The sequence below is a fragment of the Mesorhizobium sp. B2-9-1 genome, from assembly GCF_006439455.1.
Taxonomy (GTDB): domain Bacteria; phylum Pseudomonadota; class Alphaproteobacteria; order Rhizobiales; family Rhizobiaceae; genus Mesorhizobium.
The window spans coordinates 1-113,105 of sequence record NZ_VFTP01000010.1; the positions used below are offsets into that span (position 1 = coordinate 1).

Sequence of the window (113,105 nt, forward strand, 5' to 3'; positions counted from 1 at the left end):
CGAGGCGGTGGTTCCGGCGGAGTGACGGTTATTCGGCTACGGTCAGCGCAGACGTTGGTAGTTGGCTGAAGCCTCCGCGACGTCGTCATCCACGGGCGGAGCGACGCGAAGCGGAGCGCAGACCCGAGGATCCATTCCGTGACCTTGATCGTAGAGTGCAGCGGAGCAGAATTCTGCACCGTTGCAACGCTTCGAAGTCACGGAATGGATCCTCGGGTCTGCGCGCGTCGCTTCGCTCCTTGCTCCGCCCGTGGATGACGACGTCGCGGAGGCTTCAGCCAATCGCCTCCGTCGCGAAGGCTCCGCCTCCGTCGCAGAGGCGCCGGTCTGTCAGCCGGCGGGCTGCGGTACGGCCTCCGATTCGTCAACCCTCCGACAGACTACAGAATCTCGGTCTTGGCGATATGGATGCCAAATCCTTCGAGGCCGACATAGTGGCGCTCGCGCGAGGCGATCAGGTTGATCGAGGAGATGCCCAGGTCCTTGAGGATCTGAGCGCCAAGGCCGATCTCGCGCCATTCGTTCTCGCGGCGGCGGGCTTCCTCGTGGTCCTCGCGCTCGCCGCTCGCGGGCCGCTTGCGCTCCTGATGCGCGACGCCGACTGAGCCTTCACGCAGGTAGACGATGACGCCGCGCCTGCGCTCGCCCATAGCCTTCATGATGCCGTCGAGCCGGTGGCTGGTGCCGAAGACGTCGGTGACGACATCTTCCGAGTGCAGCCGTACCGGCACCTCTTCGCCATCGCGGATATCGCCGAAGACGACCGCGAGATGGTGCATGGAATCCCAAGGCAGCGTGTAAGTGAAGGCCTGCGCTTTGCCGCCGGGCGTGTCGATGTCGGAGCAGGCGACGCGTTCGACCAGCGTCTCCTTGCGCTGGCGATAGGCGATGAGGTCGGCGACAGAGACCTGCTTCAGCCCATATTCCTCGGCGAAGGCCTGCACTTGCGGCCCGCGCTTGACCGTTCCGTCGTCATTGACCAGTTCCGAGATGACGCCGACCGGCGGCAGGCCGGCGAGCTTGCAGAGATCGACCGCGGCTTCCGTATGGCCGGAGCGCATCAAGACGCCGCCTTCGCGCGCGATCAGCGGGAAGATGTGGCCGGGGCGCACGAAATCCGACGGGCCGACATTGCCATTGGCAAGGTTGCGCACGGTGAGCGTGCGGTCGTCGGCGGAAATGCCTGTTGTCGTGCCGTGCTTGAAATCGACGCTGACGGTGAAGGCGGTGGTGTGCGCGGAATCATTGTCCGCCACCATCGGCGCGAGGTTCAGCCGCCTCGCGTCCTCGCGCAGCATCGGCGTGCAGACGATGCCGGAGGTGTTGCGTACGATGAAGGCCATCTTCTCCGGCGTGCAGTGGACGGCGGCGACGATCAGGTCGCCCTCGTTCTCGCGCCCGTCATCGTCCATGACGACGACGATCTCGCCGCGCTCGAAGGCACGGATCGCTTCGACGATCTTCTTCTGGTCGTATGGCATCGGCGCTCGCTTCGCTCGCGGGAGTAGGGGAGTAGGGGAGTAGGGGAATAAGGGAGTAGGGAAGGAAAAAACTCGGCGGCGGGGCCGTAACATACTCCCCTACTCCCCTACTCCCTACTCCCCTCTCTCCCTGTCTGTCCTCTGTGCCGCAAATAATGGTCGGCGATCGCGCAGGCAACCATGGCTTCGCCGATCGGCACGGCGCGGATGCCGACACACGGATCGTGGCGGCCCTTGGTCATCACCTCGACATCCTTGCCGTCCTTGTCGATCGACTGGCGCGGGGTCAGGATCGACGAGGTCGGCTTGACGGCGAAGCGGGCGACGATCGCCTGGCCGGTCGAGATGCCGCCCAGTATGCCGCCGGCATTGTTGGACAGGAACACCGGCTTGCCGTCATTGCCCATGCGCATCTCGTCGGCATTCTGTTCGCCGGTGGTGCGGGCCGCCTCGAAACCATTGCCGATCTCGACGCCCTTGACGGCGTTGATCGACATCAGGCCCGACGCGATGTCCTGGTCGAGCTTGGCATAGATCGGCGCGCCGAGGCCGGCCGGCACGCCGTCGGCGACGATCTCGATCACTGCGCCGACCGAGGAGCCGGCTTTGCGGATGCCGTCGAGATAAGCGGTGAAGACCGGGACCGAGGCCGGATCCGGGGTGAAGAACGGGTTCTCGGCGTCGCCGACGAAATTCCAGTTCCAGTTGGCGCGGTCGATCGATTTTTCGCCCATCGACACCAGCGCGCCGCGTACCGTCATGCCAGGCACTATCCTGCGCGCCAGGGCGCCCGCGGCGACCCGCGCTGCCGTCTCGCGCGCCGAGGAGCGGCCGCCGCCGCGGTGGTCGCGCAGCCCGTATTTGACGTCGTAGGTGTAGTCGGCATGGCCCGGCCGGTACTGGCGGGCGATCTCGCCATAGTCCTTGGAGCGCTGGTCGACATTCTCGATCAGCATCGACACCGGTGTGCCGGTGGTGATCATCGTCTCGCCGTCCTCGTCGAGGATGAAGCCGGACAGGATCTTGACCTCGTCCGGCTCGCGGCGCTGTGTGACGAAGCGCGACTGCCCGGGGCGGCGGCGGTCGAGCTCGGCCTGGATATCCTCGCGCTTGAAGCGGATGCCGGGCGGGCAGCCATCGACAACGCAGCCGAGCGCGGCGCCATGGCTTTCACCCCAGGTGGTGACGCGGAAGAGATGGCCGAATGTGTTGTGAGACATGAGAATACGCCCTGCCCCGGTGAGGGAACCCGGTTAAGGCTGCCTTCTATTGGCGTTTTCCACAGTGGTCAAACGGCTGCATCAAACTGTGATGTGGCGGATTTAGTTTTGACACATTCGGTTGGTTTCTGCTCTTTTTCCATCCGCCGTTGAGGACCCGCCGCTGACAAGCCGGCGCAATGACCTAAAGAGGACGACGATGCGTACCCTGATTGGCGCGGCCTGCGCCATGTTGCTGATTTCCACCGCCGCCGCGTTCGCCGGCCAAACCGAAGGCCTGATCAAGAAGGTCGACAAGGACACGCTGACGCTGACGCTCGACGACGGCAAGGCCTACAAGCTCAACGCCGAGACCGATATCGACTCGCTGAAGCCCGGCATGGACATCGTCATTGCCTATGACGTGGCCAATGGCGAGAATGTCGTGACGGATATGCAGTTGCCCGACAGCGACCAGAACTAATCTTTCGAGTTAGAGGCTGGAGCGTCCATGTTTCGTCATTCTAGGGCGAAGCAAGGAGCGAAGCGACGCGCGCAGACCCTAGAATCCATGCCGTTACGTCGACGCTTTGCAGCAGTGCAGCTCTTCTGCACCGTTTTTACCATTTGACCTAGGTCGCGGCAGGGATTCTAGGGTCATCGCGACGGAGCTTCGCTCCTGCTTCGCCCTAGAATGACGAAGCAGAGGCGTCTTCCTCACAGCCACTCCAAGCTCCGGCCCTCCAGCCGCAGCAGACGGTCCTGGGGGATTTCGAGGCTGGCGGCCTCCTGCTTGGAAATGCCGGTGACCAAGCGGAAGAAGCAGCGCATGACGCCGCCATGGGTGACGCAGACGGTCGGCTGGCGCAGCGCCTCCAGCCACGGCTTGATCCGCTCAAGCAGCATTTCGTAGCTTTCGGCGCCCTCGCCCGGCGGCTGGAAATCCCATTTGGCGTGGCGGCGGCCATCGGTTGAACCGGGGGCGCGTTGTTCGAGTTCGGCGAAGGTGAAGCCCTGCCAGTCGCCGAAACTTATCTCCACCAGGCGCGGATCGGTGCGGTAGGCGGAGGGATCGAGCCCCATCGCGGCGCGCATCAGCTCCATCGTCTCGCGCGTACGCCGCATCGGGCTGGCGACAAAGTCGAAATCCGCAGGATTGCTGATGAGTTCCGCCAGCCGCAGGCCGTTCTGTGTCGCCTGTTTGCGGCCGAGCGCGTTGATGTCGGTGTCGGCCTGACCCTGCAGTCGGTGCTCGGCATTCCACTCGGTCTGGCCGTGGCGGACGATGTAGACGAGCGGATACATCAGGTCTTCCAAGGTCGGGCCAGGGCCTGGGACGAAGGATAGGCGAGGTAAGGATCAGTCCTTGACGGTCGAGATGTCCGGCGCGTCGACTGCCTTCATGCCGACGACATGGTAGCCGGAATCGACGTGATGCACCTCGCCGGTGACGCCGCGCGACAGGTCCGACAGGAAATAGACGCCGGAATCGCCGACCTCTTCCTGGGTTACCGTCTGCTTGAGCGGCGAATTGTACTCGTTCCACTTCAAGATGTAGCGGAAGTCGCCGATGCCGGAGGCGGCCAGCGTCTTGATCGGACCGGCCGAGATCGCGTTGACGCGGATCTTCTTGGTGCCGAGGTCGACGGCGAGATAGCGCACGCTGGCTTCGAGCGCCGCCTTGGCGACGCCCATGACGTTGTAGTGCGGCATCACCTTCTCCGCGCCGTAATAGGTCAGCGTCAGAAGCGAGCCGCCATCGGTCATCAGCGGCTCGGCGCGCTTGGCGATGGTGGTGAAGGAATAGACCGAAATGTCCATGGTGCGCAGGAAATTGTCGCGCGTCGTCTCGACATAGCGGCCGGTGAGCTCGTCCTTGTCGGAGAAGGCAATGGCGTGGACGAGGAAGTCGAGCTTGCCCCAGTGCTTGGCGATGTCGGCGAAAACCGCGTCGAGGCTTTCCGGGTCGGTTACGTCGCAATGGCCCGCGACATGCGCGTTGAGCTCGGCCGCCAGCGGCTCGACGCGCTTCTTGAAGGCTTCGCCCTGATAGGTCAGGGCGATCTCGGCGCCATGGTCGGCGCAAGCCTTGGCGATGCCGAAAGCGATCGACCGATTGTTCGCGACGCCGAGGATCAGGCCCCGCTTACCGGCCATCAGGCCCTGTCCACCCGCCATGTGCAAGCTCTCCGCAAGAATATCTGCTTTGTGGAGAGCCCTATCGCACAGGCACAAAGCCCCTTCAAGCGCCCAAAGGACACTGTAACAGGAACAAAATTCCCTCAATCAGCCTTTTTGGCGGCGCATCAGGGCCTCGATTTCCGCATCGCCGCCTTCCGGCAGCATCAGCCGTACGTGGGCATAGAGATCGCCATGGCCGCCTGCCTTCTCCGGCAGGCCCCTGCCCTTGAGGCGCAGCACCTTGTCCGAGCTCGACCATGCGGGCACGTTGACCGCGAGCTTGCCGGTCGGCGTCTCGACCGCCACTTTGGCGCCGAGCACCGCATCGGCCAGATCGACGGGAAGATCGACATGCAGGTCGCGGCCTTCGATGCGGTAGCGCGAATGGCGGCGGATGTGGATCTTGACCAGCGCATCGCCAGGCTGGCCTGGACCCTGCTCGCCCTGGCCCTTCAAGCGGATCGTCTGGCCATCCTCGACATAGGCCGGCAGCTTGACCGCCACCTTGCGGCCGTCGGGGAACATCGCCGTCACCTTATCGGCGGTGGCTGCCTCCTCGACACTGATATCCATGGTGACGTTGAGGTCAGCGGCCTGGACCGGCTGACGGCGGTCGGCCCGGCCCGCGCCGCGGGCGCCGGAGAAGGCATCGCCAAAAATCTGGCTGAAGATGTCGCTGTTGCCGTCGAACGGATCGCCGCCCGGGCGCCCGCTGCGAAATTCGAAATGCGCGCCGCCGGGGCCTTGCTGACGGCGGAATCCGGCGAACGGATCGCCGCCGGCCGCGCCTTCAAAGCCCTGGAATTTAGGCTTGCCGTCGGCGTCGATCTCGCCGCGATCGTAGGCAGCGCGCGTCTTCTCGTCGCCGACGATCTCGTAAGCCTGGTTGGCGGCGGCGAAACGGTCCTTCGCCTTCGGATCATTCGGATTCTGGTCCGGATGATATTTCTTGGCGAGCTTGCGGTAAGCCGATTTTATGTCCTTGGCCGATGCGTTCTTGGCAACGCCCAGCACCTCATAGGGGTCGCGCATGCTTCCTGCCTGCAAGAGAGAACGGATTTGTAGTCGCCCCCTATATGCGCTCGCATAGGAAGAAATTCCAGTGGCGCAAGGGCAATTGGCACCCGAAAATCAGAGTGCCGGACAATCAAAGCGCCTTGAATTCCTGCATGCGCCAGCCGCCGGCTTCGGCCAGGCACAGCTTGCCCTTGTAGAGTGCGACACCGTCGAAGCTCTCGCGCGTGGCGCTGAAGCGGCGGCAGGTCAGGCCGCCATCCTTCAGTTCCACCAGTTCGGTGATCGCGCCGCGTGACCCGGTTCCGGCATTGGCCCATGGCAGCGCTTGGCCGCCAAGCTCCTTCACGTCGGCGGAGGAAACCGCGTTGCCGATGGTGGTCTGGTCAGAGTCCTTATCAGCCGCCGGGGCAGCCGGCGACGACGGCGCGCTGGAGGTGATGATCGAGCGGTCGACATCGGCCTTTTCGAGGCTGAAGCCGCCGGCACCGCAAGCGGCAAGCGGTAGCGCCAACGTCACGACCACAGCCTTGACGCTGGCAGAAGCGATAACGCCCCATTGCCTGCTGTCAAAAGCTTGCGCGATACGCGACAATCGGCCAACTCCTCCCGCAACGGTAAAAATTCGGAAAACTATGAACGAAACTGAGTTAACAAGCGGTGACTTCACCGAGGCCGCGGAGCCGTTCAGGCTCTTTGCCGCATGGCTGGAGGACGCCACCAAAAGCGAGCCGAACGATCCCAACGGCGTAGCGCTGGCAACCGTCGACGCCGACGGCATGCCGGATGTGCGAATGGTGCTGCTCAAGGGGTTCGACGAAAAGGGATTTGTCTTCTACACGAATTTCGAGAGCGCCAAGGGCCGCGAGATTCTTGGCAGCATGAAGGCGGCGATGTGCTTCCACTGGAAATCGCTGCGCCGCCAGGTGCGTATACGCGGGCAGGTGGAGATCGTCAGCGACGCCGAGGCCGACGCCTATTACGCGACACGCCCGCGCGGCAGCCGCATCGGCGCCTGGGCCTCGAAACAGTCGCGGCCGCTGGAAAGCCGGTTCGCGCTGGAGAAGGCGGTGGCCGAATACACGGCGCGCTACGCCATCGGCGAGATCCCGCGGCCGAAACACTGGTCGGGCTTCCGCATCATGCCGCAGACAATCGAGTTCTGGCACGACAGGCCGTTCCGCCTGCACGACCGTATCCTTTTCTCGCGCAACGCCGCCGGCTGGGACAAGACGCGGCTTTATCCTTGAACGGTAACGCAGGCGAAGGGCTCAGCCCTTCTTGCGCGTCATGAACGCAGTCAGCGCCGCGCGCGCCTCGTCCGACTTGAGCCGCTCGCGGAAATGCTCGCTTTCGACCTCGATGCGGGCGGTCAATTCCTCGCGCGGCGCGCGCATCAGGTCGCGCGCGATCTTCAGCGCCTGCGGCGGCTTGGCCGCGATGTCGTTGGCGGCGGCCAACACCGCGCTTTCGAGGGAGCCTTCCGCGACGACATCGTAGATCATACCGGCGGCCTTGGCGCGCTCGGCCGAAAAGCCTTCGCCGAGGCCGAGCAGCGCGAAGGCGCCCTGCCGGCCGAGCAGCCGCGGCGCGATCAGGCTGGAGCCGGCTTCCGGCACCAGGCCGAGATCGACGAAGGGCGTGCGAAAGAGCGTTCGCGGAGTCGCAAAGGTCAAGTCGCAATGCAGGTTCAGCGTGGTGCCGATGCCCACCGCGATGCCGTCGACGCCCGACACCATCGGCTTTTCGGTCCTGGCCAGCGCCATCAGGAAATCCCAGACCTCGTTGCCACCCTCGCCGCCGGTGGCAATGACCAGGAAATCGGCTAGGTCGTTGCCGGCGGAAAAGGCGCCTGGAACGCCGAGGAAGACATGGACGCGGACCGCCGGATCGGCATCGCCTTCGGCGAGCGCCGCCGACATTTTCGCATACATGGCGCGCGTCAGCGCGTTCTTCTTGTCCGGGCGGTTGATGCGGATGATCTGCACGGCGCCCTGGCGCTCGACGAGGATGTGGTCTGTCACGATTTTTTCCTTGTGAACGTCAAGCGGAAATCAGTTGCTTGCCGGCGGCGGCGAGGCTCTCGGCGCCATTGATGACACGCTCCTTCAGGGCGCGCGTCTCGCCGAGCAGGTTTTCGGCGAAGAAGCGGCAAAGCCCGACGCGGCCGCGGTCGGCCAGCCCGCCTTGCGCCAGATAGGCGCCGCCGGCGGCGAGCGAGATCAGGCGCAGATAGGGCGTGGCGCCGGCCATTGCGGCGTCGGCCTTGCCATCGGCCGTGAGCTTCTGCAGGAAACGCGTCGCCTCGTCGAGATCGGCCAACGCACGGTCGAGATTGTCGGCGGTGCGGCCGAAACCGTCGATGTTGGAGGTGCGCACCGCATCGGCCACCGCTTTCAACTCGCCGATATAGGAATGCACATGCTCGCCACCGCCGAGCGGCAGCTTTCGCGCCACAAGATCGATCGCCTGGATGCCGTTGGTGCCTTCATAGATCGGCGCGATGCGGGCGTCGCGATAAAGCGCTGCGGCACCTGTCTCCTCAATGAAGCCCATGCCGCCATGGACCTGGACACCCAGCGAAGCGACTTCGACGCCGACATCGGTCGAGAAGGCTTTAGCGAGCGGCGTCAGCAGGTTGGCGCGGTCGCGCCAGTTGGCCGCTGCCTCGCCCTCGCCGACACGCGCGCGGTCGATGGCATGCGCGCAGGAATAGGCGATCGAGCGGGCGATCTGGGTCAGTGCCTTCATGGTTAGCAGGTTGCGCTGCACGTCCGGGTGATGGACGATCGGCGCCATGCCTGAGCCCGAATAGGCGGAAGCCTTGCCCTGGCGGCGCTCATTGGCATAGGCGATCGCCTTCTGGGTGGCGGCCTCAGCCACGGCCACGCCCTGCATGCCAACAGCAAGGCGGGCGTTGTTCATCATGGTGAACATGCAGGCCAGACCCTTGTTCTCCTCGCCGATCAGCCACCCGATGGCGCCGGGTGTGGAGCCTTGAAAACCGTCGCCATAGATCATGGTGCAGGTCGGCGAGGCATGGATGCCGAGCTTGTGCTCTAGGCCGGAACAGAAGACGTCGTTGCGGGCGCCGAGCGAACCGTCGTCGTTGACGAAAAACTTCGGCACCAAAAACAGCGAGATGCCGCGCGTGCCGGCCGGCGCGTCGGGCAGCCTGGCCAGCACCAGATGCACGATGTTGTCGGTGAAATCGTGCTCGCCATAGGTGATGAATATCTTCTGGCCGAAGATGCGGTAGGTGCCGTCGCCGACCGGCTCGGCGCGGCTGCGCAAGGCCGCGAGGTCGGAGCCCGCCTGCGGCTCGGTCAGGTTCATCGTTCCCATCCACTCGCCAGAGACGAGCTTGGCGAGATATTTTTGCTTCAGCGCTTCCGATGCGTGTTTGTCGAGCGCCTCGACTGCGCCCATGGTGAGCGTCGGGCCGATGCCGAAGGCCATGGCGGCGGAGTTCCACATTTCGAGCGCGGCGACGCCGAACATGGTCGGCAGGCCCTGGCCGCCGAATTCTTCCGGACCCGACAGCGCGTTCCAGCCGCCCTCGATCCAGCGCCGGTAGAGCTCCTTCCAGCCGGGCGGCATGGTGACGGCAGAGTCGTTGAGCACAGCACCTTGCTCGTCGCCGATCTTGTAGAGCGGAGCGACCTCCTCGCTGGCGAAACGACCGGCCTCGGCCAGGATAGCGTCGACAAGGTCCTCGCCGAGATCGCCGAAAATGCCGGCGTCAAGTGCCGGCTTCAGCCCTGCCACCTGTTTCAGCGTGAAGGCGATGTCCTCGACCGGCGCGCGATACATGTCTGCTCCTCCCATTCCGGCCGAGCGTAGGCGCATGGCCGAAGCGAAGCCATCCACCTTTGGGCCGGCCTCGCGCCTTCTTTTTACGTAAACGTCAACTTTTGTCACGCGGATTTTGCGAGACTTCATCATCACGGGCGGAACGGGGGCGAAGCGGACGCGTAGACCCGAGGATCCATTCCGTGACCTTGGCTGCCGGATGCAGCAGAGTAGAATTCTGGACCGTAAAAGCGCCTCAACGTAACGGAATGGATTCTATGGTCTGCGCGCGTCGCTTCGCTCCTGGCTCCGCCATAGAATGACGAAATTGCGAAGGTCATGGCCAAACTCAGGGCTGCAATTACCACTCAAAACTTCTAAGATGAGCTACATCCGGCTGGTATGATCCGCCGATTGCAGCGCAAAGTGAACCCGACATCCCATGCTTGCCAGACCCGACGCCTATCGCTGCATCGAATGCGGGCTGCCCTACCGGGCGCCGGGCTTCCACTACTATCACGGCATCATCGAGGAAGGCCCCGCCTACTGGACCGATCGTGGCCTGTTGTGCTCGCCGCAATGCTCTCTCGCGCATCACAAGAAGCGCAAAACCGAAGGCACGCTGCCGCAGGAGCCGGCGCCCGATCCGTTCGAGGTTCCGTCACTCTTCAGGCGCTGAAGCCTTCGCGTTTTTGAAAGCACTTCCTTAACCATGGCGGTGCAGGATCGTTCCCTGGTCAGTGGGGACACCCTGATTGAAAAAGCCGGCGCGCCCTCTTCGCCGCCTGGCGCTTCTCGCGGCGGCGGTTGCGCTGGGCACGGCGGCAAAGGCCTCGGATTTCTCCGAGCCGTGGAAGAATGCTGACCGCCCGCTGGTGATCGACGCCTACGAATACAATTCGATCGACTGGCAGCAGTTGGTCACCGACAAGCGTATCGCCGGCTTCATCAACAAGGCGTCCGACGGGCTGCCGCCGCCCTATTTCTGCTTTGGGGCGGAAGCCGACGTCAAACTCTGCAAGGCGCAGTGGAAACGCTATGCGGTGACGCGCGAATTGTTCCAGACGCGCAAGGTGGTGGCCAAGGCGCTTGGCCTGAAATGGGGCGCCTATCACCTCGCGCGGCCCGGCAATCCGGTCGAGCAGGCCAATAATTTCATCGATTTCGCCGAGCCGGCGCCCGACGAGCTGATGGCCCTCGACATCGAAGGCATCGATGCAACGCAATGGATGTCGCTGGAGGACGCGGAAGAATTCGTGCGCCAGGTGCATCGCCGCCTCGGCCGCTTCCCGGTGCTCTATGTCAACGGCAAGACCGCCCAGTATATCGCCGACAACCGCTACCGATATCGGCTCCTGTCGCGGCTGCCGCTCTGGTATGCGCGCTACAAGCCAGACATCGACGTGCATTTCCCGATGGGCAACTGGCAGGGCTATGCGCTCTGGCAATTCGCCGCGCACACCAATTGCGGCCGCTTCCGTTGCCCCTACCGCGTGCCCGGCACGCCCAACGACATCGACGTCAGCGTCGCGCCGATGAGCGCCGACGAGCTGCGCCGGCAATGGGCCTTTGGCGGCCTGCTCGACGTGCCGGCCGACTACCTCGCCTCGATCCCGGTGCCGGTTTCGCGCGAAAGAGCCCTCGCCGGCAAGGTGACGATCACCTATGCCGACGTGGCGGCGCCGCCGACCGTCGAGGAGATGGTCGCGGTGCTCGGCGCGCGCTGGGAGACATTCCGCGACGGATTCCGCATGCCGGTGGTGAAGACGGTGCCGCGGCGCGCCGGCTTCGGCATCGCGCAATATGTCGCCTGGAAACGCTCCGGACAGCGCACGCCGGAGCAGATAGACGCGGCCTTCGCCGCTGCCGCCGATCCGGTCAGCACCGCCTCGACGGCGCTCGACAGCGCCAAGCGCTGACTTCTTCCAAGCGCCGACTTCTTCCGGGAGCCGAGGAACATCAACGATGGTTGCCCAGGCTGGCATACATGCCGGTGGTGCGAAACTGCGTCGGATTGATGCCGTAACAGCGGCGAAAGACCTTGGAGAAATAGTTTGCATCCTCGAAGCCGCACAGCACCGCGACTTCCTTGACCGGCAGGAAATCGGCCTTGGTCAGGAGTTTCGCCGCCCGCTGCAGACGCTGCTGCAGCACGAATTCGGCCGGCGGCAATCCTTCGCTCTCAGCGAAGCAGCGCGAGAAATGGGCGCGGCTCAAGCCACTGATCTGGACCAGCTCCGCCACGGGCAGCGGCTTGTCGAGATTGGCGTTGATGTGGTCGATGACCGGCTGCATGGCGCTTTGCTTCTCGGCGAAGGCGTGCGAGCCGAAGACGTCGTCATAAAGCGCCATTGCCGCCTCATAGGCGATCGCCGAGGCCGCGCCTGGCGAAGCGGCGCCCTTGATCAGCCGCAGGCTGCAATCGGCAAGGTGATCGATGGTGGCCGGCTGCAGCCGCAGCACCGGGCCCGAGACGCTGAGGATGGACTTGTGGATGCGTAGCGCCTCCTCGCCGTTCATCGAGATCCAGAAGTATTCCCAGCGGTCGCCCTTGGCCAACCAGTAGCGATGGTTGTGCGGCACCAGAACCAGCAGCGTGTCGTTCGCCTGCAGGCGGTAATTGCGGCTCTCGTAGCGCAATTGACCGGTGCCGCCGATCGTATGCTGGAGCACGGTGAACGGGGTCTGGCCGCGCTTCCTGCCGTCCCAGTCATATGCCTCGTCCTCGCGCAGTTCATAGCCCGTGCTGGTCGGCATGGCATGCAGGCGCTGGCGGCCGCGCGGCAGCGAGATCGTCCGCATCAGCTTTCCGTTGGCGATCAGGTCCCGCAGCACAAAATTACCCTCGAAAGCATAATCCTTCTCTGGCCCCCTCGGCGAATAAGCGCATAATCCGGCTCTCAAGAACGCGAAAGACCCGCGGTCGAGGAGCGGGCGGGAGGAGAAAGAGCCGGATTTCCGGCTTTGGGTGGCATGCGCGCTGCTGCGCGCGGCCATGTTCTCTCCTTTGCTCCTTGCCTAGCATTCGATTGGATCGAGGTGAAGGTGATGAGTTTCAAAATCGCTATTATCGGCGCCGGCAGCGTCGGATTCACCAAGAAGCTGTTCACCGACATTCTGTGCGTGCCGGAGTTCGAGGATATCGAATTCGCGCTGACAGATGTCAGCGAGCACAATCTGGCGATGATCAAGGCGATCCTCGACAGGATCGTCGAGGCGAACAAGTTGCCGACCAGGGTGACGGCGACCACCAACCGCCGCGAGGCGCTGGAGGGCGCGCGCTATATCATCAGCTGCGTGCGCGTCGGCGGGCTGGAGGCCTATGCCGACGACATCCGCATCCCGCTGAAATACGGCATCGACCAATGCGTCGGCGACACGATCTGCGCCGGCGGCATTCTCTACGGCCAGCGCAACATTCCGGTGATCCTCGACTTCTGCAAGGATATAAGGGAGGTCGCCGCCACCGGTGCCAAGTTCCTCAACTACGCCAACCCGATGGCGATGAACACCTGGGCCGCGATCGAATACGGCAAGGTCGACACGGTCGGCCTCTGCCACGGCGTTCAGCATGGCGCCGAGCAGATTGCCCAGGTGCTCGGCGCGAAGTCGCCCAAGGAGCTCGACTATGTCTGTTCCGGCATCAACCACCAGACCTGGTTCATCGAGCTCAGGCTGAACGGCCGGCCGATCGGCAAGGACGAATTGATCTCCGCCTTCGAGGCGCATCCGGTCTATTCGAAGCAGGAAAAGCTTCGCATCGACGTGCTGAAGCGTTTTGGGGTCTATTCGACCGAAAGTAACGGCCATCTGTCGGAATATCTGCCCTGGTATCGCAAGCGTCCCGACGAGATCGCGCGCTGGATCGATATGTCCGACTGGATCCATGGCGAGACGGGCGGCTACCTGCGCTATTCGACCGAAACCCGCAACTGGTTCGAGACGGAATATCCGCAGTTCCTCGAAGCGGCCTCGAAACCGATCGACCCGGCAAAACGCTCGAACGAACACGCCAGCCACATCCTCGAGGCGCTCGAGACCAACCGGGTCTATCGCGGTCATTTCAACGTCAAGAACAACGGCGTGATCACCAACCTGCCGCAGGACGCCATCATCGAATCGCCCGGCTTCGTCGACCGGTTCGGCATCAACATGGCCGCCGGCATCACCTTGCCGGAAGCCTGCGCCGCCACCTGCATGGCTTCGATCAACGTCCAGCGCATGTCGGTGCATGCCGCGATCGCCGGCGATATCGACCTGTTGAAGCTCGCCGTGCTGCACGATCCGCTGGTCGGAGCCGTGTCGACGCCGGAAGAGGTCTGGCAGATGGTGGACGAGATGGTCGTCGCGCAGGCTCAATGGCTGCCGCAATATGCGCATGCCGTTCCGGCGGCAAAGGAGCGGCTTTCGAAATCCAAGGTCAAGACGCGTGAATGGGCGGGCGCGGCGCGGCGCAGCGTGCGCTCGATCGAGGAATTGCGCGCCGAGAAGGCGGCGCTGAAACAGGCCGGCTGAGACCGGGACAAGCAGCCGGGCCTGCAGGAGGCAGGTCCCGTCGGAATGAGCCGTCCCGAACAAGAGGCGGGCAACAGCAGACATCCAAACATCTGGGAGGAGACTATGAGGAACCTGCATGGAATTGGCATCGCCGCCGGGCTGATGCTCAGCGTTTCGGTCCACGCGCTCAACGCTTTCGCGTCCGAACCGACAGTGCCGCCGCAGCCGGCGACATTCCCGGCCGAAGGCAAGATCCATTATGTGGCGCGCGACTCCATCCTGGAGTTCAAGGCGCTGCCCGAATATCACGAGCCGGACTGGGTGACGGAGAAATACGTCAAGACCGGCAAGCTGCCGCCGGTCAAGGACAGGCTGCCCAAGGAGCCGCTGGTCTTCAAGACCGGCAACATGCCCGACGGCATCGGCGTCTATGGCGACACGATGCGCCACGTCATCGGCGGCAGGCCGGAAGGCTGGAACTACGGCGCCGGCCAGACGCAAGGCTGGGGCGGCATCGATATCGGCCTGTCCGAATGCCTGACGCGCACGGCGCCGCTGTTCCAGGTCGAGGCCAAGGACACCGAGCCGCTGCCGAACCTCGCCAAGAGCTGGGACTGGTCTAGCGACGGCCACAAGCTCACCATGCATCTGATCGAAGGCGCCAAATGGTCCGATGGCGCGCCCTTCAACGCCGACGACGTCATGTTCTACTGGGATGACGAGGTCGTCGATCCCAACGTCTCGCCGCTCAACGGCGCCACGCCCGAAACCTTCGGTGTCGGCACGACGCTGAAGAAGGTCGACGACTACACCGTCGAGTGGACCTTCAAGGAGGCGTTCCCGCGGCAATATCTCTATGCGATGGCCTACGGCACCTTCTGTCCCGGACCTTCGCATATCCTGAAGCCGCAGCATCCGAAATATTCGAAGAACACCTACGACCAGTTCAAGAACGCGTTCCCGCCGGACTATATGAACATGCCGGTGATGGGCGCCTGGGTGCCGGTCGAATACCGGCCGGACGATATCATCGTCTTGCGGCGCAACCCCTACTATTGGAAGGTCGACGAAAAGGGCAACCAGCTGCCCTATCTCAACGAGCTGCAATACAAGCTGTCGACCTGGGCCGACCGCGACGTCCAGGCGGTGGCGGGCTCGGGCGACTTCTCGAACCTTGAGCAGCCCGAGAATTTCGTCGCCTCGCTGAAGCGCGCGGCCGACTCGAACGCGCCGGCCCGGCTTGCGTTCGGCCCGCGCCTCATCGGCTACAATCTGCGCATGAATTTCTCCGCCAATGGCTGGGGCAACCCGGACGAACGCGGCCAGGCGGTGCGTGAATTGAACCGCAACGAGGACTTCCGCAAGGCGGTGACCATGGCGCTCGACCGCAAGGCGCTGGGCGACTCGCTGGTCAAGGGTCCGTTCACCGCCATCTATCCGGGCGGCTTCTCGTCGGGCACCAGCTTCTATGACCGCAAGTCGACGGTCTACTATCCGTTCGATCTCAACGGCGCCAAGGCCGAGCTTGCAAAGGCCGGGCTGAAGGACACCGACGGCGACGGCATCGTGAACTTCCCGGCCGGCACCGCCGGCGGCAAGAATGTCGAGATCGTGATGCTGGTCAACAACGACTACACCACCGACAAGAGCCTTGCCGAAGGCGTGGTCGCGCAGATGGAAAAGCTCGGGCTGAGGGTCGTGCTCAACGGGGTCAACGGAACGCAGCGCGACGCCATCCAATATTCCGGCCGTTTCGACTGGCTGATCCGGCGCAACGAGACCGAGCTGACCTCGGTGGTGCAGAACACCGAGCAACTTGCTCCCGTCGGCCCGAAGACCAGCTGGAATCACCGCGCACCGGAAAGCGGCGAGGTCGACCTGATGCCCTTCGAGAAGGACCTCGTGGACATCGTCAACAAGTTCGTGACGACGCAGGACAACGACCAGCGTGCCGACCTGATGCGAAAGTTCCAGAAGATATCGACCGAGCACGTCTACAATGTCGGGCTGACGGAGTATCCGGGCGCGCTCATCATCAACAAGCGCTTCTCCAACATCCCGCAAGGCACGCCGATCTACATGTTCAACTGGGCCGAGGATTCGATCGTCCGCGAACGTGTCTTCGTCGCCGCCGACAAGCAGGCGAAGCACGAATTGTATCCGGAGGAGCTTCCCGGCAAGCCGGGTGACAAGGGTCCGATGTAAGGTTTACCTCCCCTGACGAAAAGACGTCCGGCCGCGCCGCGGCGCGGCCGGACAACGAAACCTCCGAACGCACCTCAGGGAGCGACCGGCCAGAAAGGAAGCTGACCGCCCATGCTGCGATTCCTGCTTATGCGCATAGCGTCGGCGCTTCCCGTCCTCGCCATTTTGAGCCTCGTCACCTTCGCCATCATCCAGGCGCCGCCCGGCGACTATGCCGATTACATCCGCTCGCAGCTGATCAACCAGGGTGGCGCTTCCTACGCCGAGGCTGAAGCGCAAGCCCAGGCCTACCGCGTCGAGCACGGCCTCGATAAGCCGCTGCCCGTCCAGTATCTCAGCTGGATCGGCGGCATCGTCACCCGCGGCGATTTCGGCTACAGCCTCTACTACAACAAGCCCGTGGCCGATGTGGTGGGCGAGCGCCTGCCGCGCACCTTGCTTCTGGCGCTGGTCTGCCATCTGCTCGCCTCGGTGCTCGGCATCAGCTTCGGCATATGGGCGGCGACGCGGCAGTATTCCTGGATCGACTCGACACTTTCGGCGATCTCGTTCCTCGGCATGACGGTGCCGCGCTTCCTGATGGCGCTGATCATCGTCTATCTCTTGGTCTTCCAGTTCAACGTCTCCGAGATCGGCTCGTTCTTCTCGCCGCAATATGGCGGCGCGCCCTGGTCGTGGGCGAAGTTCGTCGACCTCATCAAACATGTCTGGCCGGTTGTGGCGATCGCGACCTTCGGCGGTCTCGCCTACAATATGCGCGTCATGCGCGGCAATCTGCTCGACACGCTCAACGCGCAATATGTCGAGACGGCCAAGGCCAAGGGCCTGACCGGCGGCGCCGTCGTCATGCGGCATGCCGTGCCCAACGCGCTGCATCCGCTGGTGATGTATCAGGGTGTGGTGCTGCCTTATATGCTCACCGGCGAGATCGAGACGGCAATCATCTTCGCGCTGCCCACTGTCGGCCCGGCGATCGTCGGCTCGATGGCGGTCGGCGACGTCTATGTCACGGCGACCTTCATGATGGTGCTCTCGGCGACGCTGATCGTCGGCAACATCATCGCCGACATGCTGCTGGTCCTGCTCGACCCGCGCATCCGCCAGTTCGGGGAGCGCTAGATGCTGGCCCGCGATCCCTCACCCCTGCCGCTGCCGGCCGAAAGCGTCCCGGTGGCCGAAGCCGTGCATGGCAATGAGAGCTACATCGCGCTTGTCTGGCGCCGGCTGAAGCGTTCGTGGACCGGCATGGCCGGGCTTTGCCTGGTCGCGCTCTTGCTTGTCATGGCGGTGTTCGCCGAATTCCTGGCGCCGATGGACCCCAAGGCGACCGACGTCGCCTTCGCGCCGCCGCAACTGCCCGCCTTCCACGACAAGGACGGCAATTTCGTCGCGCGGCCGCGGGTCTATGCGCTGGCCGATTCGGCCGATCTCGATCCGGTCACCTTTCAGCCGATCGTCGGCCCCGACTACGACCATCCAAGGCTGCTCGGCTTCTTCGTCGAAGGCGCGCCCTACAAGCTTCTCGGTTTCGTCCCGGCGAACCGGCATTTCTTCGCCTCGACGGACGGCCAGCCGGCGCATTTCCTCGGCACCGACAAGTTCGGCCGCGATGTGCTGTCGCGCGCCATATACGGCTCGCGCGTGTCGCTGATGATCGCGCTGACGGTGGTCTTCATCATCACGGTCATCGGCACCAGCGTCGGCATGATTTCCGGCTATTTCGGCGGCAAGTTCGATGTCTGGATGCAGCGCTTCGTCGAGCTTGTGCTCGCCTTCCCGCAATTGCCGCTTTATCTGGCGCTGACGACGCTGATCCCGGTCACCGCGCCGACCAATGTCTTCCTCGCCTTCGTCATCATCGTCATGTCGGCGCTGGGCTGGGCGCAGATGTCGCGCGAGGTGCGCGGCAAGACGCTGGCGCTGGCGCGGATCGACTATGTGCGCGCCGCCATGGCGGTCGGTGCCACCGACCGGCGCATCATCATGCAGCACATCTTCCCCAATGTGATGAGCCATGTGATCGTCGCCGTGACGCTGGCGATCCCGACGGTGGTGCTGCTCGAATCCTTCCTCGGCTTCCTCGGTTTCGCGGTGAAGCCGCCGCTGATCTCCTGGGGCCTGATGCTGCAGGACACCGCGACCTATTCGGTTATCGGCACCTATCCCTGGATCCTGTCGCCGGTCGGCTTCGTGCTGATCACCGTCTTTGCCTTCAACGCGCTGGGCGACGGCCTGCGCGATGCCGTCGATCCTTATTGAGGTGGCCGGATGACGACGATCGCGCTCGCAGACTCCCTCGCGCCGGCCGTCCGGCTCGACCATGGCGGACGCCATGACCAACCCGTCATCGACGCCCGCAACATCGAGGTCGCGTTCAAGGTCGAGCACGGCACCGTCGAGGCGGTCAAGGACGTCTCCTTCCAGATCTATCGCGGCGAGACGATCGCGATCGTGGGCGAGTCCGGCTCCGGCAAATCGGTGACGGCGCGCACCGTCATGGGGCTGCTGTCCAGGCGGGCAACCGTCTCGCCGCGATCGAGCGTCGAATATCTCGGGCAGAACATCCTGAAATTCCCCGAGAGCGCCCGGCGCAAGCTGCGCGGCAACCGCATCTCGATGATCTTCCAGGAGCCGATGAGCTCGCTCAACCCGATCTATACGGTCGGCAGCCAGATCGTCGAGGCGATCCGGGTGCATCGTAAAGTCGGCCGCAGACAAGCCTGGGCGCGCGCGCTCGAGCTGCTACGGCATGTCCAGATCCCCGAGCCGGAGGCGCGGCTGAAGCAATATCCGCATCAGCTGTCGGGCGGTCAGCGGCAGCGGGTGATGATCGCCATGGCCTTGGCGAACGAGCCCGACGTTCTGATCGCCGACGAGCCGACCACGGCGCTCGACGTCACGGTGCAGGCGCAGATTCTGAACCTGATCCGCAACCTGCAGAAGGAACTGCGGATGGCGGTGATCCTGATCACCCACGATCTCACCGTGGTGCGCAAGTTCTCCGACTACGTCTATGTCATGCAGCATGGCGAAATGCGCGAGCACAACGTCACCGAGCGGCTATTCGCCGACCCGCGGCACCCTTACACTCAGCGGCTGCTTGCCTCCGAGCCGCGCGGCCGCCCGCAGCCGCTGCCGGAAGGCAGCGGCACCATCCTCGAGGCGAACGGCGTGCGCGTCTGCTTCATGCTGCGCCACGGCTCGTTCCTCAAGCCGGACTGGCGCGAGCTGGTCGCGGTCGACGACCTCGACCTGAAGCTTTGCCGTCACGAGACGCTGGGACTGGTCGGCGAATCCGGCTCCGGCAAGACCAGCTTCGGCCAGGCACTGATCAGGCTGGCGGACGCCAAGCGCGGCGAGATCCGCTTCGACGGCCAGCCGATCCAGAACTTCTCGCGCACCGAGATGCGGCCGCTGCGCTCGCGCATGCAGGTCGTCTTCCAGGATCCCTTCTCCTCGCTCAACCCGCGCATGACGATCGGCCAGATCATCGAGGAAGGCCTGGTCGTCAACAGGCTGGGCGCGACGCGGCGCGAGCGGAACGAGCGGGTGCGCGAGGCGCTGGTCAGCGCCGGCATGCCCGGCAACATCCTGTCGCGCTTCCCGCACGAGTTCTCCGGCGGCCAGCGACAGCGCATCGCGATCGCGCGCGCCATCGCGCTGGAGCCCGAATTCATCCTGCTCGACGAGCCGACTTCGGCGCTGGATCTTTCGGTGCAGGCGCAGATCATAGACCTGTTGCGCAAGCTGCAGGACGAGCGCGGCCTGAGCTATCTGTTCATCTCGCACGACCTCAAGGTGGTGCGGGCGCTCTGCCACCGCGTCATCGTCATGCAACACGGCAAGATCGTCGAGCAGGGGCCCGTCGACGAGGTCCTTTCCAATCCCAAGACCGCCTACACCGAACGGCTCGTCAGGGCCGCTTTCGACGTGGCTTAGAAGTGCCGGAGGTTTTTACAGTGGCAAGAAATCCCAGGATCACATTCATCGGCGCCGGCTCGACGGTGTTCATGAAGAACATCGTCGGCGACGTGCTGCAGCGGCCGGCGCTGTCGGGCGCCACCATCGCGCTGATGGACATCAACCCGCAGCGGCTGGAAGAAAGCGCCGTCGTCGTCAACAAGCTGATCGCGACGCTCGGCGTCAAGGCGAAGGCCGAGACCTATTCCGACCAGCGCAAGGCGCTGAAAGGCGCCGACTTCGTCGTTGTCGCCTTCCAGATCGGCGGCTACGAGCCCTGCACCGTCACCGATTTCGAGGTGCCGAAGAAATACGGCTTGCGCCAGACGATCGCCGACACGCTCGGCGTCGGCGGCATCATGCGGGGCCTTAGGACCGTGCCGCATCTATGGAATATCTGCGAGGACATGCTCGCGGTCTGCCCGGAAGCGATCATGCTGCAATATGTCAACCCGATGGCGATCAACACCTGGGCGATCGCCGAGAAATATCCCACGATCAAGCAGGTCGGGCTCTGCCACTCGGTGCAGGGCACGGCGATGGAACTGGCGCACGATCTCGACCTTCCCTATGAGGAGATCCGCTACCGCTCGGCCGGCATCAACCACATGGCGTTTTATCTCAAGTTCGAGCATCGCCAGCCGGACGGCACCTACCGCGACCTTTATCCCGACCTTGTGCGCGCCTACCGCGAGGGTCGTGCGCCAAAACCCGGCTGGAACCCGCGCTGCCCGAACAAGGTGCGCTACGAGATGCTGACCCGGCTCGGCTATTTCGTCACCGAAAGCTCGGAACATTTCGCCGAATATACGCCCTATTTCATCAAGGACGGCCGACCCGACCTGATCGAGAAATACGGCATTCCGCTCGACGAATATCCGAAACGCTGCATCGAGCAGATCGAGCGCTGGACAGGCCAGGCGGAGGCCTACCGCTCGGCCGACCGGATCGAGGTCGAGCAATCCAGGGAATACGCTTCCTCGATCATGAATTCGGTCTGGACCGGCGAACCGTCGGTGATCTACGGCAATGTGCGCAACAATGGCTGCATCACCTCGCTGCCTTTCGACTGCGCGGCGGAAGTGCCGTGCCTGGTCGATGCCTCCGGCATCCAGCCCACTTACATCGGCGAATTGCCGCCGCAGCTCACGGCGCTGATCCGCACCAACATCAATGTGCAGGAGCTGACGGTGCGGGCGCTGATGAGCGAGAACCGCGAGCACATCTACCACGCGGCGATGATGGACCCGCACACGGCGGCCGAGCTCGACCTCGACCAGATCTGGTCCTTGGTCGACGACCTGCTTGCCGCTCACGGCGACTGGCTGCCGGCCTGGGCGCGAGGCCGGCGCAAGAGCGCGGCCGCCTGAATTCCGGGACTACGCCCCGGCCTTCTCGCGCTCGACGGCGCGCCAGCCGATGTCGTGGCGGTAAAAGCCTTGCGGCCAGTCGATCTGGTCGATCGCCGCATACGCCTTTGCCTGCGCCTCGCCGACGGTCTTGCCGAGCGCGGTGACATTGAGCACACGGCCGCCATTGGCGACCAGCGCACCGCCATTGATGGCGGTGCCGGCATGGAAGACCTGGACGCCCTCGCCTTCCGCCTTGTCGAGACCGCGGATGACGGAGCCCTTTTCCGGCGTGCCGGGATAACCCCTGGCCGCCATCACCACGGTCAACGCCGTCTCGTCGCTCCAGCGGACCGACATATGCGCGAGCTGGCCGTCGACGGCGGCGTTGAGCAGGACGAGCAGGTCGTCCCTCAGCCGCATCATCAGCACCTGGCATTCGGGATCGCCGAAGCGGGTGTTGTACTCGATCAGCTTGGGGCCCTGGTCGGTGATCATCAGGCCGGCGAAGAGGATGCCGGCGAAGGGCGCGCCGAGATTGGCCATGCCGCGCATGGTCGGCTCGATGATCTCGCGCATGGTGCGCTCGGTCATTTCCGGCGTCATCACCGGCGCCGGCGAATAGGCGCCCATGCCGCCGGTGTTCGGCCCGGTATCGCCGTCGCCGACGCGCTTGTGGTCCTGCGCAGTGCCGAAGGGGAGCGCGGTGGCGCCGTCGCACAGGCAGAAGAAGCTTGCCTCCTCGCCGGTCAGATATTCCTCGACCACGACCTCGGCGCCGGCCGCGCCGAAGGCGCCGTCGAAGCAGGCTTCGAGCGCGGCGATCGCCTCGTCCAGCGTCATGGCGATGGTGACGCCCTTGCCGGCGGCGAGCCCGTCGGCCTTGATGACGATCGGCGCGCCGGTCTTCTCGACATAGGCCTTCGCCGAGGCGAGGTCGCTGAAGCGGCCATAGGCGGCGGTCGGGATGTTGAACTTGGCGCAAAGATCCTTGGTGAAGCCCTTCGAGCCCTCGAGCCGCGCCGCCGCCCTGGAGGGGCCGAAGACGCGGATGCCCCAGGCGCGCAGATCGTCGGCGATGCCGGCCACCAGCGGACCTTCCGGGCCGACGACGACGAGGTCGATATTCTTTTCCTGGCAGAAGGCGGCGACGATGGAATGATCGGCGACGTCGAGCTTGACCAGCTCGGCGATGCGGCCGATGCCCGGATTGCCGGGCGAGGCGTAGAGCTTCGTCAGCAGCGGCGAGGCGGACATCTTCCAGGCGAGCGCATGTTCGCGGCCGCCCGAGCCGAGAAGAAGAACATTCATGGCCACCTCTTGCTGATCGTCTCCCTGAACCCGCTATTGGTACGCGGGCGACGGGTCAAGGAGTCTTGGCATTTTGGCGGCAATTGCGCACGGGAACGTGGGCCGCATCAAGGCTGATGAGATGAGTTCCGCGTTCGGCTAGTTCCCCGACACAGGGACTTTGAAAGGTTGCCGTTTGTCTTGGTGCGGGAAACGCTGGAGATTGGTTGAAGCCGCCCCAACCTCGTCATTCTATGGCGGAGCAAGGAGCGAAGCGACGCGCGCAGACCATAGAATCCATGCCGCGACTTGGAAGCGCCGCCACAGTGCAGAATTCTGCTCCGTTGCATTCCTGGGCGAAGGTAACGGCATGGATTCCAGGGTCTTCGCGACGGAGCTTCGCTCCTGCTCCGCCCTGGAATGACGAGGGGTGGGCGTTTCGGCCAATCTCCAACGCATGCCACCTGCCAACGCAAACAGAGCCGACCGGTCAAGATCCCTGTGCAGTGCCACTAGCTCTGGAAAATGACGGGGAACCAATCTTCGCGCAGTTTCTGGCCGGGCTTCATGTCGTGCCCCGGATAGGGCGGCGAGGTGCGGCCGGGACGCTCGACATAATGCGCGTCGTCGCCGACCCAGCGCAGCGACAGCGCCCGGCGCCGCGCCGCCGTCATGTTGCCGCGCGCGCCATGCGCGGTGCGGAAATCGAACAGGATGGCGTCGCCCGGCTCCATCTCCCATTCGAGCACCTTCATCGAGGCGTCGTTGTCGGGGTCGGGCACCGGCCGGTAGTCGCCCTCGCCGGCATAAAAGTTGTCGTCGTTCAGCCAGCGCACCGGCAGCACCATCTTTTCCCATCTGTGCGAGCCGGCGATCAGCCTCAGCGTCGCTTCCTTCACGGGATCGATCGGGATCCAGAAGCTCACCGTCTGGCTGCCGTCGACGAAGTAATAGGGGATATCCTGGTGCCACGGCGTCGGCTTCTGCGTGCCGGGCTCCTTGACCAGGACGTGGTCGTGGAAGAACTGGGCGCTGCGCGACTGCATGACCGCGGCCGCGAGCTCGGCGGCCGGCGACTCGCGCACGATCCTGACGAATTCCGGGATGCGCTCCCAGTTGCAGTAATCGTCGAAGAAGCTGCCCTTGCCGCCGGCGATGTCGGAGGCGGCGGCGCTGCGGTTCTCAATGTTGCGCTCGATGCCGTCGGCGATGACACCGACCCAGTCCTTGAAGGCGCCGCGGATGCAGACCGCGCCATCGCGCTGGTAATCGGCAATCGTCGAAGCATCGATCTTTGGGCTGGCCATGGCGTGCTCTCCTTGGATTTGGCAAGCAACTATCGCAAGCGCCCGACATCGCGTAAAATAATAACTTGCCATCTGGTTTATAGTTTTTGCCTATGAGACTGACCCTCGCGCAATTACGCTATGTCGTTGCCGTAGCCCGCTATGGCAGCGTGACCGCGGCAGCCCAGGCGCTGAACGTGTCGCAGCCGTCGATCTCGGTGGCGATCGACAATGTCGAGGCCGACCTTGGCCAGAAACTGTTCGTGCGCCAGCGCGGCAGCGGCGTTTCGCTGACATCCTTCGGCCGCAGGGCCGTCGCCAAGGCGAGGCAGGTGCTGGGCGAGGCCGACGAGCTGGCGGCGCTCCGATCGCGCGACGCCGATGTCGGCGGCGAGCTGGTGCTGGGCTGCTTCGAGGACCTGGCGCCCTATTTCGCGCCAGCGCTGATGCGCGCCTTCGCCGAGCGCTGCCCGGCCGTCACCGTTGTCATAAGCGACGAAACCTTCGATACGCTCGGGCGGCGCCTGGCCGACAGCGCCGTCGATCTCGGCCTCACCTACGATCTCGGCCTGCCCGGGCATTTCAAGCGCATTCTTCTGCATGAATTGCGGCCGCGCGCGCTTCTGCCTGCCGGGCATGTGCTGGCGGACAAGCACGCCGTCAGCCTGGCCGAGCTTGCGGAGCATCCGCTGATCACCACTGACCAGCCGCACAGCTGGCAGCACATGCTGGACCTTTTCCTCAGCCGCGGCCTCTCGCCGGTCGCCCGAGCGACGACCAGCTCATTCGAGCTGCAGCGCTCCATGGTGGCCAACGGCTTCGGCGTCGCGGTCAGCTATACGAGGCCCTATGGCGACCGCAGCTATGACGGCCTGCCGCTGGTCTGCAAGCCGCTCTCCGATCCGCTCCCCATGCAGCGCATCATCCTGACCCACGACACGCGCCAGCGCCTGTCAAACGCAGCGGTCGCCTTCATCGAGGTCGCCAAGGCATGGTTTGCCGGTCACGATGTTTTCACCGCCTAGGTTTTCAGCGCTTGAGCGACAACGCGGCCGCTTGACGGCGCTGCTTGCTGCTGCCACTCCAGCGTGATGGAAACCGTCCAGTCGAAAGCGATCCAGGGCCGTGTCGCCGACGCGCCGAGCGGCCATTGGGTCTACCGCGTGCTGCCGCGCTGGCTCTGGCCCTATGCGCAGCTCGCGCGCTGGGACCGGCCGATCGGCTGGCAGCTGCTTTTGTGGCCCTGCTGGTGGTCGGCAGCACTTGCCGCGGGCGCCTATCCGCGCCCGACCGACCCGCTGCTGACGCTGCTGCCGACGCCTTGGTATCTGTTGCTGTTCTTCATCGGCGCTGTCGCCATGCGCGGCGCCGGCTGCACCTATAACGACCTCGCCGACGAGGACATCGACAACCAGGTCGAGCGCACCCGCTCGCGGCCGCTGCCCGCCGGCAAGGTGACACGCCGCCAGGCCTGGGCTTTCGTCATCATCCAGGCGCTGGTGGGCTTGGCCGTGCTGTTGCAGTTCAACAGCTTCGCCATTCCGCTCGGCATCGCCTCGCTGGCGATCGTCGCCGTCTATCCCTTCATGAAGCGCATCACCAACTGGCCGCAATTGGTGCTTGGGCTGGCCTTCTCCTGGGGCGCGCTGATGGGTTGGGCGGTCGAGTTCGGCGATCTCGATGATCCAGCGATCATGCTCTATATCGGCTCGATCCTGTGGGTGATCGGCTACGATACGATCTACGCGCATCAGGACAAGGAAGACGACGCCATCGTCGGTGTGCGCTCGACGGCGCGGCTGTTCGGCGACAACACAAAGACCTGGCTGGCCGGACTCTACGGCGGCGCGCTGATCTGCTTCGCCATCGCCTTCGCCTCGGCGCAGGTGCCGATCGTGGCGCTGGCCGGGCTGATCGCCGCCGGCGCACATATGGCGCGCCAGATCATCCGGCTCGACATCAACAATCCGGACCAGTGCCTGAAACTGTTCAAATCGAACAACCAGGTCGGCTGGCTGATCTTCCTCGGCCTGATCGGCGGTTCGGTGTGGATTTGGCTGAAGCCGCTGGTGTAGTGGGCGCCGCTTTTCCTTCTCCCCTTGTGGGAGAAGGTGGATCGGCGCGCAGCGCCGAGACGGATGAGGGGTGTTCCAGCGGAGTGAGACGTTGGTGTCATCTGGAGCACCCCTCATCCGGCCGCTTCGCGGCCACCTTCTCCCACAAGGGGAGAAGGAAAAACCGAGCTACTCCCTTGCGATAATCTCCTGGCCGTCGATGACCAGCCTCAAGCCCAGATTGCCGGCCTTGCGGCGGGCGAGGAAGCGCGGGCGGCGCGTGGTGGAGACGCGGCCCTTGCGGCGCTCCTGCGGCGGCAGCGCCTTGATGGCGGCGCCGAGCGATTCTTCCAGGGTGCGGGCAATGCCGTCGGCCTCGATCAGCAGCATCGGCAGGCGATAGGCGTCGGCCCAGGCGCGCCAGTCGGCGGCGACGTCGTCGAGGTCGTCGGCGACCAGAAGCGGCACCGACAGCATCGGGTCATTGTGCAGAAGCTCGAGCGTCACGGTGACATTGCCGCTCGGATCCTCCATGGCGCGCGCGGCGACGCCGCGGAACGCCTTGGCGGGCAAAGCGATGATCGCCGGCACGCCGCTCATCTCCAGCACACGGCGGATGACGGCGCCGCGCTGGTCGATGGTGAAGGTGACATCGCCATAGTCGTCGCGGGTGGCATAGCTCACCATCTGCGGCAGGCGAAACGGGTCGAGACGCATGTTGCGCCCGGCCCAGACTGGCTTCAGTCCAGTGTTCATCGATGTCTTCCCTGTTAGTCCTGAGGGCCGTTTTCCGGTTCTCTCAGGGCCGGTTTTTCCGGCCTCGTTATGGGAAGAAACATTAGCGCTCGCTTCTTACCGGCGCGCTTAAGAAAGTCGGTTAAATTTTGCTGATCTGAGCCGATGGTTATCGGAATGCGACCGGCGCCCGATGTGGTGAGGATTAGATAACCTTACCGGGATTCATGATGCCGGCCGGATCGAAGGCTGCCTTGACGCGGCGCATCAGGTCGATCGCCATCGGCGGGGCCGTGGCGATCAGCTCGTCGCGCTTCAATTGACCGATGCCGTGCTCGGCCGAGATCGAGCCGTGCAAGGACCGCACGACATCGTGCACGGCCTTGTTCATGGGGTGGTAGAGGTCGAGGAATGCTCCATCCTGCCAATCCACGGGTCGCGAGATGTTGTAGTGGAGATTGCCGTCGCCCATGTGGCCGAAGCAGACCACGCGCGCGCCGGGGCAAACCCCCTCCACCGCGCCGGCCGCCTTTTCGATGAACTCAGGGATCGAGGCGATCGGCACCGAGATGTCGTGCTTGATCGAAGCGCCCTCCGGCTTCTGGGATTCGGGCAAGGTCTCGCGGAAATTCCAGAAGGCCTCGCCCTGGGCAAGGCTTGCCGACACCACCGCATCGCCAACGATGCCCTGCTCGAGAGCCTCTGCCAGGATCTCTTCGATCAGCGCCTTGCCGTCCTCTTCGGAGCGGCCGGACGAAATCTGCATCAGCACATACCACGGCCAGTCGCCGGCCAGCGGCCGGGTGATGCCTTGGCCGTGCTTGAGCGTGAAATCGTATGGCCTTTTGCCGATCAGCTCGAAAGCAGTCAGCGATGCGCCGGCGCTGTCCATCGCCAGGGTGAACAGCGAAAGCGCGTCTTTCGGCGACGACGGCAGGCCGGCAAAGGCGACCTCCCTGCCCTTCGGCTTCGGGAACAATTTCAGCACCGCGGCAGTGATGATGCCGAGCGTGCCTTCGGCGCCAATGAAAAGGTTCTTCAGATCGTAGCCGGTGTTGTCCTTCTTCAATTTGCGCAGGTCGTCGAACACCTCGCCGGTCGGCAGCACCACCTCGACGCCGAGGCAGAGCTCGCGCGCATTGCCATAGGCAAGCACGCCGGTGCCGCCGGCATTGGAGGAGAGATTGCCGCCGATCTGGCAGGAGCCTTGCGCGCCGAGCGAGAGCGGAAACAGCCGGTCGGCGGCGTCGGCCGCTTCCTGCAGCGTCTGCAGGATGACGCCGGCCTCTGCCGTCACCGTATTCGACAGGACATCGATCTCGCGGATGCGGTTCAGCCTGGACAGCGACAGCACGATGTCGCGGCCGGATCTATCCGGCACCTGGGCGCCGACCAGCCCGGTGTTGCCGCTTTGCGGCACGATCGGGGTTCCGGTCTCGGTTGCCAGCCGCATGATGCGGCTCACGTCCTCGACGCTGCCGGGGCGCAGCACCAGCGATGTCCGGCCGTGCCAAAGGCCGCGCCGCTCGGTGATGTAAGGCTCGATGTCAACCTGGTCGCGCAACGCATATTTGTCGCCGACGATTGCCGCGAAGCGGTCGATGAGGGCGGGATCGAGGTCCAAGGGTTGATCGTTCATGAGACTGAACCTAGAGCAATTCCAGGAAAAGTGTGAAGCGGTTTTCCGTCCGGAATTGCGTCAAAACAAAGAGATAGGCTCAGCCGGTCTTGTCACGCGGCGCGGCGGCGCGGGCAAGCCGGTCGTTGATCGCCTCGCCCAGCCCCTCGAACGGGATCGGCTCAACGGCGATGGTCGCGGCGCCGACGCGGTCGAGCGCCTGCATGAAGGCGAACAGATTGCTGGCCGCCTCGCGCAGGTCGCCCGCCTCGGAGAGGTTGCACAGCGCAACGGCCTGTTCCGAGCCTTCGGCACGGTTGCGGCCGAACGCAAGCAACGCCTCGCCTTCAGCAATTTTCTCTACGTTCAGCCGCATCGCCGCGCCCGGCGCGTAATGCGAGGCAAGCATGCCCGGCGCCTCGATTCCGCTGGCGCCGCGCGACAGCTTCGCGCCGGCCACCGCCTCGATCTCCTCGGCGCCGATGCCGCCGGGCCGCAGCAGCCGCAATTTGCCGTTCTCGACCTTGAGAATGGTCGATTCCAGGCCGACGGGCGTCGCGCCGCCATCGACGACCAGCCTGATCCTGTCGCCGAGATCGGCGGCGACCGCCTGCGCTGTCGTGCCGCTGATTTTCCCGGAAGAATTGGCGCTGGGGGCGGCGAGCGGCCGGCCGAGCCGGGCGATCAGCTCGCCGCCGAACCCGCGCGGCATGCGCAGCGCGATGGTGTCCAGCCCCGCGGTGACCAGCGAATGGATGCCGTTGCCGGCACGTTGCGGCAACACCAGCGTCAGCGGGCCGGGCCAGAAGGCTTCGGCCAGTTTTGCCGAGAGCGGATCGAAGCCGGCGATACGGTCCGCCATCGCGCGATCGGCGACATGGGCGATCAGCGGGTTGAAGCGCGGCCGGCCCTTGGCCTCGAAGATACGCGCCACGGCAACGCCGTTGGTGGCATCGCCGGCCAGGCCGTAAACCGTCTCGGTCGGAATGGCGACGACGTCGCCGCCTTCAAGCAGCGCCAGAGCCTGCTCCATGGCCTCGCCGACCGCCAGTATCTCAGCCAAATTTGCCACCAGTCCTGAACATGCCGGTCCCGTAATACGGCCGCTTGCATCGGGCAAGTGCGGGCATTGGCGATTTATCAATCCCTAAAATGTTAAGTTTCCGCGCAAGCCGGCTTCAATGTGCCGGCGCTATGGTGCGGGTTTGATGCGGTTGCGGGCTTGGGAGTATTTGTGATGCGTTTGCTTGGAGCGTTCGGGATCAGCCTTTTGGCGATGCACGGCGCGGCACATGCCTCGTCGATCGTCGTGGTCGGACCCTCGACATCGGCGCCGTCGATCGTCAAGCTGAATGCGATCGAACCGACCAAGCTGTCCGCGGCCTCGACGCCGTCGATTATAGCGCTTGGCGATCCTATCCCCGCCGTCACCGACGAGAAGGTCGCGGCAATCCCCGCGAAGTCCGGGCGCCAGCAGGCCCCGATGATCATTCGCGGCGGCATTGTCGGCGGCGCTTTCGAAACGCCCGCGGCGGCCAAGTCCACAGCACCGGCAACCACAACCGCCGCCGCGCCGGCAAACGCCACCACGCCGGCAACGCCCGCGAACGGCACCGCGTCCGCTTCAAACGGCAACGGCGCAGCCGGCAGCCAGCCGGCCGCGACGGCCAATGCGTCGGGCGGCGCGCAGCCGCAAGGGTCAGTGCCGCGCGTCGGCAAGGCGATGTAGATCACACTGGGTCCGGCCTTGGTATGCTAGGCGCTTAACCTGTCCGATTCCCGTCATCGGGATCGGGCATGATTGCGCCGGTGTTTCAAAAGGGGGATTCATGACTGTTTCGAAAGCAATGGCCGTTGCCGCGCTGTTGGCGGCGACGACACTGGGCGCGGGTACGGCACGGGCCGACGACATGCTTGGCTCTTACACGGCGCGGATTTCCGACCGCGATCACCGCGCCAGCGATGGCTACCCGCTCGGCAGCGCGGCGCAGATGGTGCGGCAGGACCGCGCCAACTGGCACAAATTCCACCGGCACGACAGCGACGACCAGGGTGATTCCTGGTTCCGCAGCGACGGCTCGCGCGCCGACCTGCAGCGCATGCTGGAACGCGGCGGCGCCATGAGCAGCGCCACAAGGCGCGCCATCGTCAATGGCGAGCCATTGGTCGAGGTCGACGTCTATCCGGACAGCGTGCGGGTCAGCATAGTGGAGGATTGACGGGTCAATCTTTCCTGGAAGATTGACAAGAGCCGCACTGACGAAAAAGGGCGACGCGACGCGCCGCCCTCATACTTCAGACGAGAGGAGACGGCTCAGGCCGCTTCTTCCTTGTCGTCATCGTCGGACTTGTCGTCATCATCGGACTCGTCTTCATCCTCGTCGCCATCTTCATCTTCGTCATCGGACTCATCGTCGCCCGAGGCTTTGGCGTCTTCGTCGGCGTCTTCGTCGTCGCCGTCTTCGTCGCCTTCATCTTCATCGTCCGACTCGTCGTCGGCCGAGGCAGTGGTTTCCTCGTCGCCGTCTTCCTCGTCGTCTTCGGACGGATCGGCGGCTTCGACCGCCGCGGCGGCGGCGTGGTCGAGAAGGTTTTCGGAAGCGGAATCGATCGCCTCGGCGGCGGCCGGGGTCTCTTCAATCAGGTCGATATCGTCAACGGAATTCATGGCATGCCTCCGTGTTTGGGGAATGTCTTACGGCGCGCCCCGCGAAACGATCCCGGGCAACGCGCCTTAAGTCTTTGGTTGATGCATGTCGTTGCCCCAGAACCGCTCAACGCTTCTGGACGACATGCATGGTTGTCCCATGCGGAGGTCATCGTCATATGACTGTAAGCCGGCTCCGGTGCATTAAATTTCGGGCGCCGAATTGTTCAAGCCTGCCCGCATCCTAGCGGATGCGGACAGACTTCAAATGTACGGTTTTCCGAGCCGTCAGCCGACGATTTTTGAAAAATCCGCGACCTGATCGGTGGCGGCGCGGATGCGGGCGAGCAGCGCCAGACGGTTGGCGCGCACGGCCTGGTCCTCATCATTCACGAGAACACGCTCAAAGAATGAATCAACCGGTTCGCGCAACACGCTAAGCGCCAGCATGGCGGCAGAAAAATCTTCGTTTTGAATTGCTTGGCCGGCTTCCTTCTCGGCCTGATTCACCGCGGCAAAGAGCTTCTTTTCCGCCTCCTCGCGGAACAGCGCCGGCTCAACAGCCTCGGCGATTGCCGTTTTCTTCTTCTCCTCGGCGGCCAGGATGTTGGCGGCGCGCTTGGTGCCGGCAAGCAGGTTCTTGCCCTCCTCGGTGTCGAGCAAGGAGCCCAGCGCCTCGACGCGGCGCACGATCTGCAGCAGGTCGTCGTTCGGCGATTGGCCGATCTTCCCCCTTGTGGGGGAGATTGGGCGCGAGCCCGCCGACAGCACGGCATCGATCAAGTCATGCCGCGCACCGCTTTCACGCAGATAGACTTTCAGACGGTCGTGGAAGAAGGCGAGGAGGTCGGACGACTGGTCCGCGCCGCCTTTGAAGTTTTCAAAGGCCTTGGCGAAAACAGACGTCAGCGCCAGACGAATCCGGTTCTCGACGAGTATCCTGACCACGCCAAGAGCCGCACGTCGCAGCGCGAACGGATCCTTGCTGCCCGTGGGCTTTTCATCGATCGCCCAGAAGCCGGTGAGCGTGTCGAGCTTGTCGGCGAGCGCGACGGCAACCGAGACCGGATCGGTCGGCACGCGGTCGGATGGGCCTTGCGGTTTGTAGTGCTCCTCGGCGGCCGCGGCGACCGACGGATGCTCGCCCTGCAGCAGCGCATATTTGCGGCCCATGGCGCCTTGCAGCTCGGGGAACTCGCCGACCACTTCGGTTTGCAGATCGGCTTTGGCGAGCACCGACGCGCGGGCGACCAGCGCGGCATCGGCTCCGACGACAGATGCCAGTTCCTCAGCCAACCGCTTGATGCGCTCAACGCGGGCGCCTTGCGTGCCCAGCTTGGCGTGGAAGGTGACGTTCAGATGATCGAGGCGCGCCATGCGCTGGTCGAGCGGCTTCTTCAAATCCAGGTCGAACTTCGCCGCCGACTCAGCGAGTTGATCGAGGTCGGGCAAATCGCCTTGATCGGTCCGCCAGAAATAGAGCGCATCGGACAGGCGCGCGCGCACCACCTTGCCGTTGCCGTAGGCGATCTCCTTGCCGCCGTCGCTCGCCTCGATATTGGCGACCAGCACGAAGCGGTTCGAAAGTGGCGATTTGCCAATCTCCCCCCTTGAGGGGGAGATGCCCGGCAGGGCAGAGAGGGGGGCCTCGCGCTGAGTCCCCTCTGTCGGCTTCGCCGACATCTCCCCCTCTAGTGGGGGGATCGGGCGCGACGTCACGAAACACTTCTGGTTGGCGCGGATGGTGAGGCGGATGACCTCGCCCGGAATGGTGAGGAAATCCTGCTCGAACTCGCCAATCAGCACGACCGGCCATTCCACCAGGCCGGAGACTTCCTCCAGCAGGCCCTCGTCCTCGACCAGGTCGAGGCCGTTGGCGAAGGCGATGTTGCGGGCATCGGCCAGGATGATCTCCTTGCGCCGGTCGGCATCGAGCACGACCTTGGCCGCCTCGAGCTTCGCCACATAGTCATCGAAGCGGCGCACGGTGATCGCGCCCGGCGCGTGGAAGCGATGGCCATAGGTGATGTTGCCGGCGCGGATGCCGTCGATCTCGAAATCGACAACCACCGGTTCCTCGGTCTCCGGGCCGAAGGTGCAGACGATCGACTGCAGCGGCCGCACCCAGCGCAGCGAACCGGGCTTGGCCGAGGCCGGCCCCCAGCGCATCGATTTCGGCCAAGGGAAAGCGCGAATGATGCCCGGCACCAGCTCGGCGATGATCTCTTCGGCCGCCCTGCCCGGCTTCGTGATGTGGGCGACGTAGAAGTCGCCCTTCTTGGGATCGGAATGGACATGCGCCTCGGCGATCGACGACAGGCCGGCCTTGCGAAGAAAACCCTGCACCGCCTGCTCGGGCGCCGTGGTCGAAGGACCCTTGATCTCCTCGCGGATGTCCTTCGAGCGCGCGGTCAGGCCACGGATGTCGAGCGCTAGGCGCCGCGGCGTCCAATATTCGCGCGCCGCCTCATAGGTCAGGCCCGCCTCGACCAGACCGTCGGTCAGCAACTTCCTGAGGTCGCCGGCCGCCTTGCGCTGCATGCGGGCGGGAATCTCTTCCGAGCGGAGTTCCAAGAGCAGGTCGGGCATAGTTAAGCTCCCCACCCTCCCCGTGATGGAGAGGGTCGGCGCGAGGCGCCGTAACGAATGGGCGGGAAATAGCAACTCGGCCGGCCGCTGTCACCCCGCAAGCAGATCGCCTCTTCAAGCGATTTCACGGAATTTTTCGACCCACTGTCGGGTTGGCGCCAGGCAGCCCGTCCTTGGAGCAGAACTTCCCATGAACCGAACGCTGCGCTGAAGCGACAAACGCTCAGGCAGAGACCTATTGGCTGAACGACGATGAAGACGGCATCGAGAACCCTGCAGATCCTGGCGCTCAGCGCCTGCTTCGCCGCCCAGGCGCATGGCACGATCACGATGCCGGGGATCAGGCAGGCCATGCGCACGATCGACGGCGCAGCGGCGCAGATCGTGTTGCCGGCCGGCGCTGTTACCGAGACCGCGAAAGTCGTACCGGCTTAGTAGGACAGCGATCCCGAGCAGCCCGAAGGCACCGGGTCGTCAGCCAGCTCGGCGGTCTCACGCGCTCATCTCAGAATTTCGGGGTTCACATTCGGCATAGCTCGCTACCAATGAACATCGAGCGCAACTCGTCTTGATGTCGAAACAGCGGTAATAAGCAAAGTCGAAAGATCAACCAGCAGCCGTATATCGCGTCCGTCCCATATGGGTCTCCGTCGCGCAAAAGGCCATGCGCTACGGCGTGGCGCAGGTGGGGACCTTGCTTCATCAGAAACAGGCGCTCTAGGTCGGATGCAATAGCTGGCGTCAGAATGCCATCGAGTTCCGTTCGCATCTGCTCGAACAAAGAAGATATCGTTCGATCTTGCTGCGTCCGCGTTGCGTCATCAAAAATGGTGACCTCATGCCCATTGGACTTCAGCAAGTGTCGCAGGGAGTTTTCCAGCAGGGGCGTGAGAATGTAAGTCGCACTGACGAAATCCCCCTGGAAGAAGCGTGCGTAAGCTCGCGCAAAGGTGTGAACGAGATCGGGTGGAACAAAAGGACTGTACTGCAGAACTGTTCCCAAGAGATCGTCCGAGATGAAATGTCGCTCGACAACAATCTGACGGGCCGGTTCGATCGTTCCCCCCACGACTATCTTTCTGCGGATACCTTCAGCCTGCGCGATTTGCTGATCTATGGCAGATCGGTCCGCCGCATCGCCGACGCCTCCGCCTTGGGTGCGATGGATTACCTTCCCTTCGTCATCCAGATGCGACATTCCGAAGAGTGACGAGAGCGGGTGCCTTTTAATCATCCCTGCCGCATCGCTCTCCAGCTTGTTCGGGTCTGGGGACCTTGCCAGCGCTGCGAAGGAAAACAACTTATGGAGCAGACACCCCTGACTGAAGGCAGACCGGACCTCTTCCGCTATCTCTCGAAGGTCCATCTCCTGCGAAATGACAGACAATTCTTCGGGCACCTGCGCCTGGATATCTATCAGCCTGTGGCGTATGCCGTCCGTTTGTCCTTCTTGCCGGGAATGCCATGGAGCTGCGCAATCGCCGCGCTCATAAAATGCGCAGCCAGCATGGCCGAGCCGTTTTTGGCCTCCGCCTCGGCGACCAGCGCCTCAGCCGCCTCGCTGAGGCATAGATGCTTCTCGTCCTCCATTTTAGCCAGGTGGTAGGCCGTCGCGGCCAGCTGCCAGAGATTGACGACATTGTGAACATCCGAGCCGAAAGGCACGGCTGCAAGAGCTTTGCGAAGGCTTGCCCCAATTTCGGCGGGGTCAGATATGCGGTAGTCAAGATCGAGGTCGGAAAACCAGTAAATTGGAACCAAGCCTCCTTTCTGCAGGGCCTTCCGCCTAAGCTGCCCGACAAGGTCGCGTGCGGTAAGCATCTCCGGCTTTTCCCATCCGACGGCGCGCCCAATCTGCAACGCTCGAAGAAGATAGTCCCTGGCCCCGTGTTGAAGAGCGCCATTCTCGCTTGCGAAACGGTGCTTTAGCTCGCCATCGTCCATCTTCTGGACGATTTCGGTGTACGCAGCGATAGCTGCGAGACCCAACCCGCCTTGTTTCTTGTCGAGCAGCCAACACAGATCGGAAAGTCGCGCACGAAGCACCGGGTTAGCTGCACGAGTTGCCATGTCCCCAACGAGGGGGATATGCGCCCGGAAATCGGAAGGGATAGCCGACCGACGACCGTCAGCGAAAGTCACCATCGGCCCGAACGGCTCATTCCGCTCTTGGGGCTTTGGATACATGTCGGTGATGGCGGATAGCATAATGAACACGCGCACTTCCGGCGTATCGGGTGGTTCCGCTGAATTGTCCTGGGGTCGTACTGCGGCGCGATAAAGATCACTCAACTCGGCACAATCTGCCGTCGTTGCCCCTGAGATAGGAGCCTCGAAATCCACCGTGGCAATATCCTCTGCCGAGGCGCGCAGCCAAGATAGTTCCGGCTGGGGTGCGGCTCCTTCTGGAGCCGCATCGTTTTCGCTGCTGGTCATCGACCCCACCGCCCCTCCATGGTCGAGATCATGATAGCATACGCTAAGCCGCCGCCAGGCCGCCCGCCCGCGTCTTGAGGAACGCTTCGCCGCAGGCCTTGGCCAGATTGCGCACGCGCAGGATGTAGCTCTGCCGTTCGGTGACGGAGATGACGCCGCGCGCGTCGAGCAGATTGAAGACGTGGCTTGCCTTGATGCACTGGTCGTAGGCCGGGAAAACCATGCGGTGCATCGCCAGATTGTCGCTTGGCTTGGGCGTGCCGGCATCGAGCAGCGCCTTGCACTCGGCCTCGGCGTCCTCGAAATGCCTCAGCAACATCGCGGTGTTGGCGAATTCGAAATTGTGGCGCGAATATTCCTGCTCGGCCTGCAGGAAGACGTCGCCATAAGTGACCTTTTCGGCCCCCTCGCGGCCGTTGAAGTTCAGGTCGTAGACATTGTCGACACCCTGCACATACATGGCGAGCCGTTCCAGGCCGTAGGTCAGCTCGCCCGCCACCGGTGCGCATTCGATGCCGCAGACCTGCTGGAAATAGGTGAACTGCGAGACTTCCATGCCGTCGCACCAGCACTCCCAGCCGAGCCCCCAGGCGCCCAGCGTCGGGCTTTCCCAGTCGTCCTCGACGAAGCGAATGTCGTGCAGCAGCGGGTCGACGCCGATTGCTTCCAGCGAGCCGAGATAGAGCTCCTGCAGGTTCGGCGGATTGGGCTTCAGGATCACCTGGTATTGGTAATAGTGCTGCAGGCGGTTCGGGTTTTCGCCGTAGCGGCCATCCTTCGGCCGGCGCGAGGGCTGGACATAGGCCGCGTTCCAGCGCAACGGACCCAGCGCGCGCAAGGTGGTGGCCGGATGGAAGGTGCCGGCACCGACTTCCATGTCGTAGGGCTGCAGGATGAGGCAACCATAGTCCGCCCAGTAATTGTGCAAGGTCAGGATCAGCCCCTGGAAGGAGCGGCTGGGATGCATATGGGCAGGAATCTCGATGGTCACGGCGGCCTCGGAAAGCGCGGGATGCCGCTTCCCTAGTTGCCGGGCCGGCAAGCGTCAAGGCGGGAGGCTCGCGCCCGGCAAGGCGGAAAGCTTTGCGGCGGGCTGGCCCATTGCCGTCGGGCGGCGGTCGCCGTTTGCTCCGTTCCAGCTCAACGACAGAGGTTTCGCTATGTCCGGTCAACTCACTGTACGACCCGTCACAAGGCAGGATTACGAGCAGTGGCTGCCACTGTGGGACGGCTACAACGCGTTTTACGGACGCTCCGGGCCGACGGCGCTTGCCGGCGAGATCACGCAGATGACGTGGTCGCGTTTCTTCGACGCCTATGAGCCGGTGCATGCGCTGGTCGCCGAGCGCGAAGGCAACCTGCTCGGCCTCGTCCACTATCTCTATCATCGCTCGACCACATCGATCGCGCCGAGCTGCTATCTGCAGGACCTCTTCACCAGCGAGGCCGCGCGCGGCCAGGGTATCGGCCGGGCGCTGATCGAAGGCGTCTACGAACGCGCCAGGCAAGCGGGCGCGAACCGCGTCTACTGGCTGACGCATGAGACGAACCACACCGCGATGCAGCTCTATGACAAGATCGGCGAGAAGTCGGGGTTCGTCGTCTACAGAAAGATGTTCTAGTTTCCTCGACACAGGGATTTCCTCGACAGAGATTTGAAAGGCCGCCGTTCGTCGGCGGCAAGATCGTCACCGTTCATTCCATGAAAATCGGCACAAACGCTGAAAATTGGCGGAACCCTCTCAACTTCGTCATTCCAGGGCGGAGCAGCCGCGAAGCGGCGTCGCGGAGACCCTGGAATCCATTCCGTGACCCTGCTCAAAGAGTGCAGCGGAGCAGAATTCTGCACCGCAGCAGCGCTCAGAAATCACGGAATGGGATCCTCGGGTCTGCGCGCGTCGCTGCGATCGTTGCTCCGCCCGTGGATGACGACGGGGTGGCATTTCGGCCAATCTCCAACGCATGCCGCCTGCCAACGCAAACACAGCCTACCTGTCAAGATTTTCTCCGGCAGGGAAGGGTGTTTGCCGATATTCAAGTAGAGCCGGACCGACCTTAAGCTCGGCAGACGCCGAGCCGAAACGAAAACGGGGCTCGACGGGCCCCGTTTTCTTGAACGCTGGCGAGAGGCTCAGCCTTTCGGCGCGGGCGTCGGGTCCGGCTTCACCTTGGGCGTTTCCTGCGCGGTGTTGGATTCGATCGGCGGCAGGCCCTTGAGCAATTTCTGCTGCAAAGTGGCGAGCACATCCGGATCGGGCTTCAGATCGCGTGCCTGCGTCCACTGGTAGGTGGCCTCGAGCTTGCGGCCGACGCGCCAGTAGGCATCGCCGAGATGGTCGTTGAGGACCGGATCCTCCGGCTTCAGCGAGACGGCTCGCTCCATCTCGCGCACGGCGTCGTCGAAGCGGCCCATGCGGTAATAGGCCCAGCCCAGCGAATCGACGATGTAGCCGTCGTTCGGCCGCAGATCCACGGCCTTCTGGATCATCGCCAGGCCTTCCTTGAGGTTCATGTTCATGTCGACCCAGGAATAGCCGAGATAGTTCATGACCTGCGGCTGGTCGGGCTGCAGCTCCAGCGCCTTACGGAAATTGGGTTCCGCCTTCGGCCATTCCTTCAGCCGCTCATAGGCGATGCCGCGCTGGTAGAAGATGTTCCAATTGGCGGCAGTCGGCGTCTTCAGCTGCTCGACAGCCTTGTCGTAGAGACTGGCGGCCGAGCGGAAATCTTCCTTCGAGCCATAGACACCGCCAAGCGCCAGATAGGCGCGCATGTCGTCCGGATGCCTTTCGAGATAGGCCTTGAGATGCGAAATCGCGTCGTCATGCTTGTCAAGATCGGCAAGGTTGAGGCCGATCTGCAGGTCGGAGAGCTCCTTCAACGGCGAGGATGCCGGAATGCGGCGGTAGAGCGAGACGGCGCCTTCGCCGTCCTTGAGCTGCTCGGCCACGGCGGCAAGCTGCACAAGGGCCGCGTCGCTGTCCGGCTTCAGCGCCAGCGCATATTGCAGATAGAGCCGCACGAAAGGCTCGCCGCCGCCGCGGTTGAGCGCGGTGGCAAGGTCAAGCAGGATTTCGGATGCGCCGTCGGCCGGACCGGCGACGAGCGGCTCGATCTTGTCGCCCTTGCTGATGCGGTCGCGCAGCGTGGTGATCTCGAGCTTGCCCGGCGCGAAGGCTTCGGCCTGGTTCAACACCGCCAGCGCCTTCGACTTGTCGCCCTTGCGGACCAGGAACGAGGCATAGGCCTGGGCGTTGCGCATCCAGGTTTCGGGCGCGGAGCCGCCGGCCGCGGTATCGGCCATGGTGGCGGCGTAGAGTTCCTCGGCCTTGTCGTTCAGGCCGGCGGCGTCGGCGATCAACGCGCGGTGGAATGATTTGAACAGGCCGAACCAGTCCGGGCCCTTGAGCTTGTCGATGGAGTCCATGGCCTCGGACGCGTTGCCGGCACCTTCCTTGGCCCAGCCGTCCATGACGCCCGAGAGCAGCCGGTCGAGATCGGATTCCAGCGAGAGCTTGAGCCAGTACTGGGCCTTGGCGTAGTCCTTCTTGTGGAAAGAATCGATGGCCAGAGCCAGGCGCGAGAAGCGCTCGACGTCCGGCACTTCCTTCAGCTTGTCGGCATAGACGAGCGATTCTTCGAAGCGGCCTTGCGCGACCAGAGCCAGCATCAGGCTCTGTTGCAATTCCTTGTCGTTTGGAGCAAAGGCCAGCGCCTGCTTGTAGTAGGCGATCGCATCGTCGAGATCGTTGTCGCTTTCGGCGATATGAGCCGCGAGATAGGCGCCCGAGAAAGACGTGATCTGGAGCGGTCGGGCCTCTTCCTTGGCCTGGACCGGCAGCACCCAAAGCGCCACACCGGTCAAAAATGCCAGCCTCGTCAGCCAGCGCGCACGTCCTTGCCGCATCGTATCCCTTTCAGCCAGATGCGATCCCGCCCTTGGCGGACCGCCCACAGACTCGCTCTTTTCCGGTCAAAGCATGGCCTTTTTGGGGTCAGGCTTCAATTGCCGAGCGAATCACAATGCAATCATCCGGCTTAAAAAACGATGCCGCGCCAGCGAAAATCCCGCGCGGAGGCCCGGGACGCCCATATGCGGCATCGGATTGCCTACAGATAGGTATCGCTGAATCCGCTGGCGGCAACCGCGTCGCACAGGCCGGACCATTCGCAGCCGGAGCACGCCTGGCGCGTCAGGCCGGCGGAAAATGCCTTGCGCATCCCGGCCAGGCTGGAGGCGTCCAGCACGAACCGGTCTCCAGCCTGGATCGGCCGCCCGAGGAGAGCGCCGACATCGCGGGCCGCCATCCGGTCCCGCTCGGCGGCGCTCTCGCGCAGGCAATGCGGCTCCGGCTCGTCGAGCAGCGGGGCGCAGATGTCGTCCGGACCGGAAACGATCGCCACCGCCTCGCCCTCGCCCAGCCGCTTCACCACCTTGTCGTAATTGGCGGTGAAGGCGGGCGAGTAGCCCTTGCCGACATAGGTCAGCAGGCAGAGCAGATGATGGGCGCGCAGCTTGATGGTCATCGCGTCCCGGACGAGCGGTCGCGTTGCTCCGCACGATAGGTGGAAAAGAGCTTCAGCGTCGCCGCGCCCAGCGCCGACTTGAGCAGGCCGCCGATGATGAAGGGCACGAAGCCGAAGGTGATGGCCTTTTCAGTGCCGATCATGACGGCAAGCCAGGCGGTGCCGAGAACCAGGCAAAGCAGGTTGCCGATGAGCATGGCAGCGAAGGCAAGCATGACGCGATTGCCGTTCCAGCCGCGTTCGGCCAGCCAGCCGACGACAGCGCCGACGACCGGAAAAGCGAAGAGATAGCCGCCGGTCGGGCCAACGAAATGCTGTAGGCCAGCGGCGCCGCCTGCAAGAACCGGAAAACCGGCGGCGCCCTCGACGAGCCAGGCGGCGATGGTCAGCGCACCGAAGCGCCAACCATAAAGCGCGCCGACCAGCGTGACGGCGAAGGTCTGCATGGTGACCGGAACCGGCACCATCGGCACCTCGATATAGGACGACAGCGCCAGGAACAGCGAACCAAGGATCACCGCGCCGATCTGCCAGGCGAGCGAACGGCTGTGCAGCCGCAACGGGCTGAAGGAGGGGTTTTGGGTCGAAATGGCTGCGTTGGTCACAGTGTCTTCCTTGGCTCGTGTGAATTATAGATAATTTTTGAACTTCATCTATTATCGAATCCATATTTTCGCGGAGATGGCAAGCGCCTGCCCTCGAATTCGTCATTCCAGGGCTTGCTCCGCCCTAGAATGACGAGGCTGAGAGGCCTCGGCCAATCGCCAAACCTACCCCACGATGGCGAAGGCGTCGCGGGTCTTGCCGGACGCGGTCTTGACCGGCTTCTGGCCGATCCATTGCACGTGCCGGCCGAGTGTCGCGGCGGCCGATTCGGTGTTGCCTTGCCTCAGCGCGCTCAGGATCGCCCGGTGATCCTGGTCGGTGCGGGTTTCCCACTCGGAGCGCCAGGCCGCGAACAGGAAACGCGCGCTTGCCGCGTGCAAGTCGTCGATGGTGGAGAGCAGGCGCGGCATGTTGCAGGGCGCCAGGATCAGCCGATGGAAGGTGCGATTGGCCTCTTCCCAGGAGCGCACGTCGCGGGATTTGTCGCCGGCCTTGGTCGCCTCTTCGGCCTGGTCGAGGATTGATGTCGTCAGATGCGGCGCGGCATGGCGCAGCGCCAGCACTTCGAGCGCCGCCCGCATCTCGGCCACCTCCCTGACCTCGCCGAGATCGAAGGAAGCGACGCGCACGCCGCGGCGCGGCTCGCCGATCGCCAACCCTTGAGCCTCCAGGCGCCGGAAAGCCTCGCGCACCGGGACATGACTGGTGTTGAATTCCTCGGCGACATGGTCCTGGCGCAGCCGCGAACCGGGCTCGATCGCGCCCGAAATGATGCGGTCCGCCAGTTCCTTGCTGATGCGGACGGCGATCGTGTCTTCTTTGCTGGCCATATTTTATAGATAATTTGCCAGACCGCCGTTTGTCGAGACGGCCGGCGCGGGATTCACAAGCGCCCTTCCCGGCGGACGCAAATGAGCCGGACCCGCAGGCTCAGTTGACGCGGCTGATGCAGAAATCGATGACGTCGATCAAAGCCGACTTCTGCGGCGTCGCCTCCAGCGGCGCCAACGCGTCGCGGGCGATCTCGCCGAAATGGCGGGCGCGGCCGATCGTGTCGGCGATGGCGCCGTGGCGGGCCATCAGGCCGATGGCCTTTTCAAGCCCGGCATCGTCGGCGACGTTGTCCTCGATGGCGCGCTTCCAGAAGGTGCGCTCGGCCTTGGTGCCGCGCCGGTAAGCGAGGATCACCGGCAGCGTCACCTTGCCCTCGCGGAAATCATCGCCGACATTCTTGCCGAGCTCCTTGCTCGAGCCGCCATAGTCCAGCGCGTCGTCGATGAGCTGGAAGGCAAGGCCGAGATTCATGCCGTAGGAGCGAAGCGCCGCGCGGTCGGTGCGCGAGGCCTGGGCGATGACCGGCCCGACCTCGGCGGCGGCCGAGAACAGCGCCGCCGTCTTGGCCTTGATGACGGCGAAGTGCTCGTCCTCGGTGGTCTCGAGGTTCTTGGCGGCGGCAAGCTGCATCACCTCGCCCTCGGCGATGATGGAGGCCGCGGCCGACAGGATGTCCAAGGCTTCCAGCGAACCGACCTCGACCATCATGCGGAAAGCCTGGCCGAGCAGGAAATCGCCGACGAGCACGCTCGCCTGGTTGCCCCAGATCATGCGCGCCGTCTTCTTGCCGCGGCGCAGCGCGCTCTCGTCGACCACGTCGTCATGCAGAAGCGTCGCCGTGTGCATGAACTCGACCGCCGTGGCGAGCTTGACATGGCCTTCGCCGGAATAGTCGAACATCTGCGCGGCGGCGAGCGTGAGCATGGGCCTGAGCCGCTTGCCGCCGGAGGAGATCAGGTGATTGGCGATCTCCGGGATCATTTCGACGTCGGAGCCGGCCTTGGACAGGATCAGCTCGTTGACCCGCCCCATATCGGCGGCTGTCAGATCGATCAAATCCTTGATGGAAGCGGGTTCCCGCTTGCCTTCGATGTTGAGAACGACACCCACCACGACAACTCCCGTCAATCTGACGCACCCTTGGTCCCGCGCCGACTCTAGGGCGGCGCAACCGGGCACGGCAAGAGGCGAATTAGCGCGGCTCCGCCGACGGAGTGTCCACGCGCACGTTTACACGAACGCCACAACCTGCGATTTTCGTTTCATGATCGAGCTTGTCCGCACCAACGACGCCGTCGTCATCTCCTTTGTCGAATCGCTGATGCGCGATGCCGGCATCGCCTGTTTCGTCGCCGACCAGAATATGAGCGTGCTCGACGGTTCGCTCGGCATCCTGCCGCGGCGCGTGATGGTCGATGCCGAAAGGGTCGATGCCGCGCGCCGCATTCTCAAGGATGCCGGCATCGAGAACGAGATCCGCAAAAAATAATGGCAACCAGCACCGCCCCCGTCCCGGATACGCCGGCGCACACGGTCGATGCCTTCCATCGCGGGCGCTTCTGGCTGGTGCAGCCGAGCCGGGGCGGTCATCGCGCCGGAATGGACGCCATGATGCTGGCGGCCGCCGTGCCGTCCGGCTTTTCCGGCCGGCTCGCCGATTTCGGCGCCGGCGCCGGCGCCGCCGCCCTTGCCGTCCTGTCGCGCTGTCCGGCGGCGCAGGCCGTGCTTGTCGAGCGCTCCGCCGAAATGGCCGGGTTCGCCACTGCCACGCTTTCGCATCCCGGCAATGGCCATCTCGGCGACCGCGCCTCAGTGCTGATTGCCGACGTGACGCTGACCGGTCGAGCGCGTGGCGAGACCGGGCTTGCGGACAACCAGTTCGATTTCGTCATCATGAACCCGCCGTTCAACGCGGCGCAAGATCGCTCGACGCCCGACGCGTTGCGCAGAGAGGCGCATGTGGCGGAGGACGGGCTGTTCGAGCGCTGGATCCGAAGCGCCGCCGCCGTCGCCAAGCCGCGCGGCGGGCTGGCCGTCATCGCGCGGCCCGAGCAGTTGGTTGCCATCCTGGACGCGATGGAGGGGCGGTTCGGCGATGCCGAGTTGCTATGCGTGCATCCGCGGCCGGATGCGGCGGCGATCCGCATCGTCGTCAGGGCGGTGCTCAGCGCGCGCGGAAAACTGTCGATCCGCCCGCCGCTCATCTTGCACGGGCCGTCCGGCAACGGGCCGGCGGAGCGCACGGAAATGATCAATAACGGCCTGGCGTCGCTGTTCGGCGATTGATCCTTGAAGCGCGTCGCGTTGAAATGGATTCTAGCGACGCGCTTTAAGTTTTTGCTTTATGCATGTCTTTTTCGCAAAACCGCTGCACACTTTGCGCGACATGCACTGGCCGGCGATGCGGCATTGCCGTTGGCTGGCGAGTTCCTTACATGCCCAGGCAGGATGACGCCGCGCCCGTGAAACAGACCAACCGACCTGATCTCATCTTGCTCCTTTGCATTTTGTCCGGAGACAATCGTTCGTGAAACGCCTTTTCAACCGCTTGCTGCCGAAATCCTGGCGCTCGACAGCCGTCACCATTCCGGTCATCCGACTGCAAGGCCCCATCATGGCCGGCGGAGGCCAGTTCCGGCCGAGCCTGTCGCTCGCCTCGACGGCCGGCCTGATCGAAAAGGCGTTCGGCTTCGACGCGCCGGCGGTCGCCATCTCGATCAATTCGCCGGGCGGCTCAGCGGTGCAGTCGCGATTGATCTTCAAGCGCATCCGCGACCTGGCGGCGGAAAAGAACAAGAAGGTGCTGGTCTTCGTCGAGGACGTGGCGGCCTCCGGCGGCTACATGATCGCGGTCGCCGGCGACGAGATCTTCGCCGACCCGTCCTCGATCGTCGGCTCGATCGGCGTGGTCTCGGCCTCGTTCGGTTTCCCGGAACTGATGAAGAAGATAGGCGTCGAGCGGCGCGTCCACACCGCCGGCCAGAACAAGGCCGTGCTCGATCCGTTCAAGCCCGAGAAGAAGGAGGACATCGAGCGACTGAAGGCGCTGCAGCTCGAAGTGCACGAGACCTTCATCGACCTCGTCAAGGAACGGCGCGGCAGCAAGCTCAAGGACGACCCGGACCTGTTCACCGGCCTGTTCTGGACCGCCAAGCGCGGCCTCGAGCTCGGCCTTGTCGATGCTTTGGGCGATATGCGCAGCGTGCTCAAGACCCGTTTCGGCGAGAAGACGCAGCTCAAGCTGATCACCGCGTCACGCGGTCTGTTCGGCCGTTTCGGCCTGTTCGGCTCGCGCGTTTCGGCGCCGGATATCGCGGCGGCCGCCGCCAGCGGCGTCCTCGATGCGGCGGAAGAGCGCGCGCTATGGGCGCGCTTCGGGCTTTGAAAAAGCCATGAATGCGGCTAGCATGGCCGCTTGACCGACCCATTCGGCCGGCCTTGCCGCGAGGACGCGGGAGGAGTTTTAGAGATGCCGCAGATCATTTTCTTCGCCGTTGTCGGCGCTGCCGCTTACTTTGGCTACCGCGCTTTCGTGCGCGAGGCCGAACGCGTGACGGCCAAGATCCGGCGCACCGAAAGACAGGCGGCGAACGGCACGACGGGCACGCTGGTCAAGGACCCCAAGACCGGCGAATATCGTCTCGCCAAGGACTGATCCCATCTCGCCAGCAGCCGACATCCTGGAGCCCGGCACAGAGGTCCGGACGTGGCTTGCGCCTGCCAAGATCAACCTGGCGCTGCATGTCACCGGACAGCGCGCCGACGGCTACCATCTCATCGACAGCCTTGCCGTCTTCACCCGCTTCTGCGACCGGCTCGAGATCGAGCCGGCGGAAGAGGATGAATTCTCGGTATCCGGCCGTTATGCCGCCGGGCTGCCGCTCGACGGCGACAATCTGGTGGTGAAGGCGCGCGATGCCTTGCGCCGGGAAGCCGGCATGCAACAGGCGTCGCCGGTCGCCATCCGGCTGGAGAAGAACCTGCCCATCGCCTCCGGCGTCGGCGGCGGCTCGAGTGACGCAGCGGCCACGCTCAACGGCCTGGCGCGGCTCTGGAAGCTCGATATCGACCACAATTCGCTGGCCCGGATCGGGCTTTCGCTCGGCGCCGATCTGCCGATGTGCCTCAAATCAAAGCCGCTGATCGCACGCGGTATCGGCGATGAGGTCTCGCCGCTGCCCGCGTTTCCGGCGCTCGGCCTCGTCCTGGTCAATCCGGGCATCGCGGTCTCGACGCCGGACGTGTTCAAGGCGCTCTCCAGTCGCAACAACGAGGCGCTGCCGCCGCTGCCGAAACGCCTCGACTTCCACACGATCCGCAACTGGCTGGAGACGACGCGCAACGATCTCGAGCCTGCCGCGCGTTCGATCAAGCCGGCGATCGGCGAGGCGCTCAAGGCGCTGAAAAAAGCCGACGCCGCGTTCGCGCGCATGTCCGGCTCGGGCGCCACCTGTTTCGGCCTGTTCGAGACCGGCAATGTCGCAAAGCGCGCGGCGATCGAGATCCGCGCCCGCCACCCCGACTGGTTCGTTGCCGCGACGCGCAGCATGGAGGTGGGCGATGGCGAAGCTTGACGAAAGCCGGCCCTTCATTCCGGTGCGCATCGCGGTGCTTACGGTTTCCGACACGCGCAGCCTTGCCGACGACAAATCCGGCCAGACGCTGGCCGACCGCATCGCGGAAGCCGGCCACAGCCTTGCCGCGCGCGATATCGTGACCGACGACCGCGAAAAGATCCGCGACAAGGTGCTCGGCTGGTCGAAGGACGAAAACATCGATGTCGTCATCACCACCGGCGGCACCGGCTTCACCGGCCGCGACGTGACGCCGGAGGCGCTGGAGCCGATCTTCGAAAAGCGCATGGATGGCTTTTCGGAAGTCTTCCACCGCATTTCCTACGATAAGATCGGCACGTCGACGATCCAGAGCCGTGCGACCGGCGGCGTCGTCAACGCCACCTTCGTCTTCGTGCTGCCGGGCTCGCCCGGCGCCTGCAAGGACGCCTGGGACAGCATTATCAAGGCGCAGCTCGACTATCGGCACATGCCCTGCAACTTCGTCGAGATCATGCCGCGGCTGGACGAGCATCTCAGGCGCGGCGGCAAGCCAACCTCGTAAAGCTCAGTTAAGGCGCCCGGCCGGCATAGGGTTCGCAGGCGGATTGGCGCTGGCGCCTTCGAGGCGCCATGTTCGAAGGCGGTGCCGGCACGGTAGCTTATGTGAGAAAACAATGAGCAGCGCCATGACCGTTCACAGCGGCGGATGCCATTGCGGCAACATCCGCCTCAGCTTCTCGACCGCGCTCGATCCCGCGCAACTGGAAATCCGCGCCTGCCAGTGCTCGTTCTGCACCCGGCACGGCTCGCGCGCGGCCGCCGACCCGAACGGCAGGCTGGTCGTCTCGGTCGAGGACAGGCAGCGCTTGCGGGCCTATCGCTTCGGCTTGCGCACCGCCGACTATCTTCTGTGCGGCGAGTGCGGCGTCTATGTCGCGGCAATCGCCGGAGAGGGTGACGATGCCACGGCGATCGTCATCGTCAACGCGCTCGACGATCGCGAGCGGTTCTCGCGCGAGCCGATCCCGGTCCGCTACGATGCCGAGACGCGCGAGCAACGTCTCGCCAGGCGCCGCAGCGCGTGGATGCCGGTTGAGATTAAGGGGATTTGACTGGGCAGGCCCAGCGCTGCCTTCACCTTCTCCCCTTGTGGGAGAAGGTGAATCGGCGCGCAAGCGCCGAGACGGATGAGGGGTGTTCCAGCGGAGTGAGGCGCTGGCTCTCCCTGGAGCACCCCTCATCCGTCGCCTTCGGCCACACCTTCTCCACAAGGGGAGAGGGTGGAGCTTGCATCATTTCGGCGGCGCGATCCAGATTTCCGCGTTCAGCCTTCTGGTCGCCAGGCCGCGCGCCAGGGCTTCGGCGCTGCGCGCGCTCTTTGCCAGAGCCGAGGCCTGACGCTTGCTGATGACAAGCCCCTCGGCCAGCGCACGATTGCTCGAGAACACCCTGGCCAGGAAAGGCGCACGGTTGGCGCGGGCGCGTGAAAAGCGCGCCGGCATGGTCTGTTTCGCCGTGTGCGCCACGACTTCGTCGATCCAGCCCTCGGCGAGCCGCGCGCCCGGCTCGAGCAGGAGCAGCCAGTCGCCCTTGGCCTGGCCGATACCGGCGCCGATCCCGCCGGTCGCATAGTGGCAGCCGGCATGCTCGGCCACCCGATGCGTCTGGTCGGTCGAGCCTTGATCGCAGACGATCACGTCGCGCACGACGCCTTCGACCGCGCCGCCGACCAGCGAGGCGAGCGTACGGGCAAGCCCCTCTTCGTCGTTGCGGGTTTCGATAAGGACGCTGAGCATTTTAGCCGAATAGCGGAAAGTGCGGCGATGCGCCAGTTGCGCGCGTCAAGCGAAAAAGTTCTTGCTTTGTTCTCTTCGGCGAAATAGGAATAGTTTCATGAACAGAGCGATTCGACAGCCTGCCGACAGTCCTTGGGAGAGGGCGAAAATGGAACAGATCGTGCGCGCCGACATTGCCGCTTTCGGAGCAGGCCGAGCCGAGATGGCGAACGCGATGATCGAGCAGAGCGGCATGCGCGTGCGGCCCGACCGCAATCGCGGCCGCTCGGCCGGCATCAATCCGTCCGGCCGGTTCGAGCCGATCAGCCGGCATGTGTTCGACGACGGCTGGAACTCGCTGGAGGAACTGCCGCCGTTCAAGACGGAAGTGCAGGTCGAAAAGCCGCGCACCATCATCACCCGCAACGAGTCGCCCGACATTTCCTTCGACCGTTCGATCAACCCCTATCGCGGCTGCGAGCATGGCTGCGTCTACTGCTTCGCCAGGCCGACGCATGCCTTCATGGGCTTGTCGCCGGGGCTCGATTTCGAATCGAAGCTGTTCGCCAAGCCGGATGCCGCGCGCATGCTGGACAGGGAATTGTCAAAACCGGGCTACCAGCCGCGCACGATCGCCATCGGCACCAACACCGATCCCTATCAGCCGATCGAGAAGCAATACCGCATCATGCGCGAGATCCTGGAAGTGCTGGAGGCGCGCGGCCATCCGGTCGGAATCGTCACCAAATCGGCGCTGGTGGCACGCGACATCGACATCCTGTCGCGCATGGCCGAGCGCGGCCTTGCCAAGGTGGCGCTGTCGGTGACGACGCTCGACCGGATGCTGGCGAGAACGATGGAACCCCGCGCCTCGACGCCGACGAAGCGGCTGGAGGCGATCCGCCAACTTTCGGATGCCGGCATCCCGGCATCGGTCATGGTGGCGCCGATTATTCCGGGGCTTACCGATCCGGAGATGGAGCGCATCCTCGATTCGGCTAGAGCCGCCGGCGCGCGGGAGGCCGGCTATGTCATCCTGCGCCTGCCGCTCGAAGTGGCGCCGATCTTCAAGGACTGGCTGTTGCGCCATTATCCCGACCGCTACCGGCATGTGATGTCGTTGATCCGCTCGATGCGCGACGGCAAGGATTACGATTCCGAATGGGGCAAGCGTATGAAGGGTGCCGGTCCCTATGCCTGGCAGATCGGCCGGCGCTTCGAGATCGCCGCCAAGCGGCTCGGCCTCAATGTCGAGCGGCGGCAGCTTCGCACCGACCAATTCGTCGCAGGCGCCAGTGCCGGCGAGCAGCTGATGCTGCTTTAGAGCATGATCCCGAAAAGTGGGAACCGGTTTTCGGAAAAGATCATGCTCCAACAAAAGGTTGGATCAGGATGACGATGCAACCAATGTCATCCTGATCCAGCGCCAGCACCGGCCATGACGGCCGGCGCTAAGCACTTCCAGGCAAAGCGATTTTCGGTCTGGAATTGCCATTTGTTTCGAAATTCCGTCCGGCCCCTGTCCCCCGGCTGTGAGACGGTGCCTTCCCGGTCCGACGCCCCATCCGACCCGGAAGGACTTGCGGAGAATCGGAGCCGATGCGAACCTCGCCGCACCATGGCTCGCGCGCGTTCCGATTCTCCGCTTCTCTTTGAAATGGTTGAGAAGCCCGACTTCTCGATCGAGACGAAAGCGATAGCCGACGGGCTGTGGCCGGTCGCCGGCATGGACGAGGCCGGCCGCGGTCCGCTCGCCGGTCCGGTGGTGGCCGCCGCGGTGGTGCTCAACCCCGCTAACATTCCCGAAGGCCTCGACGATTCCAAGCGCCTCACCCATTTGCAGCGCGAGGCGCTGTTCCTCAAGATTCTTGGCTCGGCACTCAGCATCTCGATGGCTTCGGTCAGCGCCGAAGGCATCGACAGCAGCAACATCCTGAAAGCCAGCCTGGAAGCGATGCGCCGTGCTGCCGCCGGCCTGTCCTTGCGGCCGAAGCTCGCCCTGGCCGACGGCCGCGACATACCGCCAGGTCTCGCCTGCGAAGGCCGCGCGCTCATCAAGGGCGACCAGCGCTCGCAGTCGATCGCCGCCGCCTCGATCGTCGCCAAGGTAATGCGCGACCGCATGATGTGCGGCTGCGGCGGGCATCACGAGCACTACGGCTTCGAAGTGCATATGGGCTACGCGACGGTCCGCCACCGCACCGCGATCGAGGCGCATGGGCCGGTGGCACGGCTCCACCGGGCCTCGTTCGCGCCGTTCCGATTGGGTGGAGCTGAGATGGCGGAAGAGGAAGAGAGCCTCGCCGGGCTGGAGTAGTTAGCTGATCTCCCCCCTTGTGGTTACGGCTTGCGGACATCTTCTGTCACTGGCGTGACTGATCGGCGCAGGCTTGATTGCCAGGTGGTTCCCCCAATCCGTCGCTGCTTCGCAGCGCCACCTTTCCCCCTCCGGAGGGAAAGGAAGGAAGCGTTGCTGGACGAGCGTTGACGGCAAAAAACTCGGCGCCTTTCCTCTGCCCCGTCGATCGGGGGAGAGGTGGCTCGGCGAAGCCGAGACGGAGTGGGGGTCGACCAGCGCTACATCAAACAATGCATGCGCCAAGCTGCCATGCACGCTATCGCCAAAGACCAGCTGCTCGGAAATGTGTGCATAGCGTAGCCCCTTATGGGGGAGATTGGCGGCTTCGGCGTCCCGCTTCCCCTATCAAGCAAAAAAGCCGCCGGGTTTGCCCAGCGGCTTTCTCATTCGTAACTGCGATCAGCTCAATTCAGCTTGGCCTTGACGTCATCCAGCGCCGACTTGAACAGATCCGCGCCGGCTTTGACGTCGACCTTGGCGGCAAGCAGCGCGCGGGCGGCCTCGACAGCGATGTCGACGGCGGTGGCGCGCACTTCGCTGACCGCCTCGCGCTCGGCCTGGCTGATCTTCTGCTCGGCAAGCGCAGTGCGCCGGGCGACATAGTCCTCAGTCTTCTTGGCCGCCTCGGAGGCAAGCAAGTCAGCCTCGCGTTTGGCGGCAGCGACGATGTCGGCGGCCTCCTTCTCGGCTTCCTTACGCTTCTGCTGATACTGGCGCAGCAGCTGCTGGGCCTCCTCGCGCAGGCGCCGTGCCTCCTCGAGCTCGCTGCTGATCTTGGCCGCGCGGGCGTCGAGCGACTTGGCAAGCATGCCCGGCACCCTCAGATAGATGACGGCGCCGAGGAAGATGATCAGGGCGATGGTGGCCCAGAGCGTGGCGAGTGATGTGGCGTCCATGATCCCGCTCCTCACTGGCTCGCGGATTTGACCGCGGCCGCGATCTCGGCCTTGTCGGTCTTGCCGCCGACAAGCGCCTCGACGATGGCCGAGGTCGTGTCCTCGGCGATGGTGCCGACTTCCTTCATCGCCTTGGCCTTGATCGAGGCGATGCTCGCCTCGGCTTCGCCAAGCTTCTTCTCAAGCTCGGCCTCGAGCTTCTTGCGCGTGCCCTCGGCTTGCGCCTTGGCGGCGTCGTTCGCCTGCTGGCCGATCTTGTTGGCGTTGACCTTGGCTTCCGCCAGTTCCTGCTCATAGGCAGCAACCGCGGCGTCCGCCTCGCCCTTCAGCCTTGCGGCATGATCGAGGTCCTGGGCGATGCGGTCGTTGCGGACATCGATGATGCCGCCAAGACGCGGCATCACAACCCGCTTCAGGAACAGGTAGAAGAGCCCGAAGGTGATGACCAGCCACAGGATCTGCGACGGGAAGGTCTTGGCATCGAACGGCGGGAACGCTTCATGCTCCGCGGCAGGCACGGCAGTGCCGGCATGCGTATCGCCCTCGGCCGCGGCCGGCGCTGCTTCTTGCGCATAGGCAGATGTCACGAACATCTCATTCCCCTGTCCCTAGAACGGGCCGCACCATGCGGCCCCTTTCGTCAGCGCCGGCTCTTACTTGAAGACCAGGAGCAGAGCGATCAGGAGCGAGAAGATGCCCAGAGCTTCGGTCACCGCGAAGCCGAAGATCAGGCGGCCGAACTGGCCGTCGGCGGCCGACGGGTTGCGGAGCGCACCCGAGAGGTAGCTGCCGAAGATGTTGCCGAGGCCGATGCCCGCGCCGCCCATGCCGATGCAGGCGATACCAGCGCCGATAGCAGCTGCTGCAGTTGCGTCCATTTCAAAACTCCTGTGGTTTCTCTGTTCGTTGCAGTTGGTACGTTGGGTAAGCTGGCGCCGGGGCGCCGGTGAAAATCAGTGGCTCGGGTGCAGTGCGTCGTTCAGATACATGCAGGTCAGCACCGCGAACACATAGGCCTGGAGGAAGGCCACCAGCAGCTCGAGCGCGGAGAGCGCGACCGCCATGGCAAGCGGCAGCACCGAGCCGGCGATACCGACGGCGCCAAACGCGCTCAGGCTGACGACGAAGCCCGAGAACACTTTCAGCGTGATGTGGCCGGCGAGCATGTTGGCGAAAAGACGAACCGAGAGGCTGACGGGCCGCGAGACGAAGGAGATGATTTCGATCGCCACCACCAGCGGCAGAAGATAGCCCGGCACGCCATGCGGCACGAACAGCTTGAGAAAGCCGAAGCCGTGCTTGGCGAAGCCGTAGACGAGGACCGTGCCGATGACCAGGATCGCCAGCGTGAAGGTGACGATGATGTGGCTGGTGACGGTGAAGAAATAAGGGAACAGGCCGATCAGATTGGCGACCAGCACGAACATGAACAGCGAGAACACCAGCGGGAAGAACTGCATGCCCTGCTTGCCCGCGGCATCGCGCAGCATGTTGCCGACGAATTCGTAGGCCATTTCGGACACCGACTGCAGGCGACCCGGAATCAAGGCCCGGCTGGCGGTGCTCATATAGAGGAAGGCGGACGCCAGGACGATCGTGACGACCATGAACAAAGAGGAGTTGGTGAAAGATACGTCGTAGCCGCCGATATGCAGCGGGATGATCGGATGGATCTGGAACTGGTGGATCGGATCGACCTTGTCAGCAGCCACTTTAAATCCCCGTCAAAGCCACAAACGGCTTTTTAATTCACTTTAGCGCCCTGCGGCGCCTCACTTCATTCTCTCGGCTCGCGCGGCTTGCCGCCCTGGCCGAATTCCGATGCCAGTCCCGCCGAACGCAGGACATTGAGTATGCCTGCGCCAAAGCCCAGCAACAGGCCGACGATCAGACCCCAGGGCGCTATTCCCGCCAGACGGTCGATGATCCAGCCCAAGCCGACACCGACCACCACTCCGGCGATGAACTCGCTGGACAGCTTCAGCGCCTGACCGTAACCGGTCGCAGCTTTCGCTTCGTCTTTCCCCTCGGACCGGTCCGTGCGTCTCGTCGCAAGCGATGCTTCGAGATCGCGCCGGCGGCGCTCAAGTTCGTCGTCGCGGATGGTGGCTTCTGGCTGCCTGCCGCGGCCGGTTTCTCCGGTTCCGTCTGGCCCGGTTTTGTCGGCCATCGCAACCCCCCTGCCCGGGCAGACGATTGCCGTCCGTCCGCTTCTAAAGTCGCCGGCAACATAGTTAGAGGGTCCGCCCCCGTCAAGCCACGGGCCGAACTTCCGAGCGATGTATTTTTAACAGTTAAATCAATGGTTTATCGAGGTGCGACATCGTGCCCTTCACGCCCGCGTGAGGCGACGGCGCGAATCCGCGCAACAAGGCGCGTCCGCCGGGGCATTGCCGGAGGTGTGGAGGAAGGACAGCCGGGGCGGTGTTTAAGCGGCTCAGCTCCAGCCGCCGCCGTAGGTGCGGTAGAAGATATGCAGGCCGATCCTGGTCATCTTGTGCATGGCCCGCGCCCAGCCCGGATGGACGTAATTGGCGTAGTAATGCGTCGATGAGCCGACCTCGGGAATGAAGATCTTGCCGGCGGTCACCGCCATGGCAACCTCCTGGGCGGTCTTGTAGGAAGCCAGGTCGGTGATTGTCTTCTTCCTGCCGTCGCAGGCAAAGGAGAACTGGCAGCGGTTGAACCAGTTGTCGTTCTGGTAGACGACGCCGCAGATCGTCTTCGGATAGGTCGGGTTGCGGACGCGGTTGAGGATCACCTGCGCCACCGCCGCCTGGCCGCGGACAGGCTCGCTGCGCGCCTCGAAATAGATGCCCTTGGCAAGGCAGGCCTGCTCGGGCTTGGAAAAGACACTCGCCGGCAGGGGGGTCTGCAGCCAGGCATGGTCGCCCTTGCCCATCGGCGGAATGAAGCGGCCATCGTTCGGATCGTCCTGCAGCAGCGCCTCGAAGGGCGAAGCCTTGGCGTAGTCGGGCGCGGACTGGGCATAGGCCGTGGCAAGAATGTCCGGCTTGTCGTTGTTGACGAGAGCGACAAGTGCCGCCGGCAGCGCCGGATCCGGCCTCTTGTCCTCGCGAAGATGGAAGGCCTGGGCGATCTGGACTTCCTTGCCCTTGATACCGGGCTTGGCGAAGGTGAGCTTCAGACCGCTGTCCATCGCGGGACGCAGCAGCGAGGAGGTGCGCTCGAAAATCGAGCCGGCGCTGAAATTCTTGGGCGGCGCGACCGGCGAGACCTTGACGATACGTCCCTTCTTGTCGGCGCGCATGACGCGGTCTTCATCGGGCGTCACGCCGACGGCGTTGCCCTTGCCGCGGAAGGCGACGGTGCCCACCCCCGGCAAATTCACGCCGGAACCGGAGAGCGAGCCGGTGGTGACGGAATCGACAAACGGCATTTCGGCGGCATGCACCGAGCCGGCGGCGGATTTCTCGATATAGGCGTTCCAGCGGGTGTCGGACGATTCCAGGCCGGAGATCAGGCTCGCCATATCCTGATAGGCGACGGCCGACGGAAAGCCGATCCAAATACCGAGCCCGAGCACCAAAGGAGGAAGAAAGGAACGTTTTTTCGCAACGGCGGCGGCGGCAAGCCGCAATGAAACGCGTCGATGCACGGAACTCTCCAGAACGCTACTGACCCCGGAGAGTCAAAATGAAGCATTAACCTTGATGCGGGGTTAACGACATCGATCGTGTTCTTTTCATGTTTGAGGCAAGCCGGCTTGCCGTTTCTGCGGCAAGCCGGCGAAGAATCTGGCCTGGGTGAATAAGGCGTGGGATCAATCAGGCGGGGCGCAGGAAGATCGGCCAGGCGAGCGCCGCGCAGATCGCGGCCGCGAGCCACACGCCCGGCCATGCGAAGACCACCAGCAGCCACGGAATGGCGATCGGCACCAGGCAGAAGCCGATGAACACAAAACTATTGGCCAGGCTGAGGGCGGTGCCGACATGGCCGGCGCCGGCAAGCGTGGCGAGCTCGGTATAGGCGACGCCATGCCAGGCAGAGACGGATATGCCGGCAACGACGACCATCAGCGGAAGCAACGGCAGCAGCGACGGCGCGCCGGCAGCGCCGATCACCAGCAGCCACAGCGCCAGGAATGCAAATGCGCTCAGCGCGCTGCAGACTTTCAGGAACGGCCGACGGTTGCCGTGGCGGTCGGTGAAGCGCCCGCTCCAGACACGCATCGCCATCGCGCCGGCCTGCACCGCGGCGAGGCTGGCGCTGGTCACAAAGGTGCCCATGCCGGCAAAGTCATGCAGGAAGACCGAGGCGAAGGTCAGCACCGCGACCTGCGGGAAGCAGAGCAGGCCGATGGCGGTCGAGATGCGCCACACCTCGATGTTGCGCAATGGCGCCGGGCCAAGTGTCGCCGTCGCGGCGTGAGCGCCGCTTTCCACTGGCGGCTCGTGCAGCCAGCGCCAGGCAAACCAGGCAGAGAGCGCGGAGACGACCGCAAGCAGGCCGAAGACCGCCGTGAATCCCAAACTCCACGCCAGCGACGGCAGGACAAGCGCGCCCAGCCCGCCGCCGAGCGGCACCGCCGTCTGCCTGATGCTCATGGCGAAGCCGCGCTCGCCCTCGCTGAACCAGCCCATGATGGCGCGGCCGCTGGAACCGTTGACGCTGCCACCGAGCAGGCCGACGACGAGCAGGCTTGCCGACAGCAGCGCGACGCCGGGTACCGCCATTTTTGTCGGCACGACGAGCATCGCCATGATGAAGAGCCATGCCGCCGTCGCGCCGAGCCCGGTCAGGAGCACGCGGCGGTCGCCCCAACGGTCGGTGAGCACGCCCCAAGGCAGCTCGCTGAGCGCCACGCCGAGGCCGAGAAGCCCGAGCGCCAGGCCGAGCGAGGCGTTGTCGAGATGGTAGCCCTGGCGCATGACCACCGCGGTTGCCGGAATGCCGGAGAAGGTGGCGGAGAAGCCGGCATTGGCGGCGACCCCGATGCCCAGCACCTTCCAGCGATGGTTGGGGCCGAAGGCGCGGCGGGCGGCAATGTCTCCCGCGGGCGGCTGGCAGTCGTTTCGTGTGACGATGGCGGACATTGCTTCATTCCCGTGACGGCCGGCTGACGGCTTGACGGACAGGATGTAGCGCCATAGCTTTATCCATAAAATCAGGAAGTTTTTTATCAATACTCCTGAAAATCAGGACGATCCGATGCGCCGTGTCACTTTCGACCTCGATGTCCTCAGAACCTTCGTCACCGGCATGGAGCTCGGCAGCTTCGCCAAGGCAGCCGAACGGCTTGGCCGCTCGACATCCGCGGTCAGCGCGCAATTGAAGAAGCTGGAAGAGCAGGCGGACACGCCGGTCTTCCGCAAGGCTGGGCGCGGCCTCGCGCTCACCGAAGCCGGCGAGACGATGCTCGGCTATGCGCGGCGGCTGATCGAGCTCAACGACGAAGCGGCCTCCGCCATCCGCGGCGTCGAACTGGAAGGCTGGGTACGGCTCGGCCTGCAGGAGGATTTCGGCGAGGCCGTGCTGCCCGACGTGCTCGGCCGCTTCGCCCGCGCCCATCCCAAGGTCCGCATCGAGGCGCGCATCGGACGCAGCTACGAACTGGCCGAGCGTGTCCTGTCAGGCAATCTCGACATCGCGCTCGCCTGGCATGACGGCGCGACCCTGCCCTACAGCCGCCATGTCGCCGACGTGCCGGCGCGCTGGATCGGCCCGGCCAAGCCGATCGAGGCCGGTCCGCGCAATGGCGAGCCGCTGCCGCTCGTGGTGTTCGAGGCGCCGTGCCTGCTCAGAACGGTGGCGACCGAGACACTCGATCGCGCGGGCATGCCCTGGCGCATGGCCTTCTCGAGTCCTTCCCTCGGCGGCATCTGGGCAGCGGTGGCGGCGGGTCTCGGCCTGACGATCCGCACCGATATCGGCCTGCCGGCCGATGTCAGGGCGATCGCGCCGGGAGTCCTCGGGCTGCCGGCGCTGCCGACGATGGCGCTGCACCTGCATCGGAAGGACGCCGAGCTCGACCCGGTCGCGACACGGCTGGCGGAGATCCTGCTGCAGGCGGCACTGGAGACGCTGCCGGAGGGAGCGCGAACGGGCGATGGGTTGCGAGAGGTCGCGTGAGGTTTTGGTCCCTATCGCGCTCGTCATTCTATGGCGAAGCAAGGAGCGAAGCGACGCGCGCAGACCATAGAATCCATTCCGTTACCTCGCGCAAGGAATGCAGCGGTGCAGAATTCTGAACCGCCGCGGCGCTTCTAAGTCACGGAATGGATCCTCGGGTCTACGCTGCGTCGCTCCGCTCCTTGCTTCGCCCGTGGATGACGAAAGACCGGCGGCTGCCACCAAAGGCCTCACCGCTTCTTCGCCCTGCCCGCAAACGGATTGTCCGAGGTGCGCAGCGCCATGCGGATCGGCACGCCGGGCATGTCGAAGGCCTCGCGGAGGCTGTTGGTCAAATAGCGGACGTAGGATTGCGGCATCGCGTCCGGCCGCGAGCAGGAGACGACGAAGCCCGGCGGGCGGGTCTTGGCCTGCGTGACGTATTTGATCTTCAGCCGGCGGCCGGCGACGGCGGGCGGCGGGTGATGGGCGAGGATGCCTTCCAGCCAGCGGTTGAGCTTGCCGGTCGAGACGCGGCTGTTCCAGACCTTGTGCGTCTTGATGACGCTTTCCATCAGCCGGTCGAGACCGCGCCCGGTCTCGGCCGACACCGTCACCGCCTGGATGCCGCGCACCTGCGGCAGGAGCCGCTCGGTTTTCTCGCGCAGCTCGGCCAGAAGCTCCTGCGGGTTGTCGATCAGGTCCCATTTGTTGAAGGCGATCACCGGCGCCCTGCCCTCGCGGATGATGAGGTCTGCGATCTGCAGATCCTGCTTCTCGAACGGGATGGTGGCGTCGAGCATGATGATGACGATCTCGGCGAAGCGGATGGCGCGCAGGCCATCCTGCACCGAGAGCACTTCCAGCTTTTCATGGATCCTGGATTTGCGGCGCATGCCGGCCGTGTCGAACAGCTTTATCCTGCGACCACGCCAGTCCCAGTCGACCGAGATCGAATCGCGCGTGATGCCGGCTTCCGGACCGGTCAGCAGCCGCTCCTCGCCTATCAGCGCATTGATGAGCGTCGACTTGCCGGCGTTCGGGCGGCCGACGACGGCGATGCGCAGCGGCTTGGTGTCGTCATAGGACGCTTCAGCATCCGGGTCGGCGATGTCCTCGCCGATCAGAACCTCGCTGGCGGCGATCTCGCCGGCTTCGTCTTCCTCGTCCTCGCCGAAAGCGCGTTCCTGGCCGAGCGCTTCAATCACCGCGTCGCGCAGATCCGGCATGCCCTGGCCGTGCTCGGCCGAGATCGGGATCGGCTCGCCGAGGCCGAGCTCCCAAGCTTCCAGCATGCCTCCTTGAGCGCCACGCGCCTCTGCCTTGTTGGCCACAAGCACGACCGGCTTGCCGGATTTGCGCACCACCTCGGCGAAGGTGCGGTCGTCGGGCATCAGGCCCGACTTGGCATCGACCGTGAAGAAGATGAGGTCGGCTTCGCGAATGGCGATCTCGGTCTGCTGGCGCATGCGGCCGGGCAGCGTCGAAGCCGCCGCGTCCTCGAAGCCGGCGGTGTCGATGACATCGAAATGAAGATCGTAGAGTTTTGCCGCGTGGACGCGGCGGTCGCGCGTCACCCCCGGCGTGTCGTCGACAAGCGCCAGCTTCTTTCCGACCAGCCGATTGAAAAGAGTCGATTTGCCGACGTTAGGCCGGCCGATGATGGCGACTTTGAAGCCCATCCAGGATCACGACACGTTGCCCGACCCGCGGATCAGCTCGGACATCAGCTGCGCACGCTGGCGCACATTGCGCGGGGCGGCTTCATCCGAAGAGATCTGGTCGAACAGTTTGAGCGCGTCCGCCGACTTGCCATCCTTCCAGGCGGCAAGGCCGAGCGCCTCGCGCGCCGAATGGCGCAACGGATTGGTGTCGGCGGTAAGCGCCTCGATGCGGCTGGAGACATCGGCATAGGATCCGTGGTCGACGAGCAGGAGCGCCGCCCTCAGCCGCGCGATATCGCGAATGCCGGCGGGAATGGCGTTGTCGGCGGCGACCTCGTCGAAATCCTTGACCGCGCCGTCGACGTCGCCCTTGTTGGCCTTGACGGTCGCGGCGCGCATGCGGGCGAGCAGCGGATAGGCGCCGTAGCCGTCCTTCTCCAGCTGGTCGAGCGCGGCGATGGCCTCGTCGTTCTTGCCGTCATTGGCGAGCTTGAGGGCGGCCGAGAAGGCGTCGCCCGAGCGGTTGGCGCGGGTTTCGTCCCAATAGCGGTAGCCGACGACAGCGGCGGTGCCGAGCACGATCAGGATGGCAAGGCCGAGAATGGCCGGGCCGAAACGGTCCCATAGCTTCTGCGCCTGCTCGCGACGCATCTCTTCGTTGACTTCGCGGATAAAACTGTCGTCCGACATCAATCAAAACCATTGCGGCCCCAGGAGGAGGCGCTTCTTGAGCCCGCGTTTTAGCGAAATTTCGTCGGCATGGAAGGGGGCGGACCGGAAAATCGGCTGAGAATGCCGGGCGCCCACAGTCCATACCTGAACGCAACCGCGCCACATTTGCGCGATAGCCGGCTTCCGATCGGCCGGAGACGTCCCCGCCAGAAGGTTGTCAATGCTTCGTTCGTACCGCGTTCTTGCGATCAGTCTCGCCTCGCTCGCCTCAGCCAACGGCGCCTTCGCCGATCCGCCGAAATCGCCAACCGTTTCGCCGGCCAAGCAGGTCGTGCTGATCTCGTTCGATGCCGCCCGCGATATCTCGCAATGGCAGCGCAGCCGGGCGCTGGCAAAGCGCACGGGCGCGCATTTCACCTACTTCCTGTCCTGCGTCTTCCTGCTCTCTCCCGAGACGCGGCTGCACTATGCCGGCCCCGGCATGGCCGCCGGCAAATCCAATGTCGGCTTCGGCGCCTCGAAACAGGATGTCGCCGACCGGCTTGAGCAGGTCCGGCTGGCGGCTGCCGAGGGCCACGACATCGGCAGCCATGCCTGCGGCCATTTCGACGGCAAGGCCTGGAGCAAGGCCGACTGGCTGGCCGAATTCGCCTCCGCGCGGCGCATTTTCGAGAACGCCTATGCGATCAACGGCATTTCTCCCGAGCCGCCCGGCTGGCGCGATTTCGCCCGCCATACCGTAACCGGTTTTCGCGCGCCCTATCTGTCCACCGGTAGTGCGCTTTTCGAAGCGCTGCCCGAGGCCGGCTTTGAATACGATGCGAGCGGCGTCTCGAACGGCCCGGTCGTGCCGCCGACCCTGAATGGCACAACCCGTTTTGCCCTGCCGCTTGTCCCGGAGGGACCGAAGGCGAAGCCGGTCGTCGCCATGGATTACAATCTTTATGTCCGCCACTCGGGCGGCACCGAGAAGCCGGCCATGGCGGACGCATTCACCGAGCGGGCCTACCAGGCGTTCCACGCTGCTTTCGAGGCTCAGTACAATGGCAAGCGCCTGCCGCTGGAGCTCGGCTTCCACTTCACGCTGATGAACAACGGCGCGTACTGGAACGCGCTGGAGCGCTTCGCCGACGAGGTCTGCGCGATGCCGCAAGTCGAGTGCATCAGTTTCCGCGACTATGTCGCGCGCCAGCGCGCCGGCCAGTCGTCACAGGTGAGTGTGGGCGGCTAACTGGGCTGGCCGCGCTCTAGCTTGCCGGTTGATCTTCGGGACGCATGCCAGCTTGCTCGCGTTCTAGATAGTGCTGATCGACAATCGGCAGTTGCTCGCCCTGCAGCGTCGCTTCGAAGGCCCGCAAACGTTTGTGCACCGATTGCAATTCGACAATCGTCGACCACGAATTCAGTAGGAATTGAAGTGAATTCGTCACCTTGCCGAACGCGTTCGATATCTGGTTCAGGGCGCCGAACGTGATCTTATGCGCAACCAGCGAGGGCCCAAGGATGAGCAACGAGAAGATGTTGTCGGCCTGCAGGTAGGTGTAACGCACGACGTTGAAATAGATGTAGTGAAAATATAGCTTGAAATAATTGCGGCGGACATTGGCGAATAATTGTGTCGTCGTCGCCGGCTGCGCCCGATCGGGATGATCCTCGCCGTAGACAAGTTCCTTGCGGTAAGCCGCCTCGACGCGCTGGTTGCGGAACTGGAGGCCGGGCAATTTGAGACCGGCGATCATCACGGAAATCGTTCCGAACAGACACCAGCCCAATGCGGCAACGACCAGCGGCTGGGGGACCGTGCCGATGATCGGCAATTCGGTGATGTGGGCCTGCAGTTGAATCAAGACCGGCAGAAAGGCGATCAGCGTCATGATCGACTGAACGAAGGTCGAGCCGAGATCTTCCATGATCTGCGAGAAGCGCATCGTGTCCTCCTGGATACGCTGCGAGGCGCCCTCGATGTGGCGCAGCCGGCCCCAGTTGGCCATGAAGTAATCATTCATCGCGGTGCGCCAGCGGAAGATCCAGTGGCTGACGATGAAGGCATTGACCACCTGCACATTCATGCCGACCAGCGCCAGCCAGGAGAAATCGGCCAATCCCTTGTAGAATTCCGTGTTGGTCGAGGGAGTCGTTCCCGACATAAGGCCCTGAACGTAGTCGAAGAAAGGACCGTACCAGTTGTTGACCGCAACCGAGACCTGAACATTGAAGTAGATGAAGAACAGGATGACTGCGGTCATCACGATCGACCAGTTCTGCCACGGGTGCGGGGCGTACCAGCTCCAGAAGGCGTAGAAGATCGCCACGCAGGCCACGAAGTACATGTAGAACCACAGAAACGGCTTCGACCACAGCACCGCGATGCCGATGATCGGCGGCGAACCCGCCGCCACGGGCGGCAGGCCGAAGACGGCGCCCAGCTGCTCGCCGCCGAAGAACCAGAACAGGATCGCGGCAAGGCTCCAGACGGCGGCCGAGGTGAAGAAGAGCTTCGGCTGCGGGAAGAAGGATACGAACACTGTGGCGGGTTTCCTCGGTCTGACCGCAAATCAGCGGCGTTGCAGTTCGGCGGGCATAAAGTCACACATTAGGGGGAAAGAAAATGCCCGTGCCCAACGCCCGGCATCGAACAAACCGCAAATCATGGCGATTTTGGCGCAGCCGACCAGGCAATGACGCCAGAGGCGAGCAGCGCCGACGCCGCAATGATCGAGGCAAGCACGTAATTGCCCGAAGCCTGGGCGAGCAGGCCGGCGGCGATCGGGCCGACGATCTGGCCGAGACCGAAGGCCGCGGTCATCACCGCGAAGATGCGGCGCGGCGCCCGCGGCGCGAGCTGCCTGCCCATCTGTAGGCCCAGCGCCGTGATGGCGATAAAGGTGCCGCCGAGCAGGATGCCGGCGATCAACGGTCCGGCTGCACCTTTGACGACGACGCTGGCGGTGACGCCGACCACTTCGACCAGGCAGCTCGCGGCATAAGCGGCGTAGAGCCCGACGCGGCCGGCGAGCTTCTGCCACGCCCAAGTCGAGGGAAAGCCAGCCAGGCCGGCGACCATCCAGACAGCGGCCTCGAAGACGCGCCCGCCGCCGCCCTGGCGGACGATAGCGACCAGGAATGTGGCCGTCACCACATAGCCGAAGCCGAACAGCCCGTAGGCGACGATCATCCTCACCAGGGATCCGTCCTTCGGCAGCGCCGGCTCGCGCCCGTCGGCGACATTGGCCGGCGTGGTCGAGCCGGCGAGCAGCATGACGATGAGCAGGCCAACCGCCGAAAGCGCTCCAGACCAGAGCCAGCCGGCGGCCCAGCCCGCGTGTTCGGAGACGAGGATCGCCAGCAGCGCCGAGGACGCGGCAATGCCGAGACCGACGCCGCCGAAATGCAGCGCCTGCAAATCGCCGCGGCCGGCCTCAGCCAGGTGGCTGAAGACGATCGAGGCCATGAACACCATGACGAAGGCGCTGGCGAGGCCGGCGACGAAGCGGATGACGAGGAAGGCGGCCATCGTCTCGTTGAGCCCCATGAGGGCCGCGAGCGCTGCGCTGGCGGCGAGGCCGGCGAACATCAGCATGCGCTCGCGGCCATGCGCCCAGCCACCAGCCGCGGCAAGCGCGCCGATGAGGTAGCCGACATAATTGGCGGAAGCGATCCAACCGGCATCGGCCGGCGTCAGGCCAAGTCCCTCCATCATGCCCGGCAGGATCGGCGTGTAGACAAAGCGGCCGATGCCCATGGCGACGGCAAGCGCGACCATGCCGGCGAGAGCAAGCCGCAGGGGAGATGGCGAAGCGTTCATTGCGGCGCACAATAAGAATGTGCGTCCGCGAGACAATGTGCTTACGTTGGGCCAGGGCTGCCTAGGCATAAACGCCCCCTCACCCAGCCTCCGCTTCGCTCGGCTGACCTCTCCCCGGTGGGGAGAGGGGCCTGTCGGTGCCGGCGCGATCTCTTCTCCCCAGGGGGAGAAGGTGGCCGCGAAGCGGCCGGATGAGGGGGCGCGCCGCCGAAAAGGCCAACAATTAAGCGGCAACTTAGCGGCCAGCCGAACCTATCGTCTCGTAAGCTGTGCGGCGGGCCGTCAGCCGGAACGGCATGTCGCCGAGCTCGCGTTCCGACATGGTGTCGAGCACCGGATGCGACAGCGGATCGGTGATCCAGCGCGCGATCTCGCCGTCGTCGCGCGGCCTCGCCTCGGCGCCGGAAAGCCCTTTCAGCAAAGATAAAATCTTCATCGGGCCACCTCATGGCTCAAGGTTGTTGCAGGTAAATTCTGCCCTATCCTGTCGGGGTTCAATTGAGATTTCGGTCCGTTCACTTTAGAAAAACTGGATGGCTATGCTGAACCGCGTCCATCTCAACGGCCTGCGCGCCGTGGAAACCGTCGCCCGGCTGGGATCGCTGGCGGGCGCGGCGGCGGAGCTCAACGTCTCGGTCAGCGCCGTCAGCCAGCAGGTCAAGCGCACGGAAAAGCAACTGGGCCAGGCGCTGTTCGAACGCACGCCAAGCGGGCTCGTGCCGACCGAATTCGGCGCGGTCTTCACGGCGCGGCTCAGCGCCGGCTTCCGCGAGCTCGCGCAAGCGGTGGCGTTGGCCGACGAGGCCAACGAGTGCACGCTGGTCGTCTCGGTGGCGCCGGCTTTCGCCTCGAAATGGCTGTTGCCCCGGCTGTCGCGGCATTTCGCGAGACACCCAAACGTGCTTTTGCGCATCGACGCCTCGGCCAGGGTTGCCGATCTCGACCGCTCCGATGTCGATATCGCCATCCGGCTTGGCGACGGCAAATGGCCGGGCGGGCGCGCCGAGCTTCTGCTTGCCCAGGAAGTGTTTCCGGTCTGCGCGCCCTCGATCGCGGCCAGGCTGAAGTCGATCGGCGATCTGGCGCAGACCTGCGCCATCACCGACGAGCGGGCGATGTTCAGCTGGGACGGCTGGTTCGAAGCGGCCGGCGTCGAGCCGGTCACCTTCCAGAAAGGGGCGCGCTTCACCGATCCGATGCTTTGCCTGGAATCGGCGATCGCCGGCCATGGCGTGATGCTCGCCTGGCAGTTGCTGACCGCCGACGCGCTGGCCGACGGCCGGCTGGTCGCGCCCTTCGGGATCAGGGCCGAGAGCGGGCTGGGTTACTGGCTGGTGACCTCGGCCACCAAGAGCGAAAGCCGCAAGGTACGCGACTTCAAGGCCTGGATCCGCGAGGAGATTGAGGCGACCGTGGCGCAGTTCCGGGCGCTGGACAGCGCGGCATAGCCGCTGCGCACTTTTCGGTCCGTCATTCCTGAGAGCAGGCCCATTCGATCGCGGTGGAAAGGTCAATCGCAGCGGTCTATGTAAGGATGAGGACCCCAACAAATAGCAGGCAGGATCATGACCACACATTCGCGCGGCGTTTCGGCAAGCATCGACCCGGTGAAGCTCGACAGGCTGGCGGAAGTCGCCGTCAAGGTCGGGCTGCAGCTGCAGCCCGGACAGGACCTGGTGCTGACCTCCTCGATCGCGGCACTGCCGCTGACCCGCCGCATCGTCGAGCACGCCTATAAGGCGGGCGCCGGGCTGGTGACGCCTATCTTCAACGACGACGAGATCACGCTGGCGCGCTTCCGCTATGGCGCCGACGCCGGCTTCGACCGCGCCGCCGGTTGGCTTTACGAAGGCATGGCGAAGGCGTTCTCCAACAATGCGGCGCGGCTTGCGGTGCGCGGCGAGGATCCGTCGCTGCTGTCGTCGCAAGATCCGGCCAAGGTGGCGCGCGCCAACAAGGCCAACTCGATGGCCTACCAGCCGGCGCTGGAGAAGATCACCGGCTTCGACATCAATTGGAACATCGTCGCCTATCCCGACCTTGCCTGGGCAAAACAGGTCTTTCCGGGTGAGCCGGACGACGTCGCGGTGGTGAAGCTTGCCGACGCCATCTTCTCAGCCTCGCGGGTCGACGTCGAGGACCCGATCGGCAATTGGAAGGCGCATAACACCGCCTTGGCCGAGCGCACGAAATGGCTCAACGAGCACAGTTTCCACGCGCTGCATTTCACCGGGCCAGGCACCGACCTCACCGTCGGGCTGGCGGATGGCCATGAATGGATGGGCGGCGCTTCGACGGCGAAGAACGGCATCACCTGCAACCCGAACATCCCGACCGAGGAGGTCTTCACCACGCCGCATGCAAGACGCGTCGAGGGCCACGTCTCCTCGACCAAGCCGCTCTCCTACCAGGGCACGCTGATCGACGACATCTCGGTGCGCTTCGAAGGCGGGCGGATCGTCGAGGCCAAGGCCTCGAAGGGCGAGGACGTGCTGCAGAAGGTGCTCGACACCGACGAGGGCGCGCGGCGGCTCGGCGAGGTGGCACTGGTGCCGCATTCCTCGCCGATCGCGCGGAGTGGGCTGTTGTTCTTCAACACGCTGTTCGACGAGAACGCCGCCTGCCACATCGCGCTCGGGCAGTGCTATTCGAAATGCTTCGTCAACGGCGCGTCACTCAGCCAGGACGAGATCGCGGAGCGCGGCGGCAACAAGAGCTTCATCCACATCGACTGGATGATCGGGTCCGACAGGATCGACATTGACGGCGTGGCCAAGGATGGCGGCCGCGTGCCGGTGATGCGCAAGGGCGAGTGGGCGTAACGGTACTTTTGGTCGCGCAATTCCGGACGGACGGCTACGGCGAAGTCGCCGAGCCCAACCGCTGCACACTTTGCCGGAGCTTGGCAAAGGAGGCGTAAGTGGCCTTCGACATTGCGGTGAAGCGTGTCTATGAGCCGCCGGCGAAAGCCGACGGCCAACGGGTGCTGGTCGACCGCATCTGGCCGCGCGGCGTCAGCAAGAAGGACGCCGAACTGACGCTATGGCTGAAGGAGATCGCGCCGAGCGACGCGCTGCGCAAATGGTTCGGGCACGACCCGGAGCGCTGGGCCGAGTTTCAGAAGCGGTATCGGGCCGAGCTCGACGCCAACAAGGAAGCGGTGGCGCAGCTGCGTGGTCTGTTGCGCGAAGGCAAGGCGACGCTGCTCTACGGCGCGCATGACGAAGCGCACAACAATGCGGTGGCGCTGGCGGCGTACCTAAAGGCGTAAACGTTGAGATGCTGGCGGGACAGCGCCCCCCTCTGTCCTGCCGGACATCTCCCCCTCTTGGGGGGAGATTGGCAGCTCCGGTGCCCCGCTAATTCCTGCAAGGTTGATTGGCGAAAGCCGGCGTGAAGGCTGATCTCCCCCCTTGAGGGGGAGATGTCCGGCAGGACAGAGAGGGGGGCGAAGGAACTCGACGTAAGTGGTCGAGCCTCATTCCCCGCCCACCGCCTCCTCGTAAACCTCCGGCTTGAACCCAACGATAACGCCATCCCCCACCTCAAGCACCGGCCGCTTGATCATCGTCGGCTTGGCGAGCATCAGCTTCCTCGCCTTCTTCTCATCGAGCGCTTCCTTGTCCTTCTCCGGCAGCGCGCGAAAGGTCGTGCTGCCTTTGTTGAGCAGCTTTTCCCAGCCGACCTTGCCGATCCAACCGCTGAGCCTCTCCGCCTCGATCCCCTCTGCCCGGTAGTCATGAAAACGATATGGCACGTCATGGCTCTCCAGCCAGACGCGCGCCTTCTTGATCGTGTCGCAGGTGGTGATGCCATACATGGTGATGGTCAAGACGGGCCTCTGTCACATGAGCTTTCGAATCCGGCAGGAGCCTAGGCCGGCCCTATAAGCTTTGCCAGCGCGCCGGCGCGATTTTGCTGGGGCACGGTGGCCGACCAGCTTGCGGATTATGTGAAGACGATTTGAGAAGCAGACATGGCGACCGGAACACCAGCCCGGTCGCCATCTCTGATTTCAAGTTTACGTCGCGAAAGAAGCGAGACGCCTCAGGCCGATCGGCTTCAGTAATAGAAACGCTCTTCGCTGATCTTGCCGTTCTTGACGGTATAGAGGCCGACCTCATCCATCTTGACGCGCTCGCCGGTCGATTTGGGCGTTATGTCGAAGCTGAATCGCAGCGCAAACTGGTCGCCATTGACATAGGGACCCTCGATCGAGCCGCCGTGAACCTCGTGGTTGGCTTCCCACCAGGCGCCCTTTTCCTTGACGGCCTCCTTGCCGTTGCAGACGGCCATCGGCCCTTCCATCGCCTCGTAGCTGACGATGTCGTCGGCATTGTATTTCGCGGCAGCGCCGTGGTTGTCGCCTCGCTTGAGGAGCTCGGTGAAATCCTTGGCAATTTCGGCAGTGGTCATGATTTCCTCCCGGTTTGGACCAGACATCAAGTAGGTATCGATCGTTCGCCTGCCATCGACGGCCCCCTCCACAGGTGACAAATCCTGTCAGGATGGTGAGGCTTGCGCGCTGATGATAAGGACGATTCGAGATGCTCACATGACAGCATGCGCGTCGTCCCGATCGGTCAATTGCCAGCGCCTGATGACCTGGTATCGATTCTGACGCAGGAAGCTGTGTATCAACACGAACTCGCGCACAGTCCAACCGATCGGCTCAACTGCCCGCTCCTCAACTTTCGGAACGCGTGCTTTGTCACGCAGCAAAGTAACATGCGGCGCCATTGAATTCGGGACAAAAGGCTGCAACGGGCTATCGAAAAGCGCTGCCGTGAACGCCCGCCAAAAGGCTTCAAATTGTGGGACGCCATCACTTGCCCGCAAGACCAATGCACCGCCGCCAAAGGCCGAAAGACGGTTGAAAGAGACATCAAAGACCTGGGCTCGTACCAGTGAGCCCGCGTAGCAGGCATCCTCAACCAAAAGCCTCGGCAAGCCGTCGTAATCACCGAGCATGACAAGCGAGATATGGCGATGACTGGGACGAACCAACTTGCCTCCAAGTCCCAACTCTCGTTGCCAAGCCACAGCACGCGATTCCAGAATAGGGGCGATCATCTGTTCGGCAAGGATGGCGAAGAACAATCGATCAGTCGGATCGTGGCTGGCTCGATCCCACCGGAAAAAAGCTTGGCCGTTCCTGCCGATCCCGTACCACGGTTCTCCATTCACGGCTGATCCTTTCGGATGTCGTCCAAAGAATCAGACTAGAACAAAACAAGAACAAACTACAAGGGAGAATAGCACCCGCGCTCGATCGCCAGCCGCCGAACCAGCGCCAGCACGGTGTCGATGGTCGGCGTCGGCTGGCCGGTCAGGCGGCCGAGCTCCTGCACGGCGGTGACCAGCGCGTCGATCTCCATCGGACGGCCGCGCTCAAGGTCCTGCAGCATCGAGGTCTTGTGCTCACCGACATCGCCGGCGCCCTTGATGCGACGATCGACGGGGATGAGGAAGCGCACGCCGAGGCGCTCACCGATCGCCTGCGCCTCCAGCATCATGGCGCGGGCGACGGCGCGTGCGCCTTCGTCGGCGACGATGGCCGCAAGCGTGCTGCCGGTCAGCGCCGAGATCGGGTTGAAGGAGAGATTGCCCCAGAGCTTCACCCAGATCTCCGAGCGGATGTCCTCGCGCACCGGCGCCTGCAGCCCGGCCTTGACCATTTCGCGTGCCAGCGCGGTGGCCCGCTCGCTCTTTTCGCCCGAAGGTTCGCCCAGCGAAAAGCGCGTGCCTTCGACATGGCGGATCAGGCCCGGCGCATCGACCTCGACAGCGGGATAGACGACGGAGCCGATGACGCGCTCCGGTCCGATGCGCTGCCAGATCGCCCCACCTGGATCGACCGCGTCCAGCCGCGTGCCTTCGAGAGCGCCGCCCGCCTTGTAGAAATACCACCAGGGCACGCCGTTCTGCATGGTGACGACGGCTGTCGCCTCGCCCAAGAGCGGCGCGATCTCGTCCAGCGCCGGGGCCAGCGAATGCGCCTTCAGCGCCAGCACGACATAGTCCTGCACGCCGAGCTCCTCGGCGCGTGCCGCTGCTTTCACCGGCGCCACTGTTTCCTTGCCGTTCTCGATCAGGCGCAGGCCGTCGGCCTTAATCGCTTCCAGATGCGCGCCGCGCGCCACGATGGACAGATCGACAGGACCGGAGATCGCGAGCTTCGCGGCGAGGTAGCCGCCAATGGCGCCGGCGCCGAAGACGGTGATGCGCATCAGCCGAGCCCGAGCTTGGCCGCCAGCCCGATGCGCTGCAGCTTGCCGGTCGCGCCCTTCGGAATCTCGTCGAGGATCACCACCTTGCGCGGCACCTTGAAATCGGCGAGCCGGGTCGATGCAAAGCCACGGATATCGGCCTCGCTGGCGCTCTGGCCTTCGCGCAGCACGACGGCCGCCGCCACCTCCTCGCCCAGCTTGTCATGCGGCATGGCGAAGGTGACGACCTGCGCCACCGCCGGATGATCCATCAAGACGCCGTCGACCTCGAGCGGCGAGATCTTCTCGCCGCCGCGGTTGATGATCTCCTTCAGCCGGCCGGTGACGCGCAGATAGCTATCCTCGTCGAGCACGCCCTGGTCGCCGGTGTGGAACCAGCCATGGGCGAAGGCGCTGGCATTGGCATCCGGGTTCTTCTCGTAGCCTGCCGTGACGTTGGGTCCGCGAATGACGATCTCGCCGACCTCGCCGGCTTTGAGCAGCCGCCCGTCCGGCGCCATGACGGCGACTTCCGGTCCGGCCGACGCGCCGACGCTGCCGGGCTTGCGCAGGCCCGGCGGCAAACGGTTGGACGCCATCTGATGCGCGGCCTCGGTCATGCCGTAGGCCTCGATCACGGGGCAGCCGAAGGTCTTCTCCAACTCGGCCATCACCTGCGCCGGCAATGACGCCGACGACGAGCGGACGAAGCGCAGCTTCGCCTCGGCAAGCTGCTCGGGATTGCGGGCGGCGCGCGGCAGGATCGCCTGATGCATGGTGGGCACGGCGGTGTACCAGCTGGGCTTGGCTTCGGAGAGCCACTGGAAGAAGCGCAGCGCGTTGAAGCCCGGCGTGCAGAAGACGCTGCCGCCGGCGGCGAGCGAGGACAGCACCGCGGCGATCAGCCCATGGATATGGAACAGCGGCATGATGTTGAGGCAGCGGTCGGCCGGCGTCAGGCCGAGCGTCGCGCCGATATGCGCCGCCGACGCCGCAAGGTTGGCGTGGCTGAGCGGCACCAGTTTCGGACGCGACGTCGTGCCGGAGGTGTGGAGCAGCAGCGCAACATCGCTTTCCGCGGCGAAGCCAGACGAGACCGGCGATCCAACCGGCTCACCCTCGATCGTGAAGGTTCCGGACGGCGCGCCCTCCGGCACCAGCAGCCGCAGCACAGGGATACCCAGGCGCCCGGCGACTTCGACCGAGGGACCTGCCTCGTCCTTACCGACGAGGATCGCCTTGACGCCGATATCGCTGAGATAAAAATCGAGCTCGTCGGCACGATAGGCCGGGTTGAGCGGCGCGGTGGACGCAGCCGCCGCCACCGTGATGAAGGCCGTGGCCATCTCCAGGCCGTTCGGCAGCACGATGGCGACGCGGTCGCCGCGGCCGATGCCGAGCGCGTTCAAGCGCGCGACGGTATCGCGGATCAGGCGGCGCAGCCCGCCATGCGAGAGGGCCGTCCGTTCCGGCGCGGCGATGGCCGGCGCATCGTCGGCGCCGGGGGCAAGGCGATGGGCGAGATCGGTGGCGTTTTCGCTGTTCGTCATGGTTCCAGACTATGTTTCGAACGATCGGCTTATGTCCAGCGCCGCTCAATATCCGAGCGCCAGGCCGTCCTTGCGCGGGTCGGACGCCCCGGTCAGCGTGCCCTTTTCCCAGTCGATCAGCACCGCCTGCCCGCCGCCCAGCGGATGGTCGGGCTCCACAACACGATGACCACGCCGGCGCAGGCCTTCAATGGCCTCGGGATGCACGCTTCGCTCGGCCTCGACGACGTCGTGGTTGAAGAACACCCGCGCCGCATCGATCGCCTGCTGCGGGTCCATGCCGAAGTCGATCATGTTGGTCAAAAGATGCACATGGCCGAATGGCTGGTAGCCGCCACCCATCACACCGAAAGGCATGAGAGCGCGGCCATCCTTCGTCATCATGCCCGGCATGATGGTGTGCATCGGCCGCTTGCAGGGCGCTATCACATTCGGGTGCTTCGGATCGAGGCGGAAGCTCGAGCCACGGTTCTGCAGCACGACCCCGGTCTTCGGGCCGACGACGCCGCTGCCGAACGAATAATAGGTCGAGTTGATGAAGCTCACCGCATTGCGGTCGCGATCGACGACGCTGATATAGACCGTGTCGCTGCCGGGAAGATCGAGACGCGGCAGATCGGTCATGGCGCGCTCGGGATCGATCGCGGCGCGCAAGCTGTCGGCATAGGCGCTGGAAAGCAGCGCCTTGACCGGGACATCGACATGGTCCTGGTCGGCGAAAAAGGCATCGCGATCCTGATAGGCGAGCCGGCCGGCCTCAATCTCGAGGTGCAGGCGCGCGGCGCCGTCCGGATCGAGCTTGCCCAGCTCGAAGCCCGAGAGCACGTTCAGCATCAGAAGCGCGGTCAGGCCCTGGTTGTTGGGCGGCATCTGGTGGATGTCGTAGCTCCGATAGGCGGTGCTGACCGCGCTCCGGTAATCGCCCTTGGTGGCGGCGAAATCGTCGAGCGTATGCAGGCCGCCGAGCGCGCGAAGCCGTCCGACCAGATCCTCCGCGACCTCGCCTTCATAGAATCCGGCGCGGCCCTTCCTGGCGATGATGCGCAGCGTCTCCGCCAACTCCGGCTGGCGATGGATGTCGCCGGCCTTCGGCGGCTTGCCGCCCGGCAAAAAGATGCGCGTGGCCACCTCGTCAGCCGACAGGTCGGTCTCGGGATCCTTCCAGTCGAAGGCGACGCGATCGTGCACGACATAGCCTTCTTCCGCGTAACGAATGGCCGGAGCGAGCGCGTCGGCCAGGCCCTTGCGGCCATGATCCTCCAGCAGCCGGCACCAGGCGTCGACGGCGCCTGGGATGGTGACGGCGTGCGGACCCTGCTTCGGAAGCTCGCTAAATCCCTTGTCCAGATACCAGTCGATCGTCGCGGCCTTTGGCGCACGGCCCGAGCCGTTGAAGGCAAGCACGTTCGCGTCGCCCTTGGGGCAGTAGAGGACAAAGCAGTCGCCACCGACGCCGGTCGACTGCGGCTCGACCACCGCCTGCACCGCGGCCGCGCAGACCGCGGCGTCCATCGCGTTGCCGCCGGAGCGCAGCATGTCGATGGCCGCGAGCGTAGCGAGCGGATGCGAGGTCGCGGCCATCGCCTCGGTGGCGCGGACCGGCGAGCGGCCGAGAAACTGGAAATCACGCATGCGGGTCTGGGTAACCTTGTATCAACGTCCGCGGCCGAAAACTGGGCGGCGGACAACAAGACGATCGATAGCACGATCAGACACGTCGCAATGGCGGCGATCGTCGGGTCGATCCGGTCGCGCAGCTCTCTTCGTCATTTTCGCTTCTCCAACCGGTGTCCTGCTGTCATCGATTTGGTATGCGAATTTGTATACAATTTTGAGTGTAGTTCGTCGAAAGCCGATGTCAACGTCGGACGTGCGGTTGACCGTTGGAGGCGGGACGCTTGAGCAAGGAGAGAAAGAACACGTTGCGCGACTCGGTGTTCGAGGCGCTGAAAGCGTTGATCATCACCGGCCAGATCCCGCCGGGCGGCCGCGTGACGGAAAACGAAATCGCCGAGCGCCTGAAGGTGAGCCGCACGCCGGTGCGCGAGGCCTTCAACCGTCTGGAGCGCGACGGCCTGGTAATCGGGCGGCCGCGCCAGGGCTATGTGGTGGCCGAATTCAACCTGACCATGTTCCGCGAGGCTTTCGACATCCGCGAATTGCTCGACGGGCGCGCGACCGAGCTGGCGGCGGCAAACGCGACCGCCGCCGACAAGGCAAGGCTGCGCGAGATGCTCGCCGAATGCGAGCGGCTGGCGGCGATCCCGGATCGCAGCACCAGGGAGAAATTCGAGGAACTCCAGGTCGGCATCGACCTGCACCGGGCAATCGCCGAAATCGGCGGCAACGGGATGCTCTACGGCATGCTCTGCGGCATCCTCGACAAATGCCAGCAATATGTGTGGACCGAGCTGTTGTGGCTGGACGAGTGGAAGCTCACCCGCGAAGAACATGCCGGTATCGTCGACGCGATCTGCGCCGGCGATGTCGCCTTGGCCGGCGAGCGCGCCCGTGCGCATGTGCGCGGCTCACGCGAGAACATCCTGCGCCTGCTGCAGGCCAAGTCCGATTATCAGGGATTCTTCGCCAAGGCGTCTTGAAGCGCCTATCGCATCAGCTGGAAAGCATGGGGCAGTTGGCGCCGAGCCGCAGGCTGACATAGGCTACGTCGCCGACGCTGAATTGAGAACCGTCGGCGCGGCGCGGGGCGTCGATGACGATCGGGACCCCCTGCCCTAGCTCGGCATGCAGGCGCAGGGTGCGGCCGTGGAAGACGACGCCGCTGACACGTGCCGGCGCGGTGCCTTCGCCGGCTTCACCGACAATCAGGAGATCTTCCGGCCGCACGCCGATGGTTCGCGTGTCTCCGGCGGCCGGCGTCTCGCCGCTGTCCGAGATCGCCTCCAGCGGCAGGTCGCCGGCGGCAAAGCGCAGGCGCTCGCCGTCGCGGCCGACAAAGCGCGAGGGCAACAGGTTCATCGTGCCGATGAAGGAGGCGACGAAACGCGTTGCCGGACGGTCGTAAAGTGTGGCCGGCGGCGCGATTTGCTCGATGCGGCCCTTGTTCATGACGACGATGCGGTCGGAGATCGACAGCGCCTCGGTCTGGTCGTGAGTGACCATGACGAAGGTGGTGCCCAGCCGCGACTGCAGCCGCTTCAATTCGACCTGCATCTGCTCGCGCAGATGCGCGTCGAGCGCCGACAGCGGCTCGTCGAGCAGAAGCACGCGCGGCTCGCAGACGATCGCGCGGGCTAAAGCGACGCGCTGACGCTGGCCGCCGGAGAGTTCGGAGACGCGGGCGCGCAGCTTGTCGGCGAGCCCTACCATGTCGAGCGCCTCGCGGACGCGTTTGGCCTGCTCGGCGCGGGTGAGCTTGCGCAGCGACAGGCCGAAGCCGACATTGGCCGCGACGTCCATATGCGGAAACAGCGCATAGTCCTGGAAGACGGTGTTCACCGGCCGGTCGAAAGGCCGCAGCCCGGTGATGTCGCGGCCGTCGAGCAGCACATTGCCGCTGGTCGGGCTCTCGAAGCCGGCGATGACGCGCAGGCTCGTCGTCTTGCCGCAACCGGAAGGGCCGAGAAGGGTCAGGAACTCGCCCGGCGCGATGTCGAGGTCGACGGCTTCGAGGCCGACAATGCCGCCAGCAAAAACTTTCGAAACCTTCTGCAGCCGAACGAGCGCATCAGGCGCCATCGCGCACCTCGGACGGTTTTGTCGTGTTGACCCAAAGGATCTGGCAGCGCTCGGCGCCCGGATTGCGGAAGGCATGCAGCAGCGTACTCTTGAAGGCGAAGCTGTCGCCGGCCTTGAGGACATAGGTGCTGGCGTCCACCACCAGCTCGACCTCGCCCGCCATGACGAAGCCAAATTCGTGACCGGCATGGGCGTAGGCTTCTGCCGTGCCGCCGCCGGCCTCCACCGTGACCAGCATGCCGGTCAGCGTCGCGGCCGGCGGCGACAGGAGCGCCTTGGCGATGCCTTCGGATTTCACCGGAATCTGCCGTCGCTTGTCGGCGCGCACGCAATAGAGATCGTTGACCGCTTCGTTGCCGTCGGCGATCAGCGCCGACGGCTCGATGTCGAGCGCCGCCGCGAGCGGCCAGATCACCTTGACGCGCAGCGACGACATGCCGCGCTCGATCTGGCTGAGCGCGCCGATGGAGATGCCGGCCTTGGCCGCGAGCTCGGCCAGCGACAGCTTGCGCTCGAGCCTGAGCGCCCGCACGCGCCGGCCGACGCGGATATCGGCATCGTCTTTCGACCTCTCGGCGGCTTCGTCAAAGACATCCATGCAATGGTCCTCGTTATCTTTCCCTTCTCCCCTTGTGGGAGAAGGTGGATCGGCGCGAAGCGCCGAGACGGATGAGGGGTGTTCCAGCGGAGTGAGACGTTTGTGTTCCCTGGAGCACCCCTCATCCGGCCGCTTCGCGGCCACCTTCTCCCACAAGGGGAGAAGGTAAGGACGCTCAGCCCCCGGCCTTCACCTTCTCGAACATCTTTGCCACGTCGTCATTCTGCTTCATCGGGCCGGTGAAGATGGTGCTCTTCAGCATCACGTCCGGATCCGCAGGCAGCTGCAGCTTGTCCAGCTCTTCCTTCGATACCCCGGCAAACGCGGTGCTCAGCGAGCTGCCATAGCCATAGGACTGGATCAGGAATTTCCCGGAGTCGGCGTCGAGGCGGCTGTTGATGAAGTCATAGGCGAGGTCGACGTTCTTGGCGTCCTTGAGCATGACGAAGCCGCAGGCCCAGGTCAGCATGCCTTCCTTCGGCTTCATGAACTCGACCGGCACGCCCTGCTTCTTGAGCGAGGTGGCGGACGCGTTCCAGGTCATGGCGGCGACCAGTTGGCCGCTGGCCAGCGCCTGCTCGACCGAGGTCATGTCGGTGGTGTAGCTCGACATGAGCGGCCGCTGCTCGCGCAGCTTTTCGGCCACCTTGTCCATCTGGTCCGGCGTCATGTCGAAGGGGTTCACGCCCGCCAGGAGGGCCGCGACGATCGGCGTGTCGTGCACGGCGTCGATGGTCGCCATGCGGCCGGCATATTGCTTATCCCACAGAAGGTTCCAGCTCGCCTCGGGGTTCTTCACCAGGTCGGTGCGGTAGAGGATCGAGGTGTTGCCCCAGTCCCACGGCACCATCCACACCTTGCCGTCGCCGGCCTGCAGGTCGGCCAGGTTCTTGAACACCGGGAAGATCGAATCCCAGTTCTTGATGCGCTTGGTGTCGATCGGCTGCAGCAGGCCTTCCTTGTTCCAGCGCGCCACCTTGTCGTAGCAGGGATGCGCGATGTCCGGGCGGAAGCCGGCCTTGACCTTGGTGAAGGCGTCGTCATCATCGCCGAAGATCGTCGCCTCGACGCCATCGGGATGCGCGGCAAGGAAGCTCTTGTTGAAGTCGGGCAATTCGTAGCCCGACCAGGTGAAATATTGCAGCTTGTCGGCGGCAAGCGCGACTGTCGACGACAGCGCGAGCGCCAGCGCGGCAAGGCCGGCCCGGGCTTTGTGTCCGGCGATCGATTTCAGGTGGACTGTCATTTTCGTTCTCCTCTTCTTTGTTGTGGTTCAGGCTGGATTGCGGCGCGCGGCGCCAAGACCGCGGTGGCGAAGGATTTCGGCTGTGCCAGCGATGACGAAGGAGACAATGAGGATCACCGTGCCGAGCGCCATCACGGTCGGGAGCGAGCGCGGGAAGCGCAGCTGGCTCCAGATGTAGAGCGGCAGCGTCGGCTCGGTGCCGGCGAGGAAAGAGACGACGATGAACTCGTCGAAGGAAATCAGGAAGGAGAGCATGAAAGCCGACAGCACGGCGGGCGCACTCAGCGGCAGCATCACGCGCCGGAACGTCGTCCAGTCGGAAGCGCCGAGATCGAGCGCCGCCTCGCGGATCGTCTTCGGGATGGCGGCGAAGCGGCTGCGCATCACCACCACCGTCGTCGGCAGCGCGACGAGGATGTGGCCGAGCACGATGGATATCCGCGACGGGCCGAGGCCGATGAGGTTGACCAGGATCAGAAGCGAGATGCCGACGATGACGCCGGGGATCAGGATCGGCAGGCGAGCAATGGCGCTGATGGTGGCGGCGAGCGGTGAACGGCCGTAAAGGTCCATATAGGAAACGGTGATGCCGCAGAGCGTCGCGCCGAAGGCGGCGATGACGCCGATGACCAGGCTATTGGCCAAGGCGCCGGACAGTGCTGGGTTGCCGTAAAGCGTGCGGTACCATTCGAGCGTAAAGCCTTGCAGCGGAAACGCCGCCTGGATCGAGTTGTTGAAGGAAAACAGCGGGATCAAGAGCACCGGCAAATAGAGGAAGACGAGATAGCCAAGCACGTAGAGGGCGAGCCAGCGGCCGTCGCTTTTGGTGTCTGCCCGGACGCTCATGTGCGGCTGCCAAACCGGCGGTCGGCGCCGCGCGCGACCAGCACCACGCAAAGGATGACCAGCATGACGCATACCGAGAGCGCGGCGCCGAATGGCCAGTCATTGGCCTTGCCGAATTGCGACTGGATCAGCGTGCCGATCATGGTGCTGGCCGGGCCGCCGACCATGGCCGGCGTGACATAGTCGCCGACCGTCGGCACAAAGACGACCAGCGCCGCCGCCAGAACGCCCGGCATAGAATTGGGCAGCACGACGCGGCGGAAGCTGGTGAAAGGCCGCGCGCCGAGATCGGATGCAGCCTCGAGCAGCGATTTGGGGATCGTGTCCAGCGCCACATAGATGGGCAGGATGGCGAAGGGCGCATAGGCGTGCGCGAGCGTGACGACCACCGCGGCCGGCGTGTTGAGGAAGGCGAGCGTCGGCTCCTCCCAAAGGCCGGTCTCGATGAAGGCCGAATTCAGCACGCCATTATAAGCAAGCACGATCTTCCAGGCGAAGACGCGAAGCAGATAGCTGGTCCAGAACGGCAGCGTGACCAGGAAGAGCAGCAGGTTGCGGCGCCGCCCGGCATGAAAGGCGAGATAGTAGGCGACCGGATAGGCGGTAACGACGGTGGCGAGCGTCACGAGGCCGGCAATGACCAGCGAGCGCAGCGTCACCGTCCAATAGAGCGGATCGGTTGCGACGGTGACGAAGTTCTCCGCTGTCAGCCCGACACCGAGCAGCGAGCCGTCATTGCCCCTGAAGGCGAGAAAGACCACCAGGCCGAGCGCGAACAGGATGAGGAAGAAGGTGACCAGCCCGCCCGGCAGCAGCATGGCGAAGCGGAAGACCGGCGAGATGCGGTTTTCCGGCAGGGGCCGTGTTGCGGCGATGGTCGACATCGAAGTGCCTATTGGCTCCATCGGATTTTTGAAATCACCTGATGCTTTTTCATATTCATGAAACTGTCAAGCAGATTCGCTTGTGCGCTGCACGCATTCGGCGTCAGCGTTCGAACGCATCGAGCATGCGGTACCAGGTGATTGCCGCGGCAACCCCGACCTGGCGGAAGGCGTGGAACGGGATCGGCTTGATCGGCGACAGCGGAAACGGCAATTGCCGAGCGTCGCCGCTCGCGAGGTAATTCGCCATGCGCTTGCCCAGCGCGCTCATCAGGCCGACGCCCCTGCCCTGGCAGCCGACGACCGCCAGCAGGCCTTTTTCCGGTTCATGCAGATGCGGCAGGTGGTCCGGCGTCAGCGCCACGCGGCCGAACCAGCGCTTTTCGATGGCGATGTCGGCAAGCGCCGGATAGAGGCGGATGAGCGCGCGTTCGCAATGCGCCCAATCGGCGGCGCTTGAAGGCAGCGCCGTGCGGCCGCGACCGCCCAGCACCATCCGGCCATCGGGACTCCGGCGGTAGTAGACCAGGATGCGACGAGAATCGGAAACGGCCTGACCGCCCGGCAGGATGCTTGCGGCAAGCTCGGCCGGAAGCGGCGCGGTGGCGATCTGGAAGGAATGCAGCGGCACGATCGTCTGGGCAAGGCCCGGCAGCAGGCCGTCGGTGTAGGCATTGGTGGCGAGCACGACCGCCTTGGCGCGCAATTCGGCGCCGCCTTGCGTCGAAACCCGCCAGGCGCTGGCATCCTTGGAGAGCTTCACCACCCGCTGCTGCTCGGCGATGCTGGCGCCGGCGGCCGAGGCGACGCGGGCGAGCTCGAGCGTGTAGGACAGCGGATCGATGACGCCGGCGCGGCGGTCGAGCCAGCCTCCGAGATACCCTTTGGCGCCGGTCATGGCCGCGATCTCGGCCTGATCGAGCAATTTGACGTCGGCACCCCGCGAGCGCCATTGGCGATCCCGGTTCGCCGCTGCCTTCAGCGCGGTCTCGGTGTGCGCGGCCTGGATCCAGCCTTTGCGCGTGAACGGCACCGCCAGCTTCTCGTCGCGGATCACATCGAACACGGCATCGGCCGTCGAGGCGGCGAACGCGACCAGGGCTTCGCCGCGCTCCTTGCCGAAGTGTTCGATCAGCCACTCCGGATCGTATTTGAGGCCGGGGATGACCTGGCCGCCATTGAGGCCCGAAGCGCCCTGCCCGATCGCGCCGGCATCCAGCACCTGAACGGAAATGCCCGCGCGCGCCGCATGCAGCGCGGTCGACAGCCCCATGATGCCGCCGCCGACGATGACCGCGTCCAGCGTGGCACCGGCCGAAAGCTCCGACTGGAACGCCATGGCCGCCTGGGGCTTCCGCCAGATCGGATCGGAGAAGGCTGCGGCCAAGAAGGTCACCTATACGCTGGAGCTTCGTGAAAATCCTATCGCCGATTTCATGAATTTGAAAGAGCGCTTGGATGGGCCAGTTCGGCTGTGGCTGTGTGACAGCACATCCATGGTCATAAATGTTGCGGCTGGCGGGATAGACGTTTTCGCGAAATCGGGGAAAAGTGCCGCGCGCGAAAAAATCGAGAGGAATGATGCCATGACCGATCCGACCCGCCTGCCCGCCGATGGAATTTTCGTCGGCCGCGCCAAGACCAGCGCCGCTTCCCATCCGCTGGTGGTGACGGTGCGGGACGGCGAGGTGATCGACATCACCTCGAGCGCGGCGCCTACGGTGCGCGATCTTTGCGAGTTGAAGGATCCGGCCGGCTATCTGCGCTCGGCCAAGGGCAAGGCGATCGGCGCGCTGGAAGAAATTGCGGCGAACAGCTTCGAGGCCGAACGTGATGCCGGTAAGCCCATCCTGCTGTCGCCCGTCGACCTGCAGGCGGTGAAGGCCTCCGGCGTCACCTTCGTCGTCAGCCTGCTCGAGCGCGTCATCGAGGAGCAGGCGCGCGGCTCGGCCGAAAAGGCGGATGCCATCCGCGCCGACATCGCCGGGCTGATCGGCCACGATCTGTCGAAGCTAAAGCCCGGCTCGCCGGAAGCGATGGAGATCAAGGCCAAGCTGATCGCGCGCGGGGCCTGGTCGCAATATCTCGAAGTGGGCATCGGCCCGGACGCCGAGATCTTCACCAAATGCCAGCCGATGGCTTCCGTCGGCTTCGGCGCCGATGTCGGGCTGCACCCCGTCTCCACCTGGAACAATCCCGAGCCTGAGATCGCCATGATCGCCGATAGCTCGGGTCGCATCGTCGGCGCCACGCTCGGCAACGACGTCAACCTGCGCGACGTCGAGGGGCGCTCGGCGCTGCTCCTCGGCAAGGCCAAGGACAACAACGCTTCCGCATCGCTCGGGCCGTTCATCCGGCTGTTCGACGAAACCTTCTCCATCGCCGACGTGAAGCGCGCCACGGTGCGGCTCCGCGTCGAGGGCGAGGACGGCTTCTCGCTGGAGGGCGCGAGCTCGATGGCCGAAATCAGCCGTTCGCCGGAAGAGCTGGTCAAGGCGGCGATGGGACCGCACCACCAGTATCCGGACGGGCTGGCGCTCTATCTCGGCACCATGTTCGTGCCCTCGAAGGACCGCGGCGAGAAGGGCAAGGGCTTTACCCACAAGGTCGGCGACATCGTCACCATCTCGTCGGAAAAGCTCGGCGCGCTCACCAACCGCGTACGGCTGTCGCCCGATTGTCCGCACTGGACCTACGGCGCCAGCCATCTGATGCGCGACCTGGCCAAAGCGGGTCTGATCTAACGCCGCACCGGAAGGGCGGTTGCTTGGAGGCCAATCCGCGCAGCGGATGGTCGATGGTGTTGTTTGCCCAACGAATATCACTGCTGCTGATGCAATCTGATGGGATTGCTGATGGCGCGAGCGCCTGTGCCAACATCCATTGGCGATGGAGGCTTGCCACTGCCTGAAAAAGAGAATGCTCTAGACGTTCCGGTCGGCGCGGGCAGGAGATGCGGCCAAGGCCACATCGCGCCGATCCAGGAGGAGAGTTCAACATGGGAGGAAATCGAATGCTTTCGCGGCTAAGACTGCTCGTGCTTGGCTTGATCGCCATGCTCGCCATTCCGGCGATGGCCGAGGCCAAGACGTTCTACTGGATTTCGCATGGCGGCCCTGCCGATCCGGTCTGGACCTACTTCCTGGCCGGCGCCAAGCAATGGGCGAGCGACACCGGCAACAAGGTGAACACCTCGTTCCACAATGGCGATGTGGCCTCGCAGCAGGAGGCCGTCCGCGCCGCCATCTCGGCCAAGGCCGACGGCATCGTCACCACCAGTCCGGATCCGGGCAGCCTTGTCGAGATCGTCAAGGAAGCGCGCGCGGCCAATATCCCGATCATCAACTTCAACACGCCCGATCCGAAGGCCAACTTCAACGCCTATGTCGGCGGCGACAACGTCACCTTCGGCAAGCACTGGGCGCAATATTTGGTCGACAAGGGCCTGGTGAAGAAGGGCGATTTCGTCTGGATGCCGGTCGAGGTCCCCGGCGCCACCTATGGCGTGCAGGAAGAGGAAGGCATCAAGAGCGTGTTCGGGCCGGCCGGCGTCACCTATGAGGTGACAGAAGCGACGCTCGACCAGGCCGAAGTGATCAACCGCATGGTCGACTATCTCACCGCCCACAAAGGCAAGGTGAAGGCGATCATCGGCCTCGGCGACCTCGTCACCGGCTCGATCAAGCGCGTCTTCGACCAGGCCGGCGTCAAGCCAGGCGAAATCCCGGTCGTCGGCTGGGGCAACTCGCTCGACACCACGCAGGAAGTGCTGAACGGCTACGTCAATGCCGGGCAGTGGCAGGACCCGCAGGCGACCAGCTATGTGGCGCTTTCGCTGGCCAACATGGCGGCCAGCGGCATTCCTCCAGGCTTCAACGTCATCACCGGCGCGCTCTATGAGAAGGACACCGCCGGCGTCTACGACAAGATCCTGTCCGGCAAATAATCCTTGGCATCTACGGTCGCGGCTTTCGGGCCGCGGCCGCTTTCCTGTACCGTCGAGCCCTGCCTGATCGGAGTGGGCTTTAGCCAATCATCCACGCCGCGGGCTCAATGGAAAACCGTTCCTTCATTCAAAGTTTCATCGCTCGAGCGGAATTCGGCCCGCTGGTGCTGCTTATCGTCGAGCTCGTCGTCTTCTGGGGCATCAATCCCGACTTCCTGTCGCCGCAGAACATCTCCAACATCCTGGCCTTCACCGTCGAGCTCGGCCTGATCGCGCTGGCGATGACGCTCTTGATGACATCCGGAGAATTCGACCTCTCGGTCGGCTCGCTGTTCGGCTTCTCGCCGGTGCTGATGTGGACGCTCTTCAACAGCGGCGTCACCTCGCTGGAAATGGGCCTGCTGATCGCGCTGATCGTCGCTGCCCTGATCGGGCTGGTGAATGGCTGGTTCGTGACGCAGCTCAAGATCCCGTCCTTCCTGGTGACGCTCGGCATGCTGCTGGTCGTGCGCGGCTCGGCGCTGTTCATCACCGACGGCTTTCCGCAGAGGACCTGGAGCGCCGAAGGCAGCTGGCTGGCGAACATCCTGGTCGGCGACTTCTATGTCGGGCCGTTCCGCATCTACGCCTCGCTGTTCTGGTTCATCGGCGCTGCGATCGTGCTGGGTTACGTGCTGACGCAGAGCCGCACCGGAAACTGGATCCAGGCCGCCGGCGGCAATCCGAACGCAGCCCGCGCGCGCGGCGTCAACGTCAGCCGCGTCAAGGTCGGCCTGTTCATCCTGTCGGCGGTGATGGCCTCGCTCGCCGGCGTGATCTCGTCGCTCCGCACCTCCGCAGCCAACCCCAACAGCGGCACCGGATACGAGCTCGAGGTCATCGCCATGGTGGTGATCGGCGGCACGGCGCTGACCGGCGGACGCGGCACCATCATCGGCACCGTGCTCGGTATCCTGATCCTGCGCGTCATGCGCAACGGCATTGTGCTGATCGGCGTGCCGGGGCTCGCCTACAACATCTTCATCGGCGCGATCATCCTCGGCATGATGGCGCTGCATTCATGGCTCGAGCGCCGTCACCAGGCAGGAACTTAGGACGATGGCCGAACCGCTCATCCGCATGGAAAATATCCGCAAGTCCTACGGGCGCGTGCAGGCGCTGGTGGACGCCAACTTCCACGTCAATGAAAAGGAGATCGTCGGCCTGCTGGGGGACAACGGCGCGGGCAAGTCGACGCTGATCAAGGTGTTGTCGGGCGCCGTGCCGCTGACCAGCGGCGACATCCTTATCCGCGGCAAGAAGGTCATGCTGCGCAGCACCAGCGACGCCATCGCCCACGGCATCGAGACGATCTACCAGGATTCGGCGCTGGTCACGCAGCTGTCGATCGCGCGCAACCTGTTCCTCGGGCGCGAGCCGATCAAGGCGCCGCGCTTCCTGAACCGCATGGACCAGGACGCCATGAACGCGGTGGCGCGCGACCTGCTCAGACAGGTCGGCATCACCAAGAACATCCCACCGACGACACCGATCGGCTCGCTGTCGGGCGGCGAGCGGCAGGCCGTGGCGATCGCCCGCGCCATGCATTTCGACAGCGATCTCATCATCCTTGACGAACCGACCAACAATCTCGGCGTCGCCGAGACGCAAGGGGTCTTGAGCTTCGTGCGCAGCGCCCGCGATTCAGGGCATTCCTGCATCTTCATCGCGCACAACATCCACCACGTCTTCCAGGTGGTCGACCGCATCGTGGTGATGCGCCGGGGCAAGGTGGTGGCCGACGACATCGATCCGAAAAAGACAACGGTCGCCGAGGTCGAGCGCGTCATCACCGGCATGTCGGACAAGGAAATCCGCGACGCCATCGCCGACGGTTCGCAGCATGGCTGAGGGCTGACCGGCAGGCGGATCGGCGGCCGGCAGCCGCTTCACGCCCGCCGCTGGCACAGGATTGCATCAGCGCCTATGACTGGACCCATGAAAGCCACCGTAGCCGATATCGCCCAGAGTTGCGGCCTGTCGACCGCGACCGTCGACCGGGTGCTCAACAACCGCCCGGGTGCAAGCGCTGCCAACCGGCAGCGCGTGCTGGAGGCGGCCAAGCAGCTCGGCTACCTGCCGACGCTCGATCAGGTCGTGCTGCCGTCGAAGCCGGCGCATCTCGAATTCTTCCTGCCGATCGGATCCAACGCCTTCATGGCCGATCTCGCCCATCACATCGAGGACTATGCGGCGCGCCTTCCGCTGGTCGCCTCCTGCCGCATCCATAACCTTGCCGGCATTTCGCCAGGCGCGCTGCAGAGCGCTGTGGAGAACCTGTCGCTCAAGGCCAATGGCGTCGGCGTGATCGCCGTCGACCATCCGCGCACACGCAACATCCTGCGCGAGCTGGTCGATGCCGGGATCAGGCTGGTCACGCTGATCTCGGATGTGCCGGCGGCACCGCGCTCGGCCTATGTCGGCATCGACAACCGGGTGGCGGGCCGCACGGCGGCGCTGCTGATGGGCCGCTTCCTCGGCGGCCGTGGGGGACATCTGGCGATGGTGGTCGGCTCGCGCTCCTATCGCGGCCACGAGGAGCGCGAGATGGGCTTTCGTTCGGTGCTCGCCGAAGAATTTCCCGACCTCACGGTCTCAAGCGCGGCCGAAAGCAACGACGACCCGGACGCCAGCTACCGCGCGACCGTCAAGGCGCTGCACGACGAAACGGATCTGCTCGGCATCTATTGCGTCGGCGCCGGACGCTCCGGCGTGGCCAAGGCGTTGCTGGAAGCCAAGCCGCGCAGGAAGCCGGTCTTCATCTGCCACGACCTGACCAAGGAAACACGGCGCTATCTCGTCGACGATCTCGCCGATGTCGTGATCGACCAGAATGCGCGGCTGATCGCCGAGCAGTCGGTGATCCGCCTGCTCGGCTCCATCGCCTCATCGGCACCGTATCTGACGAAGAAATTCATCGAGCCGCGGCTGATCTTCAAGGAAAACGTCCCGGTGCAGTAGCGCGGGGCGCGCCGCTCGCTTATTTGTCTGACGATTGATCCCGCAATTCTGCACACCAGCTATGCAGGTTTCGCAATTGCCGAATCGTTAGGCACCTCGTATTTATCTGGGTGTCGGCCGTCTCCTCCTCCCAGATGTGATGCCGACGCTGAGTGCGGTACACCTCCTCCCGTGCCGTATTCGAAATCGAGCCCGCTGCCACCTCCTCCCGGCAGCGGGCTTTTCTTTGCCCGCAGCTTCCCCTCACTCCACCGCTCTCGCCTAGGAGTGCCGGTGCGCCATAACTAAGCTTTCAGGACATTCTGCATCTTCGTCAAATGGCCTTTTCCGCCCGTCTGACGCAGGGATTTTTGAAAAGGTTGCGGTTTGTCTTGGTGCAAGATTTCCGTTCATTTGCGTGAAATCAGCGCAAACGCTGGAGATTGGTTGAAGCCGCCCCCAACCTCGTCATTCTATGGCGGAGCAAGGAGCGTAGCGACGCGGCGCAGACCATAGAATCCATTCCGTGACTTCGAAGCGCCGCCACGGTGGAGAATTCTGCTCCGTTGCACGTCCTGGCGAAGGTAACGGCATGGATTCCAAGGTCTTCGCGCGTCGCTTCGCTCCTTGCTCCGCCCTGGAATGACGAAGGGGTAGGCGTTTCGGCCAATCTCCAACGCGTGCCACCTGCGAACGCAAAACAGAGCCGACTGAAGCCGACCGGTCAAAACCCCTGTGCAGTGCCACTAGCCGGGGCGCGTCGTCCCCCTCTTAGGGCGGCTGAAAAGGGCGACCTCGGAGATCAGCGCGCCCGGAACGAAGCAATCAGGCTTTCGGCCATGCGCACGAATTGCGCGCTCGGACCTTCGGCGCCGACGCTCTGCATCGAGACGCGCGCGCCTTCGAGCAGCAGCGACAGCGTGTCGGCGAGAAGCTCGGCCTGGCCGATGCCGGCATCGCGGCAAAGCGCGACCAGCTTTTCGCGCTGGGCCTCCTTCAGTTCCTTGATGACGCGCCTTGCCGGGTGATCGGTCTCGGTGAGCTCGACGGCGGCATTGGCCATATCGCAGCCGCGGCTGTCGGCGCTGAGCAGTTCCGAAGCCTTTTGGACCCAAGCATGCAACTGGGCGAGCTTGTCGCCGGGATGCTTGGCCTCGAACTCGTCCCAGATCCTCGAAGCCTTCGCCGCCGTTGCGCGCAGGCATTCGACGATCAATTCGTCCTTGGACTCGAAGTGACGGTAAAGCGTCATCTTGTTGGTGCCGGCAGCCTCGGTGATGGCGTCGACGCCCACACCCTTGATGCCGTGCTTGTGGAACATGTCCTGCGCCGTCTCCAGGATTCGATCCCGGGGACGGGAACGCTCCGCAACGCCGTCAGTCATCATGCTCTCCTTTCGTCGTTTCCAAAAAAACCGTCGCCACCTCTTGACTAGGGTGTTACCGGTCTGTAACTTCCAGCATGTTACTTACTGGTAACACCTATATCACTCGCCGTCAAACGACAAGGCCCTCCGATAGCCCTGCCAGAGTGAGATGGGACGCAAAACCTGCCTGTCATGCGGCTTTGGCCGGTGAAGAACGAGAAAAAGCGGTCCGTGATCAAGCGATGCGGACCGAGCAAGGAGCCACTCCTATGCAAAAGCGCAAAGACCTGACGATCGACGAAGCCATCCGGGATCCGATGATCCGGCTGGTGATGAAGGCGGACGGGATCGACCCCAAAGCCTTCGAACGGATGCTGCGCCAGCGCGCGGCTGACCAGGCGCCGGGCAACATCCCGCCATCCTTCCTGCAGGATTCCGGCTCCGGCCGGGCCCGGCGCCTGCGCCATTTCGCAAACCCGTTCGGCGAGGCGTCCGCATCATGGTGAACTTCTTCATCCACCGCCCGATCTTCGCGTCGGCGATCGCCATCATCATGGTGCTCGCCGGTGCGATCGCCTATTTCCTTTTGCCCGTCTCGCAGTTCCCCGACATCACGCCGCCGCAGGTCGTGGTCAGCGCGCATTATCCCGGCGCCAGCGCCCAGGTCGTGGCCGATACGGTCACCACCCCGCTCGAGCAGCAGATCAACGGCGTGCAAGGCATGACCTACATGTCGTCGACGAGCTCGAATGACGGCTCTTCCACCATCACCATCACCTTCGACGTCGGCTATCCGCTGAGCACGGCGGCCGTCGACGTGCAGAATCGCGTCAGCCAAGCGGCATCCTCCCTGCCGGCCATCGTCAACCAGGGCGGCGTGACGATCAAGAAGCAGAACCCCAATTTCGTGCTGATCGTCGACCTGACCTCGCCCGACGGTTCGGTCGATCCGGTGGCGCTGAGCAACCTCGCCTATCTGCAGGTGGTCGATCCGCTGAAGCGCCTCCCCGGCGTCGGCGACGTGCAGATCTTCGGCGAGCGCCGTTATTCAATGCGCGTCTGGCTCGATCCGGACAAGCTTGCCAATCTCGGCATCACCGCTGTCGACGTGCAGAACGCCATCGCCGAACAGAACGTGCAGGTGGCGGCCGGCAAGATCGGCCAGTCGCCGGCGCCGGCCGGCACCGCCTTCGAGATGCAGGTCAATGCCGTCGGCCGCCTTAGCGACCCGAAGGAATTCGGCGACATCGTCGTGCGCGCCAATTCGCAGAACGGCTCGCTTGTGCGGCTGCGCGACGTCGCCCGCATCGAGCTCGGCGCGCTGCAATATTCGTCCTCCGCCTTCTTCGGCAAGGATCCGACCGTGGTTTTGGCCGTCTACCAGATGCCGGGCTCCAATGCGCTTGACCTGCAGCAGCGGGTCAAGGACAAGATGCAGGAGCTGTCGCAGCGTTTCCCGAAGGGCGTCAGCTACGCCATGCATTACGACACGACACGCTTCGTGTCGGCCTCGATGCATGACGTGCTGATCACGCTCGGCGAAGCGCTGGTGCTGGTCGTCGCGGTGGTGTTCATCTTCCTGCAGAGCTGGCGCACCACCATCATCCCGACCATCGCCATTCCCGTCTCGCTGATCGCGACGCTGGCGGTGATGTACATGCTGGGCTTCTCGCTCAACATGCTCTCGCTGCTCGGCATGGTGCTGGCGATCGGCCTTGTCGTCGACGACGCGATCGTCGTGGTCGAGAATGTCGAGCGACAGCTGGAAGCGGGGCTCAAGCCGCTTGCCGCGACGCGCGCGGCGATGGCCGAGGTGACCGGGCCGATCATCGCCACCACGGCGGTGCTGATGGCGGTGTTCGTTCCCGTCGCCTTCATCCCGGGCGTCTCCGGCCGGCTCTACAACCAGTTCGCGCTGACCGTCGCGATCTCCGTCGGCATCTCCGCCTTCAACTCGCTGACGCTCTCGCCGGCGCTGAGCGCGGCATTCCTGCGCCATCGCGGCGAGACCCAGTTCGTGCTGTTCCGCTGGTTCAACGCCGGCTTCGACTGGCTGTCGCATGCCTATGCGCATGGCGTGCGCCTGCTGATCAAGCTGCGCTGGGCCATGCTCGTCCTGTTCGCGGCCGGCCTCGTCGCCACCTATTTCGTCTGGCAGAAACTGCCTTCGACCTTCCTTCCCGTGGAAGACCAGGGCTATTTCTTCGTCGTCATCCAGCTGCCGGACGGCGCTTCCTTGGAGCGCACCGACGCGGTGGCGCAAAAGGCGCGCGACATCCTGCAATCGACGCCCGGCGTCGACATCGTCGGCTCGATCAGCGGCCTGAACTTCCTGACCAGCGCCGCCCAGTCGAATTCGGCGGTGGAGTTCGCGATCCTGAAACCATGGGACGAACGCGGTCCTGACCAGAGCGCCTCGAAACTGGTCGAGCAGGTGCGCGGCAAGCTTCTGCAGATGCCGGATGCGTTCGCGCTCTCCTTCGACCCGCCTTCGATCCCGGGCATCGGCACCACCGGCGGCTTCGAGTTCCAGGTGGAAGATCTGTCGGGGCGCGGCAGTGCGGCGCTGAATGACGTCACGCAGGCGCTGCTCGCCGAGGCGCGCAAGCAGCCGGAGCTCAACCCGCAGCAGCTGTTCTCATCCTTCTCGACCTCGACGCCGCAGTTCAACTACGACCTCGACCGCAGCAAGGCGAAGCTGCTCGGCCTCAACCTGCCGGACGTCTTCAACACGCTGCAGATCTATCTCGGCTCGCTCTACGTCAATGACTTCAACCTGTTTGGCCGCACCTTCCGCGTGACCATCCAGGCCGACAAGGACGCGCGCGCCGACGCCACCGACATCTCGCGGCTCTATGTGCGCAACGCGTCGGGCGGCATGGTGCCGCTGAGCACGCTGGGCAGACTGGTGCCGATCGTCGGGCCGGAGACCGTGCCGCATTACAACAACAACGCCTCGGCCCTGATCAATGGCGGCGCTGCCCCCGGCTTCTCGTCCGGACAGGCGGTGGCGGCCATGGAGCGGGCGGCGGCGAATGTGCTGCCGCGCGACTTCGGCTACGAATGGACTGGCATCACTTTCCAGGAGCTCAAGGCCGGATCGATCGCCTCTGTTGTGTTCGGGCTAGCGATCGTCTTCGTCTTCCTGATCCTGGCGGCGCAGTATGAAAGCTGGGCGATGCCCTTCATGGTGCTGCTCGCCGTGCCGCTCGCTTTGTTCGGCGCCTTCATCGTGCTGATGCTGCGCGGCATGCAGATCGACGTCTACTCGCAGATCGGCTTCGTCATGCTGATCGGACTGGCGGCGAAGAACGCGATCCTGATCGTCGAATTCGCCAGACGCCGGCGCGAGGAGGGTCTCACCATCGTCGAAGCGGCGATGGAAGCGGCAAGGCTGAGACTGCGGCCGATCCTGATGACCGCCTTCGCCTTCATCCTCGGCGTGCTGCCGCTGATGTTCGCGACGGGCGCCGGTGCAGCCAGCCGGCAATCGATCGGCACCACCGTCTTCGGCGGCATGGTGGCGGCGACGATCCTGTCGCTGGTCTTCGTGCCTGTCTTCTACGCCGTGATCGAGCAGTTGCGCGAACGTGGCGAAAGCGAACCTGCCAAGGCGCACGACGATGCGCCTCGGCAAGACGAAATTGAACCGACCGCCGAGCCGGCGCTTCAGCCGCTCGCCCAGGCGGCTGAATAAGATTGGAGATCAATTATGCGTAGATGGAAAATCGCCTTGGGAACGGCCGTCGCGCTCGGCGCGATCTCGGTGGCCAGCGTGCACTTTCTCGACATGGGCAATTTGAGCGGCGGCGCAGCGGGTGCCGCGCCAGCGCCGGCGGCCTTCGTGATGCCGGTGCCGGTGGTGAATGTCGTGAAGAAGACGCTGCCGATCTATCTCGACTACGCCGCGCGGGTGGAGTCGATCCGCAGCATCACGCTGCAGGCGCGCGTGCCGGGCTATCTGCAGGAGCAGAATGCGGCCGACGGCAGCGACGTCAAGCAGGGCGACCTGCTCTACCGCATCGCGCCCGACGACTATCAGGCCGCGCTGGAGCAGGCGAAGGCGCAGGTGCAGCGCGATAGCGCGACGCTCGACTATGCAAAGTCCAATCTCGGCCGCGGCACCGACCTCGCCAAGGCCGGCTATCTCGACAAGGACAGCTTCGACCAGCGCACCAGCAATCTGCGCGCGGCCCAGGCCGCCCTTGCCGTCGACCAGGCGGCGGTGCGGACGGCCGAGCTCAATCTCGGCTATGCCGAGATCAAGGCGCCGTTCTCGGGACGCATCGGCCGTAACCAGGCTTCGGTCGGCACGCTGGTCAGCGTCGCCGGCACAGTGCTCAACACGCTGGTGCAGCTCGACCCGATCTATGTGACTTTCAATCCGAGCGAGAGCGATCTGGTGCAGATCGAGCAGGCGAAGGCCGCCGGTCCGATCGCCGTCGACGTGCTCCTGCCCGGCGAGACCCAGCCCAGCCAGAAGGGCGAGTTGACCTTCATCGACAACACGATCGACCATTCGACCGGCACGATCACGGCGCGCGCCACGATCGGCAACGCCAAGTTCACGCTGCTGCCTGGACAGTATGTGCGGGTGCGGCTGCATGTGAAGGAACAGCCCAACACGCTGATGGTGCCGCAGGTGGCACTCGGTTCCAGCCAGCTCGGCAAATACCTCTATGTCATCGGCAAGGGCAACACCGTCGACCAGAAGCTGGTCTCGCTTGGGCCCACCGACGGCGACCTGATTTCCGTGACCTCCGGCATCTCGGAGACCGACCAGGTGATCACGGGCAATTTGCAGAAGATCGGACCCGGAATGCCGGTTTCTCCCTTGCCGCAACCGAAACCGGCCAGCTGATAACCCCCATCAGTTTCCGGTCCGACGGCGCCCTCGATACCCACGTCGAGGGCGCCGTTTACTATTTGGGGTCAGGCAATTCCGAGCCCGAAAGGACCGGTTTCTAAGGACGCTCTTGTTGGATTGTCGACAACCTGATTGTGTTGCAGCCAGTTCATCGGAATGTGACCTGACCCGCAACGGACACAAACGTGAAGATCAAGAGCATCAAGGCCTATCATGTCGTGCAGCCCTTCGTGGACGGGCCCTACCGCATGTCCAAGGGGCGGATCGCCGACTGCTTCGACGCGGTGATCGTCGCCATCACCTCGGACAGCGGCGTCACCGGCTGGGGCGAGGTGGCGCCGCTCGGCAATTTCTACTCGGCCGCGTTTCCCGCAGGCACACGCGCGGGCGTGCCGGAGATCGCGCCGCATCTCATCGGCCAGGATCCACGCGGCCTTGCCGGCATCGGCCGGCTGATGGATACGGCATTCAAGGGCCATCCCTATATCAAATCGGCGCTCGACATGGCGTGCTGGGATCTTGCCGCCCGCGCCGCCGGCGTGTCGCTGGTGACCATGCTTGGTGGCCGCGAGAGCGACATGGCGGAGACCTACCGGGTCGTCACCCACGGCACGCTCGATCAGATGGCCGCACTTGCCAAAAGGATCATCGCCGAAGGCTGCCGGCGCCTGCAGGTCAAGGTCGGCGGCAATGTGCGCGACGACATCGAGCGGGTCTCGGCAGTGGCCGCCGCCGTGCCGAAGGGCACGGTGATCTTCTGCGACGCCAATGCCGGCTGGACGCCTTACCAGGCGCGCCAGTTCGCCGATGCCACGCGCGGCATCGACTACACGTTCGAACAGCCCTGCACGACGATCGAGGAGAACATGTCGGTGCGCCGCATGCTCGACAAGCCGATGGTGCTGGACGAATCCGTCACCTCGCTGGGCGAAATGCTGGAAATTCATCGCCGCGGCGCCGCCGACGGGCTGACGCTGAAGATCTCGCGACTGGGCGGCGTCACGCAGACCCGCCTGATCCGCGACGTCGCCGTCGATCTCGGCTTCATGATCACCGTCGAGGACACCGGCGGCGCCGAGATCGACACAGCGGCCATGGCGCATCTGTCGCTGTCGACGCCACAGGAGCGCCGGCTGCACGCCATCGCCTTCCACGAATGGGTGACGGTTCGTACGGCCAGGAATGCACCGCCGGTGACCGGCAGCCATATGGGCGTTCCCGACGGCCCCGGCCTTGGCATCGATGTGGACCCTGGCCTGCTCGGCAAGCCCTTCTTCGAGATCGGCTGAAGATCAGGCGCGTCGAGCCTGAGAACGTCGGCGCGAGCGCGCCGTGCTACTCGGCCGCCACGCCCTTCACCTCGAGATAGCTTTCCATGGAATCGTCCAGCGCCTGCAGCCAGGGCGTATGGTGGACCGGTGCCATGGTGCCGGTCATCAGCGAGCGGTAGGCATTGTCGCGGAAGGTCATGATGTTTTCCATCTTGTGGTGTTCCCACTCCATGAAGGTGCGGTTGACCGCCTCGACGTCGAAGCCCGGATAGTCGGTCTGGTCCATAAGTTCCTTGGTGTAGTCGCCCTGGAACCAGATCATCTGCTCGGCGTCCTCCAGCGTCTCCTCGCGCGCTCGCCACTTGGCGCCGTGCTCGGCCATCGCTTCCGATGATGGCAGCTTTATGCGGCCCATGATGACGTCGCGCGCATACCAGGCCTGCGCATCGAACATGTTGAAGGTGTAGAACTGGTCCTGCATGCCGATGTAGAAAAGCTTCGGGTTCTTCTCCCAGACGACGCCTTCATAGAGATCGAGCGGCCACATCCGGTTGGCGGTCTTGAGCTTGAGGTCGTCGGTGAGGAAGGGGAAGGAATGCAGATAGCCGGTGCACAGGATGATGGCATCGACGTCCTTGGTGGTGCCGTCCTTGAAATGCGCTGTCTTGCCGACGACCTTCTGCAGCAGCGGCACCTCCTTCCAGTTCTCCGGCCATTTGAAACCCATCGGCTTGGAACGGTAGCTGGAGGTGATCGATTTGGCGCCGTATTTATAGCATTGCGAACCGATATCCTCGGCCGAATAGGAGCGGCCGATGATCAAGATGTCCTTGCCCTTGAATTCCATGGCGTCGCGGAAATCGTGGCTGTGCAGGATGCGGCCGTTGAAGGTGGGGAAACCGTCGAAGAAGGGCACATTGGGCACGGAGAAATGGCCCGAAGCGACCACGACGTTGTCGAACTCCTCCGAGTAGGTCACATCGTTGGTGCGATCATGCGCGGTGACGGTGAACTTTTTGGTCTCGCCGGAATAGGTCACCATGCGCACCGGGCTGTTGAAGCGCACCCATTCGCGCAGGCCGGATTTCTCGACGCGGCCCTTGATGTAGTCCCACAGCACGGCACGCGGCGGATAGGAAGCGATCGGCCGGCCGAAATGTTCCTCGAAGGTGTAGTCGGCGAATTCGAGGCATTCCTTCGGGCCGTTCGACCACAGATAGCGGTACATCGAGCCGTGCACCGGATCGCCATGCTCGTCGAGGCCGGTGCGCCAGGTGTAGTTCCACAGCCCGCCCCAGTCGCTCTGCTTCTCGAAGCAGACGATTTCCGGGATCTCCGCGCCCTTGTCGGCGGCCGACTTGAAGGCCCTTAGCTGCGCCAGGCCCGACGGTCCGGCTCCGATGACCGCGACACGAGATTTCATTGCGGGCGTCCTCCTTTTTTGATTCGACTTTTTTGTTGACGCAATTCCGGGCGGAAAACCGTTCGACACTTTTCCTGGAATTGCTCCCACGAAACAAATTTTACTGACAGTGACAGTAATTGGGTCTTTGGTGCTGTCAACAAACATCTGCGGCGACGGCGTTTGCGTGAAACGGTTTTTGCGCGCAAAGGCGGCGGCGTCACGTTGAAGCAGGCGTGCCCCGCAACATCCAGCGGCTTGCTGTCGCGGTTGCGCTCTTGTATCGCCACCGAATATGTTCACCTTGAGTGAAATAATCCGCGAGAGTCGGGGGCGACATGGCGAACAAGAATTCCGGCACCAAGTCCACCGATGCGGCAGCGAAGGGCAAGGCGCCGCTAAAGCGCGTTTCGGCGGCCGGGCGCACGATACGCGCGCCGTTGACGCAGAATCCGCACGCCATCCGCGATACGCGCGAAAAAGTGCTGGAAGTGGCGATCGGCCATGAGGTGCGCGCGTTCCGCAAGAAGCTCGGCATCACCGTCGCCGATCTCGCCACCGCCACCGAAATTTCGCTCGGCATGCTGTCGAAGATCGAAAACGGCATCACCTCGCCATCGCTGACGACATTGCAGGCGCTGTCGCGGGCGCTGGGCGTTCCGGTGACCGCGTTCTTCCGGCGCTTCGAGGAAGAGCACAGCGCCGTTTTCGTCAAGGCCGGCGAAGGCGTCGATGTCGAGCGGCGCGGCACCCGCGCCGGCCACCAGTACAACCTGCTCGGACATATCGGCGCCAACACCAGCGGCGTTGTCGTCGAGCCCTATCTCATCACATTGACCGAGAATTCGGACGTGTTCCCGACCTTCCAGCATGCGGGCATGGAATTCCTCTACATGCTCGAGGGCGAGGTCGTTTACCGGCACGGCAATAATCTCTATCCGATGAAGCCGGGCGACAGCCTGTTCTTCGACGCCGACGCGCCGCACGGCCCGGAAGAGTTGACGCGGCTGCCGATGCGGTATCTGTCGATCATCTGCTATCCGCAAAACAGCGCTGGGTGATTGACTGATCTCGCCCTTACCGCGCTTCGTCATTCTAGGGCGAAGCAAGGAGCGAAGCGACGCGCGCAGACCCTAGAATCCAGGCCGTGACGCTAAGGCGTTGCAACGGTTACCGAATTCCGTGCCTTTGCACCCTACGGCCGAGTTCACGGCATGGATACTCGGGTCAAGCCCGAGTATGACGACGTCACGGGGGCTTCGGCCAATCTCCAACGTCGGCGCCGGAGGCGCCCAAGGTGGAGATCGGCAGTTCAATCCGGCCCGAATCCTGGTGACGTCGGGCTGCCGTCGTCGAGCTTCGACAGCCATTCCACCAGCGTCGGCCTGTATCGTGTCAGGCCCTTATAGGTGGCGAGCTCTTCCGGCAGGTCGCGGATGACGCGGTGCAGGCGGCGCGCCCATTTCGGCTGCGTGACCAGCTCGTCCATCTTGATCAGGTAGCAGCGGATCGGGAAGACGATGGCGTTCGAGCGCGGCAGCCGCCAGAAGCTTTGCAATTCGACGCGCAGATGCACCTTGTCGCCGACATTCTCCGGCGTGACCGTGGCGCGGTCCGGGCCCCATTTGTGATAGTTCTCGGGGCTGGTATCGAGGCGCGGATTGATGGTCATCGTCCAGTTGAGGCGCCTTGCCGGCTTGCCCTGCTGGATGTTGGTGAGGAATTTCAGCGCGCGGGTGAAAATGCCCTTCTCATGCGCCAGCGGCACCGGCGCGTGCCATTCGAAGAAGTTCATGCCGATGTCGAAGTCGAGCGACCAGTCGGCCTGGGTGGTGACCATGCCGGCATCCATCCACAGATTGCCGTCGCGCTGGTCCAGGATGCAGAAATCGCCTTGGCTTTGGCGGGTGATGTATTCCATCGGCCCGTAGGGCAGCGTCGAGGTGTCGCCGAAGATGAAGGTGTCGTCGATGCCGAGTGGCCGGTTGATCCAGCGCCAGCGGTCGCCGTCTCGCTCCAAGGTGAAATGCTCGGGATAGCCGAGCGCCTGCTGCTCCATCAGAAGCTCGAGCAGGTCCCAGCCGGCCAGCGTCATATGCGGCAGCGACTGGCAGCGCAGCGGATCCTCGGCCAGCACCAGCGCGCGGTCCTGCATCTCGGCGACATAGTGCTCGTCGACGTCGATCAGGTTCTCGAGAACGCTGCCCTTGGGCCCGACGACATGCGGCTCGATGTTGACCGCATACATGTAGGCGTCTTCGTTGAACGGGAAGGGAAAGCGCCGGATGTGCTCCGGACTGTTCTTGAAGGTGAAATCGTCGCGAAACGTTTCTTTGCGAAAGGTGATGCCCATTGACGCCTCCTATCTTTCCAGGACCAGCGACTTGCCCTCGAAGCGCGAGACGCAAGGCATGATCTTGCAGCCGGAACGGTGGTCTTCCTCGCTCAGCCAGTGATCGTTGTGGATGAACTTGCCGTCGAAGGAGATCACATTGGTCTCGCACTGGCCGCAAACGCCGCCGCGGCAGAGATAAGGCGGGTCGACGCCGGCGGCTTCGATCGCCTCGAGCAGGCTCTGCTGCTCGCCGACGCGAATCGTCTTGTCGCTGACGGCCAAGGTCACGTCGAACGGCGCGCCGGGCTGCGGGGCCGCGAAATGCTCGAAATGCACGGTCTCCGGCGGCCATCCGAGGCTAGCTGCGCGATCGCGCACCCAGTTGATCATGCCGGCCGGGCCGCAGACATAGAGGTGCGTGCCGAGCGGCTGCGAGGACAAGAGCCGCTCGAGGTCGATGCGCTCCTCGCGGTCGTCGTGGTAGAGCCTGACCCGGTTGCCATAGCGCTGCTGCAGGACATCGGCATAGGTCCCCAGCGAGGCGGTGCGGCAAGTGTAGTGCAATTCGAAATTGCCGCCGGCGGCTGCCAGCTGCGATGTCTGCGCCATGAAAGGCGTGATGCCGATGCCGCCGGCCAGCATCAGGTGCTTCTTCGCCCGGAGATCCAGCGAGAACAGATTGACCGGATAGCTGATCACCATCTCCAGGCCGGGCTTGACCTGCCGGTGCATGAACAGCGAACCGCCGCGGCCGACATCGTCGCGCCGGATGGAAATCGTGTATTCGCGCGTGTCGAGCGGCGAGCCCATCAGCGAATAGGGATTGAGCCTGGTGCGGTCGCCGTCGCGCATCTCGACCACGACATGGGCGCCGCCGGAAAAGGTCGGTAGCAGCTCGCCGTCGCGACGGCGGAAATGGAAGCGGGTCACGAGATCGTTGACGGGAACGACATCGCTGACGACGACGTCGAGCTTGGTGGTGCCGGTGCTCATGGGAAGGCCTCCTCGATCGGAGGACTCTCGGAGCGATCCTCGGCGTTGATGCACACGCCCTGGAAGGCCGCGAGGCGCCGCGAATAGTGATCGCGCACCAGAAGCAGCAAGCCGCAATGCGAGCAGGTGGCAGGCTGCGTCGTCACGTTTTCGGTGATGCCCTTGCAGTGCACGCATTGCATGCGCCGCGCCAGCGAGCCGCGATGCTCGGTCTCAATCGAGGTGTGGTCGATGCCGGCTTCGAGCGCTACTTGCATCGCCTGTCCGATAAGGCCTTCGGTGCCGGCAAGATAAAGGCGCAGCCCCATATGGGCGTTGGTCAGCATCTGCTTCAGCCGCGGCAAGAGACTGGCGAAGGACGGAGCTATGTGGAGTTGCATCGGCTTCAGCGCTTCGAGGGCGGCGATGTGCTTGCCCCCCGGAATGAAGACGATTTCCGCGCCGTCGAAAAAGCCGGGCGGCGCCTTGCCGGCCATGTCGGTAATCGCCAGCGCGCCTTCCGCGTCGGCGATGAAGAGATGATGCTTGCCGGGCTGCGGAGACAGCGTTCCGTAAACGGGCCGGCTGATGATCGTCTTGGCTGTCATTCTTTCCTTCGTACCTCGAGCCCCCTCCCCGTGATGATGCCTCAACCCTTGGCGGTGCGCTTGGTCTTTTTGGGATCGTCGAACGGCAGCGGTTGCGCCGTCGCCTTGATCGAGCCGCTCCGGTTGCGAATCTCGAGCCTGGTGTCCTTGACCGCGCAGTCGACATCGAGGCGCGCGATGCCCATCGATTTCTCGACCAGCGGCGAATACATGGCGCAGGTCACCACGCCGACTTGTCTGCCGTCGCGATAGACGGGCGCGCCCTCGTCGGCCGGCTCCTTGCCGTCGAGCAGCACGCCATAGATCTTGAAGCGCTCTTTGCCCTTCAGCCGATAATGCTCCTCGGCGCCGCGGAAGCCGGTCTTGCCGGGGCTGACGGTGAAGTCGAGGCCGAGCTCCCACAGCGTGTCGCCGGGGCCTTCGTTCTCGAACGGATACTTTTGCGAGTTGTCATAGGGATAGAAGAGCAGATAGCTCTCGACGCGCAGCATGTCGAGCGTGGTGAAGCGGCAGGGAATGATGCCGGCGCTCTTGCCCTCCTCGAGGATCCTGTCCCAGATCGTGCCGGCATCCTGGCCGCGGCAGAAGATCTCGTAGCCGCGCTCGCCGGTGTAGCCGGTGCGCGAGATCATCACCGGAAAGCCGAAGAGCTGCGTCTGCATATGATGGAAATAGTTGAGGTCGCGGATGCCCGGCACATGCTTGGCGAGATAGTTGACCGCGGTCGGGCCTTGCAGCGACAGGTCGTGCAGATTGTCGTCGAAGCGCAGCGAGACATCGCGGCCCATCGCCGCCCGCTGCAGCTCCTCATGGCCCGTGCCCGAGCCGTGCACGACCATCCACGAGTTCGGGCTGATGCGGTAGAGGATGCAGTCGTCGGTGAATTTGCCGGCCTCGTTCAGCATGCAGGCATAGGTCGACTTGCCGGGATAGATCTTTTCCACGTCGCGCGTCGTGGCGAGGTCGATGAGATGCGAGGCGTGAGGCCCGGTGATGTGGACCTTCTTCAGGCCGGAGACGTCCATCAGCCCGGCCTTGGTGCGGATCGCGACATATTCCTCGTCGGCGTCCTTGTCGTAGGTCCAGGCGGTGCCCATGCCGCTCCAGTCCTCGAGTTTCGAGCCGAGCGCGCGATGGCGATCCGCCAGGGTCGAGAATCTCCAGGATGCCGTCATCCGATCGTCCTCCGTGCGATTTAAGTCGTTGCCGTTCCCTGCTCCTGCTTGGTGGCGGAGCTTGGTCGAATATTGACCGCAAACGGCGAAGCCCTGCAATCCCCTTGAAGCAAATAATTTCATTGTCAGGCAAATTTCTTGCCCGATGACAAACGGTTTACGATGCGTAAATCCGGCTTGACAATTCCGGGAATCGAGCGGAACTTATGAAAAAAATTTCACTCTGTTGAAAGAGTGGACGCCCGGTCGGTTGTGTGGCCGGACGTCGCCAGAAGGGGAAAACCGATGTCCGACATGCAGCAGCGCATCGAAGCGCTGTACCGTTCCGACGTACGTGGGTCCGTGCTCCTGATCGTGTGCCTGTGGGCAACGATCCTCTTCGTCCTCCTGATGACATGGCCATACATTCCGCATAGCGGCATCAAGCTCGTGGTGGCGGTTGCAGCCGCCGCGGTGCTGATCTTCAACACCGCCGCGATCCTCGCCATGCTCAACCACTACAAGGAAGACAAGGACTTCATCTACGGGCTCGACATCAAGAACGCCGACGCCGCCCGCAACCGCCAATCGTGAAGGGAGAAACCATGGCTCGCTATACCCCGCCGGAGCAGAGCAAGGCCGGACAGATCCTCGACATCGCGGTCGTGGTGGTCGCAATCTTCGTGGCGCTCTGGCTGCCGCTGAAACTCGGCTTTGCCGGGGCGGCGAAGTCGATCGACCCGCTCGATGCCAAGACCTGGGACGCGCTCGGCCAGAACGCGACCATGGCCTCGATCTGGGAGAAGCTGGGCTACACGCCGGAGACGGCGCACGACATCATCCAGAACCGCTTCCACTACATCATCGACTGGCCGACGCTGATCATCATGGCGATCGTGCTGATCGCGTATTTCGTCTTCCTGTTCCGCGCCTCCGACAAGGAATATCGCGAGGTCATCAACGAGAAGTTCGACGACAAATAGACTTTCGACGACAAAGAGACTTTTGACGACAAAGAGACCGGGGAAAACATCATGTGGATGGGACTGTCTTACGTTTGCTGGGGCATCTCGGTCGTGCTTGCGGCGTGGATGCTCTACGACTGGTTCAAGGTCGATACGACCTATTCCGAGGAGACTTTGACGTCTTCCCGTGAAGGCGAGCTTGAAGCCGTTTCCGAAAAACACCGGATCTGAGTGGGGACTGATATGACGGCTGCGGTTGAAATGGCACAAACGACGACAATCCACGGCGACAGGGTCTCGCTGCTTCGGGTGCTCGGCCCGGCGCATGTGTGGGCGCTCGGCGTTGGCATCGTGCTGGTCGGCGAGTTTACCGGATGGAATTTCTCCGCCGACAAGGGCGGCGCGCTCGCCGCGCTGATCGTCTGCTGGGTCGTCGGACTGCTCTACACCTCGGTCGCCATGATCGATTCGGAGGTGACGTCCACCGTCGCCGCCGCCGGCGGCCAATATGCGCAAGCCAAGCATATCGTCGGGCCGCTGATGGCCTTCAACGTCGCGCTGTTCCTGGTGTTTGCCTACACCATGCTCGAAGTGTCGGACGCGATCCTGCTCGGCGACACGATCGTCGCCAAGGCCGGCGTCGAGGGGCTGACGCACAATTCCTTCATCGCCGCCACTATCGTCGTGCTCGCCTGGCTCAACTATCGCGGCGTGCTGATGACGCTCAATGTCAATTTCGTCATCACCGCGATCGCCTATGTCTCGATCGTGATCCTGTTCTTCTCCGTCAGCCCGTGGACGCAAGGCGCGGTGCTGAAGCTCAACGAGCTGGTCACGCCCGCCAATGCGCTGCCCTATGGCTGGATCGGCGTCATCGCCGCCTTCCAGTTCGGCATCTGGTATTATCTCGGCATCGAGGGCACCACCCAGGCGGCCGAGGAAGTGCGCTCGCCGGCGCGCTCGCTGCCATACGGCACCATGGCCGGCATGATCACGCTTTTGATCGCCGCCGCGATGACCTGGTATGTCTGCGCGTCGCTGATGCCCTGGGAATATCTCGGCATCACCTATTACCCGCTGTGGGACGCCGGCAAGCTGACGGGCAGCCCGCTGCTCGAAAACCTGCTCTTCATCGCGACGCTGCTGGCAGCGCTTGCCTCGGCCAATGGCTGCATCAACGACGCGGCGCGCGCCTGGTTCTCGCTGGGGCGCGACCGCTACCTGCCGAGCTGGTTCTCGGCGGTGCACCCGAAGTATCGCACGCCCTATCGCTCGATCCTGTTCCTGCTGCCGATCGCGCTGGCCTTCGCCTTCATCGCCGATCTCAACCAGGCGATCACCTTCTCGATCCTGTCGGGCGTGCTGCAATACACCTTCATGAGCATCAACATCATGATGTTCCGCAAGAAGTGGCCGCTGGGTTCGATCCGCCGCGGCTACACGCATCCCTTCCACCCACTGCCGGCGATCGTGCTGTTCTGTCTGTGCATGGTGACGTTCTTCGCCATCTTCCTCGGCTTCGGCTCGCAGCTGATCGCGATGACCGTCTTCTATTTCCTGATTTCGCTATGGTTCCACTTCTACCGCTACAAGTTCGTGCGGCGCGGCGATCAGTTCTCCATGCCGTGGCCGAAGCCGCAGGGTTATTGAGTGGAGTAAAGGCCCGCCTTTCGATGGCGGGCCGTGGCGTATCGAGATGTCCGAACTGACGTCAGTATTGCTTACCGGGGCGATCGCATTGGCCGTCGCCGCTCACATTGCCTGGCTGGCGCGTGCCGGCCGCAACAGGGCGAAGGCGGCCCTGGACGCCGATACGGCCAGCGTCCGCAGCGTCGTTGCGGATGCCGCCGACATTTCCGACGGCACGACCGGCGTCGTCACCTGGGCCGGTTCCTGGAAGGGTCAGCGCGTCCAGGTGCGGACCATCGTCGACACGCTGGCGACGCGAAAGCTGCCGACGCGCTGGCTCAGCGTTTCGATCACCGAGCCGGTCGCGGTGCCGGGCACGTTCGACATGATGATGCGGCCGAATTCGGCGACGACATTCTCCAATTTCGACCATTTGCCACACACGCTGCCGAAGGTGCTCGGCCTTCCCGCCGACGCGGTGCTCAGGACGGACCGCAGAGGTGTCGCCTTCCCGCAGGATCTGATCGCCGCGCATACAGACATCTTTGCCGAAAGCCGCGCCAAGGAATTGCTGATAACGCCGAAGGGCGTGCGCATCGTCTGGCTGCTGGCCGAGGCCGAGCGCGCTCGCTACGGCGTGTTCCGGCAGGCGGCGTTCGGCGATGCCGGGATCGATCCGGCCTTGATCGAACGGCTGCTCGAGGCAGCCTCGACGCTTCGCCAAGCCATCAACCGGCGCGAAAGGCGGGCGGCATGAGCGACGAAACCGCCACCCCTGCTCCCGCAAATCCCTATCTCGTGCTCGGCGCCGCGATCGTCTTGCCGGCAAGCGGCCATGTCATGCTCGGCGTGCCGGCGCGCGGACTGCAATTCCTGTTCTTCATGGTGATCCTTGGCTGGATAACCACCAAGCTGGCGCCGGTCGACGCCGGCTTCATCGGCCGCCACGCCGGCGGCTTCCTGATCTATGCCCTCTCGATCCTCGACGCCTATAGGATCGCGCGCATCCGCCATGCGATCCGGGTTCACAAGGCGCGTCCGGGCGGCGATAGTGCCGAAGGGGATGCACCGCCGAATATATAACGACAGGAAAATTTCTTTCATACCATTGAATTCGGCTTACTCATTGGGTACATCATCTGAGAGCCAAAAAACGTCGGAGGCTGGCATGTGCGGAATCGTCGGACTTTTCTTGAAGGACAAGGCGCTGGAGCCGAAGCTCGGCGCCATGCTGTCGGAGATGCTGGTGTCGCTCAGCGACCGCGGCCCGGACAGTGCCGGCATCGCCATCTATGGCGCGGCCACCGGCAATGAAGCCAAGATCACCGTGCAGTCGCCGAAGCCTGATCGCGATTTCCGCGGCCTCGACGTCGAGCTCGCCAAGGCAATCGGCGCGCCGGTCAGCGTCGCCGTGAAATCGACGCATGCGGTGATCCGGACCACGCCGGACAAGGTCGACGCCGCGCGCGAGGCACTGCAGACGCTCCGGCCCGACATCCGCATCATGGGCGCCGGCGAGGCGGTGGAGATCTACAAGGAAGTCGGCCTGCCCGAAGCCGTCGTCGACCGCTTCGGCGTTCGCGCGATGACCGGCACGCATGGGATCGGCCACACCCGCATGGCGACGGAATCGGCGGTGACGACGATGGGCGCGCATCCTTTCTCGACCGGCGCCGACCAGTGCCTGGTGCACAACGGCTCGCTCTCCAACCACAACAATGTACGGCGCGAGCTGATCCGCGACGGCATGACCTTCGAGACCGAGAACGACACCGAGGTGGCGGCTGCCTATCTCTCCAACCGGATGGCGCATGGCAAGAATCTCGGCGAGGCGCTGGAAGGCACGCTTTCCGACCTCGACGGCTTCTTCACCTTCGTCGTCGGCACCAAGAACGGCTTCGGTGTGGTGCGCGATCCGATCGCCTGCAAGCCGGCCGTGATGGCCGAGACCGACCAGTATGTCGCCTTCGGCTCCGAATATCGTGCGCTGACCAAGCTGCCCGGCATCGACAATGCGCGGGTCTGGGAGCCCGAGCCCGCAACCGTTTATTTCTGGGAGCATTGAGCTGATGCCGGCAACCCCAATGTCGAAGGCCGAGCGCGAGCAAGGCCATGCCCACAGTCAGGCATCACGCGTCTTTGACCTGTCCGTGCATTCGCTGCGCGAATTGAACCAGGCGCTGCACAAGCTCACGCCCGGCTCGAACGAGACCGCCTGGGAAGTGCTCAACCCGAAGGGCAGCCATTCGGTGGCGGTCGGCGTCGATCAGCCGGTCAGCATCGATGTGCGCGGCAGCGTCGGCTATTACTGCGCCGGCATGAATGACGGCGCGGCGATCACCGTGCATGGCTCGGCCGGCCCCGGCGTCGGCGAGAACATGATGTCGGGCTCGATCGTCATCAAGGGCGACGCCAGCCAGTATGCCGGCGCCACCGGCCGCGGCGGCTTGCTGGTCATCGAGGGCAATGCCTCGTCGCGCTGCGGCATTTCGATGAAAGGCATCGACATCGTCGTGCACGGCAATATCGGCCACATGTCGGCCTTCATGGCGCAGTCCGGCAACCTCGTGGTGCTGGGCGATGCCGGCGACGCGCTGGGCGATTCCATCTATGAGGCGCGGCTTTTCGTGCGCGGCAAGGTGGAAAGCCTCGGCGCCGACTGCATCGCCAAGGAGATGCGGCCCGAGCACATCGAATTGCTGCAGGCCCTGCTCGACAAGGCCGGCGTCACCGACGTCAAGGCGTCGGAGTTCAAGCGCTACGGCTCGGCCCGCACACTCTACAATTTCAATATCGACAACGCCGACGCGTATTGAGGCAAGATGACCTATCGCAACCCGCCGACGACGCCGCGCAAATCCGCGACCTTCGACGACTACACGCTTTCCGAAATCCGCCGCGCGGCCGCGACCGGCATCTATGACATCCGCGGCGCCGGCGCCAAGCGCAAGCTGCCGCATTTCGACGATCTGCTTTTCCTCGGCGCTTCGATCTCGCGCTATCCGCTCGAAGGCTACCGCGAGCGCTGCGACACCTCGGTGGTGCTCGGCTCGCGCCACGCCAGGAAGCCGATCGAGCTGAAGATCCCGATCACCATCGCCGGCATGAGTTTTGGATCGCTCTCCGGGCCGGCCAAGGAAGCCTTGGGGCGCGGCGCCACGCTTTCCGGCACCTCGACCACCACCGGTGACGGCGGCATGACCGAGGAAGAACGCGGGCATTCCAAGACGCTGGTCTATCAGTACCTGCCCTCGCGCTACGGCATGAACCCGCGCGACCTGCGCCGCGCCGACGCCATCGAAGTGGTCGTCGGCCAGGGCGCCAAGCCCGGCGGCGGCGGCATGCTGCTCGGACAGAAGATCTCCGACCGCGTCGCCGAGATGCGCACGCTGCCCAAGGGCATCGACCAGCGCTCGGCCTCGCGCCATCCCGACTGGACGGGGCCGGACGATCTCGAGATCAAGATCCTCGAGCTGCGCGAGATCACCGACTGGGAGAAGCCGATCTACGTCAAGGTCGGCGGCGCCCGTCCCTACTATGACACCGCGCTCGCGGTGAAGGCCGGCGCCGATGTCGTGGTGGTCGACGGCATGCAGGGCGGCACCGCCGCCACCCAGGAAGTGTTCATCGAGAATGTCGGCCAGCCGACGCTTGCCTGCATCCGGCCGGCGGTGCAGGCGCTGCAGGACCTCGGCATGCATCGCAAGGTGCAGCTGATCGTCTCGGGCGGCATCCGCAACGGCGCCGATGTCGCCAAGGCGCTGGCGCTGGGCGTCGACGCGGTCTCGATCGGAACGGCGGCGCTGGTCGCGCTGGGCGACAACGATCCCCGCTGGGAGGCGGAGTACAGTGCGCTCGGCACAACGGCAGGCGCCTATGACGACTGGCACGAGGGCCGCGACCCCGCCGGCATCACCACGCAGGACCCCGAGCTGATGAAGCGGGTCGACCCGATCGCGGCCGGGCGGCGGCTCGCGAACTACCTCAAGGTGATGACACTGGAAACCCAGACCATCGCACGCGCCTGCGGCAAGAACAGCGTGCACAATCTCGAGCCCGAGGATCTCGTCGCGCTCTCGATCGAAGCCGCCGCCATGGCCGGCGTGCCTTTGGCCGGCACCAACTGGATACCGGGGAAGAACGGCTTCTAGGACAAACTTCCAAGACACATAAGCGAGGAACTACATAATGGGGAACGATCTCGCCGCATTCGCCAAGGAGAACGGCGTCAAATATTTCATGATCTCCTACACCGACCTGTTCAGCGGGCAGCGTGCCAAGCTGGTGCCGGCGCAGGCGATCGCCGACATGCAGAAGGACGGTGCAGGATTTGCCGGCTTCGCCACATGGCTCGACCTGACGCCGGCGCATCCCGACATGCTGGCGGTGCCGGATCCGGCTTCGGTCATCCAATTGCCGTGGAAGAAGGACGTCGCCTGGGTAGCCGCCAATTGCATCATGGACGACAAGGAGGTGAACCAGGCGCCGCGTAACACGCTGAAGCGGCTGATCGACGAAGCCGCCCGCGACGGCATGCATGTCAAGACCGGCGTCGAGGCCGAGTTCTTCCTGATCTCGCCCGATGGCAAGACGATCTCCGACGAATACGACACGGCCTCGAAACCCTGCTACGACCAGCAGGCGGTGATGCGGCGTTACGACGTCATCGCCGAGATCTGCGACCACATGCTGGCGTTGGGCTGGGGCCCGTACCAGAACGACCATGAGGACGCCAACGGCCAGTTCGAGATGAACTGGACCTTCGATCACGCGCTGGCGACAGCCGACAAGCACTCCTTCTTCAAGTTCATGGTCAAGTCGATCGCCGAAAAGCATGGCTTGCGCGCTACATTCATGCCCAAGCCCTTCCAAGGCCTGACCGGCAATGGCTGCCATGCGCATATCTCGGTGTGGGACGAGACAGGCAAGACCAACGTCTTTGCCGACAATTCGGAAGAACTCGGCCTGTCCGCCAAGGGCAGGAACTTCCTCGGCGGCATCATGAAGCATGCCTCGGCGCTTGCCGCGATCACCAATCCGACGGTCAATTCCTACAAGCGCATCAACGCGCCGCGCACCATTTCGGGCGCCACCTGGGCGCCGAACACGGTCACCTGGACCGGCAACAACCGCACGCACATGGTGCGCGTGCCGGGACCCGGCCGCTTCGAATTGCGCCTGCCGGACGGCGCCGCCAATCCCTACCTCCTGCAGGCCGTCATCATCGCTGCCGGCCTCGACGGCATCCGCTCGAAGGCCGACCCCGGCAAGCGCTACGACATCGACATGTACCAGCTCGGGCATACCGTGACGGATGCGCCGAAACTGCCGCTCAACCTGCTCGACGCGCTGCGCGAGTTCGACAAGGACAAATCGCTCAAGGCGGCGCTGGGTGAGGAATTCTCGTCGGCATATCTAAAGCTGAAGCAGCAGGAATGGAATTCCTATGCTTCGCACTTCACGCAGTGGGAGCGCGACCACACGCTGGATATCTGACCGTCCTGTAGTGGAGCATGATGTCGTCCGAAAACCGCTTCACACTTTTCGGCATCATGCTCTAGCGGTGCGAGCGACCTCGGAAAGAACTGATGAAATATTCGATCTTCTCGCTCGCCCGCGCCGCCCTTTCCGGCCACAAGAACTGGCAGCCGACCTGGCGCGACGCAGCGCCCAAGGACCGCTATGACGTGATCATCATCGGCGGCGGCGGCCACGGTCTCGCCACCGCCTGGTTCCTCGCCAGCGAGTTCGGCATCCGCAATGTCGCGGTGCTGGAAAAGGGCTGGATCGGCTCCGGCAATGCCGGCCGCAACACCACCATCATCCGCTCCAACTACGGGCTGCCCGGCAACACCGGCTTCTACGAATTGTCGATGAAGCTGTGGGAGCGGATGGAGCAGGACCTCAACTATAACGCGATGGTCAGCCAGCGCGGCGTGCTCAACCTTTATCACTCCGACGCGCAGCGCGATGCTTTCGCCCGGCGCGGCAACACCATGCGCATCAACGGCATCGATGCGGAACTGCTCGACCAGGCGGCGCTCAGGAAAATGCTGCCGTTCCTGAATTTCGACAATGCGCGCTTCCCCGTGCAAGGCGGACTGCTGCAGCGGCGCGGCGGCACGGCGCGGCATGATGCCGTGGTCTGGGGCTATGCGCATGCGGCGAGCGAACTCGGCGTCGACATCATCCAGAATTGCGAGGTTACCGGCTTCACGCGCGACGCCAACGGCAAGGTGACCGGCGTCGAGACATCGCGCGGCAAGATCGGCGCCGGCAAGGTCGGCATGGCGGTGGCCGGCTCCTCGTCACGGGTCGCGGCGATGGCGGGGCTGCGGCTGCCGATCGAAAGCCATGTGCTGCAGGCCTTCGTCTCCGAAGCGATCAAGCCGCTGATCCCCGGGGTCATGACCTTCGGCGCCGGACACTTCTATGTCAGCCAGTCGGACAAGGGCGGGCTGGTCTTCGGCGGCGACATCGACGGCTACAATTCCTACGCCCAGCGCGGCAATCTGCCGGTGGTCGAGGATGTCTGCGAGGGCGGCATGGCGCTGATCCCGATGATCGGCCGCGTGCGGCTCTTACGCCAGTGGGGCGGCATCATGGACATGTCGATGGACGGCTCGCCGATCATCGACAAAAGCTCGGTCGACGGCCTCTACATCAATGCCGGCTGGTGCTATGGCGGCTTCAAGGCGACGCCCGGCTCGGGCTTCGTCTTCGCCCATCTCATCGCCCGCGATCAATCGCACAAGGAAGCAGCACTCTTCCGCCTCGACCGCTTCCAGCGCGGCGCAATGATCGACGAGAAGGGCCAGGGCGCCCAACCGAACCTGCATTAGGGATAGAGCATGATGTTATCCAAAAACCGCTTCACACTTTTTGGCATCATGCATTGAAGACCCAGCCATGCGCATAGTCTGTCCCTTCTGCGGCGAACGCGAACTCGGCGAGTTCACCTATCTCGGCGACGCCAAGCCGCAACGCCCCGCGGCCGATGCCGGCGAGGATGCCGTCTACGACTACGTCTATCTGCGCGACAACATCGCCGGCCCGATGAGCGAGCACTGGTACCACGGCGGCGGCTGCCGGGCCTGGCTGAAGGTCACGCGCAACACGCTGACGCATGAAATTTCGGCCGTCGAGCCGGCGGCGGGCGCCGGCGCCGCCAAGGTTGGTGCGTGATGCGCGGCGATCAGGCAAACCGGCTGAACAATGGCGGTCTCATCGACCGCTCGACCGCGCTCAACTTCCGCTTCGACAGCAAGATCTTCTCCGGCTTCAAGGGCGACACGCTAGCTTCCGCGTTGGTCGCCAATGGCGTCAAGCTCGTCGGCCGCTCGTTCAAATATCATCGTCCTCGCGGTATCCTGACGGCTGGCTCGGAAGAGCCGAACGCGCTGGTCGAATTGCGCAGCGGCGCAAGGCGCGAGCCGAACACAAAGGCGACAACCGCCGAGCTCTATGAAGGGCTCGAAGCCGCCAGCCAGAATCGCTGGCCGTCGCTCAATTTCGACGTCATGTCGGTCAACCAGCTGTTCGCGCCGATCTTCGTCGCCGGCTTCTACTACAAGACCTTCATGTGGCCGGCGAAGTTCTGGGAAGCGATCTACGAGCCGGCGATTCGGCGCGCCGCGGGCCTTGGCCGCGCTGCCCAGGTTTCCGATCCCGACCATTATGACAAGGCCTGGGCACATTGCGATGTGGTGATCGCCGGTTCCGGCCCGGCCGGCCTGGCGGCAGCCCTTGCCGCAGGACGCTGCGGCGCGCGCGTCATTCTATGCGAGGAGGATTTCGTCCTCGGCGGGCGCCTGCTCGCCGATGGCGGCATGATCGACGGATTGCCGGCCGCCGAATGGGTTGCGCGCGCGGTTGCCGAGCTTTCGGCGATGCCCGATGTGCGCATCATGACGCGCACGACTTTGTTCGGTGTCTATGACGGCGGCACCTATGGCGCGATCGAGCGTGTCAACGACCACCTGCCGGTGCCGCCGGAGCATCAGGTGCGCCAGCGGCTATGGCGGATCGTGGCCAAGCGCTGCGTCGTCGCGGCCGGCGCGATCGAACGCCCGATCGTCTTTGCCGGCAACGACACGCCGGGTGTGATGATGGCATCGGCCATGCGCAGCTACATCAACCGCTATGCAGCCACGCCGGCGCGGCGCATCGCGCTGTTCACCAACAATGAGGATGGCTGGCGCACCGCTGAAACGGCGATCGCCGCCGGACTGCAGGTTGCGGCGGTGATCGACGCGCGACCGGACGTTTCGCCGACCCACCGCTCGCTTGCAAGCAAAGGCGGCTTTCCGGTGCTGCACGGCTCTGTCGCCGGCGTCGACGGCGGCAAGGGCGGCGTGCGCAAGATTTCCATCTCGCTGACCGGCGGCGCGCACGCCGAGGTCGAGGCGGACGGGCTCGCCGTCTCTGGCGGCTGGAACCCCGCGGTCGGCCTCACCTCCTACCACCGCGGCAGGCCGAGATGGCGCGACGACATTGCCGCCTTCGTGCCGGATGGCGCGCCGCCCAGCATGGTGGCGGCCGGCGCGGCCAACGGCGCCTTCGGGCTTGGCGCCTGTCTGCGCGAGGGGTTTGAAGCCGGCGCTGCCGCGGCGCGCAATGCCGGCCGCAGCGGCAATATCGGATCGATGCCGGTCGCCGACGACGAGGGCTTTTCGATCACACCGCTCTGGCATGTCGCCGGCAAGGGCAAGGCCTTCGTCGACCAGCAGCATGATGTCACCGCGTCCGATGTCGAGCTGGCGCAGCGCGAGGGTTTTCAATCGGTCGAGCATCTGAAGCGCTACACGACGCTCGGCATGGCGACCGACCAGGGCAAGACCTCGAATGTCGCCGGCCTCGCCATCATGGCGGCGGTCAGCGGCAAGTCGATCCCGGAGACGGGCACGACGATCTACCGGCCGCCTTACGTGCCGGTCGCCATCGGCGCCTTTGCCGGCCACCATCGCGACGAGAATTTCCATGCGACGCGGCTGACGCCCTCGCATCACTGGGCGGCCGAACAGGGCGCCGTCTTCGTCGACACCGGGCTGTGGAAGCGAGCGCAATGGTATCCGCGCGCGGGCGAGAAGGACTGGCTGGAATCGGTGACCCGCGAGGTCAAGGCGGTGCGCGGCGGCGTCGGCTTCTGCGATGTCTCGACGCTCGGCAAGATCGACGTGCACGGGCCCGACGCAGGCGCCTTCCTCGACCGCGTCTACATCAACGCCTTCTCCAGCCTCGCCGTCGGCAAGGCGCGCTACGGGCTGATGCTGCGCGAGGACGGCATCGTCTATGACGACGGCACGACCTCGCGGCTGGCCGAGGATCATTATTTCCTCACCACCACGACGGCCAAAGCCGGACTGGTGATGCAGCACCTGGAATTCTGCCGCCAGGTGCTGTTCCCCGAGCTCGACGTGCAACTTACCTCAGTCTCCGACCAATGGGCGCAGTTCTCGATCGCCGGACCGAGAACCCGCGATCTCTTGAAGGAGATCGTCGATCCGGCCGAGGATCTGTTGAACGAAGGCTTTCCGTTTATGGGCGCGCGCGAGGTCAAGCTGCGCGGCGGCCTGAAGGCTAGGCTGTTCCGCATCTCCTTCTCCGGCGAGATGGCGTTCGAGATTTCGGTGCCGGCGCGCTATGGCGAGGCCATGGCGCGCAATCTGATGATTGCGGGAAAACCGTTCGGGGTGACGCCTTACGGCACCGAGGCGCTGGGCGTGATGCGCATCGAAAAAGGCCATGTCGCCGGGCCGGAACTCAACGGCACCACCACGGCGGGCGATCTCGGCCTCGGCAAGATGATGTCGACCAAGAAGGATTTCATCGGCCGCGTCATGGCCGGCCGCGAGGCGCTCGTCGCGCCGAACCGGCAGGTGGTCGTCGGCATCAAGCCGACCGACAAGACGCGCCGCCTGCGCTCCGGCGCGCACATCATTCCCAAGGGCGAGACCCCAGGCCCCGACAACGACCAGGGCTATGTCACCTCGGTCTGTTTCTCGCCGGTGCTTGACCAGTGGATCGGTCTCGGCCTTGTCGAGCGCGGGCGCGAGCGCATCGGCGAGATCGTGCGCGCACACGACCCGCTGCGCGGCGAGGACTACGATGTCGAGCTCTGTAATTCCGTCTTCTACGATCCGTATGGAGGGCGCCAGCGTGGCTGATTTTTCCTGGGAGGTTCGCAGCCCGCTCGACCGCGCGCTGGTCGCCGACTCTTATGGCGCGCAAGGCGACGCCGGCGTGTCGCTGACAGAGATCCGCAATTTCGATCTCGTCCAGGTGATGGCGCGGCGCGGCAAGGCCGGCGAGACGGTGAAGGCCGCGCAGGCACGCTTCGGCGTCGCCGCGCCGGAAACGCCCAAGGCGGTCGGCACTGCCGACGCGACGCTGATCTGGTCGGGACCGGACCAATTCCTGGTGCTGTCCAAAGGCGGAAAGCATACGATCGAAGCGCTTGCGCCGGTCTTCGTGGGCTCGG

Annotated in this window: 110 protein-coding genes (1 of these 110 running past the window's edge); 55 read left to right on the forward strand and 55 right to left on the reverse strand. The window is 64.2% G+C overall.

Features of this window, described 5'->3' with window-relative positions; genetic code table 11:
* Nucleotides 1-380: 380 nt before the first annotated feature.
* Nucleotides 381-1,481: a 3,4-dihydroxy-2-butanone-4-phosphate synthase gene (gene ribB / locus FJW05_RS18060; protein WP_140634516.1), complete on the reverse strand. Its 1,101-nt coding sequence runs from the start codon at nt 1,479-1,481 to the stop codon at nt 381-383.
* Nucleotides 1,482-1,588: 107 nt separating this feature from the next.
* Nucleotides 1,589-2,701 (reverse strand): chorismate synthase, encoded by a 1,113-nt coding sequence (gene aroC, locus FJW05_RS18065; protein ID WP_140634518.1) that lies wholly within the window; start codon nt 2,699-2,701, stop codon nt 1,589-1,591.
* Between the two features lie 199 nt (nt 2,702-2,900).
* Between aroC and FJW05_RS18070 the strand changes: the two genes are divergently transcribed.
* Nucleotides 2,901-3,164 (forward strand): DUF1344 domain-containing protein, encoded by a 264-nt coding sequence (locus tag FJW05_RS18070; RefSeq protein ID WP_140545703.1) that lies wholly within the window; start codon nt 2,901-2,903, stop codon nt 3,162-3,164.
* A gap of 233 nt (nt 3,165-3,397) precedes the next feature.
* Here FJW05_RS18070 and FJW05_RS18075 read toward each other — a convergent pair whose 3' ends face one another.
* From FJW05_RS18075 to FJW05_RS18090, 4 genes are all read right to left on the reverse strand, one after another.
* Nucleotides 3,398-3,985 (reverse strand): histidine phosphatase family protein, encoded by a 588-nt coding sequence (locus FJW05_RS18075; RefSeq protein ID WP_140634520.1) that lies wholly within the window; start codon nt 3,983-3,985, stop codon nt 3,398-3,400.
* Nucleotides 3,986-4,039: 54 nt separating this feature from the next.
* Nucleotides 4,040-4,858 (reverse strand): enoyl-ACP reductase FabI, encoded by an 819-nt coding sequence (fabI, locus tag FJW05_RS18080; protein ID WP_140634522.1) that lies wholly within the window; start codon nt 4,856-4,858, stop codon nt 4,040-4,042.
* A 108-nt stretch (nt 4,859-4,966) separates the two neighbouring features.
* Nucleotides 4,967-5,893 carry a J domain-containing protein gene (locus FJW05_RS18085; RefSeq protein ID WP_140634524.1) on the reverse strand — a complete coding sequence of 309 codons (927 nt, stop codon included), beginning with the start codon at nt 5,891-5,893 and terminating at the stop codon, nt 4,967-4,969.
* A 115-nt stretch (nt 5,894-6,008) separates the two neighbouring features.
* Nucleotides 6,009-6,470 (reverse strand): RT0821/Lpp0805 family surface protein, encoded by a 462-nt coding sequence (locus FJW05_RS18090; RefSeq protein ID WP_140634526.1) that lies wholly within the window; start codon nt 6,468-6,470, stop codon nt 6,009-6,011.
* 28 nt (nt 6,471-6,498) lie between these two features.
* Here FJW05_RS18090 and pdxH point away from each other — a divergent pair, with 28 nt between their 5' ends.
* Nucleotides 6,499-7,125 (forward strand): pyridoxamine 5'-phosphate oxidase, encoded by a 627-nt coding sequence (gene pdxH / locus FJW05_RS18095; protein ID WP_281405780.1) that lies wholly within the window; start codon nt 6,499-6,501, stop codon nt 7,123-7,125.
* A 21-nt stretch (nt 7,126-7,146) separates the two neighbouring features.
* On the opposite strand, the gene FJW05_RS18100 is transcribed toward pdxH, so the two are convergent.
* Together FJW05_RS18100 and FJW05_RS18105 are read right to left on the reverse strand one after the other, a co-directional pair.
* Entirely contained in the window at nt 7,147-7,899 is a 753-nt protein-coding gene (locus FJW05_RS18100; protein ID WP_140634530.1) for a crotonase/enoyl-CoA hydratase family protein, read from the reverse strand.
* A 19-nt stretch (nt 7,900-7,918) separates the two neighbouring features.
* Nucleotides 7,919-9,688, reverse strand: a complete 1,770-nt coding sequence (locus FJW05_RS18105) for an acyl-CoA dehydrogenase family protein (RefSeq protein ID WP_140634532.1) — start codon at nt 9,686-9,688, stop codon at nt 7,919-7,921.
* Nucleotides 9,689-10,109: 421 nt separating this feature from the next.
* Here FJW05_RS18105 and FJW05_RS18110 point away from each other — a divergent pair, with 421 nt between their 5' ends.
* A complete protein-coding gene (locus tag FJW05_RS18110; RefSeq protein WP_140634534.1) occupies nt 10,110-10,346 on the forward strand; it encodes a hypothetical protein in 237 nt (78 codons plus the stop codon).
* A gap of 76 nt (nt 10,347-10,422) precedes the next feature.
* On the forward strand, nt 10,423-11,586 hold the full coding sequence (locus tag FJW05_RS18115) for a glycoside hydrolase family 25 protein (protein WP_140634536.1): 1,164 nt from the start codon (nt 10,423-10,425) through the stop codon (nt 11,584-11,586).
* 40 nt (nt 11,587-11,626) lie between these two features.
* On the opposite strand, the gene FJW05_RS18120 is transcribed toward FJW05_RS18115, so the two are convergent.
* Nucleotides 11,627-12,664, reverse strand: coding sequence for an AraC family transcriptional regulator (locus FJW05_RS18120; RefSeq protein WP_348639823.1), 1,038 nt, complete (start codon nt 12,662-12,664; stop codon nt 11,627-11,629).
* 51 nt (nt 12,665-12,715) lie between these two features.
* Here FJW05_RS18120 and FJW05_RS18125 point away from each other — a divergent pair, with 51 nt between their 5' ends.
* The 6 genes from FJW05_RS18125 to FJW05_RS18150 all read left to right on the forward strand — a co-directional run bounded on the left by FJW05_RS18125 (nt 12,716) and on the right by FJW05_RS18150 (nt 21,699).
* A complete protein-coding gene (locus FJW05_RS18125; RefSeq protein ID WP_140634538.1) occupies nt 12,716-14,182 on the forward strand; it encodes an alpha-glucosidase/alpha-galactosidase in 1,467 nt (488 codons plus the stop codon).
* A gap of 105 nt (nt 14,183-14,287) precedes the next feature.
* On the forward strand, nt 14,288-16,369 hold the full coding sequence (locus FJW05_RS18130) for an ABC transporter substrate-binding protein (protein WP_140634540.1): 2,082 nt from the start codon (nt 14,288-14,290) through the stop codon (nt 16,367-16,369).
* Between the two features lie 111 nt (nt 16,370-16,480).
* Nucleotides 16,481-17,488 carry an ABC transporter permease gene (locus FJW05_RS18135; RefSeq protein WP_140634542.1) on the forward strand — a complete coding sequence of 336 codons (1,008 nt, stop codon included), beginning with the start codon at nt 16,481-16,483 and terminating at the stop codon, nt 17,486-17,488.
* Nucleotides 17,489-18,628, forward strand: a complete 1,140-nt coding sequence (locus FJW05_RS18140) for an ABC transporter permease (protein WP_140634544.1) — start codon at nt 17,489-17,491, stop codon at nt 18,626-18,628.
* A 9-nt stretch (nt 18,629-18,637) separates the two neighbouring features.
* Complete coding sequence (locus FJW05_RS18145; RefSeq protein ID WP_140545717.1) at nt 18,638-20,308, forward strand: ABC transporter ATP-binding protein; 1,671 nt, start codon at nt 18,638-18,640, stop codon at nt 20,306-20,308.
* Between the two features lie 20 nt (nt 20,309-20,328).
* Nucleotides 20,329-21,699 carry an alpha-glucosidase/alpha-galactosidase gene (locus FJW05_RS18150; RefSeq protein WP_140634546.1) on the forward strand — a complete coding sequence of 457 codons (1,371 nt, stop codon included), beginning with the start codon at nt 20,329-20,331 and terminating at the stop codon, nt 21,697-21,699.
* Between the two features lie 9 nt (nt 21,700-21,708).
* Here FJW05_RS18150 and purD read toward each other — a convergent pair whose 3' ends face one another.
* On the reverse strand, nt 21,709-22,989 hold the full coding sequence (purD, locus tag FJW05_RS18155; protein ID WP_140634548.1) for a phosphoribosylamine--glycine ligase: 1,281 nt from the start codon (nt 22,987-22,989) through the stop codon (nt 21,709-21,711).
* Nucleotides 22,990-23,480: 491 nt separating this feature from the next.
* Complete coding sequence (locus FJW05_RS18160) at nt 23,481-24,275, reverse strand: phytanoyl-CoA dioxygenase family protein (protein WP_140634550.1); 795 nt, start codon at nt 24,273-24,275, stop codon at nt 23,481-23,483.
* Nucleotides 24,276-24,367: 92 nt separating this feature from the next.
* Between FJW05_RS18160 and FJW05_RS18165 the strand changes: the two genes are divergently transcribed.
* Both FJW05_RS18165 and ubiA read left to right on the forward strand, forming a co-directional pair.
* Nucleotides 24,368-25,279: a LysR family transcriptional regulator gene (locus FJW05_RS18165; RefSeq protein ID WP_140634552.1), complete on the forward strand. Its 912-nt coding sequence runs from the start codon at nt 24,368-24,370 to the stop codon at nt 25,277-25,279.
* 66 nt (nt 25,280-25,345) lie between these two features.
* A complete protein-coding gene (gene ubiA / locus FJW05_RS18170) occupies nt 25,346-26,329 on the forward strand; it encodes a 4-hydroxybenzoate octaprenyltransferase (protein ID WP_140634729.1) in 984 nt (327 codons plus the stop codon).
* Nucleotides 26,330-26,497: 168 nt separating this feature from the next.
* Here the strand turns inward: ubiA and FJW05_RS18175 are convergent, their stop codons facing one another.
* The 3 genes from FJW05_RS18175 to FJW05_RS18185 form a co-directional block, all read right to left on the reverse strand.
* Nucleotides 26,498-27,064, reverse strand: coding sequence for a DUF6101 family protein (locus tag FJW05_RS18175; protein ID WP_140634554.1), 567 nt, complete (start codon nt 27,062-27,064; stop codon nt 26,498-26,500).
* Nucleotides 27,065-27,248: 184 nt separating this feature from the next.
* The gene (locus FJW05_RS18180; RefSeq protein ID WP_140634556.1) at nt 27,249-28,682 is read right to left on the reverse strand and encodes an FAD-binding oxidoreductase; all 1,434 of its coding nucleotides are present in this window, start codon (nt 28,680-28,682) and stop codon (nt 27,249-27,251) included.
* 79 nt (nt 28,683-28,761) lie between these two features.
* Nucleotides 28,762-29,724, reverse strand: a complete 963-nt coding sequence (locus FJW05_RS18185; RefSeq protein ID WP_181164990.1) for an L-threonylcarbamoyladenylate synthase — start codon at nt 29,722-29,724, stop codon at nt 28,762-28,764.
* A gap of 174 nt (nt 29,725-29,898) precedes the next feature.
* Here FJW05_RS18185 and FJW05_RS18190 point away from each other — a divergent pair, with 174 nt between their 5' ends.
* A complete protein-coding gene (locus FJW05_RS18190; protein ID WP_246673514.1) occupies nt 29,899-30,390 on the forward strand; it encodes a hypothetical protein in 492 nt (163 codons plus the stop codon).
* A gap of 100 nt (nt 30,391-30,490) precedes the next feature.
* Entirely contained in the window at nt 30,491-30,880 is a 390-nt protein-coding gene (locus FJW05_RS18195; RefSeq protein WP_140634558.1) for a hypothetical protein, read from the forward strand.
* A gap of 95 nt (nt 30,881-30,975) precedes the next feature.
* Here the strand turns inward: FJW05_RS18195 and FJW05_RS18200 are convergent, their stop codons facing one another.
* Together FJW05_RS18200 and glyS are read right to left on the reverse strand one after the other, a co-directional pair.
* Nucleotides 30,976-31,329 (reverse strand): ATPase, encoded by a 354-nt coding sequence (locus FJW05_RS18200; protein ID WP_140634560.1) that lies wholly within the window; start codon nt 31,327-31,329, stop codon nt 30,976-30,978.
* A gap of 267 nt (nt 31,330-31,596) precedes the next feature.
* Nucleotides 31,597-33,897 (reverse strand): glycine--tRNA ligase subunit beta, encoded by a 2,301-nt coding sequence (glyS, locus tag FJW05_RS18205; protein ID WP_140634562.1) that lies wholly within the window; start codon nt 33,895-33,897, stop codon nt 31,597-31,599.
* Nucleotides 33,898-34,149: 252 nt separating this feature from the next.
* Here glyS and FJW05_RS18210 point away from each other — a divergent pair, with 252 nt between their 5' ends.
* Entirely contained in the window at nt 34,150-34,332 is a 183-nt protein-coding gene (locus tag FJW05_RS18210; protein WP_140634573.1) for a hypothetical protein, read from the forward strand.
* A gap of 85 nt (nt 34,333-34,417) precedes the next feature.
* Here the strand turns inward: FJW05_RS18210 and FJW05_RS18215 are convergent, their stop codons facing one another.
* From FJW05_RS18215 to FJW05_RS18225, 3 genes are read right to left on the reverse strand one after another with little or no spacing between them, the layout of a single operon-like run.
* Complete coding sequence (locus FJW05_RS18215) at nt 34,418-35,284, reverse strand: DUF4209 domain-containing protein (protein WP_246673516.1); 867 nt, start codon at nt 35,282-35,284, stop codon at nt 34,418-34,420.
* Between the two features lie 29 nt (nt 35,285-35,313).
* Nucleotides 35,314-36,333, reverse strand: coding sequence for a hypothetical protein (locus FJW05_RS27780; RefSeq protein ID WP_246673517.1), 1,020 nt, complete (start codon nt 36,331-36,333; stop codon nt 35,314-35,316).
* Between the two features lie 43 nt (nt 36,334-36,376).
* A complete protein-coding gene (locus FJW05_RS18225; protein WP_176480037.1) occupies nt 36,377-37,300 on the reverse strand; it encodes a glycine--tRNA ligase subunit alpha in 924 nt (307 codons plus the stop codon).
* 193 nt (nt 37,301-37,493) lie between these two features.
* On the opposite strand from FJW05_RS18225, the gene FJW05_RS18230 reads away from it, so the two are divergent.
* Complete coding sequence (locus FJW05_RS18230; protein ID WP_140634575.1) at nt 37,494-37,955, forward strand: GNAT family N-acetyltransferase; 462 nt, start codon at nt 37,494-37,496, stop codon at nt 37,953-37,955.
* 509 nt (nt 37,956-38,464) lie between these two features.
* On the opposite strand, the gene FJW05_RS18235 is transcribed toward FJW05_RS18230, so the two are convergent.
* From FJW05_RS18235 to FJW05_RS18255, 5 genes are all read right to left on the reverse strand, one after another.
* Nucleotides 38,465-40,240, reverse strand: coding sequence for a tetratricopeptide repeat protein (locus FJW05_RS18235; RefSeq protein ID WP_140634577.1), 1,776 nt, complete (start codon nt 40,238-40,240; stop codon nt 38,465-38,467).
* Nucleotides 40,241-40,443: 203 nt separating this feature from the next.
* Nucleotides 40,444-40,860 carry a DUF1284 domain-containing protein gene (locus FJW05_RS18240; RefSeq protein WP_140634580.1) on the reverse strand — a complete coding sequence of 139 codons (417 nt, stop codon included), beginning with the start codon at nt 40,858-40,860 and terminating at the stop codon, nt 40,444-40,446.
* A complete protein-coding gene (locus tag FJW05_RS18245; protein WP_140634582.1) occupies nt 40,857-41,465 on the reverse strand; it encodes a biotin transporter BioY in 609 nt (202 codons plus the stop codon). The genes FJW05_RS18240 and FJW05_RS18245 overlap by 4 nt, the downstream gene beginning before the upstream one ends.
* A gap of 165 nt (nt 41,466-41,630) precedes the next feature.
* On the reverse strand, nt 41,631-42,296 hold the full coding sequence (locus FJW05_RS18250; protein ID WP_140634584.1) for a GntR family transcriptional regulator: 666 nt from the start codon (nt 42,294-42,296) through the stop codon (nt 41,631-41,633).
* Between the two features lie 100 nt (nt 42,297-42,396).
* Entirely contained in the window at nt 42,397-43,410 is a 1,014-nt protein-coding gene (locus FJW05_RS18255; RefSeq protein ID WP_140634738.1) for a polyprenyl synthetase family protein, read from the reverse strand.
* Between the two features lie 154 nt (nt 43,411-43,564).
* On the opposite strand from FJW05_RS18255, the gene FJW05_RS18260 reads away from it, so the two are divergent.
* From FJW05_RS18260 to FJW05_RS18290, 7 genes are all read left to right on the forward strand, one after another.
* The gene (locus tag FJW05_RS18260; RefSeq protein WP_140545522.1) at nt 43,565-43,789 is read left to right on the forward strand and encodes a DUF2007 domain-containing protein; all 225 of its coding nucleotides are present in this window, start codon (nt 43,565-43,567) and stop codon (nt 43,787-43,789) included.
* Nucleotides 43,789-44,586 carry a methyltransferase gene (locus tag FJW05_RS18265; RefSeq protein WP_140634586.1) on the forward strand — a complete coding sequence of 266 codons (798 nt, stop codon included), beginning with the start codon at nt 43,789-43,791 and terminating at the stop codon, nt 44,584-44,586. Before FJW05_RS18260 ends, FJW05_RS18265 begins: the two co-directional genes overlap by 1 nt.
* Nucleotides 44,587-44,827: 241 nt before the next feature.
* Entirely contained in the window at nt 44,828-45,685 is an 858-nt protein-coding gene (locus FJW05_RS18270; protein WP_140634588.1) for a S49 family peptidase, read from the forward strand.
* 84 nt (nt 45,686-45,769) lie between these two features.
* Nucleotides 45,770-45,955, forward strand: coding sequence for a hypothetical protein (locus FJW05_RS18275; RefSeq protein WP_095768715.1), 186 nt, complete (start codon nt 45,770-45,772; stop codon nt 45,953-45,955).
* Nucleotides 45,956-45,980: 25 nt separating this feature from the next.
* Nucleotides 45,981-46,874, forward strand: a complete 894-nt coding sequence (locus tag FJW05_RS18280) for a 4-(cytidine 5'-diphospho)-2-C-methyl-D-erythritol kinase (protein WP_140634590.1) — start codon at nt 45,981-45,983, stop codon at nt 46,872-46,874.
* Nucleotides 46,861-47,418 (forward strand): molybdenum cofactor biosynthesis protein B, encoded by a 558-nt coding sequence (moaB, locus tag FJW05_RS18285; RefSeq protein WP_140545518.1) that lies wholly within the window; start codon nt 46,861-46,863, stop codon nt 47,416-47,418. Before FJW05_RS18280 ends, moaB begins: the two co-directional genes overlap by 14 nt.
* Before the next feature lie 124 nt (nt 47,419-47,542).
* Entirely contained in the window at nt 47,543-47,968 is a 426-nt protein-coding gene (locus tag FJW05_RS18290) for an aldehyde-activating protein (protein ID WP_140545517.1), read from the forward strand.
* Between the two features lie 180 nt (nt 47,969-48,148).
* Here FJW05_RS18290 and FJW05_RS18295 read toward each other — a convergent pair whose 3' ends face one another.
* Nucleotides 48,149-48,652 carry a glycosyltransferase gene (locus FJW05_RS18295; RefSeq protein WP_095768718.1) on the reverse strand — a complete coding sequence of 168 codons (504 nt, stop codon included), beginning with the start codon at nt 48,650-48,652 and terminating at the stop codon, nt 48,149-48,151.
* A 148-nt stretch (nt 48,653-48,800) separates the two neighbouring features.
* Here FJW05_RS18295 and FJW05_RS18300 point away from each other — a divergent pair, with 148 nt between their 5' ends.
* A complete protein-coding gene (locus FJW05_RS18300) occupies nt 48,801-49,955 on the forward strand; it encodes a PA0069 family radical SAM protein (protein ID WP_140545516.1) in 1,155 nt (384 codons plus the stop codon).
* A 294-nt stretch (nt 49,956-50,249) separates the two neighbouring features.
* Nucleotides 50,250-50,948, forward strand: coding sequence for a ribonuclease HII (locus tag FJW05_RS18305; protein ID WP_140634592.1), 699 nt, complete (start codon nt 50,250-50,252; stop codon nt 50,946-50,948).
* Nucleotides 50,949-51,394: 446 nt separating this feature from the next.
* On the opposite strand, the gene FJW05_RS18310 is transcribed toward FJW05_RS18305, so the two are convergent.
* From FJW05_RS18310 to FJW05_RS18340, 7 genes are all read right to left on the reverse strand, one after another.
* Complete coding sequence (locus FJW05_RS18310; protein WP_140546306.1) at nt 51,395-51,886, reverse strand: F0F1 ATP synthase subunit B; 492 nt, start codon at nt 51,884-51,886, stop codon at nt 51,395-51,397.
* Nucleotides 51,887-51,897: 11 nt separating this feature from the next.
* Entirely contained in the window at nt 51,898-52,479 is a 582-nt protein-coding gene (locus FJW05_RS18315; protein ID WP_140634593.1) for a F0F1 ATP synthase subunit B, read from the reverse strand.
* 60 nt (nt 52,480-52,539) lie between these two features.
* Nucleotides 52,540-52,764, reverse strand: a complete 225-nt coding sequence (locus FJW05_RS18320) for a F0F1 ATP synthase subunit C (protein ID WP_027164582.1) — start codon at nt 52,762-52,764, stop codon at nt 52,540-52,542.
* 75 nt (nt 52,765-52,839) lie between these two features.
* Complete coding sequence (locus tag FJW05_RS18325) at nt 52,840-53,598, reverse strand: F0F1 ATP synthase subunit A (protein WP_095768723.1); 759 nt, start codon at nt 53,596-53,598, stop codon at nt 52,840-52,842.
* A gap of 65 nt (nt 53,599-53,663) precedes the next feature.
* Entirely contained in the window at nt 53,664-54,056 is a 393-nt protein-coding gene (locus FJW05_RS18330; protein ID WP_095768724.1) for an AtpZ/AtpI family protein, read from the reverse strand.
* Nucleotides 54,057-54,323: 267 nt separating this feature from the next.
* The gene (locus FJW05_RS18335) at nt 54,324-55,505 is read right to left on the reverse strand and encodes a cell wall hydrolase (protein ID WP_140634595.1); all 1,182 of its coding nucleotides are present in this window, start codon (nt 55,503-55,505) and stop codon (nt 54,324-54,326) included.
* Nucleotides 55,506-55,674: 169 nt separating this feature from the next.
* Nucleotides 55,675-56,943: an MFS transporter gene (locus FJW05_RS18340; protein ID WP_140634597.1), complete on the reverse strand. Its 1,269-nt coding sequence runs from the start codon at nt 56,941-56,943 to the stop codon at nt 55,675-55,677.
* 115 nt (nt 56,944-57,058) lie between these two features.
* On the opposite strand from FJW05_RS18340, the gene FJW05_RS18345 reads away from it, so the two are divergent.
* On the forward strand, nt 57,059-57,979 hold the full coding sequence (locus tag FJW05_RS18345) for a LysR substrate-binding domain-containing protein (RefSeq protein ID WP_140634599.1): 921 nt from the start codon (nt 57,059-57,061) through the stop codon (nt 57,977-57,979).
* A 230-nt stretch (nt 57,980-58,209) separates the two neighbouring features.
* Here the strand turns inward: FJW05_RS18345 and der are convergent, their stop codons facing one another.
* Nucleotides 58,210-59,640, reverse strand: a complete 1,431-nt coding sequence (gene der, locus FJW05_RS18350; protein WP_140546300.1) for a ribosome biogenesis GTPase Der — start codon at nt 59,638-59,640, stop codon at nt 58,210-58,212.
* A gap of 6 nt (nt 59,641-59,646) precedes the next feature.
* On the reverse strand, nt 59,647-60,312 hold the full coding sequence (locus tag FJW05_RS18355) for a tetratricopeptide repeat protein (RefSeq protein WP_140634601.1): 666 nt from the start codon (nt 60,310-60,312) through the stop codon (nt 59,647-59,649).
* A 202-nt stretch (nt 60,313-60,514) separates the two neighbouring features.
* Here FJW05_RS18355 and FJW05_RS18360 point away from each other — a divergent pair, with 202 nt between their 5' ends.
* Nucleotides 60,515-61,525, forward strand: a complete 1,011-nt coding sequence (locus tag FJW05_RS18360; protein WP_140634603.1) for a polysaccharide deacetylase family protein — start codon at nt 60,515-60,517, stop codon at nt 61,523-61,525.
* A 16-nt stretch (nt 61,526-61,541) separates the two neighbouring features.
* On the opposite strand, the gene sbmA is transcribed toward FJW05_RS18360, so the two are convergent.
* The 3 genes from sbmA to FJW05_RS18375 form a co-directional block, all read right to left on the reverse strand.
* Nucleotides 61,542-62,819: a peptide antibiotic transporter SbmA gene (gene sbmA, locus FJW05_RS18365; RefSeq protein ID WP_140634605.1), complete on the reverse strand. Its 1,278-nt coding sequence runs from the start codon at nt 62,817-62,819 to the stop codon at nt 61,542-61,544.
* 122 nt (nt 62,820-62,941) lie between these two features.
* The gene (locus FJW05_RS18370; RefSeq protein ID WP_246673519.1) at nt 62,942-64,099 is read right to left on the reverse strand and encodes a YbfB/YjiJ family MFS transporter; all 1,158 of its coding nucleotides are present in this window, start codon (nt 64,097-64,099) and stop codon (nt 62,942-62,944) included.
* A 235-nt stretch (nt 64,100-64,334) separates the two neighbouring features.
* The gene (locus FJW05_RS18375; protein ID WP_140634607.1) at nt 64,335-64,535 is read right to left on the reverse strand and encodes a hypothetical protein; all 201 of its coding nucleotides are present in this window, start codon (nt 64,533-64,535) and stop codon (nt 64,335-64,337) included.
* A gap of 97 nt (nt 64,536-64,632) precedes the next feature.
* On the opposite strand from FJW05_RS18375, the gene FJW05_RS18380 reads away from it, so the two are divergent.
* The 3 genes from FJW05_RS18380 (at nt 64,633) to FJW05_RS18390 (ending at nt 67,370) form a co-directional block, all read left to right on the forward strand.
* On the forward strand, nt 64,633-65,547 hold the full coding sequence (locus FJW05_RS18380) for a LysR substrate-binding domain-containing protein (protein WP_140634608.1): 915 nt from the start codon (nt 64,633-64,635) through the stop codon (nt 65,545-65,547).
* A gap of 117 nt (nt 65,548-65,664) precedes the next feature.
* Nucleotides 65,665-66,921, forward strand: coding sequence for an aminopeptidase (locus tag FJW05_RS18385; protein ID WP_140634610.1), 1,257 nt, complete (start codon nt 65,665-65,667; stop codon nt 66,919-66,921).
* 98 nt (nt 66,922-67,019) lie between these two features.
* On the forward strand, nt 67,020-67,370 hold the full coding sequence (locus FJW05_RS18390) for a DUF488 domain-containing protein (RefSeq protein WP_140634612.1): 351 nt from the start codon (nt 67,020-67,022) through the stop codon (nt 67,368-67,370).
* Nucleotides 67,371-67,577: 207 nt separating this feature from the next.
* On the opposite strand, the gene FJW05_RS18400 is transcribed toward FJW05_RS18390, so the two are convergent.
* The 6 genes from FJW05_RS18400 to ggt all read right to left on the reverse strand — a co-directional run bounded on the left by FJW05_RS18400 (nt 67,578) and on the right by ggt (nt 73,490).
* Nucleotides 67,578-67,931 (reverse strand): ArsC family reductase, encoded by a 354-nt coding sequence (locus tag FJW05_RS18400; protein WP_140634614.1) that lies wholly within the window; start codon nt 67,929-67,931, stop codon nt 67,578-67,580.
* A 230-nt stretch (nt 67,932-68,161) separates the two neighbouring features.
* Nucleotides 68,162-68,515, reverse strand: a complete 354-nt coding sequence (locus FJW05_RS18405; RefSeq protein WP_140546912.1) for a nuclear transport factor 2 family protein — start codon at nt 68,513-68,515, stop codon at nt 68,162-68,164.
* A gap of 135 nt (nt 68,516-68,650) precedes the next feature.
* A complete protein-coding gene (locus FJW05_RS18410) occupies nt 68,651-69,286 on the reverse strand; it encodes a 2'-5' RNA ligase family protein (protein ID WP_140634616.1) in 636 nt (211 codons plus the stop codon).
* Between the two features lie 56 nt (nt 69,287-69,342).
* Entirely contained in the window at nt 69,343-70,329 is a 987-nt protein-coding gene (locus FJW05_RS18415; protein WP_140634618.1) for a 2-dehydropantoate 2-reductase, read from the reverse strand.
* Nucleotides 70,329-71,858: an acyl--CoA ligase gene (locus FJW05_RS18420; RefSeq protein ID WP_140634620.1), complete on the reverse strand. Its 1,530-nt coding sequence runs from the start codon at nt 71,856-71,858 to the stop codon at nt 70,329-70,331. Before FJW05_RS18420 ends, FJW05_RS18415 begins: the two co-directional genes overlap by 1 nt.
* Before the next feature lie 45 nt (nt 71,859-71,903).
* Nucleotides 71,904-73,490, reverse strand: coding sequence for a gamma-glutamyltransferase (gene ggt / locus FJW05_RS18425; protein ID WP_140634622.1), 1,587 nt, complete (start codon nt 73,488-73,490; stop codon nt 71,904-71,906).
* Between the two features lie 266 nt (nt 73,491-73,756).
* On the opposite strand from ggt, the gene FJW05_RS18435 reads away from it, so the two are divergent.
* Nucleotides 73,757-74,458, forward strand: coding sequence for a GntR family transcriptional regulator (locus FJW05_RS18435; protein ID WP_181164991.1), 702 nt, complete (start codon nt 73,757-73,759; stop codon nt 74,456-74,458).
* A 13-nt stretch (nt 74,459-74,471) separates the two neighbouring features.
* On the opposite strand, the gene FJW05_RS18440 is transcribed toward FJW05_RS18435, so the two are convergent.
* The 6 genes from FJW05_RS18440 to FJW05_RS18465 form a co-directional block, all read right to left on the reverse strand.
* Nucleotides 74,472-75,557 carry an ABC transporter ATP-binding protein gene (locus FJW05_RS18440; RefSeq protein WP_140634626.1) on the reverse strand — a complete coding sequence of 362 codons (1,086 nt, stop codon included), beginning with the start codon at nt 75,555-75,557 and terminating at the stop codon, nt 74,472-74,474.
* Nucleotides 75,547-76,155: a cupin domain-containing protein gene (locus FJW05_RS18445; protein ID WP_140634628.1), complete on the reverse strand. Its 609-nt coding sequence runs from the start codon at nt 76,153-76,155 to the stop codon at nt 75,547-75,549. The genes FJW05_RS18440 and FJW05_RS18445 overlap by 11 nt, the downstream gene beginning before the upstream one ends.
* Before the next feature lie 175 nt (nt 76,156-76,330).
* A complete protein-coding gene (locus FJW05_RS18450; RefSeq protein WP_140634630.1) occupies nt 76,331-77,401 on the reverse strand; it encodes an ABC transporter substrate-binding protein in 1,071 nt (356 codons plus the stop codon).
* Nucleotides 77,402-77,428: 27 nt separating this feature from the next.
* Nucleotides 77,429-78,247: an ABC transporter permease gene (locus tag FJW05_RS18455; RefSeq protein ID WP_140634632.1), complete on the reverse strand. Its 819-nt coding sequence runs from the start codon at nt 78,245-78,247 to the stop codon at nt 77,429-77,431.
* Complete coding sequence (locus FJW05_RS18460) at nt 78,244-79,131, reverse strand: ABC transporter permease (RefSeq protein WP_140634634.1); 888 nt, start codon at nt 79,129-79,131, stop codon at nt 78,244-78,246. The genes FJW05_RS18455 and FJW05_RS18460 overlap by 4 nt, the downstream gene beginning before the upstream one ends.
* A gap of 103 nt (nt 79,132-79,234) precedes the next feature.
* Nucleotides 79,235-80,518 (reverse strand): FAD-dependent oxidoreductase, encoded by a 1,284-nt coding sequence (locus FJW05_RS18465; RefSeq protein ID WP_140634635.1) that lies wholly within the window; start codon nt 80,516-80,518, stop codon nt 79,235-79,237.
* 199 nt (nt 80,519-80,717) lie between these two features.
* Between FJW05_RS18465 and FJW05_RS18470 the strand changes: the two genes are divergently transcribed.
* The 5 genes from FJW05_RS18470 to FJW05_RS18490 all read left to right on the forward strand — a co-directional run bounded on the left by FJW05_RS18470 (nt 80,718) and on the right by FJW05_RS18490 (nt 86,077).
* Entirely contained in the window at nt 80,718-81,875 is a 1,158-nt protein-coding gene (locus tag FJW05_RS18470) for a fumarylacetoacetate hydrolase family protein (protein ID WP_140634637.1), read from the forward strand.
* Nucleotides 81,876-82,144: 269 nt separating this feature from the next.
* Nucleotides 82,145-83,077 carry a substrate-binding domain-containing protein gene (locus FJW05_RS18475; protein WP_140634639.1) on the forward strand — a complete coding sequence of 311 codons (933 nt, stop codon included), beginning with the start codon at nt 82,145-82,147 and terminating at the stop codon, nt 83,075-83,077.
* Between the two features lie 107 nt (nt 83,078-83,184).
* Nucleotides 83,185-84,171, forward strand: a complete 987-nt coding sequence (locus FJW05_RS18480) for an ABC transporter permease (RefSeq protein WP_140634641.1) — start codon at nt 83,185-83,187, stop codon at nt 84,169-84,171.
* A 4-nt stretch (nt 84,172-84,175) separates the two neighbouring features.
* A complete protein-coding gene (locus FJW05_RS18485) occupies nt 84,176-84,967 on the forward strand; it encodes an ATP-binding cassette domain-containing protein (protein WP_140634643.1) in 792 nt (263 codons plus the stop codon).
* An 87-nt stretch (nt 84,968-85,054) separates the two neighbouring features.
* Nucleotides 85,055-86,077, forward strand: a complete 1,023-nt coding sequence (locus FJW05_RS18490; protein WP_140634645.1) for a LacI family DNA-binding transcriptional regulator — start codon at nt 85,055-85,057, stop codon at nt 86,075-86,077.
* Between the two features lie 781 nt (nt 86,078-86,858).
* On the opposite strand, the gene FJW05_RS18500 is transcribed toward FJW05_RS18490, so the two are convergent.
* Nucleotides 86,859-87,440, reverse strand: a complete 582-nt coding sequence (locus FJW05_RS18500; protein ID WP_140544202.1) for a TetR/AcrR family transcriptional regulator — start codon at nt 87,438-87,440, stop codon at nt 86,859-86,861.
* A 251-nt stretch (nt 87,441-87,691) separates the two neighbouring features.
* On the opposite strand from FJW05_RS18500, the gene FJW05_RS18505 reads away from it, so the two are divergent.
* The 4 genes from FJW05_RS18505 to FJW05_RS18520 all read left to right on the forward strand — a co-directional run bounded on the left by FJW05_RS18505 (nt 87,692) and on the right by FJW05_RS18520 (nt 93,578).
* On the forward strand, nt 87,692-87,928 hold the full coding sequence (locus FJW05_RS18505) for a hypothetical protein (RefSeq protein WP_095768759.1): 237 nt from the start codon (nt 87,692-87,694) through the stop codon (nt 87,926-87,928).
* Entirely contained in the window at nt 87,922-91,119 is a 3,198-nt protein-coding gene (locus FJW05_RS18510; RefSeq protein ID WP_140634647.1) for a multidrug efflux RND transporter permease subunit, read from the forward strand. The genes FJW05_RS18505 and FJW05_RS18510 overlap by 7 nt, the downstream gene beginning before the upstream one ends.
* 15 nt (nt 91,120-91,134) lie before the next feature.
* Entirely contained in the window at nt 91,135-92,283 is a 1,149-nt protein-coding gene (locus FJW05_RS18515) for an efflux RND transporter periplasmic adaptor subunit (RefSeq protein WP_140634649.1), read from the forward strand.
* A 191-nt stretch (nt 92,284-92,474) separates the two neighbouring features.
* Nucleotides 92,475-93,578: a mandelate racemase/muconate lactonizing enzyme family protein gene (locus FJW05_RS18520; RefSeq protein WP_140634651.1), complete on the forward strand. Its 1,104-nt coding sequence runs from the start codon at nt 92,475-92,477 to the stop codon at nt 93,576-93,578.
* Nucleotides 93,579-93,624: 46 nt separating this feature from the next.
* On the opposite strand, the gene FJW05_RS18525 is transcribed toward FJW05_RS18520, so the two are convergent.
* On the reverse strand, nt 93,625-94,983 hold the full coding sequence (locus tag FJW05_RS18525; RefSeq protein ID WP_140634653.1) for an NAD(P)/FAD-dependent oxidoreductase: 1,359 nt from the start codon (nt 94,981-94,983) through the stop codon (nt 93,625-93,627).
* Nucleotides 94,984-95,300: 317 nt separating this feature from the next.
* Between FJW05_RS18525 and FJW05_RS18530 the strand changes: the two genes are divergently transcribed.
* Nucleotides 95,301-96,023 (forward strand): XRE family transcriptional regulator, encoded by a 723-nt coding sequence (locus FJW05_RS18530; RefSeq protein WP_140544172.1) that lies wholly within the window; start codon nt 95,301-95,303, stop codon nt 96,021-96,023.
* A 251-nt stretch (nt 96,024-96,274) separates the two neighbouring features.
* On the opposite strand, the gene FJW05_RS18535 is transcribed toward FJW05_RS18530, so the two are convergent.
* From FJW05_RS18535 to FJW05_RS18550, 4 genes are read right to left on the reverse strand one after another with little or no spacing between them, the layout of a single operon-like run.
* Nucleotides 96,275-97,315: a DUF3445 domain-containing protein gene (locus tag FJW05_RS18535; RefSeq protein WP_140634655.1), complete on the reverse strand. Its 1,041-nt coding sequence runs from the start codon at nt 97,313-97,315 to the stop codon at nt 96,275-96,277.
* A 9-nt stretch (nt 97,316-97,324) separates the two neighbouring features.
* Nucleotides 97,325-98,290 carry a PDR/VanB family oxidoreductase gene (locus tag FJW05_RS18540; protein WP_140634657.1) on the reverse strand — a complete coding sequence of 322 codons (966 nt, stop codon included), beginning with the start codon at nt 98,288-98,290 and terminating at the stop codon, nt 97,325-97,327.
* The gene (locus FJW05_RS18545) at nt 98,287-98,877 is read right to left on the reverse strand and encodes a dimethylamine monooxygenase subunit DmmA family protein (protein ID WP_140634659.1); all 591 of its coding nucleotides are present in this window, start codon (nt 98,875-98,877) and stop codon (nt 98,287-98,289) included. Before FJW05_RS18545 ends, FJW05_RS18540 begins: the two co-directional genes overlap by 4 nt.
* 41 nt (nt 98,878-98,918) lie before the next feature.
* Entirely contained in the window at nt 98,919-100,052 is a 1,134-nt protein-coding gene (locus FJW05_RS18550; RefSeq protein WP_140634661.1) for an aminomethyltransferase family protein, read from the reverse strand.
* Between the two features lie 285 nt (nt 100,053-100,337).
* Between FJW05_RS18550 and FJW05_RS18555 the strand changes: the two genes are divergently transcribed.
* From FJW05_RS18555 to FJW05_RS18620, 14 genes are all read left to right on the forward strand, one after another.
* Nucleotides 100,338-100,625 (forward strand): hypothetical protein, encoded by a 288-nt coding sequence (locus FJW05_RS18555; protein ID WP_095768768.1) that lies wholly within the window; start codon nt 100,338-100,340, stop codon nt 100,623-100,625.
* 11 nt (nt 100,626-100,636) lie between these two features.
* The gene (locus tag FJW05_RS18560; protein WP_095768769.1) at nt 100,637-101,014 is read left to right on the forward strand and encodes a hypothetical protein; all 378 of its coding nucleotides are present in this window, start codon (nt 100,637-100,639) and stop codon (nt 101,012-101,014) included.
* A 51-nt stretch (nt 101,015-101,065) separates the two neighbouring features.
* On the forward strand, nt 101,066-101,227 hold the full coding sequence (locus tag FJW05_RS18565) for a hypothetical protein (protein WP_095768770.1): 162 nt from the start codon (nt 101,066-101,068) through the stop codon (nt 101,225-101,227).
* A 12-nt stretch (nt 101,228-101,239) separates the two neighbouring features.
* On the forward strand, nt 101,240-102,646 hold the full coding sequence (locus FJW05_RS18570) for an APC family permease (protein WP_181164992.1): 1,407 nt from the start codon (nt 101,240-101,242) through the stop codon (nt 102,644-102,646).
* Between the two features lie 46 nt (nt 102,647-102,692).
* The gene (locus tag FJW05_RS18575; RefSeq protein ID WP_181164993.1) at nt 102,693-103,382 is read left to right on the forward strand and encodes a hypothetical protein; all 690 of its coding nucleotides are present in this window, start codon (nt 102,693-102,695) and stop codon (nt 103,380-103,382) included.
* Nucleotides 103,379-103,708, forward strand: a complete 330-nt coding sequence (locus tag FJW05_RS18580; RefSeq protein ID WP_140634663.1) for a hypothetical protein — start codon at nt 103,379-103,381, stop codon at nt 103,706-103,708. Before FJW05_RS18575 ends, FJW05_RS18580 begins: the two co-directional genes overlap by 4 nt.
* Before the next feature lie 85 nt (nt 103,709-103,793).
* The gene (locus FJW05_RS18585; RefSeq protein ID WP_140634665.1) at nt 103,794-104,690 is read left to right on the forward strand and encodes a glutamine amidotransferase family protein; all 897 of its coding nucleotides are present in this window, start codon (nt 103,794-103,796) and stop codon (nt 104,688-104,690) included.
* 4 nt (nt 104,691-104,694) lie between these two features.
* Entirely contained in the window at nt 104,695-105,441 is a 747-nt protein-coding gene (locus tag FJW05_RS18590; protein ID WP_140634667.1) for a GXGXG domain-containing protein, read from the forward strand.
* Nucleotides 105,442-105,447: 6 nt separating this feature from the next.
* A complete protein-coding gene (locus tag FJW05_RS18595) occupies nt 105,448-106,776 on the forward strand; it encodes an FMN-binding glutamate synthase family protein (protein ID WP_140634669.1) in 1,329 nt (442 codons plus the stop codon).
* 37 nt (nt 106,777-106,813) lie between these two features.
* On the forward strand, nt 106,814-108,121 hold the full coding sequence (gene glnT / locus FJW05_RS18600) for a type III glutamate--ammonia ligase (RefSeq protein WP_140634671.1): 1,308 nt from the start codon (nt 106,814-106,816) through the stop codon (nt 108,119-108,121).
* Nucleotides 108,122-108,213: 92 nt separating this feature from the next.
* A complete protein-coding gene (locus tag FJW05_RS18605; RefSeq protein WP_140634673.1) occupies nt 108,214-109,467 on the forward strand; it encodes a sarcosine oxidase subunit beta family protein in 1,254 nt (417 codons plus the stop codon).
* A 67-nt stretch (nt 109,468-109,534) separates the two neighbouring features.
* Nucleotides 109,535-109,810: a sarcosine oxidase subunit delta gene (locus FJW05_RS18610; RefSeq protein ID WP_140544196.1), complete on the forward strand. Its 276-nt coding sequence runs from the start codon at nt 109,535-109,537 to the stop codon at nt 109,808-109,810.
* Nucleotides 109,810-112,791, forward strand: coding sequence for a sarcosine oxidase subunit alpha (locus FJW05_RS18615; protein ID WP_140634675.1), 2,982 nt, complete (start codon nt 109,810-109,812; stop codon nt 112,789-112,791). Before FJW05_RS18610 ends, FJW05_RS18615 begins: the two co-directional genes overlap by 1 nt.
* Nucleotides 112,784-113,105: the 5' portion of a sarcosine oxidase subunit gamma family protein gene (locus FJW05_RS18620; RefSeq protein WP_140634676.1), read on the forward strand. The gene runs 302 nt beyond the window's last position; only the first 322 of its 624 coding nucleotides appear in the window; the start codon lies at nt 112,784-112,786; its stop codon lies off the right edge, out of view. The genes FJW05_RS18615 and FJW05_RS18620 overlap by 8 nt, the downstream gene beginning before the upstream one ends.

Bases quoted from the DNA above. Each gene is read 5' to 3' on its own strand.
- FJW05_RS18385 (WP_140634610.1), top strand. From the start codon at position 65,665: ATGACCACACATTCGCGCGGCGTTTCGGCAAGCATCGACCCGGTGAAG.
- purD (WP_140634548.1), bottom strand. From the start codon at position 22,989: ATGAATGTTCTTCTTCTCGGCTCGGGCGGCCGCGAACATGCGCTCGCC.
- FJW05_RS18290 (WP_140545517.1), top strand. From the start codon at position 47,543: ATGACCGTTCACAGCGGCGGATGCCATTGCGGCAACATCCGCCTCAGC.
- FJW05_RS18375 (WP_140634607.1), bottom strand. From the start codon at position 64,535: ATGAAGATTTTATCTTTGCTGAAAGGGCTTTCCGGCGCCGAGGCGAGG.
- FJW05_RS18265 (WP_140634586.1), top strand. From the start codon at position 43,789: ATGGCAACCAGCACCGCCCCCGTCCCGGATACGCCGGCGCACACGGTC.
- FJW05_RS18105 (WP_140634532.1), bottom strand. From the start codon at position 9,688: ATGTATCGCGCGCCGGTCGAGGACATCGCCTTCACGCTGAAACAGGTG.
- FJW05_RS18380 (WP_140634608.1), top strand. From the start codon at position 64,633: ATGGCTATGCTGAACCGCGTCCATCTCAACGGCCTGCGCGCCGTGGAA.
- FJW05_RS18460 (WP_140634634.1), bottom strand. From the start codon at position 79,131: ATGTCGACCATCGCCGCAACACGGCCCCTGCCGGAAAACCGCATCTCG.
- FJW05_RS18450 (WP_140634630.1), bottom strand. From the start codon at position 77,401: ATGACAGTCCACCTGAAATCGATCGCCGGACACAAAGCCCGGGCCGGC.
- glnT (WP_140634671.1), top strand. From the start codon at position 106,814: ATGGGGAACGATCTCGCCGCATTCGCCAAGGAGAACGGCGTCAAATAT.
- FJW05_RS18530 (WP_140544172.1), top strand. From the start codon at position 95,301: ATGGCGAACAAGAATTCCGGCACCAAGTCCACCGATGCGGCAGCGAAG.
- FJW05_RS18275 (WP_095768715.1), top strand. From the start codon at position 45,770: ATGCCGCAGATCATTTTCTTCGCCGTTGTCGGCGCTGCCGCTTACTTT.
- FJW05_RS18565 (WP_095768770.1), top strand. From the start codon at position 101,066: ATGTGGATGGGACTGTCTTACGTTTGCTGGGGCATCTCGGTCGTGCTT.
- FJW05_RS18305 (WP_140634592.1), top strand. From the start codon at position 50,250: ATGGCTCGCGCGCGTTCCGATTCTCCGCTTCTCTTTGAAATGGTTGAG.
- FJW05_RS18230 (WP_140634575.1), top strand. From the start codon at position 37,494: ATGTCCGGTCAACTCACTGTACGACCCGTCACAAGGCAGGATTACGAG.
- FJW05_RS18550 (WP_140634661.1), bottom strand. From the start codon at position 100,052: ATGACGGCATCCTGGAGATTCTCGACCCTGGCGGATCGCCATCGCGCG.
- der (WP_140546300.1), bottom strand. From the start codon at position 59,640: ATGGGCTTCAAAGTCGCCATCATCGGCCGGCCTAACGTCGGCAAATCG.
- FJW05_RS18300 (WP_140545516.1), top strand. From the start codon at position 48,801: ATGGAACAGATCGTGCGCGCCGACATTGCCGCTTTCGGAGCAGGCCGA.
- FJW05_RS18470 (WP_140634637.1), top strand. From the start codon at position 80,718: ATGACCGATCCGACCCGCCTGCCCGCCGATGGAATTTTCGTCGGCCGC.
- FJW05_RS18515 (WP_140634649.1), top strand. From the start codon at position 91,135: ATGCGTAGATGGAAAATCGCCTTGGGAACGGCCGTCGCGCTCGGCGCG.
- FJW05_RS18070 (WP_140545703.1), top strand. From the start codon at position 2,901: ATGCGTACCCTGATTGGCGCGGCCTGCGCCATGTTGCTGATTTCCACC.
- FJW05_RS18180 (WP_140634556.1), bottom strand. From the start codon at position 28,682: ATGAACGATCAACCCTTGGACCTCGATCCCGCCCTCATCGACCGCTTC.
- FJW05_RS18175 (WP_140634554.1), bottom strand. From the start codon at position 27,064: ATGAACACTGGACTGAAGCCAGTCTGGGCCGGGCGCAACATGCGTCTC.
- moaB (WP_140545518.1), top strand. From the start codon at position 46,861: ATGGCGAAGCTTGACGAAAGCCGGCCCTTCATTCCGGTGCGCATCGCG.
- FJW05_RS18525 (WP_140634653.1), bottom strand. From the start codon at position 94,983: ATGAAATCTCGTGTCGCGGTCATCGGAGCCGGACCGTCGGGCCTGGCG.
- FJW05_RS18540 (WP_140634657.1), bottom strand. From the start codon at position 98,290: ATGAGCACCGGCACCACCAAGCTCGACGTCGTCGTCAGCGATGTCGTT.
- FJW05_RS18615 (WP_140634675.1), top strand. From the start codon at position 109,810: ATGCGCGGCGATCAGGCAAACCGGCTGAACAATGGCGGTCTCATCGAC.
- FJW05_RS18590 (WP_140634667.1), top strand. From the start codon at position 104,695: ATGCCGGCAACCCCAATGTCGAAGGCCGAGCGCGAGCAAGGCCATGCC.
- FJW05_RS18455 (WP_140634632.1), bottom strand. From the start codon at position 78,247: ATGAGCGTCCGGGCAGACACCAAAAGCGACGGCCGCTGGCTCGCCCTC.
- ubiA (WP_140634729.1), top strand. From the start codon at position 25,346: ATGGAAACCGTCCAGTCGAAAGCGATCCAGGGCCGTGTCGCCGACGCG.
- FJW05_RS18510 (WP_140634647.1), top strand. From the start codon at position 87,922: ATGGTGAACTTCTTCATCCACCGCCCGATCTTCGCGTCGGCGATCGCC.
- FJW05_RS18370 (WP_246673519.1), bottom strand. From the start codon at position 64,099: ATGAACGCTTCGCCATCTCCCCTGCGGCTTGCTCTCGCCGGCATGGTC.
- FJW05_RS18570 (WP_181164992.1), top strand. From the start codon at position 101,240: ATGACGGCTGCGGTTGAAATGGCACAAACGACGACAATCCACGGCGAC.
- FJW05_RS18160 (WP_140634550.1), bottom strand. From the start codon at position 24,275: ATGGCCAGCCCAAAGATCGATGCTTCGACGATTGCCGATTACCAGCGC.
- FJW05_RS18610 (WP_140544196.1), top strand. From the start codon at position 109,535: ATGCGCATAGTCTGTCCCTTCTGCGGCGAACGCGAACTCGGCGAGTTC.
- FJW05_RS18235 (WP_140634577.1), bottom strand. From the start codon at position 40,240: ATGCGGCAAGGACGTGCGCGCTGGCTGACGAGGCTGGCATTTTTGACC.
- FJW05_RS18440 (WP_140634626.1), bottom strand. From the start codon at position 75,557: ATGGCGCCTGATGCGCTCGTTCGGCTGCAGAAGGTTTCGAAAGTTTTT.
- FJW05_RS18295 (WP_095768718.1), bottom strand. From the start codon at position 48,652: ATGCTCAGCGTCCTTATCGAAACCCGCAACGACGAAGAGGGGCTTGCC.
- fabI (WP_140634522.1), bottom strand. From the start codon at position 4,858: ATGGCGGGTGGACAGGGCCTGATGGCCGGTAAGCGGGGCCTGATCCTC.
- FJW05_RS18475 (WP_140634639.1), top strand. From the start codon at position 82,145: ATGCTTTCGCGGCTAAGACTGCTCGTGCTTGGCTTGATCGCCATGCTC.
- FJW05_RS18505 (WP_095768759.1), top strand. From the start codon at position 87,692: ATGCAAAAGCGCAAAGACCTGACGATCGACGAAGCCATCCGGGATCCG.
- FJW05_RS18485 (WP_140634643.1), top strand. From the start codon at position 84,176: ATGGCCGAACCGCTCATCCGCATGGAAAATATCCGCAAGTCCTACGGG.
- FJW05_RS18315 (WP_140634593.1), bottom strand. From the start codon at position 52,479: ATGTTCGTGACATCTGCCTATGCGCAAGAAGCAGCGCCGGCCGCGGCC.
- FJW05_RS18165 (WP_140634552.1), top strand. From the start codon at position 24,368: ATGAGACTGACCCTCGCGCAATTACGCTATGTCGTTGCCGTAGCCCGC.
- FJW05_RS18555 (WP_095768768.1), top strand. From the start codon at position 100,338: ATGTCCGACATGCAGCAGCGCATCGAAGCGCTGTACCGTTCCGACGTA.
- FJW05_RS18345 (WP_140634599.1), top strand. From the start codon at position 57,059: ATGCGCCGTGTCACTTTCGACCTCGATGTCCTCAGAACCTTCGTCACC.
- glyS (WP_140634562.1), bottom strand. From the start codon at position 33,897: ATGCCCGACCTGCTCTTGGAACTCCGCTCGGAAGAGATTCCCGCCCGC.
- FJW05_RS18355 (WP_140634601.1), bottom strand. From the start codon at position 60,312: ATGTCGGACGACAGTTTTATCCGCGAAGTCAACGAAGAGATGCGTCGC.
- FJW05_RS18125 (WP_140634538.1), top strand. From the start codon at position 12,716: ATGAGTTTCAAAATCGCTATTATCGGCGCCGGCAGCGTCGGATTCACC.
- FJW05_RS18075 (WP_140634520.1), bottom strand. From the start codon at position 3,985: ATGTATCCGCTCGTCTACATCGTCCGCCACGGCCAGACCGAGTGGAAT.
- FJW05_RS18340 (WP_140634597.1), bottom strand. From the start codon at position 56,943: ATGTCCGCCATCGTCACACGAAACGACTGCCAGCCGCCCGCGGGAGAC.
- FJW05_RS18240 (WP_140634580.1), bottom strand. From the start codon at position 40,860: ATGACCATCAAGCTGCGCGCCCATCATCTGCTCTGCCTGCTGACCTAT.
- FJW05_RS18195 (WP_140634558.1), top strand. From the start codon at position 30,491: ATGACTGTTTCGAAAGCAATGGCCGTTGCCGCGCTGTTGGCGGCGACG.
- FJW05_RS18330 (WP_095768724.1), bottom strand. From the start codon at position 54,056: ATGGCCGACAAAACCGGGCCAGACGGAACCGGAGAAACCGGCCGCGGC.
- FJW05_RS18190 (WP_246673514.1), top strand. From the start codon at position 29,899: ATGCGTTTGCTTGGAGCGTTCGGGATCAGCCTTTTGGCGATGCACGGC.
- FJW05_RS27780 (WP_246673517.1), bottom strand. From the start codon at position 36,333: ATGACCAGCAGCGAAAACGATGCGGCTCCAGAAGGAGCCGCACCCCAG.
- FJW05_RS18480 (WP_140634641.1), top strand. From the start codon at position 83,185: ATGGAAAACCGTTCCTTCATTCAAAGTTTCATCGCTCGAGCGGAATTC.
- FJW05_RS18360 (WP_140634603.1), top strand. From the start codon at position 60,515: ATGCTTCGTTCGTACCGCGTTCTTGCGATCAGTCTCGCCTCGCTCGCC.
- FJW05_RS18260 (WP_140545522.1), top strand. From the start codon at position 43,565: ATGATCGAGCTTGTCCGCACCAACGACGCCGTCGTCATCTCCTTTGTC.
- FJW05_RS18130 (WP_140634540.1), top strand. From the start codon at position 14,288: ATGAGGAACCTGCATGGAATTGGCATCGCCGCCGGGCTGATGCTCAGC.
- FJW05_RS18415 (WP_140634618.1), bottom strand. From the start codon at position 70,329: ATGCGCATCACCGTCTTCGGCGCCGGCGCCATTGGCGGCTACCTCGCC.
- FJW05_RS18085 (WP_140634524.1), bottom strand. From the start codon at position 5,893: ATGCGCGACCCCTATGAGGTGCTGGGCGTTGCCAAGAACGCATCGGCC.
- FJW05_RS18210 (WP_140634573.1), top strand. From the start codon at position 34,150: ATGAAGACGGCATCGAGAACCCTGCAGATCCTGGCGCTCAGCGCCTGC.
- FJW05_RS18310 (WP_140546306.1), bottom strand. From the start codon at position 51,886: ATGGACGCCACATCACTCGCCACGCTCTGGGCCACCATCGCCCTGATC.
- FJW05_RS18225 (WP_176480037.1), bottom strand. From the start codon at position 37,300: ATGCATCCCAGCCGCTCCTTCCAGGGGCTGATCCTGACCTTGCACAAT.
- FJW05_RS18140 (WP_140634544.1), top strand. From the start codon at position 17,489: ATGCTGGCCCGCGATCCCTCACCCCTGCCGCTGCCGGCCGAAAGCGTC.
- aroC (WP_140634518.1), bottom strand. From the start codon at position 2,701: ATGTCTCACAACACATTCGGCCATCTCTTCCGCGTCACCACCTGGGGT.
- FJW05_RS18320 (WP_027164582.1), bottom strand. From the start codon at position 52,764: ATGGACGCAACTGCAGCAGCTGCTATCGGCGCTGGTATCGCCTGCATC.
- FJW05_RS18595 (WP_140634669.1), top strand. From the start codon at position 105,448: ATGACCTATCGCAACCCGCCGACGACGCCGCGCAAATCCGCGACCTTC.
- FJW05_RS18575 (WP_181164993.1), top strand. From the start codon at position 102,693: ATGTCCGAACTGACGTCAGTATTGCTTACCGGGGCGATCGCATTGGCC.
- FJW05_RS18200 (WP_140634560.1), bottom strand. From the start codon at position 31,329: ATGAATTCCGTTGACGATATCGACCTGATTGAAGAGACCCCGGCCGCC.
- FJW05_RS18580 (WP_140634663.1), top strand. From the start codon at position 103,379: ATGAGCGACGAAACCGCCACCCCTGCTCCCGCAAATCCCTATCTCGTG.
- FJW05_RS18490 (WP_140634645.1), top strand. From the start codon at position 85,055: ATGAAAGCCACCGTAGCCGATATCGCCCAGAGTTGCGGCCTGTCGACC.
- FJW05_RS18405 (WP_140546912.1), bottom strand. From the start codon at position 68,515: ATGACCACTGCCGAAATTGCCAAGGATTTCACCGAGCTCCTCAAGCGA.
- FJW05_RS18420 (WP_140634620.1), bottom strand. From the start codon at position 71,858: ATGACGAACAGCGAAAACGCCACCGATCTCGCCCATCGCCTTGCCCCC.
- FJW05_RS18500 (WP_140544202.1), bottom strand. From the start codon at position 87,440: ATGACTGACGGCGTTGCGGAGCGTTCCCGTCCCCGGGATCGAATCCTG.
- FJW05_RS18535 (WP_140634655.1), bottom strand. From the start codon at position 97,315: ATGGGCATCACCTTTCGCAAAGAAACGTTTCGCGACGATTTCACCTTC.
- FJW05_RS18560 (WP_095768769.1), top strand. From the start codon at position 100,637: ATGGCTCGCTATACCCCGCCGGAGCAGAGCAAGGCCGGACAGATCCTC.
- FJW05_RS18250 (WP_140634584.1), bottom strand. From the start codon at position 42,296: ATGGCCAGCAAAGAAGACACGATCGCCGTCCGCATCAGCAAGGAACTG.
- FJW05_RS18605 (WP_140634673.1), top strand. From the start codon at position 108,214: ATGAAATATTCGATCTTCTCGCTCGCCCGCGCCGCCCTTTCCGGCCAC.
- FJW05_RS18545 (WP_140634659.1), bottom strand. From the start codon at position 98,877: ATGACAGCCAAGACGATCATCAGCCGGCCCGTTTACGGAACGCTGTCT.
- FJW05_RS18145 (WP_140545717.1), top strand. From the start codon at position 18,638: ATGACGACGATCGCGCTCGCAGACTCCCTCGCGCCGGCCGTCCGGCTC.
- ggt (WP_140634622.1), bottom strand. From the start codon at position 73,490: ATGCGTGATTTCCAGTTTCTCGGCCGCTCGCCGGTCCGCGCCACCGAG.
- ribB (WP_140634516.1), bottom strand. From the start codon at position 1,481: ATGCCATACGACCAGAAGAAGATCGTCGAAGCGATCCGTGCCTTCGAG.
- FJW05_RS18110 (WP_140634534.1), top strand. From the start codon at position 10,110: ATGCTTGCCAGACCCGACGCCTATCGCTGCATCGAATGCGGGCTGCCC.
- FJW05_RS18445 (WP_140634628.1), bottom strand. From the start codon at position 76,155: ATGGATGTCTTTGACGAAGCCGCCGAGAGGTCGAAAGACGATGCCGAT.
- FJW05_RS18120 (WP_348639823.1), bottom strand. From the start codon at position 12,664: ATGGCCGCGCGCAGCAGCGCGCATGCCACCCAAAGCCGGAAATCCGGC.
- FJW05_RS18585 (WP_140634665.1), top strand. From the start codon at position 103,794: ATGTGCGGAATCGTCGGACTTTTCTTGAAGGACAAGGCGCTGGAGCCG.
- FJW05_RS18135 (WP_140634542.1), top strand. From the start codon at position 16,481: ATGCTGCGATTCCTGCTTATGCGCATAGCGTCGGCGCTTCCCGTCCTC.